Origin of the sequence: Tepidicaulis sp. (genome assembly GCF_965222285.1) — a bacterium.
GTDB lineage: Bacteria > Pseudomonadota > Alphaproteobacteria > Parvibaculales > Parvibaculaceae > Tepidicaulis.
On the sequence record NZ_OZ244942.1, the window covers coordinates 1,796,015 to 1,908,535 of the forward strand.

At 61.2% G+C, this 112,521-nt stretch carries 111 protein-coding genes and 2 tRNA genes (2 of these 113 only partly in view); 53 read left to right on the forward strand and 60 right to left on the reverse strand.

Annotation, left to right across the window (positions count from 1 at the left end):
• The 8 genes from ACOQOT_RS08495 to ACOQOT_RS08530 form a co-directional block, all read left to right on the forward strand.
• A protein-coding gene (locus ACOQOT_RS08495; protein WP_420558877.1) for a flagellar motor protein MotB crosses the window boundary here: on the forward strand, positions 1–52 show its final stretch. It extends 905 nt beyond the left edge of the window; the window shows 52 of its 957 coding nt (coding positions 906–957); its start codon lies beyond the left edge, outside the window; its stop codon occupies positions 50–52.
• A gap of 79 nt (positions 53–131) precedes the next feature.
• Positions 132–647 (forward strand): RDD family protein, encoded by a 516-nt coding sequence (locus ACOQOT_RS08500; RefSeq protein WP_420558878.1) that lies wholly within the window; start codon positions 132–134, stop codon positions 645–647.
• Positions 648–761: 114 nt separating this feature from the next.
• Positions 762–2,633 carry an SLC13 family permease gene (locus ACOQOT_RS08505; RefSeq protein WP_420558879.1) on the forward strand — a complete coding sequence of 624 codons (1,872 nt, stop codon included), beginning with the start codon at positions 762–764 and terminating at the stop codon, positions 2,631–2,633.
• A 46-nt stretch (positions 2,634–2,679) separates the two neighbouring features.
• Positions 2,680–3,411, forward strand: a complete 732-nt coding sequence (locus ACOQOT_RS08510; protein ID WP_420558880.1) for an arginyltransferase — start codon at positions 2,680–2,682, stop codon at positions 3,409–3,411.
• Positions 3,412–3,545: 134 nt separating this feature from the next.
• A complete protein-coding gene (locus ACOQOT_RS08515; RefSeq protein ID WP_420558881.1) occupies positions 3,546–4,634 on the forward strand; it encodes a TRAP transporter substrate-binding protein in 1,089 nt (362 codons plus the stop codon).
• A gap of 11 nt (positions 4,635–4,645) precedes the next feature.
• Positions 4,646–5,176: a TRAP transporter small permease subunit gene (locus ACOQOT_RS08520; RefSeq protein ID WP_420558882.1), complete on the forward strand. Its 531-nt coding sequence runs from the start codon at positions 4,646–4,648 to the stop codon at positions 5,174–5,176.
• A 14-nt stretch (positions 5,177–5,190) separates the two neighbouring features.
• Positions 5,191–6,783 carry a TRAP transporter large permease gene (locus ACOQOT_RS08525; RefSeq protein ID WP_420558883.1) on the forward strand — a complete coding sequence of 531 codons (1,593 nt, stop codon included), beginning with the start codon at positions 5,191–5,193 and terminating at the stop codon, positions 6,781–6,783.
• 10 nt (positions 6,784–6,793) lie between these two features.
• A complete protein-coding gene (locus ACOQOT_RS08530; protein ID WP_420558884.1) occupies positions 6,794–7,279 on the forward strand; it encodes a hypothetical protein in 486 nt (161 codons plus the stop codon).
• 15 nt (positions 7,280–7,294) lie between these two features.
• Here ACOQOT_RS08530 and parC read toward each other — a convergent pair whose 3' ends face one another.
• The 12 genes from parC to folK all read right to left on the reverse strand — a co-directional run bounded on the left by parC (position 7,295) and on the right by folK (position 19,217).
• The gene (gene parC, locus ACOQOT_RS08535; RefSeq protein ID WP_420558885.1) at positions 7,295–9,535 is read right to left on the reverse strand and encodes a DNA topoisomerase IV subunit A; all 2,241 of its coding nucleotides are present in this window, start codon (positions 9,533–9,535) and stop codon (positions 7,295–7,297) included.
• A gap of 97 nt (positions 9,536–9,632) precedes the next feature.
• Positions 9,633–10,397: a DNA repair protein RecO gene (gene recO / locus ACOQOT_RS08540; protein ID WP_420558886.1), complete on the reverse strand. Its 765-nt coding sequence runs from the start codon at positions 10,395–10,397 to the stop codon at positions 9,633–9,635.
• 291 nt (positions 10,398–10,688) lie between these two features.
• Positions 10,689–11,624: a GTPase Era gene (gene era / locus ACOQOT_RS08545; protein WP_420558887.1), complete on the reverse strand. Its 936-nt coding sequence runs from the start codon at positions 11,622–11,624 to the stop codon at positions 10,689–10,691.
• Positions 11,617–12,342: a ribonuclease III gene (gene rnc, locus ACOQOT_RS08550; RefSeq protein ID WP_420558888.1), complete on the reverse strand. Its 726-nt coding sequence runs from the start codon at positions 12,340–12,342 to the stop codon at positions 11,617–11,619. The genes era and rnc overlap by 8 nt, the downstream gene beginning before the upstream one ends.
• 3 nt (positions 12,343–12,345) lie before the next feature.
• A complete protein-coding gene (gene lepB / locus ACOQOT_RS08555; RefSeq protein ID WP_420558889.1) occupies positions 12,346–13,104 on the reverse strand; it encodes a signal peptidase I in 759 nt (252 codons plus the stop codon).
• A 114-nt stretch (positions 13,105–13,218) separates the two neighbouring features.
• A complete protein-coding gene (gene acpS, locus ACOQOT_RS08560) occupies positions 13,219–13,626 on the reverse strand; it encodes a holo-ACP synthase (protein WP_420558890.1) in 408 nt (135 codons plus the stop codon).
• Between the two features lie 23 nt (positions 13,627–13,649).
• Entirely contained in the window at positions 13,650–14,417 is a 768-nt protein-coding gene (locus tag ACOQOT_RS08565; protein ID WP_420558891.1) for a pyridoxine 5'-phosphate synthase, read from the reverse strand.
• A gap of 28 nt (positions 14,418–14,445) precedes the next feature.
• The gene (locus ACOQOT_RS08570) at positions 14,446–15,048 is read right to left on the reverse strand and encodes a DUF2062 domain-containing protein (RefSeq protein WP_420558892.1); all 603 of its coding nucleotides are present in this window, start codon (positions 15,046–15,048) and stop codon (positions 14,446–14,448) included.
• An 80-nt stretch (positions 15,049–15,128) separates the two neighbouring features.
• Positions 15,129–15,710, reverse strand: coding sequence for an orotate phosphoribosyltransferase (pyrE, locus tag ACOQOT_RS08575; RefSeq protein WP_420558893.1), 582 nt, complete (start codon positions 15,708–15,710; stop codon positions 15,129–15,131).
• A gap of 143 nt (positions 15,711–15,853) precedes the next feature.
• Positions 15,854–18,004: a RelA/SpoT family protein gene (locus tag ACOQOT_RS08580; RefSeq protein ID WP_420558894.1), complete on the reverse strand. Its 2,151-nt coding sequence runs from the start codon at positions 18,002–18,004 to the stop codon at positions 15,854–15,856.
• 155 nt (positions 18,005–18,159) lie between these two features.
• Entirely contained in the window at positions 18,160–18,555 is a 396-nt protein-coding gene (gene rpoZ, locus ACOQOT_RS08585) for a DNA-directed RNA polymerase subunit omega (protein ID WP_420558895.1), read from the reverse strand.
• 119 nt (positions 18,556–18,674) lie between these two features.
• Positions 18,675–19,217 (reverse strand): 2-amino-4-hydroxy-6-hydroxymethyldihydropteridine diphosphokinase, encoded by a 543-nt coding sequence (folK, locus tag ACOQOT_RS08590; protein ID WP_420558896.1) that lies wholly within the window; start codon positions 19,215–19,217, stop codon positions 18,675–18,677.
• 94 nt (positions 19,218–19,311) lie between these two features.
• Between folK and ACOQOT_RS08595 the strand changes: the two genes are divergently transcribed.
• Complete coding sequence (locus ACOQOT_RS08595) at positions 19,312–19,971, forward strand: uracil-DNA glycosylase (protein WP_420558897.1); 660 nt, start codon at positions 19,312–19,314, stop codon at positions 19,969–19,971.
• Positions 19,972–20,138: 167 nt separating this feature from the next.
• Here the strand turns inward: ACOQOT_RS08595 and ACOQOT_RS08600 are convergent, their stop codons facing one another.
• The 5 genes from ACOQOT_RS08600 to dapA form a co-directional block, all read right to left on the reverse strand.
• Complete coding sequence (locus ACOQOT_RS08600) at positions 20,139–20,906, reverse strand: SDR family oxidoreductase (protein WP_420558898.1); 768 nt, start codon at positions 20,904–20,906, stop codon at positions 20,139–20,141.
• Positions 20,906–21,574: a sulfite oxidase-like oxidoreductase gene (locus ACOQOT_RS08605; protein WP_420558899.1), complete on the reverse strand. Its 669-nt coding sequence runs from the start codon at positions 21,572–21,574 to the stop codon at positions 20,906–20,908. The genes ACOQOT_RS08600 and ACOQOT_RS08605 overlap by 1 nt, the downstream gene beginning before the upstream one ends.
• A gap of 103 nt (positions 21,575–21,677) precedes the next feature.
• Complete coding sequence (locus tag ACOQOT_RS08610) at positions 21,678–22,094, reverse strand: MAPEG family protein (RefSeq protein WP_420558900.1); 417 nt, start codon at positions 22,092–22,094, stop codon at positions 21,678–21,680.
• Between the two features lie 132 nt (positions 22,095–22,226).
• Positions 22,227–22,721 carry an SsrA-binding protein SmpB gene (gene smpB / locus ACOQOT_RS08615; protein ID WP_420558901.1) on the reverse strand — a complete coding sequence of 165 codons (495 nt, stop codon included), beginning with the start codon at positions 22,719–22,721 and terminating at the stop codon, positions 22,227–22,229.
• Positions 22,722–22,756: 35 nt separating this feature from the next.
• Positions 22,757–23,635 carry a 4-hydroxy-tetrahydrodipicolinate synthase gene (gene dapA, locus ACOQOT_RS08620; RefSeq protein ID WP_420558902.1) on the reverse strand — a complete coding sequence of 293 codons (879 nt, stop codon included), beginning with the start codon at positions 23,633–23,635 and terminating at the stop codon, positions 22,757–22,759.
• 279 nt (positions 23,636–23,914) lie between these two features.
• Here dapA and ACOQOT_RS08625 point away from each other — a divergent pair, with 279 nt between their 5' ends.
• Positions 23,915–26,425, forward strand: coding sequence for a transglycosylase SLT domain-containing protein (locus ACOQOT_RS08625; RefSeq protein WP_420558903.1), 2,511 nt, complete (start codon positions 23,915–23,917; stop codon positions 26,423–26,425).
• Positions 26,426–26,464: 39 nt separating this feature from the next.
• Positions 26,465–27,328: an alpha/beta fold hydrolase gene (locus ACOQOT_RS08630; protein WP_420558904.1), complete on the forward strand. Its 864-nt coding sequence runs from the start codon at positions 26,465–26,467 to the stop codon at positions 27,326–27,328.
• Here the strand turns inward: ACOQOT_RS08630 and ACOQOT_RS08635 are convergent.
• From ACOQOT_RS08635 to ACOQOT_RS08650, 4 genes are all read right to left on the reverse strand, one after another.
• On the reverse strand, positions 27,325–28,569 hold the full coding sequence (locus ACOQOT_RS08635; RefSeq protein ID WP_420558905.1) for an APC family permease: 1,245 nt from the start codon (positions 28,567–28,569) through the stop codon (positions 27,325–27,327). The genes ACOQOT_RS08630 and ACOQOT_RS08635 overlap by 4 nt on opposite strands.
• Positions 28,570–28,584: 15 nt before the next feature.
• Complete coding sequence (locus tag ACOQOT_RS08640) at positions 28,585–29,265, reverse strand: hypothetical protein (protein WP_420558906.1); 681 nt, start codon at positions 29,263–29,265, stop codon at positions 28,585–28,587.
• Positions 29,266–29,724: 459 nt separating this feature from the next.
• Complete coding sequence (locus ACOQOT_RS08645) at positions 29,725–30,873, reverse strand: thiolase family protein (RefSeq protein WP_420558907.1); 1,149 nt, start codon at positions 30,871–30,873, stop codon at positions 29,725–29,727.
• A 13-nt stretch (positions 30,874–30,886) separates the two neighbouring features.
• The gene (locus ACOQOT_RS08650) at positions 30,887–31,309 is read right to left on the reverse strand and encodes a Zn-ribbon domain-containing OB-fold protein (RefSeq protein ID WP_420558908.1); all 423 of its coding nucleotides are present in this window, start codon (positions 31,307–31,309) and stop codon (positions 30,887–30,889) included.
• A gap of 227 nt (positions 31,310–31,536) precedes the next feature.
• On the opposite strand from ACOQOT_RS08650, the gene ACOQOT_RS08655 reads away from it, so the two are divergent.
• Both ACOQOT_RS08655 and ACOQOT_RS08660 read left to right on the forward strand, forming a co-directional pair.
• Positions 31,537–32,040, forward strand: coding sequence for an MgtC/SapB family protein (locus ACOQOT_RS08655; RefSeq protein WP_420558909.1), 504 nt, complete (start codon positions 31,537–31,539; stop codon positions 32,038–32,040).
• A gap of 108 nt (positions 32,041–32,148) precedes the next feature.
• Complete coding sequence (locus tag ACOQOT_RS08660) at positions 32,149–32,544, forward strand: VOC family protein (RefSeq protein WP_420558910.1); 396 nt, start codon at positions 32,149–32,151, stop codon at positions 32,542–32,544.
• Between the two features lie 68 nt (positions 32,545–32,612).
• Here ACOQOT_RS08660 and ACOQOT_RS08665 read toward each other — a convergent pair.
• Both ACOQOT_RS08665 and ACOQOT_RS08670 read right to left on the reverse strand, forming a co-directional pair.
• Positions 32,613–32,703 (reverse strand) — tRNA-Ser (locus tag ACOQOT_RS08665).
• 304 nt (positions 32,704–33,007) lie between these two features.
• A complete protein-coding gene (locus ACOQOT_RS08670; RefSeq protein WP_420558911.1) occupies positions 33,008–33,841 on the reverse strand; it encodes a hypothetical protein in 834 nt (277 codons plus the stop codon).
• Between the two features lie 208 nt (positions 33,842–34,049).
• On the opposite strand from ACOQOT_RS08670, the gene ACOQOT_RS08675 reads away from it, so the two are divergent.
• From ACOQOT_RS08675 to ACOQOT_RS08690, 4 genes are all read left to right on the forward strand, one after another.
• The gene (locus ACOQOT_RS08675; RefSeq protein ID WP_420558912.1) at positions 34,050–34,460 is read left to right on the forward strand and encodes a DUF2946 family protein; all 411 of its coding nucleotides are present in this window, start codon (positions 34,050–34,052) and stop codon (positions 34,458–34,460) included.
• Between the two features lie 54 nt (positions 34,461–34,514).
• Positions 34,515–35,063, forward strand: a complete 549-nt coding sequence (locus ACOQOT_RS08680) for a YcnI family protein (RefSeq protein WP_420558913.1) — start codon at positions 34,515–34,517, stop codon at positions 35,061–35,063.
• A 17-nt stretch (positions 35,064–35,080) separates the two neighbouring features.
• Complete coding sequence (locus ACOQOT_RS08685) at positions 35,081–37,165, forward strand: TonB-dependent receptor family protein (protein ID WP_420558914.1); 2,085 nt, start codon at positions 35,081–35,083, stop codon at positions 37,163–37,165.
• A 194-nt stretch (positions 37,166–37,359) separates the two neighbouring features.
• Positions 37,360–38,541: a multidrug effflux MFS transporter gene (locus ACOQOT_RS08690; protein ID WP_420558915.1), complete on the forward strand. Its 1,182-nt coding sequence runs from the start codon at positions 37,360–37,362 to the stop codon at positions 38,539–38,541.
• 2 nt (positions 38,542–38,543) lie between these two features.
• Here the strand turns inward: ACOQOT_RS08690 and tesB are convergent, their stop codons facing one another.
• The 8 genes from tesB to gatC all read right to left on the reverse strand — a co-directional run bounded on the left by tesB (position 38,544) and on the right by gatC (position 45,522).
• Positions 38,544–39,419 (reverse strand): acyl-CoA thioesterase II, encoded by an 876-nt coding sequence (gene tesB / locus ACOQOT_RS08695; protein ID WP_420558916.1) that lies wholly within the window; start codon positions 39,417–39,419, stop codon positions 38,544–38,546.
• A gap of 231 nt (positions 39,420–39,650) precedes the next feature.
• A complete protein-coding gene (locus ACOQOT_RS08700; protein ID WP_121879367.1) occupies positions 39,651–39,920 on the reverse strand; it encodes an SEL1-like repeat protein in 270 nt (89 codons plus the stop codon).
• A gap of 170 nt (positions 39,921–40,090) precedes the next feature.
• Positions 40,091–40,717: a glutathione S-transferase N-terminal domain-containing protein gene (locus ACOQOT_RS08705; protein ID WP_420558917.1), complete on the reverse strand. Its 627-nt coding sequence runs from the start codon at positions 40,715–40,717 to the stop codon at positions 40,091–40,093.
• A 117-nt stretch (positions 40,718–40,834) separates the two neighbouring features.
• Positions 40,835–41,143 (reverse strand): hypothetical protein, encoded by a 309-nt coding sequence (locus tag ACOQOT_RS08710; protein ID WP_420558918.1) that lies wholly within the window; start codon positions 41,141–41,143, stop codon positions 40,835–40,837.
• Positions 41,144–41,595: 452 nt separating this feature from the next.
• Positions 41,596–42,042, reverse strand: a complete 447-nt coding sequence (locus ACOQOT_RS08715) for a hypothetical protein (RefSeq protein WP_420558919.1) — start codon at positions 42,040–42,042, stop codon at positions 41,596–41,598.
• Between the two features lie 223 nt (positions 42,043–42,265).
• Positions 42,266–43,744 (reverse strand): Asp-tRNA(Asn)/Glu-tRNA(Gln) amidotransferase subunit GatB, encoded by a 1,479-nt coding sequence (gatB, locus tag ACOQOT_RS08720; RefSeq protein ID WP_420558920.1) that lies wholly within the window; start codon positions 43,742–43,744, stop codon positions 42,266–42,268.
• Positions 43,745–43,746: 2 nt separating this feature from the next.
• Complete coding sequence (gene gatA / locus ACOQOT_RS08725; RefSeq protein ID WP_420558921.1) at positions 43,747–45,225, reverse strand: Asp-tRNA(Asn)/Glu-tRNA(Gln) amidotransferase subunit GatA; 1,479 nt, start codon at positions 45,223–45,225, stop codon at positions 43,747–43,749.
• Between the two features lie 9 nt (positions 45,226–45,234).
• Entirely contained in the window at positions 45,235–45,522 is a 288-nt protein-coding gene (gene gatC / locus ACOQOT_RS08730; RefSeq protein ID WP_045442928.1) for an Asp-tRNA(Asn)/Glu-tRNA(Gln) amidotransferase subunit GatC, read from the reverse strand.
• A gap of 208 nt (positions 45,523–45,730) precedes the next feature.
• Here gatC and ruvX point away from each other — a divergent pair, with 208 nt between their 5' ends.
• Positions 45,731–46,201, forward strand: coding sequence for a Holliday junction resolvase RuvX (gene ruvX, locus ACOQOT_RS08735; protein WP_121879371.1), 471 nt, complete (start codon positions 45,731–45,733; stop codon positions 46,199–46,201).
• Positions 46,202–46,285: 84 nt separating this feature from the next.
• The gene (locus tag ACOQOT_RS08740; RefSeq protein WP_420558922.1) at positions 46,286–47,200 is read left to right on the forward strand and encodes an AEC family transporter; all 915 of its coding nucleotides are present in this window, start codon (positions 46,286–46,288) and stop codon (positions 47,198–47,200) included.
• A 194-nt stretch (positions 47,201–47,394) separates the two neighbouring features.
• Here the strand turns inward: ACOQOT_RS08740 and ACOQOT_RS08745 are convergent, their stop codons facing one another.
• Entirely contained in the window at positions 47,395–49,089 is a 1,695-nt protein-coding gene (locus ACOQOT_RS08745; protein WP_420558923.1) for an isovaleryl-CoA dehydrogenase, read from the reverse strand.
• Between the two features lie 71 nt (positions 49,090–49,160).
• Between ACOQOT_RS08745 and ACOQOT_RS08750 the strand changes: the two genes are divergently transcribed.
• Genes ACOQOT_RS08750 through dprA form a run of 4 tightly spaced genes read left to right on the forward strand, consistent with a single transcriptional unit; the run spans position 49,161 to position 53,200 of the window.
• Positions 49,161–50,144, forward strand: coding sequence for an aspartate carbamoyltransferase catalytic subunit (locus ACOQOT_RS08750; RefSeq protein WP_420558924.1), 984 nt, complete (start codon positions 49,161–49,163; stop codon positions 50,142–50,144).
• Complete coding sequence (gene pyrC / locus ACOQOT_RS08755) at positions 50,141–51,439, forward strand: dihydroorotase (RefSeq protein ID WP_420558925.1); 1,299 nt, start codon at positions 50,141–50,143, stop codon at positions 51,437–51,439. Before ACOQOT_RS08750 ends, pyrC begins: the two co-directional genes overlap by 4 nt.
• A gap of 3 nt (positions 51,440–51,442) precedes the next feature.
• Positions 51,443–52,066, forward strand: coding sequence for a glycerol-3-phosphate 1-O-acyltransferase PlsY (gene plsY, locus ACOQOT_RS08760; RefSeq protein ID WP_420558926.1), 624 nt, complete (start codon positions 51,443–51,445; stop codon positions 52,064–52,066).
• A 6-nt stretch (positions 52,067–52,072) separates the two neighbouring features.
• Positions 52,073–53,200 carry a DNA-processing protein DprA gene (gene dprA / locus ACOQOT_RS08765; protein WP_420558927.1) on the forward strand — a complete coding sequence of 376 codons (1,128 nt, stop codon included), beginning with the start codon at positions 52,073–52,075 and terminating at the stop codon, positions 53,198–53,200.
• A 28-nt stretch (positions 53,201–53,228) separates the two neighbouring features.
• Here the strand turns inward: dprA and ACOQOT_RS08770 are convergent, their stop codons facing one another.
• Positions 53,229–53,477, reverse strand: a complete 249-nt coding sequence (locus ACOQOT_RS08770; RefSeq protein ID WP_420558928.1) for a hypothetical protein — start codon at positions 53,475–53,477, stop codon at positions 53,229–53,231.
• 353 nt (positions 53,478–53,830) lie between these two features.
• Between ACOQOT_RS08770 and topA the strand changes: the two genes are divergently transcribed.
• The 6 genes from topA (at position 53,831) to ACOQOT_RS08800 (ending at position 61,610) form a co-directional block, all read left to right on the forward strand.
• Positions 53,831–56,512, forward strand: a complete 2,682-nt coding sequence (gene topA, locus ACOQOT_RS08775) for a type I DNA topoisomerase (protein WP_420558929.1) — start codon at positions 53,831–53,833, stop codon at positions 56,510–56,512.
• A 68-nt stretch (positions 56,513–56,580) separates the two neighbouring features.
• Positions 56,581–58,869 (forward strand): ribonuclease R, encoded by a 2,289-nt coding sequence (gene rnr / locus ACOQOT_RS08780; protein ID WP_420561930.1) that lies wholly within the window; start codon positions 56,581–56,583, stop codon positions 58,867–58,869.
• A gap of 85 nt (positions 58,870–58,954) precedes the next feature.
• Positions 58,955–59,353, forward strand: a complete 399-nt coding sequence (locus ACOQOT_RS08785; protein WP_420558930.1) for a DUF983 domain-containing protein — start codon at positions 58,955–58,957, stop codon at positions 59,351–59,353.
• 122 nt (positions 59,354–59,475) lie between these two features.
• Positions 59,476–60,090 (forward strand): pyridoxamine 5'-phosphate oxidase family protein, encoded by a 615-nt coding sequence (locus ACOQOT_RS08790; protein ID WP_420558931.1) that lies wholly within the window; start codon positions 59,476–59,478, stop codon positions 60,088–60,090.
• A 75-nt stretch (positions 60,091–60,165) separates the two neighbouring features.
• Positions 60,166–60,936, forward strand: a complete 771-nt coding sequence (locus ACOQOT_RS08795) for an NUDIX hydrolase (protein ID WP_420558932.1) — start codon at positions 60,166–60,168, stop codon at positions 60,934–60,936.
• 11 nt (positions 60,937–60,947) lie between these two features.
• Positions 60,948–61,610, forward strand: coding sequence for an NUDIX hydrolase (locus ACOQOT_RS08800; protein ID WP_420558933.1), 663 nt, complete (start codon positions 60,948–60,950; stop codon positions 61,608–61,610).
• Here ACOQOT_RS08800 and ACOQOT_RS08805 read toward each other — a convergent pair whose 3' ends face one another.
• Positions 61,611–63,431 (reverse strand): potassium/proton antiporter, encoded by a 1,821-nt coding sequence (locus tag ACOQOT_RS08805; RefSeq protein WP_420558934.1) that lies wholly within the window; start codon positions 63,429–63,431, stop codon positions 61,611–61,613.
• 152 nt (positions 63,432–63,583) lie between these two features.
• Here ACOQOT_RS08805 and ACOQOT_RS08810 point away from each other — a divergent pair, with 152 nt between their 5' ends.
• From ACOQOT_RS08810 to ACOQOT_RS08820, 3 genes are all read left to right on the forward strand, one after another.
• Complete coding sequence (locus ACOQOT_RS08810) at positions 63,584–64,771, forward strand: MFS transporter (RefSeq protein WP_420558935.1); 1,188 nt, start codon at positions 63,584–63,586, stop codon at positions 64,769–64,771.
• Positions 64,772–64,952: 181 nt separating this feature from the next.
• Positions 64,953–65,120 (forward strand): 50S ribosomal protein L33, encoded by a 168-nt coding sequence (rpmG, locus tag ACOQOT_RS08815; protein WP_045449808.1) that lies wholly within the window; start codon positions 64,953–64,955, stop codon positions 65,118–65,120.
• Between the two features lie 138 nt (positions 65,121–65,258).
• Positions 65,259–66,749 (forward strand): aldehyde dehydrogenase, encoded by a 1,491-nt coding sequence (locus ACOQOT_RS08820; protein ID WP_420558936.1) that lies wholly within the window; start codon positions 65,259–65,261, stop codon positions 66,747–66,749.
• A gap of 518 nt (positions 66,750–67,267) precedes the next feature.
• Here the strand turns inward: ACOQOT_RS08820 and ACOQOT_RS08825 are convergent.
• Both ACOQOT_RS08825 and ACOQOT_RS08830 read right to left on the reverse strand, forming a co-directional pair.
• Complete coding sequence (locus tag ACOQOT_RS08825) at positions 67,268–68,641, reverse strand: PleD family two-component system response regulator (RefSeq protein WP_420558937.1); 1,374 nt, start codon at positions 68,639–68,641, stop codon at positions 67,268–67,270.
• 3 nt (positions 68,642–68,644) lie between these two features.
• Positions 68,645–69,010: a response regulator gene (locus ACOQOT_RS08830; RefSeq protein WP_045448862.1), complete on the reverse strand. Its 366-nt coding sequence runs from the start codon at positions 69,008–69,010 to the stop codon at positions 68,645–68,647.
• 181 nt (positions 69,011–69,191) lie between these two features.
• On the opposite strand from ACOQOT_RS08830, the gene ACOQOT_RS08835 reads away from it, so the two are divergent.
• The 4 genes from ACOQOT_RS08835 to ACOQOT_RS08850 are packed head-to-tail and all read left to right on the forward strand — an operon-like array spanning position 69,192 to position 72,443.
• Positions 69,192–69,470, forward strand: a complete 279-nt coding sequence (locus ACOQOT_RS08835; protein ID WP_420558938.1) for a DUF3572 domain-containing protein — start codon at positions 69,192–69,194, stop codon at positions 69,468–69,470.
• A 26-nt stretch (positions 69,471–69,496) separates the two neighbouring features.
• Positions 69,497–70,189 (forward strand): hypothetical protein, encoded by a 693-nt coding sequence (locus ACOQOT_RS08840; RefSeq protein ID WP_420558939.1) that lies wholly within the window; start codon positions 69,497–69,499, stop codon positions 70,187–70,189.
• 12 nt (positions 70,190–70,201) lie between these two features.
• Positions 70,202–71,116 carry an ROK family protein gene (locus tag ACOQOT_RS08845; protein ID WP_420558940.1) on the forward strand — a complete coding sequence of 305 codons (915 nt, stop codon included), beginning with the start codon at positions 70,202–70,204 and terminating at the stop codon, positions 71,114–71,116.
• A gap of 34 nt (positions 71,117–71,150) precedes the next feature.
• Positions 71,151–72,443, forward strand: a complete 1,293-nt coding sequence (locus tag ACOQOT_RS08850; RefSeq protein WP_420558941.1) for a DNA polymerase IV — start codon at positions 71,151–71,153, stop codon at positions 72,441–72,443.
• Here ACOQOT_RS08850 and ACOQOT_RS08855 read toward each other — a convergent pair.
• Entirely contained in the window at positions 72,413–73,273 is an 861-nt protein-coding gene (locus ACOQOT_RS08855) for an EipB family protein (RefSeq protein ID WP_420558942.1), read from the reverse strand. The two genes, ACOQOT_RS08850 and ACOQOT_RS08855, sit on opposite strands and share 31 nt — an antisense overlap.
• A 106-nt stretch (positions 73,274–73,379) precedes the next feature.
• On the opposite strand from ACOQOT_RS08855, the gene ACOQOT_RS08860 reads away from it, so the two are divergent.
• The gene (locus tag ACOQOT_RS08860) at positions 73,380–74,345 is read left to right on the forward strand and encodes a 2-hydroxyacid dehydrogenase (RefSeq protein ID WP_420558943.1); all 966 of its coding nucleotides are present in this window, start codon (positions 73,380–73,382) and stop codon (positions 74,343–74,345) included.
• Positions 74,346–74,513: 168 nt separating this feature from the next.
• Positions 74,514–75,296, forward strand: a complete 783-nt coding sequence (locus tag ACOQOT_RS08865; protein ID WP_420558944.1) for a GGDEF domain-containing protein — start codon at positions 74,514–74,516, stop codon at positions 75,294–75,296.
• A gap of 23 nt (positions 75,297–75,319) precedes the next feature.
• Here the strand turns inward: ACOQOT_RS08865 and ACOQOT_RS08870 are convergent, their stop codons facing one another.
• Positions 75,320–76,369 carry an agmatine deiminase family protein gene (locus ACOQOT_RS08870; RefSeq protein WP_420558945.1) on the reverse strand — a complete coding sequence of 350 codons (1,050 nt, stop codon included), beginning with the start codon at positions 76,367–76,369 and terminating at the stop codon, positions 75,320–75,322.
• Positions 76,370–76,485: 116 nt separating this feature from the next.
• Between ACOQOT_RS08870 and ACOQOT_RS08875 the strand changes: the two genes are divergently transcribed.
• From ACOQOT_RS08875 to ACOQOT_RS08890, 4 genes are all read left to right on the forward strand, one after another.
• The gene (locus ACOQOT_RS08875) at positions 76,486–76,968 is read left to right on the forward strand and encodes a RidA family protein (protein ID WP_420558946.1); all 483 of its coding nucleotides are present in this window, start codon (positions 76,486–76,488) and stop codon (positions 76,966–76,968) included.
• Positions 76,969–77,031: 63 nt separating this feature from the next.
• Positions 77,032–78,216: a GNAT family N-acetyltransferase gene (locus ACOQOT_RS08880; protein ID WP_420558947.1), complete on the forward strand. Its 1,185-nt coding sequence runs from the start codon at positions 77,032–77,034 to the stop codon at positions 78,214–78,216.
• Positions 78,217–78,244: 28 nt separating this feature from the next.
• Complete coding sequence (locus ACOQOT_RS08885) at positions 78,245–78,664, forward strand: HIT family protein (RefSeq protein WP_420558948.1); 420 nt, start codon at positions 78,245–78,247, stop codon at positions 78,662–78,664.
• 34 nt (positions 78,665–78,698) lie between these two features.
• Positions 78,699–80,405 (forward strand): hypothetical protein, encoded by a 1,707-nt coding sequence (locus tag ACOQOT_RS08890; protein WP_420558949.1) that lies wholly within the window; start codon positions 78,699–78,701, stop codon positions 80,403–80,405.
• Between the two features lie 74 nt (positions 80,406–80,479).
• Here ACOQOT_RS08890 and ACOQOT_RS08895 read toward each other — a convergent pair whose 3' ends face one another.
• The gene (locus ACOQOT_RS08895; protein ID WP_420558950.1) at positions 80,480–80,848 is read right to left on the reverse strand and encodes a VOC family protein; all 369 of its coding nucleotides are present in this window, start codon (positions 80,846–80,848) and stop codon (positions 80,480–80,482) included.
• Between the two features lie 211 nt (positions 80,849–81,059).
• Between ACOQOT_RS08895 and ACOQOT_RS08900 the strand changes: the two genes are divergently transcribed.
• A complete protein-coding gene (locus ACOQOT_RS08900) occupies positions 81,060–81,266 on the forward strand; it encodes a hypothetical protein (protein WP_420558951.1) in 207 nt (68 codons plus the stop codon).
• Positions 81,267–81,315: 49 nt separating this feature from the next.
• On the opposite strand, the gene clpA is transcribed toward ACOQOT_RS08900, so the two are convergent.
• On the reverse strand, positions 81,316–83,712 hold the full coding sequence (gene clpA / locus ACOQOT_RS08905; protein WP_420558952.1) for an ATP-dependent Clp protease ATP-binding subunit ClpA: 2,397 nt from the start codon (positions 83,710–83,712) through the stop codon (positions 81,316–81,318).
• A 76-nt stretch (positions 83,713–83,788) separates the two neighbouring features.
• Positions 83,789–84,166 (reverse strand): ATP-dependent Clp protease adapter ClpS, encoded by a 378-nt coding sequence (gene clpS, locus ACOQOT_RS08910; protein ID WP_420561931.1) that lies wholly within the window; start codon positions 84,164–84,166, stop codon positions 83,789–83,791.
• Between the two features lie 488 nt (positions 84,167–84,654).
• Here clpS and ACOQOT_RS08915 point away from each other — a divergent pair, with 488 nt between their 5' ends.
• A complete protein-coding gene (locus ACOQOT_RS08915; protein WP_420558953.1) occupies positions 84,655–86,229 on the forward strand; it encodes a serine hydrolase in 1,575 nt (524 codons plus the stop codon).
• Positions 86,230–86,231: 2 nt separating this feature from the next.
• Here the strand turns inward: ACOQOT_RS08915 and ACOQOT_RS08920 are convergent, their stop codons facing one another.
• Together ACOQOT_RS08920 and ACOQOT_RS08925 are read right to left on the reverse strand one after the other, a co-directional pair.
• Entirely contained in the window at positions 86,232–86,702 is a 471-nt protein-coding gene (locus tag ACOQOT_RS08920) for a DnaJ domain-containing protein (protein WP_420558954.1), read from the reverse strand.
• Positions 86,703–86,751: 49 nt separating this feature from the next.
• Positions 86,752–87,702, reverse strand: a complete 951-nt coding sequence (locus ACOQOT_RS08925; protein WP_420558955.1) for a division plane positioning ATPase MipZ — start codon at positions 87,700–87,702, stop codon at positions 86,752–86,754.
• Positions 87,703–88,008: 306 nt separating this feature from the next.
• On the opposite strand from ACOQOT_RS08925, the gene ACOQOT_RS08930 reads away from it, so the two are divergent.
• The 3 genes from ACOQOT_RS08930 to ACOQOT_RS08940 are packed head-to-tail and all read left to right on the forward strand — an operon-like array spanning position 88,009 to position 91,530.
• Positions 88,009–88,746: a hypothetical protein gene (locus ACOQOT_RS08930; protein WP_420558956.1), complete on the forward strand. Its 738-nt coding sequence runs from the start codon at positions 88,009–88,011 to the stop codon at positions 88,744–88,746.
• 34 nt (positions 88,747–88,780) lie between these two features.
• Positions 88,781–90,142 carry a glutamine synthetase family protein gene (locus ACOQOT_RS08935; RefSeq protein WP_420558957.1) on the forward strand — a complete coding sequence of 454 codons (1,362 nt, stop codon included), beginning with the start codon at positions 88,781–88,783 and terminating at the stop codon, positions 90,140–90,142.
• Positions 90,139–91,530, forward strand: a complete 1,392-nt coding sequence (locus tag ACOQOT_RS08940; RefSeq protein WP_420558958.1) for an aldehyde dehydrogenase family protein — start codon at positions 90,139–90,141, stop codon at positions 91,528–91,530. Before ACOQOT_RS08935 ends, ACOQOT_RS08940 begins: the two co-directional genes overlap by 4 nt.
• Positions 91,531–91,538: 8 nt before the next feature.
• On the opposite strand, the gene ACOQOT_RS08945 is transcribed toward ACOQOT_RS08940, so the two are convergent.
• Complete coding sequence (locus tag ACOQOT_RS08945; RefSeq protein ID WP_420558959.1) at positions 91,539–91,955, reverse strand: hypothetical protein; 417 nt, start codon at positions 91,953–91,955, stop codon at positions 91,539–91,541.
• Positions 91,956–92,081: 126 nt separating this feature from the next.
• On the opposite strand from ACOQOT_RS08945, the gene ACOQOT_RS08950 reads away from it, so the two are divergent.
• A complete protein-coding gene (locus ACOQOT_RS08950; RefSeq protein ID WP_420561932.1) occupies positions 92,082–93,245 on the forward strand; it encodes an iron-containing alcohol dehydrogenase in 1,164 nt (387 codons plus the stop codon).
• An 85-nt stretch (positions 93,246–93,330) separates the two neighbouring features.
• The gene (gene panC / locus ACOQOT_RS08955) at positions 93,331–94,197 is read left to right on the forward strand and encodes a pantoate--beta-alanine ligase (protein ID WP_420558960.1); all 867 of its coding nucleotides are present in this window, start codon (positions 93,331–93,333) and stop codon (positions 94,195–94,197) included.
• 145 nt (positions 94,198–94,342) lie between these two features.
• Here panC and ACOQOT_RS08960 read toward each other — a convergent pair whose 3' ends face one another.
• From ACOQOT_RS08960 to ACOQOT_RS08970, 3 genes are read right to left on the reverse strand one after another with little or no spacing between them, the layout of a single operon-like run.
• On the reverse strand, positions 94,343–94,777 hold the full coding sequence (locus ACOQOT_RS08960) for a DUF1489 family protein (protein WP_420558961.1): 435 nt from the start codon (positions 94,775–94,777) through the stop codon (positions 94,343–94,345).
• A complete protein-coding gene (locus ACOQOT_RS08965; protein WP_420558962.1) occupies positions 94,774–96,789 on the reverse strand; it encodes an acetyl/propionyl/methylcrotonyl-CoA carboxylase subunit alpha in 2,016 nt (671 codons plus the stop codon). The genes ACOQOT_RS08960 and ACOQOT_RS08965 overlap by 4 nt, the downstream gene beginning before the upstream one ends.
• A gap of 6 nt (positions 96,790–96,795) precedes the next feature.
• Positions 96,796–98,403 (reverse strand): carboxyl transferase domain-containing protein, encoded by a 1,608-nt coding sequence (locus ACOQOT_RS08970; protein ID WP_420558963.1) that lies wholly within the window; start codon positions 98,401–98,403, stop codon positions 96,796–96,798.
• 84 nt (positions 98,404–98,487) lie between these two features.
• Here ACOQOT_RS08970 and ACOQOT_RS08975 point away from each other — a divergent pair, with 84 nt between their 5' ends.
• Together ACOQOT_RS08975 and ACOQOT_RS08980 are read left to right on the forward strand one after the other, a co-directional pair.
• Positions 98,488–98,883, forward strand: coding sequence for a nuclear transport factor 2 family protein (locus tag ACOQOT_RS08975; RefSeq protein ID WP_420558964.1), 396 nt, complete (start codon positions 98,488–98,490; stop codon positions 98,881–98,883).
• Between the two features lie 3 nt (positions 98,884–98,886).
• A complete protein-coding gene (locus ACOQOT_RS08980; protein WP_420558965.1) occupies positions 98,887–99,861 on the forward strand; it encodes an alpha/beta hydrolase family esterase in 975 nt (324 codons plus the stop codon).
• Here ACOQOT_RS08980 and ACOQOT_RS08985 read toward each other — a convergent pair.
• Both ACOQOT_RS08985 and ACOQOT_RS08990 read right to left on the reverse strand, forming a co-directional pair.
• Positions 99,858–100,658, reverse strand: a complete 801-nt coding sequence (locus ACOQOT_RS08985; protein WP_420558966.1) for a class I SAM-dependent methyltransferase — start codon at positions 100,656–100,658, stop codon at positions 99,858–99,860. The genes ACOQOT_RS08980 and ACOQOT_RS08985 overlap by 4 nt on opposite strands.
• 3 nt (positions 100,659–100,661) lie before the next feature.
• A complete protein-coding gene (locus ACOQOT_RS08990) occupies positions 100,662–101,855 on the reverse strand; it encodes an acetyl-CoA C-acyltransferase (protein WP_420558967.1) in 1,194 nt (397 codons plus the stop codon).
• 78 nt (positions 101,856–101,933) lie between these two features.
• Between ACOQOT_RS08990 and ACOQOT_RS08995 the strand changes: the two genes are divergently transcribed.
• Positions 101,934–102,821, forward strand: coding sequence for a phosphatase PAP2 family protein (locus ACOQOT_RS08995; protein ID WP_420558968.1), 888 nt, complete (start codon positions 101,934–101,936; stop codon positions 102,819–102,821).
• Here ACOQOT_RS08995 and ACOQOT_RS09000 read toward each other — a convergent pair.
• The 8 genes from ACOQOT_RS09000 to ACOQOT_RS09035 form a co-directional block, all read right to left on the reverse strand.
• Positions 102,818–103,594: a thioesterase family protein gene (locus ACOQOT_RS09000; RefSeq protein ID WP_420558969.1), complete on the reverse strand. Its 777-nt coding sequence runs from the start codon at positions 103,592–103,594 to the stop codon at positions 102,818–102,820. The two genes, ACOQOT_RS08995 and ACOQOT_RS09000, sit on opposite strands and share 4 nt — an antisense overlap.
• Before the next feature lie 235 nt (positions 103,595–103,829).
• The gene (locus ACOQOT_RS09005; protein ID WP_420558970.1) at positions 103,830–104,999 is read right to left on the reverse strand and encodes an isovaleryl-CoA dehydrogenase; all 1,170 of its coding nucleotides are present in this window, start codon (positions 104,997–104,999) and stop codon (positions 103,830–103,832) included.
• A gap of 57 nt (positions 105,000–105,056) precedes the next feature.
• The gene (locus tag ACOQOT_RS09010; protein WP_420558971.1) at positions 105,057–106,001 is read right to left on the reverse strand and encodes a Kelch repeat-containing protein; all 945 of its coding nucleotides are present in this window, start codon (positions 105,999–106,001) and stop codon (positions 105,057–105,059) included.
• 22 nt (positions 106,002–106,023) lie between these two features.
• Positions 106,024–107,406 (reverse strand): magnesium transporter, encoded by a 1,383-nt coding sequence (gene mgtE, locus ACOQOT_RS09015; protein ID WP_420558972.1) that lies wholly within the window; start codon positions 107,404–107,406, stop codon positions 106,024–106,026.
• A gap of 177 nt (positions 107,407–107,583) precedes the next feature.
• Positions 107,584–107,670, reverse strand: a tRNA-Leu gene (locus ACOQOT_RS09020).
• A gap of 89 nt (positions 107,671–107,759) precedes the next feature.
• Positions 107,760–108,551: a phosphoadenylyl-sulfate reductase gene (locus ACOQOT_RS09025; RefSeq protein ID WP_420558973.1), complete on the reverse strand. Its 792-nt coding sequence runs from the start codon at positions 108,549–108,551 to the stop codon at positions 107,760–107,762.
• A complete protein-coding gene (locus ACOQOT_RS09030) occupies positions 108,548–109,096 on the reverse strand; it encodes a precorrin-2 dehydrogenase/sirohydrochlorin ferrochelatase family protein (protein WP_420558974.1) in 549 nt (182 codons plus the stop codon). The genes ACOQOT_RS09025 and ACOQOT_RS09030 overlap by 4 nt, the downstream gene beginning before the upstream one ends.
• Before the next feature lie 188 nt (positions 109,097–109,284).
• Entirely contained in the window at positions 109,285–109,554 is a 270-nt protein-coding gene (locus ACOQOT_RS09035) for a FliM/FliN family flagellar motor switch protein (RefSeq protein WP_045448916.1), read from the reverse strand.
• Positions 109,555–109,601: 47 nt separating this feature from the next.
• On the opposite strand from ACOQOT_RS09035, the gene lipB reads away from it, so the two are divergent.
• On the forward strand, positions 109,602–110,324 hold the full coding sequence (gene lipB / locus ACOQOT_RS09040; protein ID WP_420558975.1) for a lipoyl(octanoyl) transferase LipB: 723 nt from the start codon (positions 109,602–109,604) through the stop codon (positions 110,322–110,324).
• 4 nt (positions 110,325–110,328) lie between these two features.
• On the opposite strand, the gene ACOQOT_RS09045 is transcribed toward lipB, so the two are convergent.
• The 3 genes in view from ACOQOT_RS09045 to ACOQOT_RS09055 are tightly spaced (at most 57 nt apart) and all read right to left on the reverse strand, a layout consistent with a single transcriptional unit that may run on beyond the window.
• Positions 110,329–111,297, reverse strand: coding sequence for a hypothetical protein (locus tag ACOQOT_RS09045; RefSeq protein ID WP_420558976.1), 969 nt, complete (start codon positions 111,295–111,297; stop codon positions 110,329–110,331).
• A gap of 57 nt (positions 111,298–111,354) precedes the next feature.
• Entirely contained in the window at positions 111,355–112,422 is a 1,068-nt protein-coding gene (locus tag ACOQOT_RS09050) for a beta-N-acetylglucosaminidase domain-containing protein (RefSeq protein WP_420558977.1), read from the reverse strand.
• Positions 112,423–112,444: 22 nt separating this feature from the next.
• Positions 112,445–112,521: the end of an acetyl-CoA carboxylase biotin carboxylase subunit gene (locus ACOQOT_RS09055; protein WP_420558978.1), read on the reverse strand. The gene runs 1,945 nt beyond the window's last position; 77 of the gene's 2,022 nt are visible here — the last part of the coding sequence; the start codon falls outside the window, past its right edge — the gene reads right to left on this strand; it ends in the stop codon at positions 112,445–112,447.

A 112,521-nucleotide genomic window follows, 5' to 3' on the forward strand; every position in this document is an offset into this window, starting at 1 on the left:
GAAACGCGAAGCGCCTGTCGTCCCGCCGAATTTCGGGGACAGCCGCGGATAATCGGCGTCTCTCCCTGCCCTTGCGCTTGCGCCCGCTTCTTCCTACTTATTTTGAGGCGGTAAGAAGCAAGGAGACCTGAATGAGCGCGAGTGGCAACGAAACCTATCCCTCCCCTCATTCCGCCTCCCGCCCCCATGCCGGGGCAGATCAAGCCGCAGACCCGTTCCGGGCCAGCGAATTCAACGGCATTCTCGTTTCACGCTTTCTGGCTGTAATTGCCGACTTTCTGATTCTGTCGGTGCTGATCGTTTCAGCCTGGCTGCTTCTCGGCGTGCTCGGCTTTCTGACCTTCGGCCTTGCCTGGCTGGCGCTGCAACTCGTCACGCCTGTCGTCTTCTTCGGTTATTTCACGCTGACGCTGGGCGGCGAGCATTCGGCAACGCCCGGCATGCGTTTTCAGGGCATTCACGCGGAAACCTGGGACCGGCGCGCGCCCGGCCTCGTGCAGGCCTTTATCCAGACCGTGCTGTTTTATTTGACGGTGAGCATTCTCACGCCGTTCATTCTGCTTGTCGCGCTCTTCAACCGCCGCCGCCGCTGTCTGCATGATTATCTTTCCGGCATGGTTTACGTGCGCGACAGCGACACGCTTTAACCCCTTCCCGCTCCTTTTCTTTCACTTGAACGGGCGCCTCGCACAGACGCCCCATTTCCACTAGACTTGGGTAAGTTCAGCGGGCAAATTGCGCGCCGCTGAAAAAAGAGGCCCATGGAAACAATACTCCCAGATAATTGGCAGATGTGGGTGACGTTCGCTGCCATCGGCACCGCGATCGTCTTCTACTCGATGAGCCGCTTTTCTCTGGAGCTGACGTCGCTTTTCGTCGTCGGCTTTTTGATGATTTTCTTTCATCTGTTTCCGTTCGAAGGTCCGCAGGACACGAACCTTCTGAACAGTTCGGTTCTGCTTTCCGGCTTTGCCGCACCTGCGCTCATTTCCGTGCTTGCCCTGCTGGTGGTCGGACAAGGGCTTTTCCATTCCGGCGCGCTCGACAAACCGACACGCATCATCGCTTCAGCTGCGGGCAGCAGGCCGCAGCTAGTCGTCATCGCCACCTTGCTGCTCATCGCCTTTGTCAGCGCCTTTTTGAACAATACGCCCGTCGCGGTGATGTTCATTCCGGTGCTTGCGACACTGGCCGCAAGACTGCGCCACCGGCCGAGCAAGCTGATGATGCCGCTTTCCTTCGTCTGCATTCTGGGCGGCATGACGACGCTGATCGGCTCCTCCACCAACCTGCTTGCCGCCGGCATTGCCGACAGCACGGGCGCCGGCAAGATCGGGTTCTTCGATTTCACGGTGCTGGGCGTCATGCTGGCCAGCGTCGGCATGGTCTATGTGCTCTTCGTCGTGCCGCGCATTCTGCCCGACCGGGAGGGGCTTGCGGACGAGCTGACGGGCGGCACGGGCAAGCAGTTCATCGCGCAAATCCAGATCACCTACGATCATCCGCTTGTCGGCATGGAATCGGTGGCCGGGCTTTTTCCCCCGCTCAAAGACATGACCGTGCGCATGATCCAGCGGCGCGAACATGCTTTCCTGCCGCCTTTCGAAGATGTGCGCCTGCAGCCGGGCGATACCGTCATCATCGCCGCCACCCGCCAGGCGCTGACGGAAGTGCTGAAATCGCGCAGCGGCATTTTCGAGAACATGCTGGAGGAAAACCACCAGAACCAGAACTGGGACGGCGAGCGCGGCGATGAAACGCCGGAGCGCCCGACCGGCGATCTGACCATGGTGGAAGTGGTCGTCGCGCCCGGCTCGCGCATGATCGGACGCAATATCGAACAGATCGGCTTCCGCTACGAAACCGCCTGCATCGTGCTCGGCATTCAGCGCCGCAGCCGCATGATCCGCGCACGCATGAGCGACATCCGCCTGGAAGACGGCGACGTGCTGCTCGTGCTCGGCAAGCCGCGCGATGTGGAAGGCTTGCGGCTCAACCGCGACGTCATTCCGCTGGAATGGTCGGCGACCGAACTGCCGGACCCGAGCCGCGCGCGCCGCGCCCGCTATATCTTTGCCGGCACCGTGCTTGCCGCCGTTTCCGGCCTCGTGCCCATCGAGGTCGCCGCCGTGCTCGGCGCCGCCGGAATGATCGCCTTCGACGTGCTGAATATCCGCCAGGCAGCACGCGCCATCGACCGGCGTATTTTCCTTCTGGTGGGCGCCGCCCTTGCCATGGGCACGGCGCTCGACGTGACGGGCGGCGCGGCCTTCCTCGCTCAAGGGGTCGTGAACCTTTTTGCAGGAGCCGGGCCCGCCGTCGCGCTTTCCGCGCTCTTTCTCTTCATTGCCATTACGACGAACATTCTGACCAACAATGCGACGGCTGTTCTGTTCGTGCCGATTGCCGCCAATGCGGCCAACCAGTTCGGCGTCGATCCCATGATCTTCATTTATATGGTGATTTTCGCCGCCAACTGCTCCTTCGCCACGCCCATGGGTTATCAGACGAACCTTCTTGTCATGGGGCCCGGCCATTACCAGTTCTCGGACTATGTGCGGGCCGGGGTGCCGCTTATTCTTTTGCTCTGGATAACCTTCTCTTTGCTCGCACCCTGGTATTATGGTCTTTAATAAGGGGGCGTAGCGCCGAGAGGCAGTAAAGCGAGGAAAACAGCGTATGACGCGGCACGACCAGACGCAGTTTCCGCAGTTCTATATCACCGCGCCCTCGCCCTGCCCCTATCTGAAAGGCCGGTACGAGAAAAAGGTCTTTACCCATCTCGTCGGCGAGCGGGCCGTCAGCCTCAACAACATGCTCTCCCAGGCCGGGTTCCGCCGCAGCCAGGGCATTGCCTACCGGCCGGCCTGCGACGGCTGCGATGCTTGCATTTCCGTGCGCATCCGCGTCGATGAATTCACCCCCTCGCGCAACATGCGCCGCACGCTGAACGCCAACCGGGATCTGGTGCGGGTGAAAAAACCGGCGCTGGCGACCGAAGAACAGTTCTCGCTGCTGCGCGCCTATCTCGACACACGCCACCAGCAAGGCGGCATGGCGGACATGACGGCACTCGATTTTGTTTCCATGGTCGAGGATACCGCCGTCGATACCTCGCTCATCGAGTACCGCCCCCGCGCGGCGGACAGCGAAAACCGGCTGATCGCCGCCGCCCTGACCGACCGGCTCGAAGACGGGCTTTCCATGGTCTACAGCTTCTTCGAGCCCGATTTGAACGCCCGGAGCCTCGGCACCTATCTCATTCTCGATCATATCGAGCTCGCCCGGGAGCTCGGCCTGCCTTACGTCTATCTCGGCTACTGGATCGAGGGATCGGCGAAAATGGCCTATAAAGCCCGTTTCAAGCCGCTGGAAGCGCTGACCCGCGAGGGTTGGCAGCTTATGGAATAAACTTTTCCCTCTAGTCTCCCATCCCTTGCAGCGCCATTGCACCTTGCGCCGCCCTGCCTATACTGGCCCGCAAACCGGCCGCGCGGGGGATCATGGCGCGCCGACACATCAAGTCTTCGGGGAGAGCTTGCTCTATGAAACGCCGTACCTTCCTTGCTGGCGCCGGCCTGGCGGCCGCTTCTGCCGCGACACTTTCCGCGCCTGCCATCGCTTCCAATGTGAAACGCCTGAAAATGGTCACGACCTGGCCGAAGAACTTCCCCGGCATGGGCGTCTCCGCCGAGCGCCTGGCGGCCCGCATCAAGGCGATGACGGACGGCGAAATCGACATCAAGGTCTATGCGGCGACCGAACTCGTACCCCCGCTTCAATCTTTCGACACAGTGTCGAGCCGCGGCGCGGAAATCTATCACGGCGCCGAATATTACTGGCAGGGCAAGTCGCCTGCCTTCAACTTCTTCACCACCGTGCCTTTCGGCATGACGGCAAATGAAATCAACGCCTGGATCTATCATGGCGGCGGGCAGGAACTGTGGGACGAACTTTCCGCCCAGTTCAACATCAAGCCCTTCATGGCCTCCAATACGGGCGTGCAGATGGGCGGCTGGTTCCGCAAGGAAATCAAAACGCTGGAAGACTTCAAAGGCCTGCGCATCCGCATGCCGGGCCTGGGCGGGGAAGTAATGCGCCGGCTGGGCGCCGCCGCCGTGACCATGGCTGGCAACGAGATTTATCAGGCCCTTCAGAACGGCACGATCGAGGCAACCGAATGGGTGGGCCCGTGGAACGACATGGCCTTCGGGTTCCATCAGGTGGCCGATTATTATTACTGGCCGGGGTTTCATGAGCCGGGCCCGGTGCTCGCCGTCGGCTTCAATCTCGGCGTCTTCAACGAGTTCACGCCCTCGCAAAAAGCAGCCGTGGAAGCGGCCTGCGCGGCGGAGAACGATTACACACTCGCCGAGTTCAACTATTACAACGCCAAAGCGCTGCAGACCCTCGTCACCGAACACAAGGTCAAACTCAGCCGCTTCTCGCCGGAAATCCTGGCCGAGTTCCGCCGCCTCTCCGCAGAGGTTGTGGAGGAAGCCGGCAACACCGATGCGCTGACCAAGCGCATTTATGAGAGCTACAAGGCCTCGCTCGCTCTCTCGCGCGAATGGACGAAAATCGCCGATCAGGGCTTTGTGGAAGCCCGCCAAGGTGTCGCTCTCGACGGATAGGAAAAACTCGCGTGCTGCGTTTAGCCACTCTCATCGACGGCTTCAACGACCGGCTGGGCCGGTTCGTTTCCTGGGCGGCGCTTGCCATGGTGCTGGTGCAGTTCATCGTCGTCATCATGCGCTATGTCTTCGGCCTCGGCTCGGTGTGGATGCAGGAATCGATTGTCTATCTGCACGGCCTGCTGTTCATGCTGGCCGCCGGCTATACGCTGCTGATGGACGAGCATGTGCGGGTGGATATTTTCTACCGCGAGGCCAGCCCGCGCTATAAGGCGATGGTCAATCTCCTCGGCACGCTCTTTTTCCTCTGGCCGGTCTGCTGGCTGATCTGGGATGCGGCCTGGCCCTATGTGGCGCTTTCCTGGTCCTATCTGGAAGGCTCGCAGGAAACGAGCGGCATTCAGGCCGTCTTCCTGCTGAAATCCGTCATTCTGGCCTTCACGGTGCTCGTGGCGCTGCAAGGCGTTTCCATTCTCGTGCATGCCCTTCGTACCCTGCGCGGTCTTGAAACCCCGCACAGCGAGCCGGCGCCGAAACTATAAGGTCAACCTTCTTCATGAATCTCGCCGACACGCTCGATCTGATTATGTTTGCCGTTGCCTGCGGGGTGCTGCTGACAGGCTATCCCGTCGCCTTCACGCTGGGCGGCGTGGCGCTGGTCTTTGCCGGTATCGGCATCTGGTTCGGGATTTTCGATTCAGGCTATCTGCTTGCCCTGCCCCAGCGCATATTCGGCACGATGACGAATGAGACGCTGATCGCTGTGCCGCTCTTCGTCTTCATGGGCACGATGCTCGAGCGCTCGAAAGTCGCCGAAGAGCTCTTGGAAAACATGGGCCGTCTCTTCGGTTCCTTGCGCGGCGGGCTCGGCATTTCCGTTTCCATTGTGGGGGCGCTGCTCGCCGCTTCCACCGGCATTGTTGGCGCGACGGTCGTCACCATGGGCCTCCTCTCGCTGCCCACCATGCTGCGCCGCGGCTACAACCCTTCGCTTGCCGCGGGCTCCATCGCCGCTGCCGGGACGCTCGGCCAAATCATCCCGCCTTCCATCGTGCTCGTGCTGCTCGGCGATGTGCTTTCCAACGCCTATCAGAAAGCCCAGCTCGAACAGGGCATCTTCACGCCGGAGACCATGTCCGTCGGCGATCTTTTCGCCGGCGCGCTCATTCCGGGCCTCATGCTGGTCGGGCTTTACATCGCCTATCAAGCCTTCCGCGCGCTTGTTGATCCTGCCTCCTCCCCCGCCGTGCCCCATGAAGGCGAGGAAGAAGACACCGCCGCACTGATCTTCAAGACGTTGCGCGCGCTCTTTGCGCCCGTCGCGCTGATCATTGCAGTGCTGGGCTCGATCCTTGCCGGGATCGCAACGCCCACCGAGGCCGCTGCCGTCGGCGCCATCGGCGCGGTGCTGCTTGCGGGCTACCGCCAGCAGGGAGCAACGCGGCCCGTTATCATTGCCGCGTTCTCGCTGATCGGCGTGTTGCTGCTTACCGCCTTTGTCGATCTGCGCGTCGCGCGCAATGAAATCAGTGCCGGGGAATATGCGGCCATCGCCCTCGCCTTTCTTCTCTGCGCGGCCATGGCCTGGGGCATCACCATCAGCCTCATCCGGCTTTACCGCAACAATGTGCTCCCCAGCGTCATGCAATCGACGGCGCGCATCAGCTCCATGGTCTTCGTCATTCTGATCGGCGCGGCGCTCTTCTCGCTTGTCTTCCGGGGACTTGGCGGGGACGAGACGGTGCAGTCCTTCCTCAGCTTCGATGAGGCAAGCCTGATGGGCCGGCTCTTCGGCGACATGGCCCCCATCATCGCCGTCATGGCCGTGATGTTCATTCTCGGTTTCTTTCTCGATTTCATCGAGATCACCTTCGTCGTCGTGCCGATCGTCGCGCCCATTTTGCTTGCCATGGGCTTCGATCCCGTCTGGCTCGGCGTGATGATGGCGATCAATCTGCAGACCTCGTTCCTCACGCCGCCTTTCGGCTTTGCGCTCTTTTACCTGCGCGGGGTGGCGCCGGAGAGCATGCGCACGGCACAAATCTACCGCGGCGTCGTTCCTTTCGTGCTGATACAGATCGGCGCGCTGATCATCATTTCGCTTTACCCGCAGCTGGCAACCTGGCTGCCTGAGATCATTTTCGGTTAGGAGCTCGCTCATGGCATTGCCCGATTGGCTAAAACCGGGGCGCGGCCTGCCCGCTGCCGTGCGCACCTCGCTCATCACCATCGCCGCCGTTCTTGCGCTGGGTTATTTCCTGCAATTTGCCGGACTTTATGAGAGCGGGGAAAAGCTCACCGCGACGGTGGAGGCCGGCAGCCTGAAAGACGGCATCGTGCCGCTGACCGTCACGCTGCGTCTCAACAATCATGATGATGAAGGCGTGCTCTACGAAGCGGAGAACCCGTGCAATGTTTTCCGCTGGATATTGCTCGACCCGGAGCGCGCCTTCGTGCAATCGGAGGCCGAAGAAAACTGCCCGGACGTGCATATGGAGCAGTACATCAAGCCCAAGCACTATCTCGAGCAGAGTTATACGCTGGAGATCGATGCGCGCCGGCTGAAAACCGGCGAAAGCTATGTGCTGCAGATGCGCTTCTGGGGCGAGGAACTGCGCAAGGAAGTGCCGCCGCTGCTCCCCTGATCCCGCGTTGAGACGTTAGATTTTAGGCCCGAACGTTTCCCCATGCGGGAAGCCCTTGGGCGGCAAGCGTCCGGCCTGGGCCCGCGCGCCGAGCCAGTCCTTCAGCCGGTCGAAAAGCCTGTTGCGTCCGCCGCGGTCAACAACGGTGAGCCCTTCTTTCAGCGTAAAGCACTTCACGTCTTTCAGCACCCCGTCGCGGTATTTCTGCAAACGCACGCCTTTGCCGCGCGTCATTTCCGGCACTTCGGAGAGCGGGAAAAGCAGCAGCTTGCGGTTCTCGCCGATCACCGCCACCGTGTCGCCTTCGACAGGCGCAAGGGCGCAGGCTTCGACATCACCCGAGACATTGAGCACCACCTTGCCCGGGCGGCGCAGTGCCACGACCTCGGCCTCCGGCACGATGAAGCCATGGCCGGAGCTGGAAGCAACAAGCAGTTTGCGCTCAGGATCGTGGACGAAGAAGGCCACCACATCGTGTCCGTCATCCAGATCGATGAAGAAGCGGACCGGCTGGCCATTGCCCCGCCCGCCCGGCAGCTTGTCCGCCTGGATCGTATAAAAGCGCCCGTCGGTGGCGAAGAGAATGAGCTTATCCGTCGTTTGCGCATGGAAGACGAAGCGCTCCTTGTCGCCTTCCTTATATTTCAGATCGCTCGTATTTTCCGCATGGCCCTTGAGCGAACGCACCCAGCCCTTGGCCGAACAGATGACGGTGATGGGCTCGCGCTCGACCATGGCCTCAAGCGGCACATCTTCGAGTGCCGGAGCATCGCCGAACGCGGTGCGCCGGCGCCCGAGCGGCGTCTTCGGCCCGAATTCCTTCTTCACCTCGCGCAATTCGCCGTCGATCTGCTTCCACTGCGCCTCGTCGGATTTCAGGAGCGCGCGCAGGCGCTTGGCTTCTGCTTTCAGCGCCTTGTGCTCTTTCTTCAGCTCCATCTCTTCAAGCTTGCGCAAAGAGCGCAAACGCATGTTGAGAATGGCTTCGGCCTGCGTGTCGGTTAGCTCGAAGGCGCGGATCAGTTCCTTCTTCGGCTCGTCTTCCTCGCGAATGATGCGGATCACTTCATCGAGGTTGAGGAAAGCGATGATATAGCCGTCGAGAATTTCGATGCGCCGCTCGATCTTATCGAGCTGGAACCGGCTGCGCCGGACCAGCACTTCCTTGCGGTGCGTAAGCCAGGCAGTCAGCACATCGCGCAGGCTCATGACTTTGGGAACCTGCCCGCCATCGAGCACATTCATGTTGAGCGAGATACGGCTTTCCAGCTCCGTCGTCTTGAAGAGCGATTCCATCAGATGGAGCGGGTCGACATTGCGCGATTTCGGCTCGAGAACGACGCGGATGTCTTCGGCGGATTCGTCGCGCACATCTTCCAGAAGCGGCAGTTTCTTGGCCATCAAGAGCTCGGCAATCCGCTCGATGAGCTTAGCCTTTTGCACCTGATAGGGAATTTCCGTGACGACGATCTGCCAGCCGCCGCGCGGCAGGTCCTCCAGCTCCCAGCGCGCCCGCACCCGGAACCCGCCGCGCCCCGTCGCATAGGCCTCGGCCACGCTTTCCTTGCTCTCGATCATGATGCCGCCGGTCGGAAAATCCGGGCCGGGGACGAGATCGGCGAGCTTGGCCGCCGAGGCATTGGGGAATTTGATCAGATGCAGCGCGGCGTCGCACAGCTCGGCGACGTTATGGGGGGGAATGTTCGTCGCCATGCCCACGGCAATGCCCGAGGAACCGTTTGCCAGCAGGTTCGGGAAATTGGCGGGCAGAACGATGGGCTCTTTTTCTTCCCCGTCATAGGTCGCGCGGAAATCGATCGTGTCTTCGTCGATCCCTTCCAAAAGCAGCTCGGCAACCCGCGTCAGCCGCGCCTCGGTGTAACGCATGGCAGCGGCATTATCACCGTCGATATTGCCGAAATTGCCCTGCCCGTCGACCAGCGGATAGCGCACGGCAAAATCCTGCGCGAGGCGCACCAGTGCGTCATAAACGGCGCTGTCCCCGTGCGGGTGATATTTACCGATGACATCGCCCACCACGCGGGCCGACTTCTTGAAGCCCGAATTGGGATCGAGCTTGAGCTGGCGCATCGCGTAAAGAAGACGCCGGTGCACGGGCTTCAGCCCATCGCGCACATCCGGCAGCGCCCGGTGCATGATGGTGGAGAGCGCATAGGCAAGATAGCGCTCTTCCAGCGCCTCGCGCAGGCGGATCTCTTCGGCGGGCGATTCGGGCGGTACGGTTACTTTCGTCATGGCGCGACTATATCATGAGGAATGGCCGGCGCAGGACGCGCAGGCGCGGCATACTTGATAGACGATTCTCGCCTGAAATACAGGGGGCCGATGTCACTCAGGCAGGCCCGCCCACCCCCAAGGCCGGGCCGTCACCCGCCTGGCGCCGCTCGAAAAGCTCCACCAGCCGCCGGCGCGCATCCGGCAAGGTCCGCTCCTGCGGGGCGAAAAGATAGCGGTCCATAAAATGAGCAGTCAGTTTCAGCCCATCGGCCACATCCTGCGCCGAGGCGCCGCCTGCCTGCGCGCCCATCAGGAAGCCCGGCAGCGCCAGAAGCTTGCCCTTGTAAGGCAGCCCCGCCCCGCGGCTGACCGCCCGCCCGCTTTTGGGGGAGACGAACACCAGATCATCCCGCTCCCCGGTCGCGGCGCAGCGGCTGAGATCGAGACCGTAGCCAAGCTCCTGCAAAAGCCCAAGCTCCCAGCGCACGAGCACGGCGGGCCAGATATCGGCATCCTCCATGCTCTCCAGAAGGATTTCGAGCGCCTCATAAAGGGGGGTGTGGGCCTCGCGTTCGGGCAGCGCGCCTGCCACCGCGCAGACCGACAAAAGCCCGCTCAGCGCCATAGGCTCTTCCATGAGCATACCGGCACGGGATTTGACGAGATCGGCGGTGAAGGTGCCCAGATGCTCCTGCAGCCGGGCCCGCCAGGTCAGGGTGAGCGAATTACCGGGCTGCAGCACCGGCTTCATCCGCCGCGAAGCGCCGCCCCGCACCAGCCCCATATGGCGGCCATGCTCGGCGGTCAGCACCTCCAGAATGGCGGAGGTTTCGCCATGCGGGCGCACGGAAAGGACGATGCCCTGGTCGCGCCACTCCACGCTGCTCACCTCCTGATTTACCTAATTGGCCGCAGGGTCCAGCCTGCCGCCGCTCTGACCTACCAGATAATGTGAAACGGGCTTTCCAGTCAAAAAGCTGCAAAAACACCCTTCAAACCGGCATGGAAGAGGCTCTTGATCTTCAAAACCCGGCTCTGTGCAGATTCATCACAGCAGCCAGCAATTTTGCCACATACTAGATCATGTAGCGCTTTAAGACGCGCCTTTCCAAACCGCAAAAGAGTCAACATATCAATTGGTTAACACGCAAATTGCACAAACAGGAGCAGCTTACTCTTTGGGGAAATCGAGCCCCATCTGCGAATAGCGTTCCGGGTCGTCCCCCCATTTTTCACGCACTTTGACGAAGATGAAAAGATGCACCCGCCGCTCCAGCATCTCTTCAAGTTCCTTGCGCGCCTGAGCGCCGACGGACTTCAGCGTCGCGCCCTGCTTGCCGATCAGGATCTTCTTATGCGCCTCGCGCTGCACATAGATCACCTGCTCGATACGCGCCGAGCCGTCTTTCAGCTCCTTCCAGCTTTCCGTCTCTACCGTGAGCTGATAGGGCAATTCCTGATGGAGCCGCAAAAAGAGCTTCTCGCGCGTCACTTCCGCCGCAAGGTTACGCATCGGCGCATCGGCGATCTGGTCTTCCGGGTAAAGCCAGGGACCAGGCGGCACATGCGCGGCGAGATAAGCGCGCAGATCGGCCACCCCGTCGCCCTTCTCCGCCGAGATCATGAATGTCTCCGCAAAGGGCACCTTGGCGTTGATGTCGGCGGCGAGCGCCAAAAGCTCTTCGCGGCGGATGAGGTCGATCTTGTTCAGCGCCAGCAAAAGCGGGCGGCGCACATCCTGAAGACCCTTTAAAATGGCCTCGACCTCCTCCGTCAGCCCGCGCTGGGCATCGACAAGAAGCACCACAAGATCGGCATCCTCCGCCCCGCCCCAGGCGGCCTGCACCATGGCGCGGTCGAGACGGCGGCGCGGGCGGAAAATACCGGGCGTGTCGACGAAGACAAGCTGGCTCTCCCCCTCGATCGCAATGCCGCGCAGGCGCGAGCGTGTGGTCTGCACCTTATGCGTGACGATGGCGACTTTCGAGCCGACCATCTGATTGAGCAGCGTGGACTTGCCCGCATTGGGCGCGCCGATCAGCGCCACGAAGCCGGCACGCTGACCGTCTGCGCTCTTCAAGAGTCCGCCTGTGGGCGCCTCACTCATATCCTTCAACCTTTTCACGCTTGAGCAGCTTTTCCGCCGCCATCTGTTCCGCCGCCCGTTTGGAGGAGCCGAGCCCCTTGGCAGGCTTGTGCCCCTCGACGCTCACTTCCACCTCGAAGGTGGGCGCATGATCCGGCCCCTTGCGCCCGGCCAGGCTATAGCGCGGCAGACCGAAGCCGCCCGCCTGCGCCCATTCCTGCAGCACGGTTTTGGAATCGCGCGGCGGGCGCAGATCGAGCTGCAGACGCGGGCGCCAATGCCGTTCGATGAAAGCTTCGGCCACCTCAAGCCCGCCATCTAGATAAAGCGCGCCGATCACCGCTTCGCAAACATCGGCCAGGATCGTCGCATGGCGCCGCCCGCCGGCCCGCGCCTCGCCCGCGCTCATGGCAATATATTTGCCGAAACCTGCTTCCTGCGCCACCGCCTCGCAGGTCTCCGCCCGCACCAGCGCATTGAGCCGCACAGCAAGATCGCCTTCCCGCTCGCCCGGAAAAGCCTCGATCAGCATCCGCGCGATCACCAGCCCCAGCACCCGGTCGCCCAGAAACTCCAGGCGCTCATAGCTGCCATGGGGGCCCTCCGGCACGCTGCTCATATGGGTCAGCGCTTCGCTTAGAAGCGACGGGTTCTGAAAGCTGTGGCCCAGAACGGTGCTCAGCGGATGGGGAGAAGACGTATCGCTGGTATCGGCATTGTTGCGCGGCTTGCGCGGCATCGGTCAGTCAACCTCATGGAAAAGGCGGTTCCAGCGCGTGGCCGAAAACCAGTTCCAAATTTCCCAGATACGCGCACTGCCATCGGTGGAAAAGAAGATCACTTCCGCCCGGCCGACGAGATTTTCAAACGGCACATAGCCCACTTCGCTGGGCACGCGGCTGTCGTTCGAATTGTCCCTGTTGTCACCCATCATAAAGTAATGGCCCTCGGGGACCTTATAGACGCCGGTATTGTCGAGATAGCCATTGGCGTCCGTATCAAGCGTCGTATAGCTGACGCCATTGGGCAACGTTTCACGGTATTGCGGATAGCGGCGCAGATCGCCGGAGGGAGATTTCTCGATGAAATCCTCCATCCGCTCCCGTTTCACCGGCTTGCCGTTGATATGCAGGATGCCCCGGCGGACCTGAATTTCATCCCCCGGCAGCCCGACAAGGCGCTTGATGAAATCCGTCTGATTATCGGTCGGCTTTTTGAAGACGATCACATCCCCCCGCTCCGGCTGGCTGGCCAGCACGCGCCCGTCGAAGAGCGGTAGCGAAAACGGGAAAGAATGTTTCGAATAGCCATAAGAGAATTTGGAAACGAAGAGGTAATCCCCGATCAAAAGCGTCGGGATCATCGAGCCGGAAGGAATGTTGAACGGCTGGAAGAGGAAGGCGCGGATGATCAGCGCGATCACCACCGCATAAGTCACCGTGCGCGCGGTATCGACCCACTCGCTCTCCCGGAAATTCTTTACCTTGTCCGTCATCGACATTGCCTACCGGCTCCCCCGCAAATCACAGCTCCGCGCCCGCGCGCCAAAGCGGCGCGACCATAGCATACCAGACCGGTACGCCTAGTCCTTTCCTGAGGCGGATGGACGCAGGGATCAGTCTTTGGGAGCGGGCAAAGCTTCAATGATCACAAAGGCTTGGGCGAGCGGATCGTCATCCGTAATGGTCAGATGGATATGGGCCACCATGCCCGCCGGGGTCATCGCCTCCAGCCTTTTCAGCGCCCCGCCCGTCAGCTTCATGGTGGGCTGGCCGGTGGCAAGGTTCACCACCCCCATATCCTTCCAGAAGACGCTTTGGCGGATGCCGGTGCCGAGCGCCTTGGAACAGGCCTCCTTGGCAGCAAAACGCTTGGCGTAAGAGGCGGCACGGTTGCGGCGGCGGTCGGATTTTTTTTGCTCGATCTCGGTGAAAACACGGGTGGTGAAGCGCTCACCATGGCGCTCCAGCACCTTGGCGACCCGGCGAATGTCGATCAGGTCATTGCCCATACCGATGATCATGAAACCTCCCGGTCTTGCCCTCTTTATTCTTGGCCTGTTTGCCCGCGCGCTGCGTCCATGCGCCGGCGCATTTCGCCGATCGCCGCTTCCAGGCCTATGAAGATCGCCTCACCCACCAGAAAGTGTCCGATATTCAGCTCCCGCACTTCCGCGATTGCGGCAACCGGCGCCACCGTATCAAAGGTGATGCCATGGCCGGCATGAACCTCTAGCCCCATGGAAGCGCCAAGAGCGGCGGCGCGCTGCAGCCGCGTAAGCTCGCGCTCGGCTTCCTCTTTCTTGCCCTCGGCAAAAGCATCGCAATAAGCGCCGGTATGAAGCTCGACGACCGGCGCGCCGAGCCGTACGGCTGCTTCAAGCTGCGCTTCGCTTGCCTCGATGAAAAGGGAAACCCGCGAGCCCGCATCGGAAAGGCGGGCAACGAAAGGTGCGAGATGATTATGCGCGCCCGCCGCATCGAGCCCGCCTTCGGTCGTGCGTTCCTCGCGCTTTTCCGGCACGAGGCAGCAGGCATGGGGCTTATGGCGCAGCGCGATCTCCAGCATTTCCTCGGTCGCCGCCATTTCAAGATTGAGCGGCAGGCCGATTTCAGCCGAAAGGCACTCGATATCCTCATCCGAAATATGCCGCCGGTCCTCGCGCAGATGCGCGGTGATGCCGTCTGCCCCCGCCTTTTGCGCCAGATGCGCGGCACGCAGCGGTTCGGGATGACGCCCGCCCCGCGCGTTCCGGATCGTTGCCACATGGTCGATATTGACGCCAAGGCGCAAATTATTGCGGCTGCCTGTCATCCTGGCTCCTTACCTCTTCAGCACCGGCCTATTCGGTCAGCGCCTGGCCTTGCGGCTCCGTCTGCGCGGGGGCCGCAGCATTCCGTTTCCGGGCCCGCTGAGCCAGGGTTTCGCGGCGCTTCTTCTGATAGGCCTCAACCGCCGGTTTCGAGAGGAGATAGACCGTCACGGCAGCAGGAACACCCAGAAGCACACTGCCCAGCGACATCGGGCCGATGATCGGCAGCACCTTATCGAGGGCCTGATTGAAGAACAGGTCCGATGACAGCGCACTTGGATGCATATTGGCTGGCTCGTCATAGGACAGGAGCCAGCGTCCCAGATCGTAGGTGCCGATCCAGATGAAGGGGAAGGTAATGGGGTTGCCGACAAACGTGCCGAAAGCCGAGGCGATCAGATTGCCCCGGAAGATCCATGCAACCAGAAAGCCGAGCATGAAATGAAAACCGACGAACGGCGTGAAGGAGGCAAAAGCCCCTGCGGCCACGCCGACGGCGATGGCATGCGGAGAGCCGGACAGCCGCCAGACCCGGCGCCAGCCATATTGGAACGCGCGCCGCCAGCCGCTGCGCGGCCAAAACCACTCGCGCAAGCGCTCGATCGGATGCAATTCTTTGCGGCGGCGGAACATCGGTCTGCGGTTCTTCCCATGGCACCGGGCTTGTCGCCCGTTTCTGCCAATATGGCACTCAAATCCTAACGCTCTATGCGCTATTTCTTCCGGCTGCCCGGTTTTACCGCAGGTATCTGCGCTAAATCGGGCGGCAATTTGTCCGCCTCGTAAGCCGGAATTTTCAATTTTGCGAGCGAGACGAGTTTCGTCCCGATCTTGGCTTTGCCGCCGGAACGGTCGATGAGGCAGGCCCCGCCCACGACCCGGCCGCCATTTTCCCGAATGGCGGCAATGGCTTCGCGCGAGGAAAGGCCGGTCGTCACGATATCCTCGACCATCAGGCAGCGCGCGCCTTTGGGGATTTCAAACCCGCGGCGCAGCTCGAACGTGCCGGTCGGGCGCTCCAGAAACATCGAGGGCACGCCGAGCTGGCGGCCCATTTCATAGCCCACAATCACCCCGCCCATGGCAGGGGAAACGACAAAATCGATTTCCTTGTCGATTTCCTCGCGCACCTTGCCCGCCAGCGCCTTACAGAGCTTGGCTGCGCGCTTGGCGTCCATCAGAGCGCGGGCGCATTGCAGATAGCGGGCGCTGTGGAGCCCCGAAGAGAGGATGAAATGGCCGTTCAGGAGCGCGCCTGCTTTTTCGAACTCCTTGAGCACCTGAGCTTCGTTCATGTCCCCTCTCCTGGCATATGTGTTTCCGGCGGGCCGGTTTGCAGACCGATCTACGGACCTGGACCCACAGGCTGTGGCGTGTCTCATACCCCGCCGCCCGAAAGCGACGCAATAGAGTTAAATGCCGCGCCCCGAAGCAGGGCCTAGCCGCGAGTGACTTTATTGACCACCGAGAGGCCGCGCAGCGCGCTCATGATGGAGGTGAGATGCTTGAGATCGCGCACCTCCAGCATGATCTGGAGCGTGTAAAAGTCCCGGTCCCGCTGGGGTGTGGAGAGCGTATCGATATTACCGTCATAATCTGCGATGAGCGTCGCGATGGAGCCGAGCGCGCCGACCTCATTGCGCACCATCAGCGTGATCTTGGCAAGGAACGCGGCTTCTTCCTCGTTCTGCACATCCCAGGTGACATCGATCCAGCGCTCCGGTTCGCTGTCGAAAGCGGCCAGCGCTTCCGAATCAATCGGATAGACCGTCACGCCCTCACCCGGCGTCAGAATGCCGACGATCCGGTCACCGGGCAGCGGATAGGCCCCTTCGGCAAACTGCACCGCGCCGTGGGACATGCGCTTATCGAGTTTGACGAGCGGCTTCACCGCCCGCTCACCCGCAGGCAGGGCCCGCCCGGTGGCACCTTCGCCCACTTTGGGTTTGCGCACCCGCGGATAGACCGCCTTCAAGACGTCATAGGCCTGGATGCGGCCCTCGCCGACATCGGCCAGAAGTTCTTCCAGATCCTTGCGGTCGAAGCGGCCGACAGCCCGCTCCAGCACCCCATCGCTGAATTCCTTGCCCGCGAGCTCAAAGACGCTGGAGACCATCAACCGCCCGAGCCGGGCAAGCTCATGCTGCTGGGACTGGCGGGCGGCGCGGCGGATGGCCGAGCGCGCCTTGCCGGTGGCAACGAACGCTTCCCAGGCCGGTGACGGCGTCTGCGCCTTGGAGCGGATAATTTCCACTTCATCGCCGTTTTTCAGCTCGGTGCGCAGCGGCATGTGGCGGCCATTGATTTTGCAGCCAACACAGGTGTCGCCAATGTCGGTATGGACCGCATAGGCAAAATCCACGGGCGTTGCCCCGCGCGGCAGCGTGATGAGGAGCCCCTTTGGCGTGAAACAGAAAACCTGGTCGACAAAGAGCTGCAGCTTGGAATGTTCAAGCAGTTCTTCAGCCGAGCTGCCGTGCTCCAGCATCTCCACAAGGTGGCGCAACCATTTGAACGTGTTTGCGAACTCTTCCGACGCCTCGGCGTGGTTGCCGCGATCCTTATAGAACCAGTGCGCCGCGATCCCGTATTCGGCCACCTCGTGCAGCTTGCGGGTGCGCACCTGCACTTCCACGCGTTTGCGCTCCGGGCCGATGATCGTCGTGTGGATCGAGCGGTAGCCGTTATTCTTCGGCGTGGAGATGTAATCCTTGAACCGGCCCGGCACCATCGGCCAACTCGTGTGCAGGATACCCACCGCTTTGTAGCAATCGGCCACGTCCTCCACGATGACGCGGAAGCCGTAAATATCGGAGAGCTGCTCAAGCGAGATGGAGCGGCGCTCCATCTTCTTCCAGACCGAGAAGGGCTTCTTCTCCCGCCCATAGACCACAACATCCATCCCATGGGCCTTGAAGGTAGATCGCAGCATCTCGCTGATCCGCTCCACGATGTCGCTGCGCTCTTCGCGGATCTGGTCGAGGCGGTTGATCAGCGTGGCCCGCGCTTCGGGCTGCAGCACCTGAAAGGAGAGGTCTTCCAGCTCCTCACGCACTTCCTGCATACCCATGCGCCCGGCAAGCGGGGCATAGATGTCCATGGTTTCCTGGGCGATGCGCTGGCGTTTTTCAGGCTTGGAGATGAAATGCAGCGTGCGCATGTTGTGCAGCCTGTCGGCCAGCTTGACGAGCAGCACGCGGATATCGCTCGACATGGCGAGCAGGAACTTGCGGAAGTTCTCCGCCTGTTTGGCGTGTTCGGAGTCCCATTCGAGGCGGGAGAGCTTCGTCACCCCGTCCACGAGATTGGCGACTTCCTTGCCGAAGAGTTCCTCGATCTCGGCCACCGTCGTATCGGTATCCTCGATCGTGTCGTGCAAAAGGCCGGTGATGATCGTCGCCGTATCAAGGCGCAGCTCGGTGAGAATGCCCGCCACTTCGATGGGATGGGAGAAGTAAGGGTCGCCGGAGGCACGCTTTTGAGTACCGTGTTTACGCGTGCCGAACACATAGGCGCGGTTTAGCGCTGCCTCATCCGCTTGCGGGTCGTAGGCAACGACACGGTCAACCAATTCGTACTGGCGCAACACCTATTCTTCACCTTTCCTTTCCGGCGCACCAAGCTGCCGGAACAAAATACGCCGCCCAAGCCAGGAGCCGGGGCGGCGCTGTCGGCGGGAGCACCCGCTTAACCGATTGTGCTGCGGGGCCAGTGCCCCTTTTCCCTGACTTGAGGGTGCGGCACTTACTTCTGCGGTGCGTCCATCTGGCTCTGCAGAGCACGCAGCAAGTCTTCTTCGCTCATACGGTCGCCCGCGCCCAGCGCATCTTCGGCGCCGCCTGCAGCCTGTACCGGCTGGGCAGCTTCCTGACCCGGCAGAAGCGCCATCGGCTCCATTTCCGGCTCGTCCGTTTCCACACGCTTTTGCATGCTGGCGATAAAATCTTCGTAGAGCTCAGCCGGCTGGACGGTCTGATCGGCAATTTCGCGCAGGGCAACGACGGGATTTTTGTCGTTGTCGCGGTCGATCGTCAGCTCGGAACCGGCGGAAATGCTGCGGGCCCGGTGAGCGGCCAGAAGCACGAGCTCGAACCGGTTTGTGACTTTATCCACGCAATCTTCAACGGTGACACGCGCCATGCGGGCCTATCTCCTGCAATGTGAGGGATCATGTTTGCAGATTATCTAGGGGTTTGCACGCTCAAACGCAAGGGAAAACAAGCAATTAGGTGAAGAAAGGCCTGAATTACTGCCCTTTTTCACGCTCCCTCCCGTTCCGGCGCAATCCCGGCCAAATCCGCAGGGTCAAGCCGTTCAAGCAGCTCGCGCGCAGTGAGCCCGAGCACCGGATGGCGCCAATCGGGGGCAATATCGGCCAGCGGCACCAGCACGAAGGCCCGCTCGGCAAGGCCGCTATGGGGCAGCTCCAAGGGCCGGGGTTTCCAGGGCTCACCCGGCTTCGGCCCGCCGCCCGCCGGTGCAACGACAAGATCGTCATAGGCCAGAAGGTCAAGATCGATGATCCGCTCTTCCCAGCGCACTGCCCGCTCCCGGCCCAAAGCCTGCTCGATCCGGTGCAATTGTTCCAGCAGCGCCTCGGGCGGCAGCGCCGCCTCCACCTCCGCCACGGCATTGATGAAATCAGGCTGAGCGTGAGGGCCAACCGCCGGGGTGCGGTAAAAGGGGGAGACACGCACCGGCTCCAGCCCATGCATCGGCAATTGGCCGAGCGCAGCGCGCAGCACATGGGCCGGGCTTTCATAAGCCCCTGCCATATTCGATCCGAGCGATATCAGGATCATGCCCATTCTTCCTGCATGCTTTAAACCAGCAGCCATACCTGCGATAAACCCGGGCCTCCCGTTATAGGGCCCCAACCGATCAGAAGACCGACTTATGCCAAAAAAAGCCGCGCCCGCCTATACGCCCGAACCGCCGCTCGACTGCCCGCTTTGCCCGCGCCTTGTCGGCTTTCTGGATGAGCAGCGGGACAAGCACCCGGACTGGTTTAATGCGCCCGTCCCCTCTTTCGGCGATGAAGAGGCGGAGCTTTTGATCGTGGGCCTCGCCCCGGGCCTCCAAGGAGCGAACCGCACGGGCCGGCCTTTTACCGGGGATTATGCGGGCGATCTTCTCTACCCGACGCTGCTGAGCTTCGGCTGGGCGGAAGGCACATTCAAAGCGGATCCCAATGACGGGCTGAAGCTGAAGGGCGCAATGATCACCAATGCGGTGCGCTGTGTGCCGCCGCAAAACAAGCCGACGGGCGCTGAGACCAAAACCTGCCGCGGTTTCCTTGAAGCCCGCCTCGGCGCGCTGCCGAAACTCAAAGCCATTCTGGCGCTCGGGCGCATCGCCCATGACAGCACCCTGCCTGCATTGGGATTGAAACGCACGAGCTTCACCTTCGGCCACAATGCCGCGCACGACCTCGGCAGCGGACTGACGCTTTTCGACAGCTACCACTGCTCCCGCTACAACGTGAACACGCGCCGCCTGACCGAAGAGATGTTCCACGACGTCTTCCGCTCCATCGCCGCGCATTTGGGCCGGTAAGGTTCGGTCTGCCGAACTGCTTCATGGATCCCGGGTCAAAGCCCGGGATGACATTCGGTATTTGCGGATAAGCTACAGACTATCGTCTAGCTCTGTACGTCACCCCGGCCCCCGTGCCGGGGTCCATGCAGCACCAGCCGCAAGCAAAGACGGTGACGTTCAATCACTCAAAAATGCGACAAGTACCCGCCATCGACCGCAAGGGTCTGGCCGGTAATGTATGAGGCGGCAGGCGAGGCAAGAAAGACCGCCGCGCCCGCAATCTCTTCCGGACGCCCCCAGCGGGCAAGCGAGGTGCGCCGGGAAAGCCAGTCGGCGATTTCGGGATTTGCGGTCATGGCTGCATTGGCTTCCGTCGCAAAGAAGCCGGGCGCCACGGCATTGACAGTGATGCCATGCTCACCAAGCTCGGCGGCGAGAGCGCGGGTGAGGGCGCCAAGCCCGCCTTTCGCCGTCGTGTAAACCGCATCGCCATTGTTGGAGATGAGCCCGGCAATGGAAGTAATGTTGATGATGCGCCCGCCCTGCCGAGCCCGCATCAGCTTCGCCGCTTCCCGGCTGAGATGAAACGGCGCGATGAGATCGGCGCCGATGAGCCGCTCCACATCTTCCATGTCGAAATCGAAAAGCCCGCGCCGGTCGCGAATGCCGACATTATTGACGAGAATGTCGAGCCCGCCCTGCTCTTCCCCGATGCCGCGCAAAGCGGTTTCGACAAGCGCGCGGTCCGTCACATCGAAAAGAAGCGGCGCGGCCTTGCCGCCTTCTTTCTCGATTGCCGCAACAGCCTCCTCAAGCGCTTCCCGCCGGCGGCCATTGACGAAGACGAATGCGCCTGCCGCCGCAAGTCCCTTGGCGATCTCAAAACCAAGACCGCGCGCGCTGCCCGTAACGAGCGCGGTGCGCCCTTCCAGTGAAAATCCGGTGAACCCCATTACCCGTACCGCTGCTCCGTCCACGGATCGCCGTCATTGTGATAGCCGCGCTCTTCCCAGAAGCCGGGCTTGTCCACTTCGGAAAATTCGATCCGCTTGATCCATTTTGCGCTTTTCCAGAAATACCAGCTCGGCACGATAGCCCGCGCGGGCGCGCCATGCTCCTGTGTCAGCGGGCGGCCTTCCCAGCTATGGGCGATGAGCACATTCTCATCATCGAACATGGAAAGGCGCAAATTCGTCGTATAACCGTCATAGGCATGAAAAATGACATGGCGCGCTTCTGGCAGCGGTTTTACGACCTCGAGAATATGCCGCGCCGAAACACCCTCCCAGCGATTGTCGTAACGCGACCAGGTTGTGACGCAATGAATATCGCTGAGGAAACTTTGCTGCGGCTGATCGAGGAAAGTCTGCCAGTCCCAGGTCACGGAATTTGCGACCGCCCCGTCTATGGCAAGCGACCAAGAGCCCGTTGAAATTTGCGGCTGAATGCCGAGATCGAGCACCGGCCATTTTTCCACCCGGTGCTGGCCGGGCGGCAAACGGTTTTCGCGCGCCAGGTCTTGGCGGCCCGTCAGGTGCCGCCCTTCGGCTGCCGTCTTTTCCTTGGAGCGTATCAGCTTGTCTTTGATCTGCCCGAAGAACCCGCGCTCATCCGCACTCATATTTTTCTCCTGCGCTCTCGCGGGGCCGATACTAGCCCGGAAACGAAAAAGACGGCCAGTCCCGAAGAACCGGCCGCCTTCTTTAACCGAAAGGACGTACTGCTTAAAGCACGGCCAGAATGTTACGGATCGCGATAACGACGAGCACCAGCGTCGACACGGCGAAGAGCGTAAAGCGCAGCGTCACTTTGTTGATGGTGATCTGCACCAGCGAGTGCAGCACACGCAGACCCACATAGGCCCAGGCAAGTGTCAGGTTCAATTCGTCCGCCACACCCACAAGATGCGAATAGATAATCAGCGCGTAGAAGATCGTCGGCTGTTCATGCAGGTGATTGTAATTATCCGCCGCAAAGCGCGCCTTTTGCGGCAGCACGTTCAGCGAACCGGGATGCTGCGCTTCTTGCGGGTCGAGCCCGGCCGCATTCATCGCCGGAATACGGCGCGCATACATCCAGAACCAGACGATCAGTGTCCAGGAAACCAGTGCGAGCACCGGTGTCAGAAAAGTCATTTCCATGTGTCCCCTCCGCCATTCAGGCTTTGTTTTTCAAGCTTTGTTTTCCCGGGCGAATGGGAAAAGCCGGGGGTCAAAAAGTCAAGGAAACAATGTGTGAGAGCGGGGCGCGGCGCGCATTGACCCCGCGTCCGGTCAGCCTTTTTCGCGCAGCAGACGGGCTTTGTCGCGCTGCCAGCTGCGGTCCTTTTCCGTCTGGCGCTTATCGGCCATCTTCTTACCTTGAGCGACGCCAAGCTCGACCTTGGCGATTCCCCGGTCGTTGAAATAAAGCCGGAGCGGCACGACCGTCATGCCCTGCTTGTTCACCGCATCGGAAAGCTTGGCGATCTCGCGGGCATGGAGCAGCAGTTTGCGCGGGCGGCGCGGCGCATGATTGAAGCGGTTGGCCTGCAAGTATTCGGGAATATGAGCGTTGATCAGATAGACCTCGCCGTTCTTGATCTGCGCATAGGACTCACCAAGGCTCGCCGCACCGGTACGCAAGGATTTGACCTCCGTACCGGTGAGCATGATACCCGCTTCATAGGTATCTTTGATGAAGTAGTTATGGCGCGCCTTGCGGTTGTCGGCGACGATCTTGCCGCTTTCATCCTTCCGCTTCTTGGCACCGCCGGCTTTCGAAGACATATCTTCCCTATGCTGCCTTGTTCCGTGCTTACTGCCTAACCGTTGATCAGGCCGGCATGGATCATGGCTTTACGCACCAGCGTGCGTGTTTCGTCCTTCACCCCAACGAGCGGCAGGCGCAGTTCTTCCTCGCACAGGCCGAGCAGGTTCGCGGCATATTTCACCGGGCCGGGGCTTGCTTCGACAAAGAGCGCCTTGTGCAGCGGCATCAGACGGTCTTGCAGCAACAATGCGTTGGCATAATCACCGGCAAGACAGGCTTCCTGAAACTCGGCGCACAGCGCGGGCGCCACATTGGCGGCAACGGAAATGCACCCCACCCCGCCATGGGCGTTGAAGCCGAGCGCCGTGCCATCTTCCCCCGAAAGCTGAATGAAGTCGGGGCCCATTAGATGGCGCTGCACGCTGACGCGCGAAAGATCCGCCGTTGCATCCTTCACCCCGACGATCCGCTCCAGCTCGGCAAGACGGGCCATCGTCTCCGGCTGCATGTCGATCACACTGCGGCCGGGAATGTTGTAAATGTAGATGGGGATATTGGTCGCGTCATGCACCGCCTTGAAATGAGCATAGAGCCCATCTTGGGTCGGCTTGTTGTAATAAGGCGTGACGACAAGCGCCGCATCCGCGCCCGCCTCCTCGGCATGGCGAGTGAAGTCGATCGCTTCCAGCGTGCTGTTCGAGCCCGTGCCGGCCATGACGGGGATACGCCCCTTCACCGCCTCGATACACAGCTCGATGACCCGTTTGTGCTCGTCAGGGCTCAATGTCGGCGATTCACCCGTTGTGCCCACCGGCACAAGCCCATGTGTCCCCTGTTCCACATGCCAATCGACCAGACGCACGAAAGCTTCTTCGTCGATGGCGCCGTTCTTGAACGGTGTGATAAGGGCAACGATCGATCCCTTAAACATTGCAAAGCTCCTAGAGCACGGGCGGCGCGGGCCGCCATGCGAAAACAAAACCGCGAAGCCCCGCAAAACCGATAGGAAACCGGTGCGAAACAGGGCTCCGCGGCGCGGAACATAGCCGCAAACACTCAGCCGGAGCAAGGAACTAGCACCTGGAGGTGCGTTAATTTGTTCTTCTGCCTCTGGCGGAGCTGAAGCAGGAATTGTAGGCTGAGGCAGGATGAGCCTCCCGGTACATGGTGAGCAAGGTTCTGGGTGAACAGGGTTCTGATGGTGCGAAAATTGTCTGATCGCAATGTTTCAGCCGCGCCGCGGGCATTTTGCGGCATTTTAGCCCTTTTTACCGGTTTAGCCCTTGGCGGCATTGCCCCCGCCAAGGCCGAAGCGCCGCCCGCTGTGCCGGTGAGCCGCCCGGCCCCGCCGCCGCCCGTCAAATATCTGCCCCCGAGCGAAGGCCAGGCTTTCATCACCGCCCTCGATGCCGCCGAAAAGCGCGACTGGGCGGGCATGCTCATCGCTATGCGCGCCATCAAGGACCCGCTGACCCGCGACCTTCTGGACTGGGTGCGCTTCCAGTCTTCCAAAAGCGGGGCGAGTTTTGCCGAGATCATCCAGTTTCAGGCGGACCATCCCGCCTGGCCCCGTCAGGAGCGCCTGACGGAGCGGGCCGAGGAAGCACTGCTCGAATTTCCCGTCGATGACAGCGATGTCATTGCCTGGTTCACCGGGCGTGAGCCTGTGACCGGCGACGGCAAGCTGCGCTATGGCCGCGCGCTGCTCACGCAGGGCAATAATGAGGACGCGGCCTACTGGATCCAGCGGGCCTGGGCCGATCATCAATTCTCCCGTTCCCGGGAAAAAGAGATTTTGGACCGGCATGGGCGCATGCTGAGCCTGCAGGCTCATGAGGACCGGCTGCGCCGCCTCCTCTGGGAGCAGCGCTATGACGATGCCAAGCGCATGCTGCAGCTCGTCAGCGAGAACGCCAAGAAGGTGGCCGAAGCCCGCCTCAGCCTGATGCGCCGCACGCGCGATGCCGACACCGCCTTCTCGCGTGTGCCGCCGCAGCTGCGCGGCGATCTCGGCCTGCTTTACGACGAAGCCCGCTTCCGCCGCCGCCGCGGCGAGAACCACCAGGCCGTGCCGCTCCTACTGACCGCGCCGACGGCGCCCCACCGGCTCGATCAGGCAGGCGATCTTTGGACCGAACGCAAGATCGCCGCCCGCGATGCGCTGGAGCAAGGCAAATACAAAGAAGCCTATGAGCTTGCCAAAGCCCATGGCCACGAGCGCGGCCTGGCCTTTGCCGAGGGCGAGTTCATGGCGGGATGGCTCGCCCTGCAATATCTGAACGAGCCCAAAACCGCCTTCACCCATTTCGAGACGCTCGCCAATGGCGTCTCCACCCCCATTAGCCAGGCGCGCGGCGCCTATTGGATGGGCCGGGCGGCGGATGCGATGGGCGATTCCGCCAAGGCACAGGTGCATTTCAAGGAAGCCGCCCAGCACAGCACCACCTTCTATGGCCAACTGGCCGAAGCCGCGCTCAGCGCCGGAGCAAAGAAACCCGCAAAACTTGTGATCGCCAGCGCCGATGCCGCCCCGCGCAAGGGCGAGGCAAGCCTGATGGCGCGCCCGGTCATGAAGGCGACATTGATGCTCTATGATGCGGACTGGACGCGGATGGGCCGCGTCTTCGCCCTGCATTTGGCCGAAACGCTGGAGCACCCGGCCGAGCTTGCGGCGCTGGCCGAAAAGATCGGCAGCCTCGGATATCCGGAAGTCGCGGTGCGTATCGCCAAGACGGCGGCCACCCGCAACATCGTGCTGCCCGAACAGTCTTACCCGCTCGGCGTCGTGCCGAATTATCCCGCCAAAGGGCGGCCCGTCGAGCCTGCCTTCGTTTACGGCCTCTCGCGCCAGGAAAGCGAGTTCAATCCGCGCGCCGTTTCCCACGCGGGCGCGCGCGGGCTGATGCAGCTCATGCCGGCGACGGCAAAAGGCGTGGCGCGGCGCGTCTCCGTTCCTTATCGCCGGGACCGGCTGCTCGACGATCCGGCCTATAACGCCATGCTGGGTTCGGCGCATCTGGGCGAGCTTTTGGATGAATTCTCCGGCTCCTACATCATGACCATCGCCGCTTATAATGCCGGCGAGCGGCGCGTGGATGAATGGGTCGATACGTTCGGCGATCCGCGCTCCACCGGCGTCGATGCCATCGACTGGATCGAAAGCATTCCTTATTCCGAAACCCGCAACTACGTACAGCGGGTGCTGGAGAACATTCAGGTTTACCGCGCGCGCCTTGCCGGCGGTGTCGCCTCACTCGACATCGAAAAAGACCTGAAGCGTAATCAGGGCACGCCGATCACGGCGCCGCCCCCGCCCCGGCGTGCCGAGCGTACACCGCTTGCCCCGCCTTCCGCCGATGCCGGAAGCACGCCAAGCACACCGGGTGTTGCCGTGCCTGGCAAACCGCTGATGCAGCCGATCCCCGAGCGGCCCCAACCGCAAAGTGTGAAGCCGCAAGCGGCTGCGCCTCAAGCTACAAAGCCTGCCCCCGTGAAACCGCAAAGCCAGCCTTCGCTCCCGCTCCCCTCCCCGGAAGGCGCCGCGCAAATGGCGCCGGTGATCGAACCGTCGGAAAGCATGGTGCCGCAAGCCATATCCATGGAGCCGGAGATTACCGGCAGCACGGGCCCCGCCGAGCCGGAACCGGTGAACAAACCGGCCGGGCGCATCATCCTCAAACCGCCGCCCGGCCTTGAAACGCCGCGCGCACCAGGTCAATAAATCAGGCCAATAACCCGGGCCAATAACAAAGAAAACAAGATGAGCTTCACAGAATTCTTCTATACGAACCAGGAAGGCATGCGCCTTTATGCGCGCGACTATGGCGACGTTCTGGCGCCGGGCATGCCGGTTCTGTGCCTGCCGGGACTTACCCGCAATTCGAAGGATTTCGACAAACTGGCCGAGCACCTAAGCGCAACACACCGCGTGATCTGCCCGGACTTCCGCGGCCGCGGACGCTCCGACTATTGCAAGAGCTGGACGGACTACACGCCCCAGGCCGAGGCGCGCGACACGTTCGACTTGATGGCCGCCGCCGGCGTGCCCCATGCCGTTATCATCGGCACCTCGCGCGGCGGGCTCGTCGCAACGCTCATGGCGGCACAGCGTCCCGGCGCTCTGAAAGGCGTGGTGCTGAACGATGTCGGTCCCGAAGTTTCTCAGGAAGGGATTACCCGCATCATGGGCTATGCCGGCAAGATGCCTGCCCCTGAAAGCTGGGACATTGCCGCGATCACATTGCGGCAGATGAATGAGCGCCACTTCCCCACCATCACCGGGCCCGGCTGGCACGAGTTCGCCCATATGACCTTCCGCGATGAAGACGGCAAACCCGCGCTTGATTATGATTCCAAGATCGGCGATGGCCTGCGCATCGGCATGAAACTCCTGCGCGGCAAGCTGCCTAATATGTGGACCGAGTTCAAAGCGCTTTACACGATCCCGACACTCGTGCTGCGCGGAGAAAACTCGGACCTTCTATCAGCAGAAACCGTCAAACGCATGGAAGAGGTGCACCCGCGCTTGACCGCCGTCACCGTGCCCGACCGGGGTCACGCGCCCTGGCTCGACGAGCCGCAATCTCTCGCCGCCATCGGCGCCTTTCTGGACGAGTTGCACTAAAGCGCCTGCGCGGCATTGATCAGCAAAAGGCCCAAACTGGCGGCCGCGCCCGTCACCGGCACCCAAAGCGGCACGGTGAAACCATCCGGCTTCGCGCTGGCGCTCTGCATCAGTTTCAAATGCACCAGAGCCGCGTTGACGAGCGTGAATACGGCCAAAGTCACATAACTGGTCGAGGCCGCAAGGTTTTCGACGGAAAAAAAGACCGCAAGCAACCACGCCGCGCCGGCCACCGCGGCAATCGCAATCACCGGTGTTTGCGTGCGCGGCCAGATATAGTTGAAAGGCCCAGGCAGCCATTTTTGATCAGCTAGGCCGTAAAGCATCCGCGAGCCCATGATCAACTGAATGAGAACGCCGTTCAATACGGCAAGCACGGCAATTAAACCAAGAAGCCGGGCATCCGATCCGGTAAGCGCCATAAAGACATCCGCAAGCGGCGCTTCCGACTGGCCGAGCGTCTCGGGAGAGAGCGTGCGGATGGCGATAACCACGATGGAGAAATAAAACACGGCCGTGACGAGCAGCGTCAGCGCAATCGCGCGCGGTAGATTGCGCGCTGGATCGCGCACTTCCTCGGCCACATTGGCCAGATCCTCGAACCCGATAAAAGCATAGAAAGCCAGAAGCGCGCCCGCCCAAATGCCCGGCCAAACAAGAGACGAGGCGCCTGCCCCCCACAAAGAAGAGAGCGCGCCCTGGGCGGGCAGCTCGAAAAGGGTGCCGCTGCCTGCCCACACAACCATGAGCAGGCCGGACAGCTCGATCAAGGTGATGAGTGAAGCAACCGCGACGGATTCGCGGATCCCCCAAATGACGATAGCGGCCAATATCAGCGTCAAAGCCGTGACCGCTATAAAATCCGGCAGATCGAATATCAGCCGCAAATAGCCAACATAGCCCGCTATAATGGCCGCCGCGGAAAGCGTGCCCGTGATCAGCACACCAAAACCGACGGCAAGTGAAAGCCAGGCCCGCTTAAACCCTTCGAAAACATAAACTGCCTCACCGGCGCTTTTGGGGAACCGGGCGGAGAGCTCCGCATAAGAACAGGCGGTAAACCCTGCCAGCAGTGCGGCAAGCAAAAAAGCAAGCGGCGCATAGAGCCCGGCGGCCCCCGCCACCTTGCCGACCAGCACATAAATGCCCGCGCCCACCGTTACGCCAACACCATAAAGCACGGTTAAAGGCAGCGAGAGACTGCGCTTGAGCCTATGCCTGTCTTCCGTCCCGTCCGGCATGATCTTGTCCGGCCTTCATCGTTTCACTTTCAGCATCATGCGGGCCCCAAGCTGAAACTCAAAGGGAACTCTAACCGTCTCGCAAACGTAGCCTTCCTGCCTCAGCCGCTTCATCACGCAAGGCAGATGGCTTGATGGGCGCCCATCAAGATTGAACAGCGGAAAGATGCGCACTTCCCCCGCCACGCGCGCAAGCTCCTTGACCGCGCGCAGATGAAAGGCGGCATCGAGATCGTCCCCGTAAAGAAAGAGAAGATGCGAGCAAAGCGCGAGATGGAACGTGCCGTCGGCAAAAGGAAGCGCAGGCAGCGAGGCGGCTATATAACGCTCCGACGCGCGGGCACGGTCCGCCATGAAGGCCTGCAAGGCTTCTTCCCTTAAGGTTTCAAGCGCGCTTTCGCTGCCATAGGTTTTCCAGTTGAAGCGCTCCTTCGCCTCCCGCATCGCCTTGCGCATCGGCGCGCGTGCCGCTTCGAAACGCGCGGCGATATCGGCGCTCGCCTCGGCATAAAGCGGATCGGCGGCAAGCCCCTGCCCGCCGCGCGCGCAAAGCTCGCCCGTAAAGGAGGACGGCCCCGCGCCCACATCGAGCACGGGCCCGGCAAGCGCCGCCGCATCCAGCGCGAAAAACGCTTCATATTCCTTGAACTTGCGCCCCCAGGGCACGATCCCCGGCAGCTCGAACTTGGCATTCATTGCCCTTCCTCCTGCAAAACCGCAAGGCAGAACCGCATGGCAGGGCAGCGCCAACAAAAAAGCCGCCCCGAAAGGCGGCCCGAACTTCAGATATGCGACACGCGCACGCGAAGGAGACCGCCTAAAAGGCGGTCCACCAAAGACCGGCAACGCGGCCGGCCGGAACGATCATGGTGCGTGCGTTTATCATGGGACGGAGAATAGCCGCGGCGGCGCGCTTTGCAAGGACGAATTGCGCCGCCTTTGTGGAGCGGCTTGCCCATGCACTTAGCACTACCTCAGATGGACCCCGGCACGGGGGCCGGGGTGACACGTGAGTGTGGCGCAGGGCCCTGCCTTTTACCAAAGCTGTCACCCCGGGCTTGTCCCGGGGTCCACGCAGCTTCAAGGCATTTCACGAAGCCGAAAAGAAAAAGGCCGCTCCCGGAGGAGCGGCCCCTGCCTTGAGGTTCCAGAACCTTACGGCTTTTCGAGAATATGGATGGCGGCGGCATTGCCCATGCCCACCACATGGGTCATGCCCATGCGTGCGCCTTCCACCTGGCGCTTGCCGGCCTTACCTCTGAGATGCGTGACGATCTCATAGACATTGGCGATGCCCGTCGCGCCCAAAGGATGGCCCTTGGACAGAAGCCCGCCGGAGACATTGACCGGAATCTTGCCGCCCAGTGCGGTTGCACCCGTGTCGATCATCTTGCCTGCTTCCCCGTCCTTGCAGAGGCCGAGATTTTCGTAGTGCAAAATTTCCGCCGTGGCGAAACAGTCATGCAGCTCGACAAGGTTGAGGTCTTCCGGCCCAACGCCCGCCATCTCATAAGCCTGTTGCGCGGCCATGCGCGTGCAGGTCGAAAAGTCCGGCATCACAAGGTCGCGGTCGGTGAAGGGATCGGAGGTAAGCGCAGACGCGCGCACTTTGATCGCCCGGTCCATGAGGCCGAGTTCCTTCACCTTCTTTTCCGAACAGAGCACGGCGGCGGCGGAGCCGTCCACATTCACCGAGCACATCAGCTTGGTGTTGGGATAAGAGATCATCTCCGCACCCATCACTTCTTCAAGCGGCGTTTCCTTCTGATACATCGCCTTGTCGTTCATGGTGGAGTGGTGATGGTTTTTCACCGCCACCTTGGCGAACTGCTCGAAGCTCGTGCCGTGCTTCTTGTGGTGCTCCATGCCAAGCTCGGCAAAGACCGTCGGCATGGTGCCCGAGCCCAGAAGCCCTTCGGTGGGAATGCCCTTATCGCTTCCCCCGCCGCCGAGAAGCCCGCGGCCCATCTGCTCGACGCCGACCGCAAGCACGAGATCGTACAGCCCCGCCTTGATCGCGATCCAACCTTCGCGGAACGCGGTCGCGCCCGTGGCGCAGGCATTTGCCGTATTTACCACCGGAATGCCCGTCTGGCCGATCTGGTGCAGAATGCGCTGGCCCACCATGCCGCTTGCCTGGAAGAGGTTGCCGCAATAAAGCGCCTGCATGTCCTTGATGCCGAGCCCGGCATCATCGAGCGCCGAGAGTGCGGCTTCCGCGCCCAGGTCCGGCACCGTGCGGTCCGGGAAGCGGCCGAATTTGATCATATCCGTGCCAATGACATAAACGTCGTCTTTGCTCATGGGTTAAGCCTCCTCACGCCGCCGGTTGAAAGAAATAGGAAATATAGTGGTTGCCCTGTTTGTCGGTGCGGCCCGCATCTTTGAAGACCACATCGACATCCATCCCCATTTTGATTTTCGCAGGATCGGGCTCGATATTAATGAGATTGCCTTTCACCGTGCCGCCGCCTTCAATGTCCACCACGGCGGAAACGAAAGGCACTTCCACGCCGGGGAAGGAGCGGTAAACGATCGTGTAGGAATAGAGCTTGCCTTTATTCGGCAGCTTCACCGCTTCCATCTTGTTGCGGGCAAAACATTTCGAGCAGACATGGCGCGCGCCGATAAAGACGGTGCCGCAATTGCCGCATTTATGCCCTTCGAGATATGGCTCGCCATTCGCCGGCAGTTTGACGTAGTCCGTCACCGGGCGCAGCTCGCTCGCCGCTTCACTCATCGCTTTCTCCCCTTGTACTTGTTCTTGGCGGTTGTTCTTGTCGCTATTCGTTAGGGCATGGCCCTTGCGCGGCAGACGCCGCTTGTTTCTGGCGGAACTTTACCACCTTCGATAGCGCTGTCATCAAGGCGCGAAAACACGTCGCGGCAGCAAGGGTTTATGTATGTCTGAAGAAAGCCGCCTGCCCGTGAAACGGAACCAAGACGGCAAGGCATCGTTTCTGCGGCATGATGGAAACACTCGCCGGCCAGTTCGAAACCTATCTGCCGCCCGCCGAAATCGCCCTGCGCACGGTCTCGGCATTGGTGCTTGGCACGTTGATCGGGCTCGAACGGGAGCTGCGGCAAAAACCGGCGGGCCTGCGCACCTGCATGCTGGTGGCGCTGACCTCGGCCGCCTTCGTCGTCGGCAGTATCGAACTTTCCATGCGCCTTGCCGATGACGGGCCGGATTTCAATCTCGACCCCTTGCGCGCCATCGAGGCGATCGTGACCGGTATCGCCTTTCTCGGCGCGGGCGCCATCCTGCAATCGGGCGGGCATGTGCGCGGGCTAACCACGGGCGCGAGCATCTGGCTCACCGGCGCCATCGGCCTCATCGCGGGCGCGGGCCAGGTTCTCTTCGCCCTCTTCGTCGCCCTGCTCGGCCTCTTCGTCCTTCATCTCATGGGCCGCATCGAGCACCGCTGGGTGAAAACGAAAGACGGCGAGGAGCAATCCAGCAGCAAATAAAACTCTTTGCGATTGGCGCTTTCCAACGGGCAAGCGGTCGAACCCCACTCCGCCTCCCGCTAAGATGCCGCCCCGAACAACACACTCACCAGCCTCAAGGGGAAGCGCATGTCAAAAGTCAAAACGCATATGATGTTTCAAGGCGAGGCGGAAAACGCCGTCAGACTTTATGCGTCCGTTTTCAGCGATTTTCAGGTGGGCGACATCGAACGCTATGTGGAAGGGGAACCGGGGCCCACCGGCGCCTTCAAAACCGCGCCTGTTTCCTTCGCAGGCCATGAACTGATCATCTTCGACAGCCCGCCCATGCATGACTTCACTTTCACCCCCTCCATCTCGCTCTATGTCGATCTTGAAACGGCGGAAGAAATCGAGGCGGCCTTCGCCAAATTGTCGGAGGGCGGCCAGGTCATGATGCCGCTGGACGATTACGGCTTCAGCCAGCGCTTCGGCTGGCTCGCCGACCGCTACGGCGTTTCCTGGCAGCTCAACTTGCCGGCCTAGCCGCGTGTGATGACAAGAACCGAGTCTCAACCGCAGGCTGGAAACAGAACAGAAAATGTGGGGGAAGATGGCGGAGAGGATGGGATTCGAACCCACGAGACGCTTTTGACGTCTACTCCCTTAGCAGGGGAGCGCCTTCGACCACTCGGCCACCTCTCCGCCGCCGTGTATGCCGCAGAAATCTTGGCCTTTCAAGCCGAAACTGGCCCCTTTCCCGTTTTTCTGACCTTGCAGGATCGTGCAGAACCTTGCAGGAACGTGCAGGATCGCGCTCAAATTTGCTGGGGAATCCGCGGGGATTCTGTTCTCATCCCGTTCCCACAATACGGTCTACTTCATGCCAGAACGCTCGCCTTACGTAAGATCAGCGAGAGCCGCCGCCCGCGCGGGCAATGCCGCGGGACGCCCGGATCACAGCTAACGAAGCAAGTGCCAGTTTGAGTCGTACCGCATGAATCGCCTGTTAGAAATTTCGGCAGGCATCCAAATCGACTTCGATAGGAAATACCTTCTCTCCCGTTCTTAAAGTCATGTGGGCGAGGAGATACTGAATTTCCTCATCGTGACGCACAGCCCGCTTCACTGCTAACGACGGGTAGATGACTAACCCTAAATGATAATCAAGTGGAATGAGGTACTTTAACTTCTCCTGTTCCTGCGCAGTTAGGCTGTTGTAGTACTCTGCAGCAGCAACGCAATCTGCCGCTCTCGGGTCAACTATTTGCGGTTGGTCATTATAAACTATTCGCCATTCAGACTCTGAGTAGAGCTCATAGTGGAACTTATTGTCATTTAGTCGACTATCTATTTCGTGCATCGGCTTGAAGAAATTCAGCAGCACCTTGTTCTTTAAGTCAGATTTACATGCCTCCAAAAGCACATCCTGAACAACAGACGGATCGCCAAAGTAGACCATTGGCCGCCCTCCTCGTTTGAAAAGAAAAAATCTTTTCAGTCCGATGCCCAACCGGCCAAACTTGCGTGCATGTCTACGAGCTAATGAGACTCTAAGTTCGGTAAAACAAGTTTGCGGGGCCTTGGCGGCGCCTAAAGTGGGGTCAAAAAGAGGATCTTCAGTCATCCACAAGCCATGCTTGAGGATATTTCTAAACCGCTCGACATATCGTTCTGTAAATTCACCTTCGGTGCGCGACGAGGCCTTTTCATACCAAGGCTCTTTATCATCCTCGCCAGCTGCTTGGGCAGCGACTGCATTAGCATCTTGGTCGATATCACGCCCGGTCCAGTGAATCAGAAAATCTGAGTGCACTGCATAGTCAAAAGCTCGGTTATCCATTCCCCTCACCCGCTAATTTCCTAATAACCTAAATCATGACACAGCTTCATATTTTAACCTGCACAAGGAAATCTCCAAGAATCCGCGGCATCCGGTTACAGAACAAACCCTTTGCCCACCTTCCCAGCGCTAAACATCAATCACAATCGCATGATCGCCGGGCGATTCCCGCTCGCCCTTGGCGGGAACTGTGGGTAGGTTGGCGGCCATGACGCAAGCTGCCCGCCATATGAAACGGGATGCAAAGCGCACAGTCCTTTGGCTGTCGCTTTTCGTGCTGTTTTTGAATGCGCTGCTGCCCGCCGGTTATATGCCCGGCGCGCGGGCGGAGGATGGCAGCTTCACCATCGTCATCTGTTCGGCCTCGGGGCTGAAAACACTGACGCTGGATGCCGCGGGTAACGCCATCTCGCAGGATGAAGACGGCGGGGCGGAAAGCACCGGCTGTCTTTACTGGACTGCGACGGCCCATTACATCGCCGCACCCGAGATCACGCTGACGGCGATGGCCCTGCCCGCCGCTGCATCCCCGCGTGCCCCGCAAGGGCACGGCGTGGTACTGCCGCCTGCCATCGGCCCGCCGCTCGGCGCGCAGGCCCCGCCCTTTTTCCTCATCTGACTGCCGATCTACCGGGGCGCGTACGCGCGCCCGCACTGTCATTTGAGGGACCCAATGTCTAATTCTTCTTTGAAAGCTGCGCTCGGCGCCGCACTTATCGCCCTACCCGCTTTTCTTACCGCTCCGGCCAAGGCGCATATCGTTCTGGAAACCACGAACGCCCCTGCGGACAGCTATTTCCAGGCCACTTTCCTTGCCCCCCATGGCTGCGAAGGCTCGGCCACGACGGGCCTGAGCATCACGCTGCCCGAGGGCACGCTGGTCGCCAAGCCGCAACCGAAACCCGGCTGGCAGCTTGAAATCGTCAAGAAGCCGCTGCCCGAGCCTGTGGAAGGCCCGCATGGGGCGGTCTTTGAGGAAGCGATCGAGGCGATCACCTGGCGGCACGGCAAGCTGCCCGATGCGCAGTTCGATGCCTTCAAAATCCACATGCGGCTTCCAGCAGTGGACAAAGAAACCACGCTCTATTTCCCGGTGCTCCAGACCTGCGAGCAAGGCACCCGCAACTGGAACGAGATTGCGGAGGAAGGCGGCGCGCATCCTGCCTCGCCCGCCCCTGCGCTCACTCTGATGCCCGCGCAAAACGCGCATCACAACCATTAAGCCGCCGGAGAAGACACATGATCCCGACACCCTTCGGGCTGCGCCTTGCCGGCGCCGCCACCCTCAGCCTGTGCGCCGCCCCGGCACTGGCCGAACACACACCGCTCACCCTACCGGGCATCACCGTCTCGGCAGAGGCCGAGCCCTCTCTCACCGTGCCGAGTTTCGAGGCGGCCGAAGAACAGCTCTCGCGCATACCGGGCGCGGTGAAAGCCGTCCCGGCGGAAGATTACAGGGATGGGCGCGCGGCGAACCTCAAAGACGTTCTGGACTTCGTGCCGGGCGTCTTCGTGCAGCCGAAATACGGCCAGGAGGATTTGCGCCTTTCGATCCGCGGCTCGGGCCTTTCTCGCAACTTCCATCTGCGCGGTATCCGCCTTCTCATTGACGGCATTCCGATCAATGAGGCCGATGGCGGGGGCGACCCGCAGGAAATCGATCCGCTGACCTTCCGCTATACCGAGGTCTACCGGGGCGGTAACGCCCTGCAATATGGCGCCGCCTCGCTGGGCGGGGCGATCAATTTCGTCTCCCCCACCGGCTACAATGCACCCGCTTATCTTTCGCGCGTGGAGATCGGCAGCTTCGGCACGAAGCGTGTGCAGCTTGCTGCAGGCGGCGTTGAAGGCAAGTGGGATTATTATGCCAGCCCCACCTATTCCAGCTCCGACGGCTACCGCGATCACACCGAGCAGGATTATCTGCGCTTCTCCGGTAATCTCGGCTACCGGGTGAGCCCTAAGGTCGAAACCCGCTTCTATCTCAATCTCAACACGATCGATCAGGACATCCCGAGCTCGCTGACGAAAGCGCAGGCACTGACCAGCCCGCAAAGCACGCAGACATCGAGCTTCACGCAGGACACGGCCCGCGACATCGATTCCATTCGCGTTGCCAACCGCACCTCGTTCATCCTGGGCGACTGGGATGTGATGCTCGGCGCCTCTTACACGAACAAGGATCTCTTTCACCCGCTCTCTTTCGGCGTGATCGACAATTCCTATGAGAATGCCGGCCTTTACGCGCGCGGCACACAGGAGGGTGAGCTTTTCGGCAACCGCTCGCGGATCACGCTCGGGGCCAATGTCATTGCCGGGATCAATCGGGCGCGCATCTGGCAGAATATCGGCGGCTCGCGCGGCTCCATTCAGTTCAACGATGTGGATGAGAAATCCTACAATTACGAACTTTATGGCGAGATCGAGCACTATCTCACCACCGGCATCGCGCTGATCGCCGGGGCGCAGCTCAATCATTCCATCCGCGAGCTCGACGACAATCAACTCTCCAATGGCAATGACACGGGCCGCAAAACCTTCACGAGTTTCAACCCGAAACTCGGTGTGCTGTGGGATGTGACGGAAGACGCGCAGCTCTTTGCCAATGTCTCCCGCTCGTCCGAGCCGCCGACCTTTTCCGAGCTCAACCCTTCTTCCGCGCCCGGCTTTGCCGATCTCGATCCGCAGGAAGCCTGGACGGCGGAAATCGGCACGCGGGGCGGTAATGAGTGGATCGGTTGGGATCTTTCGCTTTACCGCGCCTGGATCGAGAACGAACTGCAGCTCTTCGTAACGCCGGGCAGCGGCCAGGGCGGCTTTGCGCTCAATGCCGATGAAACCATCCATCAGGGCATCGAGCTCGGGCTCAATGTCAAATTGCTGGACGGCATTTTCGCCGCGCCGGGCGATGACAAGCTCTTCTGGCGTCAGGCTTACACGCTGAACGATTTCCATTTCGACGGCGACGCGGCCTTCGGCGACAACGAGCTGCCGGGCGCGCCGAAGCATTTCCTGCGCACCGAGCTGCGCTATGAGAACGAGGACGGCTTCTACATCGCCCCCAATGCCGAATGGGTGCCGGAGGGCTATCACGTCGACAACGCCAATACGGACGCCTTCAAGACCGAGGATTACGTCATTTACGGCGTCAAAGCCGGCTATGATTTCGGCAACGGCCTCAGCGTCTATGCCGATGGGCGCAACCTCCTCGACCGGACCTATATCTCCAACACCAATGCCCGGCCTGTGGCAACGGCCGCAGACGCGCTCTACAACCCCGGTGACGGGCGCGCGCTTTATGTGGGCATGGAGATCCGTTTTTAAGCGAAAGGCGCGCTCAGCGCCGTGTGTGAGGCATTTATGGGCGGCTCCGGGGTTTCCCGGAGCCGCCCTTTGCATTTTTGCAGCGGTTTTTGCATTGTAGAGGCCGAAGCGCGCCCTTAAGTAACGCGGGACCGGCGCCGCTTTATCTCCGCCCTCAGCCCCTATCCAATCTCGGACCAAATCCCGGAGACGACATGATCTCGACCGCCCGGCTGACCATTCTGCTGGCGATGACGGTGGCGATGGGGCCTTTCGCCATCGACGCTTATCTGCCCTCCTTCCCCCGCATCGCCGAGACGCTGGGCGTGGAGGTGCATGACGTCTCGCTGACCATCTCCGTCTATATGCTGGCCTTCGCCTTCGGGCAGCTTTTCGGCGGGGCCCTTTCGGACAGTTTCGGGCGGCGCTGGGTGATGCTGTCGGGCGTTGCGGTGTTTTCCCTCTCCAGCGTGCTGATCGCCCTTTCAGGCAGCCTCACCGAGCTTTTGATCTGGCGCGCGGCGCAGGCTTTCGGCGCGGGCTTCACCGCGGTCTCCGTTCCTGCCATCGTGCGCGACCGGGCAACGGGCCGGGAAGCGGCAACGCTCTTCTCCCTGATCGGCCTCATCATGATCATCGCGCCGGCCATCGCGCCCACCGTCGGCAGCGCCATTCTGGCCGTCTCCGATTGGCCGATGATCTTCATCTTTCTCGCCGCTTATTCCGCCATGATGATCGTGCTGCTCTGGTTCGGGCTTTTCGCAAGGCTTGAGACGATCAAGCGGGCGCCGCGCGATTACCGCCTGCTGCCCGCCTATCTGGCGGTGCTGAGCAATCCTTCGGCGCTGCGTTTCATCATGATCATCACGCTCGGCTTTTCCTCCATGCTGATCTTCCTGACGCATGCCTCCTACATCTATCAAAAATGGTTCGGCCTTTCGGAGTTTGGTTTCTCGGCGGTCTTCGCGGCGAATATCGCCACCATGGCGGGCTGCAATTTTCTCAACCGCTTTCTTTTAAAGCGAATGGACCCCGATCATATTCTGAAATTCTCCGTGCCCGTTCAGGCGCTCGCCATCGGCGGGCTCGTTGCGGCCGCCGCCTTCGATATCGGTCTTTGGATGTTCGTGCCCTGCATGATGGTGTCCGTCGGCTCGCTCGGCATGATCGGGCCGAATGCGCAGGCCTGCGCCATGCATCATTTCGAGCATCAGGCCGGCACCGCCGCCTCGATCATGGGCTTTACGCAGTTCATGCTGGCAGGGGCAATCAGCGCCGCGTCCGCGCTGGTGCCGGAATCCCTCATCAACATCACGCTTTTCATGGGCGCCTGCGGGTTCTTATGCGCCGCCCTGGCGCTTGCCCCGGCAAAGCCGCTTCACGCGCACCAGCTCTAGCTTTAAGAGCTCTTGCGCGTGCCGTGATAGCGGATCAGCCCTTCCTGGGCGACGGAGGCGGCAAGCTTGCCGTCCCGCGTGAAAATGCTGCCCCGGTTGAAGCCGCGCGCCCCTTGCGAAGTGGGCGCATCCTGCGAGTACAGCATCCACTCATCGACGCTGAAGGGCCGGTGGAACCACATGGCGTGGTCAAGGCTGGCCGATTGCAGCTTGCCGGAAATCCAGCTCACCCCATGCGGGCGCACGCAGGTGTCGAGCAGCGTCATGTCGGAGGCATAGGCAAGCACGCATTGATGGATGCGCAAATCATCCGGCGTCGGCCGCGTGGTCTTGATCCAAACGTTCTGCAGCGGCTCCATCGGCTCCGGCTTGATATAGGCCTGCGGATCGACGGCGCGCACTTCGATGGGGCGCGGGCGGGCAAAATGCGTGGCGATTTCCGGCGGCAGCCGGTCCATGATTTCCTTGCGCCGCTCCCGCTCCGTCGGCAGGTCTTCGGGCTGCGGCACGTCGGGCATCTCCACCTGATGCTCGAAACCTTCTTCCATCACCTGAAAGGAGCTGGCCAGGTTGAAAATCTGCTTGCCGTGCTGAATGGCGACGACGCGGCGCGTCGTAAAGCTCTTGCCGTCCCGCGCCCGGTCCACCTCGTAAAGGATCGGCACTTTGGGATCGCCGGGGCGGATGAAATAAGCATGGAGCGAATGACAGACCCGGTCTTCGGGCACCGTGCGGTAAGCGGCGGAAAGCGCCTGCGCAATCACCTGCCCGCCGAACACGCGCTGCCAGCTTGCATCGGGGCTGTGGCCGCGGAAAAGGTTCTGCTCGATGGCTTCAAGGTCGAGGAGCTCAATGAGATTTTCTGCTGGCAGGGTCATGACCGGCTCTCTTTCTTCATTGTTAACGCGGCGGAAAACGAATCTGGGCGGAAAATACGCGCTTAAACGGCAAGTGTCACGAAGACGTGAGGCCCGCCCGGCCAGGCAAAGCTCCGGGCAAAATAAAAGGCCCGCACGCCGTAGCGTCCGGACCTGTCAAAGCAAAAACATATACGCTTACTTTCTTACTGCTGGCTGGATAGTGTCCGCCAGTCCTATGGATCCACCCTATCAGTGCTGCGAAAGCCACTCCCGTGCCTGGCGCTGAGCGTCGGCAATTTCGTCCGGCGACATATCGCGGGCAATCTCGGTGCGGCAATCGCGGGCGGCATGATTGCCCCGCATGGCCGCAAGATTGAACCACTTATGTGCCGTCACATAGTCGACATCCACACCTTTACCCGTGGCGTAGATCAGCCCCAAACTGTAAAGGGCTTCGCTCTGCCCGCCTTCGGCGGCCATTTCGCATTTCTGAAGGGCATCGATTTGTACACGAGCCATCGTGCCAGCCTCCTCGATGATGCCTCAGGCTCCCATACTCCCTTACTTGGAGGAGCCCCCCGACAAACAAGCAGGACATCCGCCTGCAACGAGGTTAATGAAAAATCCATCGCTTGAAAATTTGGTTAACAAGGATGGATTCTTCATCAGCAGCCGGATTTTTTTGCAAATCAGCTAACGACTGGGACTTTCATGCCACGCTCCACGGCAGGGCGCGCCGCGTTGGCGGCAAGCCAGCGTGAGACGTTATTCCCATCGCCGACAATGTCGCCTTTCAGCGACTTGATCATCTCGAACCCTACGGAAACCCAGGGATAGGTGGCCATATCGGCGATCGAATAGTCCCCGGCCAGATAGTCCGTACGCCCCAATTGATCGTCCATCACCTTCAGAAGACGCGCGGTTTCACCCATATACCGGTCGATCGCATAAGGAATTTTTTCCGGCGCAACATTGGCGAAGTGATTGGCCTGCCCCATCATCGGGCCGATATTCGCCATCTGCCAGAACAGCCATTCAAGCACCTTGGCGCGGCCCTCACCCTCCTTCGGCAGGAACTTGCCCGTCTTCTCCGCGAGATAGACGAGAATAGCGCCGGACTCGAATAAGGAGACGCCCGTCTCCCGGTCGACAATGGCGGGAATTTTCGAATTCGGCGCGATTTTCACGAAGTCCGGTTCGAACTGCGCGCCTTTGGAAATGTCGATTGCATGTGCCTCATAAGGAAGGCCGCATTCTTCCAGCATGACGGAAACCTTGCGGCCGTTCGGCGTGGTCCAGGTGTAAAGATCGATCATTCGTGCCTCCCTCGCCGGGTCCAAAGCCCGGCCGTTTATCGCATTCAACAACTGCGATGGCATATGGGAGGCGGCACGGCCGAACCCAAGGGCTCAGAAGCGTAAGGCACGGACCACTTAGTATTCCACGGTCACTTCGACGTGATGGTGGCGGTGTATCCGGCAGATCAAGGGACGCAGCGCATAGGAACCTGCCGGCAATTCAAAACCGACCGCATCTTCGGGAAAAAGAAAATCGCCGACGATATCGCCATCCTTGTTTACAAGCTGAAAGCCGTAGGTCCCGCCCATCACGCGCACGATCTTGCCGGCCTCGGGCAGGTCGAGCGAGCGGCCCCAAACATTGGCGGTGCCGAACGTGTCGTTCTCCACCCGCGTGCCCGTTGCCGTAACGCGCTCGGCATGGGCAAGAGGTGCTGCAAACAAAGTTGTAGCCAAAAGGCTCGACGCAAAAACCAGACCCCCGACAACCCGCATGACATCCTCTCTCATAACGCTTTAACCGCCCCCGGTGTTACGGCACCGACCCTAGCACAGCCCAGCCAAAGCGCGAAGGTTCTGCCGCTCCGTTTGGATGCAGGTCCCAGCCGATGAAATGAGAGGGAAAATCAGGAAAGAAAACTGAAAGACCGCACCGGATCCGAATGCCGTAATCGGCTTGCCGCTAGGTCCATCCGGTATGGCGATCACCGGCACCCGGGAATTCGGCGCGATCTTCAGTTTTATGAGGCCGGAGCGCCCGCCCTTTAAAGGCTGAGGTGTTCCGCCTTGCCTGCCTTCCGGAAGTTCCGCCGCATTGGAAGTGCCGGAGGGTCAGACTGTCCTATGCCGCTGCCGCGCCGCGCCCTAAGGCGCGGCGGGACATTGCATGGCGGCTATTACTTCTTCTTGCGCGCAACCTTACGCTTGGCAGCAGCCTTGCGCTTGGGAGCGGCTTTCTTCTTGGCCGCAGCCTTACGCTTGGGAGCTGCCTTCTTCTTGGCAGCGGTCTTGCGCTTCGGAGCTGCCTTTTTCTTAGCAGCGGTTTTCTTCTTGGCAGCCGTTTTCTTTTTAGCGGCTGTCTTGCGCTTCGGAGCGGCTTTCTTCTTAGCAGCCGTTTTCTTCTTGGCTGCAGTCTTCCGCTTCGGAGCTGCTTTCTTCTTCGCGGCGGTTTTCCGCTTAGCCGCCGTTTTCTTGGCAGCGGTCTTCTTCTTGGCCGCTGTCTTGCGCTTAGCAACCGTCTTACGCTTCGGGGCCGTCTTCTTGGCCGTGCGTTTCACTGCTGCTTTTTTCTTGGCCGCCGTTTTCTTTTTGGCGGTGGTCTTCCGTTTAGCTGTAGTAGCCATTGTCCATATCGCTCCTGATGTGCCGTTTCCTGTGACGACGTAAATTTAGGACCTAACGCACATACTTTAGTGAGCGCCCCCAATTAAAGGACGCAGACACCCATACTATGGTTGTCTCCTCTTGACTCGGCAACACTTTGATGCACGCAAGTGTTAGCGAGTCTGCAACACATTCAGAAAAATGTGTTTACAAACGGTTCACTTCAGAAGCGGAAAAACATCTTCAGTTATCGGAAGACACACCCAATTTTTCGGCGAGCAATTCATTCACGGTTTGCGGATTCGCCTTTCCTGACGTGGATTTCATGACTTGTCCGACAAACCAGCCGATCATTTTCGGCTTCTCTTTTACCTGCTCAACTTTATCCGGATTGGCTGCGATAACCTCGTCGACAGCCTTCTCGATGGCGCCTGTATCGGTCACCTGACGAAGGCCTTTTTCTTCGACAATTTTCGCCGGATCGTCGCCGGAATCGAACATTAGCTCGAAAACTTCCTTAGCGATTCGCCCGGAGATGGTTCCATCCTGGATGAGATTAATGAGCTCGGAGAGCTGTTTTGCGCTCACCGGAGAGCTCTCGATCGCAAGTCCGGCCTTGTTGAGCGCACCGAAAAAATCACCCGTCACCCAGTTCGCCGCCGCTTTCGGATCGCTCGTTTCGGCAACTTCTTCATAGAAAGAAGCGATGGCTTTTTCCGAGACGAGCACGCTCGCGTCATAGGGCGAAAGCGCATATTCGCGGATGAAACGCTCACGCTTTTCATCGGGAAGTTCCGGCAGATCTTTGGCAATTTCATCGACCCATTCCTGGCTGAAAACCAGCGGCAGAAGGTCGGGATCGGGGAAATAACGGTAGTCATGCGCTTCTTCTTTCGAGCGCATGGACCGCGTTTTGCCCGTTTTAATGTCGAAGAGACGCGTTTCCTGGTCCACCGTGCCGCCATCTTCGATCAAATCGATCTGCCGGCGCGCTTCATATTCGATGGCAAGGCCGACAAAGCGGATCGAGTTGACGTTCTTGATCTCGCAGCGCGTGCCGAATTCATCTCCCGGCTTGCGTACGGACACATTCACGTCCGCGCGCATCGACCCCTGCTCCATATTGCCGTCGCAGGTACCAAGATACCGCAAAATCGCCCGCAATTTCCGCACGAAGGCCTGCGCTTCTTCCGAAGAACGCATATCCGGCTTCGTCACGATCTCCATCAGCGCCACACCGGAGCGGTTGAGATCGACAAAGCTCATGGAAGGGTGCTGGTCGTGCACGCTTTTGCCCGCGTCCTGCTCCATATGCAGCCGCTCGATGCCGACGGTTTTCATTTCACCGCCCGGCAGATCGATCAGCACCGCCCCTTCCCCGACGATCGGGTGTTTGTACTGGGAAATCTGATAGCCCTGCGGCAGGTCCGGATAGAAATAATTCTTCCGGTCGAAGACGGAGCGCAGATTGATCTGCGCTTTCAGACCGAGGCCCGTGCGCACCGCCTGCTCGACGCATTTCTTGTTGATCACCGGCAACATGCCCGGCATCGCCGCATCAACGAGCGAGACGTTCTGGTTTTGCTCGGCGCCGAATTCCGTCGAAGCGCCGGAGAAGAGTTTGGCGTTGGAGGAAATCTGGGCGTGAACCTCAAGTCCGATCACCACTTCCCAGGCGCCCGTCGCCCCTTCGATCAGTTTGCTTGCAGCTTCTTGCGTCATGATCAGGCCCTCCACCAGGCGTCAGGCTCGGCATTGAAGCCGGCGGCCTCTTCCAGCACACCTGCGGTGCGCAGCAACGTTTCTTCATCAAAGGCGCGGCCGATAAGCTGCAGCCCAAGCGGCAATCCTCTGGCGCTGAGCCCGGCAGGCAGCGAAATGCCCGGCAGGCCGGCAAGGTTCACCGTTACCGTGAAAACATCATTGAGATACATGGACAAGGGATCGTCCGTTTTCTCGCCAATGCCGAATGCGTCCGACGGCGCGGTCGGCGTCAGCAGCACATCCACTTTCTCATAGGCTTGTTTGAAGTCCTGCGCGATGAGCGTGCGGATCTTCTGCGCCTTGATGTAATAGGCATCGTAATAACCTGCGGAGAGAACATAGGTGCCGATCAACACGCGGCGCTTCACTTCCGCGCCGAACCCGGCTGCCCGCGTCTTCTCATACATGTCCGTAATGTCGTTGCCTTCCACGCGCAGCCCGTAGCGCACGCCGTCATAGCGCGCGAGGTTGGACGAGGCTTCGGCAGGCGCCACGATGTAATAAGCAGGCAGCGCATATTTCGTATGCGGCAGCGAGACATCGACAATCTCCGCGCCCGCCGCTTTCAGCCAGTCGATCCCTTGGGTCCAGAGCTTTTCGATTTCCTCGGGCATCCCCTCCACGCGGTATTCGCGCGGAATGCCGACTTTGAGGCCCTTGATGTCCCCGGTCAGTGCCTTTTCGAAATCGGGCACCGGCTGATTAACGCTGGTGGAATCCTTCGGGTCATGGCCCGACATGGATTTCAGCATGATCGCCGCGTCCTTCACCGTGCGGGTGATAGGCCCTGCCTGATCGAGTGAAGACGCGAAGGCGACGATGCCCCAGCGCGAGCAGCGCCCGTAAGTCGGCTTGATGCCCACGGTGCCGGTAAAGGCGGCGGGCTGGCGGATCGAGCCGCCCGTATCCGTCGCCGTTGCCGCAAGCGCCGTGCGCGCGGCCACCGCAGCCGAAGAGCCGCCGGAAGAACCGCCGGGCACAAGCGCTTTATCCTCGCCCTTGCCCTTCCACGGGTTCGTCACCGATCCGTAATAGCTCGTCTCATTGGAGGAGCCCATGGCGAATTCGTCATTATTGAGTTTGCCGAGCATCACCGCCCCGTCGCGCCAAAGCTGGCTCGTCACGGTAGATTCATAAGTCGGCGTGAAGCCGTCCAGAATGTGGCTGCAGGCCGTGGTGCGCACGCCCTCAGTGCAGAACAGGTCCTTGATGCCGAGCGGAATGCCTTCCAGCGGCCCGCCCTCGCCCTTTTGCAGCCGCGCGTCGGACGCCTTGGCCATCTCGGCGGCCTTCTCGGCGGTTTCCAGCACATAAGCATTGAGCGACCGCGCGCCTTCCATCTCTTTGATGTAAGCGCCGGTCAGCTCGCTCGAGGTGATTTCCTTGGCTTTCAGCTTGTCGCGCGCTTCGGCCAGGGTGAGTTTTGTCAGATCCGTCATGCCGCGCTCCTATTCCACAACCTTGGGGACGGCAAAAAAGCCGTCATCGGCGCCTGGCGCGTTCTTCGTCACCTGGTCCTGAATATTGCCATCGGTCACGACATCCTCGCGCATCGGCAAAGCCAGATTCTCGACGCTCGCCATCGGCTCGACATTGTCCGTATTCACTTCGCCAAGCTGCTCCACCCAATCGAGAATGGAGGACAGCTCCTTGGCAAGCGGAGCGACTTCTTCATCCGTAACGGCAATGCGCGCAAGCCGCGCAATGTGCCGGACCGTGTTCTGATCGACCGACATGGGCCTCTCTCTTTCGAAGGTTTAAGGAAACGGGCAAGATCACGCGGGAGGGACCCCGTATCATCTTGATTTGGCGCGGAAAATAACAAAGCGGGCAGGTCCGGGCAACCGGCGCGGCAGCCCGCCCCCGGCAGGCGCTTCAAGGTGTACAGCAAAACCTGCCAAATGGTGATTTACAATTCCTCACCGGAGGGCTACCGATCCTGCCATGACAGCGGAAATATTGAGCATCGAGGAGTTTGCGGCCAAAACGCGGCCCGGAAAGGCGCTTTTGGGCCTCGATCTCGGCACCCGCACCATCGGCGTCGCGCTTTCAAACGGCCTTTGGAACATCGCCAGCCCGCTTGAAACCATCAAACGCACGAAATTCACCGCCGATGCCGCCCGCCTTCTGGAGCTGATTGCGGAGAATAATGTCGGCGCGCTCATTCTGGGCCTGCCCCTCAATATGGATGGCAGCGAGGGCCCGCGCGCCCAGTCCACCCGCGCCTTCGCCCGAAACCTCGCGCAAAAGACCGAGTGCCCCATCGTCTTCTGGGATGAGCGGCTTTCCACCGTCGCCGTCACCCGCACGCTGCTGGATGCCGATGCGAGCCGCAAGAGGCGCGGTGAAGTCGTCGATAAAATGGCCGCCGCCTACATCCTGCAAGGCGCCCTCGACCGCCTCGCCCGGCTTTAAGAGCCCTGGCCACCTCTGGACCCGCAATAAGTGCTCTGCTAGAGCACAGCATTCCCTTGCGGCGCCTGCCTTGAAAGAAGAGCCATGGAAGCGATCCTCAATTCCCTCATTCCCGTCTTTCTGGTGATCGCGCTCGGCGCCGTCATCAAGCGCATCGGCTTTCTGGATGAAGGGCTCTGGGCGCCGCTCGACCGGCTGACCTATTACGTCTTCTTTCCCGCGCTGCTGCTGCACACGCTGGCAACCGCCGACCTTGCCAATTTCGATGTCTGGCCCATGGCCTATGCGCTCTGGGGCGGGCTCTTTTCCATGGTGGCGATCCTCATGGTGCTGCGGGTGACGACAAAGCTCACCGGCCCGCAATTCGCCTCCGTCTTTCAGGGCGCGGCGCGCTGGAACGGTTTCGTCGCTCTTGCCGCCATCGGCCAGCTTTACGGGCCCGAGGGCGTAACCCTTGCCGCCGTCTCCTTCGCCGTGCTGGTGCCGACGGTAAACGTGCTCTCCGTGCTCATTCTCACCCGCTATGCCGGCGACACGCCGGCCGGCATGGGCACGGTGCTGAAACTCCTGTCAAAAAACCCGCTCATTCTTGCCTGCGCGGCAGGCATTGCGCTTAACGCGACGCATATCGGCCTGCCGGGACCACTCGCCACCACCGCCGATATTCTGGGCAAGGCGGCGCTCACCATCGGCCTCATCGCCATTGGGGCGGGGCTTAAATGGCACGAAGCGCTCGCGCATAAATGGATCGTGCTACTGACAAGCGCCTTGAAGCTCGCGGTGATGCCCGCGCTCATGCTTGGCTGGTGCATCTTCTTCGACGTAACGGGCCTGCCGCGCCTCGTCGTTCTTCTGTGCGGCGCGGTGCCGGGGGCTACCTCCTCTTACATCCTCGCCCGCCAGCTTGGCGGCGATGCAAGCCTGATGGCGAGCCTGATTACCGGCGGCACGATCCTGGCGGCGGTTACGATGCCGGTAATTTTGTGGCTGGCGAGTTAACCCATCTCACGTCGTCACCCCGGGCTTGACCTGAGGGTCCGTCCGGCAGCTCAGCTTGTAGCCACCTTCCTGTGGACCCCGGGACAAGCCCGGGGTGACAGGTGTTGGCTATCGCAATGCGGTGCCCTTCACACAGGTTGTCACCCCGGCCGCCGTGCCGGGGTCCAAGCAGCGCCTCCAATCGGCATCCGCACTCAAAGCACCGGCATCGCCCGTTCGACGATCTCGCGCAGCGGCGCGCCGAGCGGCAAGGCGCCGTAAAGATCGCCGCTCTCCCCGCCGAAGCGTGAAGCGCAATAGGTTTCGCTCACCTCGCCCGGCGCGGTTTTAAGCAGAATGGAGGCGGCGGCGATCTTCGCCATTTCTTCCACCACGCGGCGGGCGCGCGGCTCGAGTGTGCCGATATCACTGAAACCATCTTTCAGTTTCGCAAGGGCTGCATCATAATGCCCGTTCATGCCCTTGGCGCTATCGAATTCGCTCAGCACCACCTCGAGCGCTTCGGGTTCGCGCGCCAGCGCACGCAGCACATCGAGACACATGACATTGCCCGAACCTTCCCAGATCGCATTGACCGGCATTTCGCGGTAAAGCCGGCCCGCCACGCCTTCTTCGACATAACCGTTGCCGCCGAGGCATTCCATCGCTTCATAGGCAAAGCCCGGCGCGCGCTTGCAGTTCCAATATTTGGCGACCGGCGTCATGATGCGCCGGTAACGCGCTTCTTCTTCGCTTTCATCAGCCATGTCGAAAGCGCGCGTCACACGGAAGGCAAGCGCGGTATTCGCTTCCACTTCCAGCGCCATGTCGGCAATGACGTTCTGCATCAAAGGCTGATCGATCAGATGTTTTTGAAAGACGCGCCGATGCGCGCAGTGATGCAGCGCCTGCGCGAGCGACTGGCGCATCATCCCCGCCGACGACACCGCGCAGTCGAGACGCGTATAGGTCGCCATCTCGATAATGTTGCGCACACCGCGTCCTTCTTCACCGATGAGCCAGCCATGCGCGCGTTTAAACTCCACTTCGGAAGACGCATTGGAGCGATTGCCGACTTTCTCTTTCAGCCGCTGGATCTGAATGGCATTGAGCGTGCCGTCCGGCAAAAAGCGCGGCATGAGGAAACAGGAAAGCCCGCCCGGTGCCTGCGCCAGAACAAGAAACGCATCGCACATGGGCGCGGAGAAGAACCACTTATGCCCGGTGATGAGATATTCGCTGCCCGGCCCCGCGCTTGCCTTGCTTGCCGGTTGCGCCTGCGTGGTATTGGCGCGCACATCCGTGCCGCCCTGTTTTTCCGTCATGCCCATGCCGAGCGTCAGCCCGGTCTTGGCCTGCATCGGCCCGAAGGCGGGGTCATAAGCGCGGGAGACGATCTTGGGCAGCCATTCTTCCGCAAGGCTCGGCTGGAAGAGCAGCGCGGGGACGCTCGCATTCGTCATGGTGATGGGACAGATATGCCCGGGCTCAACCTGACACATCATGTAAAGCGCGGCCTGGCGGGCAGCGTTGCGCCCGGCCGGCGCCGCCTCGCCGCGCGCCAGATGTTCCCAGGGCGAGGCGTGAATGCCCTGGGCGACGGAAATCTCCATCAGCGCATGATAAGAGGGGTGAAACTCCACCCGGTCCTGCCGATAGCCGAAACGGTCGAAGCCTTTGAGCACCGGCAGATAGGTATTGGCCTGCCGACCGAGGTCGAGCACCTCCGCCTTGCCGATCTTCGCGCCGAAGGCGGTGAGCTGGGCGGCGGCGTCACCCGCCCCTTCCCGCGCCACTGATTCTTGCAGGACCCGGTCGCTGGTGAAGAGATTGTAGTCCTCAAGCGGCGGGGCCTGATTGAAAACTTCATGGGTTTCGAACCCGGTTTCCGCGGCTGCTGGCCTGCTCATCTCTCGCTCCCTTATTTTTCCGGATCGGCACTTGCGCCAAACACGCTTCGAGCCTATAGAATGCCACTTTAATGAGCGCCGCCGAAACAAGTTCCGAACTGATTTTCCCCCACCGCCATTTGCTGGGCATCGAGGGGCTTTTACCTCAGGAAATCGGCTCGCTGCTCGATCTTGCCGACACTTATGTCGACCAGAACCGCCAGACCAATAAAAAGAAATCGGTCTTGAGCGGGCGCACGCAGATCAACCTCTTCTTCGAAAATTCCACCCGTACCCAGTCGAGTTTCGAACTGGCGGGCAAGCGTCTGGGCGCCGATGTCATGAATATGTCGGTCGCAAGCTCTTCCATCAAGAAGGGCGAAACGCTGATCGACACGGCGCAGACGCTGAACGCCATGCATCCTGACCTATTATGCGTGCGCCACGGCGACAGCGGGGCCGTTGCCCTCTTGGCGCGCAAAGTCGGCTGCGCGGTCGTCAATGGCGGCGACGGCTCCCATGAACACCCCACCCAGGCGCTGCTCGACGCGCTGACCATCCGGCGGCGCAAGGGCCGGCTTCAAGGGCTCACCGTGGCAATTTGCGGCGATATCCTGCATTCGCGCGTCGCCCGCTCCAACATTCTGCTGCTCAACACGATGGGCGCGCGCGTGCGCGTCGTCGCCCCGCCCACGCTCCTGCCCGCCGGGATCGACCGGATGGGCGTCGAGGTCTTTCATGATATGCGCAAAGGCCTCAAGGATGTGGACATTGTGATGATGCTGCGCCTGCAACTGGAACGCATGAACGGCTCTTTCGTGCCCTCGGTGCGCGAATATTTTCATCTCTTCGGCCTCGATGAAGCCAAACTCTCCGCCGCCAAGCCCGATGCGCTCATCATGCATCCGGGGCCGATGAACCGGGGCGTTGAAATCGACAGCGCCGTTGCCGACGACATCAACCGCTCGGTGATCCGCGAGCAGGTGGAAATGGGTGTGGCCGTGCGCATGGCCGTGCTCGATGCGCTCTCGCGCAACCTGCCGAACACGCCACTCGTCAATGGAGCGGGGAAATGAGCCGGACCGCGCTGATCAATGCCCGCCTTGTCGATCCGGCAAGCGGCCTTGACGAACAAGGCGCGCTCCTGATCGAGCACGGCAAGATCGCCGATTTCGGTGCCGCGCTCTTTAGAGACGGCGTGCCGGACGGGATTGAGACGGTCGATTGCGGCGGCCATGTGCTGAGCCCCGGCCTGATCGACATGCATGTCTTTACCGGCGAGCCCGGCAATGAGCACCGCGAAACGCTGGGCAGCGCCACGCAGGCCGCCGCCGCAGGCGGTGTGACCACCATCATCGTCATGCCCAATACGCAGCCGGCCATCGACGATGTGGCGCTTGTCGATTTCATCAAGCGCCGCGCCCGCGACACGGGACTTGTCCATGTGCATCCCATGGCCGCGCTCACCAAGGGCCTGAAGGGCGAGCAGATGGCCGAGATGGGCCTTCTGAAAGAAGCCGGCGCCGTCGCCTTTACCGATGCCGACCACACGCTTGAAAACGCGCAGGTCATGCGCCGCGCCATGGCCTATTCGACTTATCTCGATGCGCTCATCGTCAACCATGCCGCCGAGCCCTCGCTGGCGCGCGGCGGCGTGATGAATGAAGGCGAGCTTGCCAGCCGCCTCGGCCTTGCCGGCATTCCGAAAGCCGCCGAAACAATCATCATCGAGCGCGATATCCGCCTCGTGGAAATGACCGGCGCGCGCTATCACGTCTCGCAGGTTTCCACCGCCGACTCCGTCGATGTCATCCGCAGAGCCAAAGCACGCGGGCTGCCCGTTACATGCGGCGCCTCCGCCTGCCACCTGACGTTGAACGAAAACGATGTCGGCAATTATCTGACCTTCTGCAAGCTCGACCCGCCGCTGCGCGCCGAAGACGACCGGCGCGCCGTGCTCGCAGGTGTCGCGGACGGCACGGTGGACGTCATCGTCTCCGCCCACGACCCGCAGGACCCGGAAACGAAGCGCCTGCCTTTCTCCGTCTCCGCTTTTGGCGCAGTGGGTCTTGAAACGCTGCTGCCTGCAACGCTCTCCCTCGTTCACAATGGCGATATCGAGCTTGGCGCAGCATTGCGCGCGCTCACCTGCCGCCCCGCCGATCTTCTGGGGCTTGAAGCGGGCAGGATCGCCAAAGGCCGGCCCGCCGATCTCACCCTCATCGATATGGGGGTGCCATGGGTGCTCGATCGGTATAAGCTCAAATCTAAATCGAAGAATTCGCCATATGACGAACGGCGCCTGCAAGGCCGGGCCATCAGAACAATCGTCAATGGCAAGAGCGTTTATGTCCAGGGAGAGGACGTCTAATCCATGCCGGATCCGATTGACTGGGGACAGGCACTTCCCTATTTCGCCGCCGCTTTATTCGGCGGCTATCTTCTGGGCTCCATTCCCTTCGGCCTGATCTTCACGCGCCTTGCCGGGCTCGGCGATATCCGACAGATCGGCTCGGGCAATATCGGCGCGACCAATGCGCTGCGCACGGGCAACCGCTGGGTCGCCGTCGCAACGCTTATCGGCGATGCCGCCAAGGGCGCGGTTGCCGTGCTTCTTGCCGCCCGCTTCGGCCCGGACACGGCGGTGCTTGCCGCTGTCGGCGCCTTTCTCGGCCATCTCTTTCCCGTCTGGCTGAAATTCAAGGGCGGCAAAGGCATTTCCACCTTTATCGGCCTCCTGCTCGCGCTTTACTGGCCCGTAGGCCTGCTCTTCTGCGCCACCTGGCTCGCCGTTGCCGTGATCTTCCGCTATTCCTCGCTCGCGGCTCTCGTCGCGGCGCTGGCGACACCGGCCTATCTTGCCTGGCTCGACCGCTGGCAGCTTGCCGAGATGAGCCTTCTCCTTGTCGTCCTCATCTTCATTGCCCACCGCGAGAATATCGGACGCCTCCTGCGCGGCGAGGAATCGCGCATCGGCGCCAAGAAGACGGATGGCTAGGCGCGCATGGCAGCGCCTTTAAGCGACAAAGAAAAAAGCGCGCGGCTGCGGCTCGCCCGCAGTGAAAATATCGGCCCTGTCACGTTCCACGACCTTTTGCGCGTTTACGGCAATGCCACCCGCGCGCTGGAAGCGGTGCCGGAGCTTGCAAGGCGCGGCGGGCGCACGCGGCCCATCAAGCTTGCCAGCCCGCGCGAGGCGGAAGGTGAACTGAAAGCCATCGCTAAGAACGGCGCCGAGCTTCTCTTTTTCGATGAAGCCGATTTTCCGCTGCTCCTTGCCGCGACCGATCCCGCCCCGCCGCTCATCATCGTCAAAGGTCATAAGAGCCTTTTCGCCCGCCCCTCCATCGCTATGGTCGGCGCGCGCAACGCCTCTGCCGCCGGGCTGCGCATGGCAGGCGACATTGCGCGCGAACTGGGCGCGGAAGGCTATGCCGTTACCTCCGGCCTTGCTCGCGGCATCGACACTGCAGCCCATAAGGCGGCTCTGGAGACAGGCACCATGGCCGTTATCGCCGGCGGCATCGATGTGGTTTATCCGGAACAGAACCGCGCCCTGCAGGAAGCGATCGGCGAGCGCGGGCTGCTCATCAGCGAAATGCCGCCGGGCACGAAACCGCAAGGCCGGCACTTCCCACGCCGCAACCGTCTCATTTCCGGCCTCTCGCTCGGCGTCATTGTCGTGGAAGCAGCATTGCGCTCGGGCTCACTCATCACCGCGCGCTTTGCGCTGGAACAGGGGCGCGATGTCATGGCCGTGCCTGGCTCCCCGCTCGACCCGCGCGCGGGCGGCACCAATCAGCTCATCAAGGACGGCGCGCCGCTCATCGAAAATGCCGCCGATGCGCTCGCCGCCCTTGCCCGGCAAAGCACCGATGACTGGTTCCGCGAGCCTTCAGGCCGGGACGGGTACGGCGAGCCGCCCGCCGTTCCGCCCGAGATCAGCGATCCGGAAAGAGCCGAGATCCTGTCCCTTCTCGGGCCGACACCGGTGGAAGTCGATTTTCTGATCCGCCAGTCGGGCCTGCCTGCCCGGGCGGTTGCCGCCATTCTGCTTGAGCTCGATTTGAGCGGAAAGCTGCGCCGCGAGCCGGGCCAGAAAGTCGCGCTCATCCCGCCGGAAGAAGCCTAACCCGCGCTGTCACAGACTGGGGAGCCGGCTAAAGAGCCGAGCGGGCAGCTTCTTGCGCCCGGCGCTTTTCTTCCTGGGAAATCTCGAAGGCCACTTCCGCTGCCATGGAGACGAAATGCGCCAGGCGCCGGTAGCGCGGCTCGTCGAGAAGCTTGGCGAGCCCCGCCAGCAGCTCGAAGGAGTACAGCGCCATGTCTTCCTGGGCTGTGCCGCGCGCCTGAACCCCGGCGGGCAATTCCCTGGAAAGCGGAAGTTTGCTTGCTCTGTCAGGTTCCATTTTGGCCTCTTTCAACTACGGGTAAGTGGTAATCCGGCGGCCACCCGCCGAAAGTGAGTCAGGCTCGCTCCCGAAATGTACCCATAGATTGCATATATGTCAAAACACTCGTTTTAGTTGCATATCTTGGTACATTTTCCCCTCAAAATGACTTTTTTCCTGCCCTCTCCGGTCTTTTCACCCTTCCAGCAGGGCCTAATAAGAAGTAGTCCATTTGACAGCCTTCCTGCTTTTGCTCATTTTCTCCCACCGCCTGTTCGCAAAACGGACCGGGCCGCCACGCGGAGAAAAGCAGCGGAAACTGCCGGAATCTCCGGCTAAGTGATTGTTTTCTTTAAGAGAGTCATACCTGCATGGACGTCGTCATTGTCGAATCGCCTGCCAAGGCCAAGACGATCAACAAATATCTCGGCTCGTCCTACAAAGTGTTGGCGTCCTACGGGCATATCCGCGACCTCCCCTCCAAGGACGGATCGGTCAAGCCGGATGAAGACTTCTCCATGGCCTGGGACATGGATGCGAAGTCCCAGAAGCGGGTGAATGAGATCGCCGACGCGCTGAAAGGCGCGAACGGGCTGATCCTCGCCACTGACCCGGACCGCGAAGGCGAAGCCATTTCCTGGCACGTTCTGGAAGTCCTGAAGAAAAAAGGCGTCCTGAAAGACGTCAAAAACATCTCCCGCGTGGTTTTCAACGCCATCACCAAGAAATCCGTGCTGGAGGCGATGGAACATCCGCGCGAGCTCGACAAGGAGCTGGTGGACGCCTATCTCGCCCGCCGCGCGCTTGACTATCTCGTGGGCTTCACGCTCTCGCCGGTGCTTTGGCGCAAATTGCCCGGCTCGCGCTCGGCCGGCCGCGTGCAGTCCGTCGCGCTGCGCCTCATCTGCGACCGCGAGCTCGATATCGAGAAATTCATCCCGGAAGAATATTGGACGCTAGCCGCCGATATGCGCACGGGCTCGGATGAAAATTTCGAGGCAAGGCTCTGGACGCTGGACGGCAAGCGCGTCGAAAAATTCGACATTAACAGCGCCGATGCCGCGAATGCCGCTAAGGCCCGCATCGAAGCCGCGCGCTTCTCCGTACGCTCGGTGGAAAGCAAGCCCGGCCGGCGCAACCCGCAGCCGCCTTTCACCACTTCCACATTGCAGCAGGAAGCGGCGCGTAAACTCGGCTTCTCCGCCTCGCGCACCATGCAGACCGCGCAGCGGCTTTATGAAGGCGTGGATATCGACGGTGAGACGACGGGTCTCATCACCTATATGCGGACGGACGGCGTGCAGATCGAGCCCGAAGCGCTCGCCCAGACGCGCAATGTCATCCAGAACGAATACGGCGAGCCTTATCTGCCCTCGTCCGCGCGCGAATATCAGACCAAAGCGAAAAACGCTCAGGAAGCGCACGAGGCCATCCGCCCGACCGATGTGGCGCGCCTGCCCTCGCAGCTCGAAAAAATTCTCGATGCCGACCAGCACCGCCTTTACGACCTGATCTGGAAGCGCACCGTGGCGAGCCAGATGGAAAGCGTGCGCCTCGACCGCACGACCATCGACATTACCTCCGGCGACAATCAGATCGGCCTGCGCGCCACCGGCTCCGTCATCACCTTCGACGGCTTCCTGAAAATCTATCAGGAAGGGCGCGACGATGAAGCGGACGGCGAGGACGGCAACCGCCTGCCGAAAGTCGCCATGGGCGATGCGCTCGGCCTTGGCGAAGTCAAAGCCGATCAGCACTTCACCGAGCCGCCGCCCCGCTTCACCGAAGCCAGCCTCGTCAAACGGCTGGAAGAACTCGGCATCGGCCGCCCGTCGACTTACGCCTCCACACTTTCCGTGCTGCGCGACCGCGGCTATGTCCATATGGACAAGAACCGTTTCGTGCCCGAAGACAAGGGCAGGCTTGTCACCGCCTTTCTGGAAAACTTCTTCACCCAATATGTGGAATATTCCTTCACGGCGGATCTGGAAGAAAAGCTCGACCAGATTTCGGCGGGTGAGCTCGACTGGAAGGAAGTGCTGCGCGACTTCTGGAAAAACTTCACCGGTGCCGTCGATGAAGCGCTCGAACTGCGCATCACCCATGTGCTCGACCGGCTGAACGAGGTTCTGGGCCCGCACGTCTTCCCGCCCAAGGAAGACGGCTCGGACCCGCGCGCCTGCCCCTCTTGCGAGGCAGGCCAGCTTTCCTTGAAAGTCGGCCGCTTCGGCGCTTTTGTGGGCTGCTCCAATTATCCCGAGTGTAAATTCACCCGCCAGCTCACCAAGTCCAACGAGGAAGCCGTGGCGGGCGACAAGGTACTCGGCCAGGACCCGGAAACGGGCAAGGATGTGATGCTGAAAAGCGGCCGCTTCGGCCCTTACATTCAGCTCGGCGAAGCCGAGGGCGGCGAGAAACCGAAACGCGCCGGCATTCCGAAAGGCTGGAGCGTTGCCGATATCGATTTTGAGCAGGCCTTGCAGCTGCTCTCCCTGCCGCGCGACGTCGGCCCGCATCCCGATGACGGGGAGATGATCACCGCCGGGCTCGGGCGCTACGGCCCCTTCGTTTACCACAACAAGATTTACGCCAATCTGGAAAGCCCGGAAGAAGTCTTCACGGTCGGTCTCAACCGCGCCGTTACGCTTCTGGCCGAAAAGAAAGCCAATCCGGGCCGCCGCCGCACCGCGCAGGCCCTGAAAGAACTTGGCGAGCACCCGGCGGACGGCAAGCCCGTGCAGGTTTTCAACGGGCGCTACGGTCCTTATGTCAAACACGGCAAGATCAACGCGACCCTGCCCAAGGACCAGGACCCCGAATCCGTGACGCTTGAACAGGCGGTCGAACTGATCACCGCCAAAGCCGGCAAGGCGCCTGCGGCCAAGAAGAAGACGGCGGCGAAAAAGAAAACCGCCGCAAAGAAAAAGACGGCTGCCAAGAAAAAGACGTCGGCGAAGAAAGCTTCGACGAAAAAAACCGCGGCCAAAAAGAAAACCGCCGCGAAGAAGAAAACCGCTGCAAAACCCGAAACCGCTGACACAGGTGAAGAGTAGAAGTGGCTGACAAGCGCGCCCCCCGCGCCCGCAACAAAGCTGCCAAGCAAGGCGGCTCGCAGGCAGGCATGCCTTCGCGCGACGAAATCCTCTCTTTCATTACCGACAATGAAGGCAAGGCGGGCAAACGTGAAATCGCCCGCGCCTTCGGGCTTGCGGGCAATCAGCGCATTGCTCTGAAACGCATCCTGAAAGAGCTGACCGATGAAGGGCTGATCAAAAAGGGCAAAGGCAAGCGCCTTGCCCCGCCCGGCACCTTGCCGCCCGTCGGCGTTATCAACATTACGGGCCGGAACGAAGACGGTGAACTTGTCGCCGAGCCCCATCAATGGGACGAGGAAAGCCCGCCCCCCTCCATCATCATCGCCCCGCCCCGCGCCAAGGACCGCCATCAGGGCGCTACCGTCGGTGTCGGCGACCGGGCGGTTGCCCGTCTCTTCCCGCTCGAGGGCGGAGAGGATTTTGCCTATGAAGCGCGTATCGTGCGGCGCATCGGCAAGGCAGCGGAAACATTGCTGGGCGTCATCCGCGAACATACCGAGGGCGCGCGGCTTCTGCCCGTCGACAAACGCCTGCGCATGGAATTCGAGATTTCAGGCCGCGACCTCGGCGATGCGCGAGAAGGCGATCTGGTGCTGGCCGAAACCTTGCCAGGCCCCCGCTTCGGCCTGAAACGCGCCAAAGTGCGCAACGTGCTGGGCAATGCTTCCGATCAAAAATCCATCGGCCTCATCGCCATCCATGCGCATGGCATTCCGGATGTCTTTCCCGAGGCCGTCATAGCCGAAGCGGAAAAGGCAAAACACGCAAACCTCGGCACGCGCACGGATTTGCGCGACGTTCCGCTCATCACCATCGACCCGGCGGATGCGCGCGATCATGACGATGCGGTTTACGCCGCCCCCGATGATGATCCGAAAAACGAAGGCGGCCATATCGTCTATGTCGCCATTGCCGATGTCGCCGCCTATGTCACGCCCCGCTCGCTGCTCGACAAAGAAGCGCGCAAGCGCGGCAACTCCACCTATCTGCCGGACCGCGTGGTGCCGATGCTGCCCGAGCGCATTTCCAACGACCTTTGCTCGCTGGTGGAAGGCAAAGACCGCGCCTGCCTTGCCGTGCGCATGGTCTTCAACAAGGACGGGCGCAAAATCTCGCACCGTTTCATTCGCGGGCTGATGCGCTCTCACGCCAAACTTTCCTATCAGGCCTTCCAGAAAGCCGTGGACGGGCATGCGGATGAAAAAACCGCCCCGCTTCTGGATACCGTCATCATGCCGCTCTGGAACGCGTACCAGACCGCCGCCAAAGCGCGGGACCAGCGCGGCCCGCTGGCACTCGATCTGCCTGAATATAAAGTCGAGCTGACGGAAACCGGCAAAGTGAAAGCCATCCGACAGGCCGAGCGCGTGGAGGCCATGCGTCTCATCGAAGAATTCATGATCCAGGCAAACGTCTCGGCTGCCGAAACGCTGGAAGAGAAAAACTCGCCGCTCATCTACCGCATCCACGATGCGCCCTCGCAGGAAAAGATTTTCGGCCTGTCCGAGTTCCTGAAGAGCATGGATATTTCCCTGCCCAAGGGCCAGCGCATGACGCCGAGCCAGTTCAACAAGATCCTGGCGCAGGCGGAAAAAGGCGACTTCATCCATCTCGTTTCCGACATGGTGCTGCGCTCGCAAAGCCAGGCGGTGTACGACCCGCAAAATCTCGGGCATTTCGGGCTCAACCTGCGCCGTTATGCGCATTTCACCTCGCCCATCCGCCGCTACGCGGACCTCATCGTCCACCGCGCGCTCATCTCCGCGCTCAAATTCGGCAAGGACGGGCTGACGGATGAAGAGATCAAGGATCTGGAAGAGATCGCCGAGCACATCTCCTTCACCGAGCGCCGCTCCATGCTGGCCGAGCGTGAAACGACGGACCGTTATGTCGCCTCTTTCCTGCAATCGAAAGTCGGCGGTGATTTCGAGGGACGGATTTCCGGTGTCTCCCGCTTCGGGCTTTTCGTGAAACTGGCCGATACCGGCGCGGACGGCATCGTGCCCATCTCTCAGCTTGAAGGCGATTACTTCATCTATGATGAAGGCCGCCAGGCGCTGATCGGAGAGCGCACACATAAGGCCTACAGGATCGGCGAGAATGTGCGCGTCAAATTGCTCGATGCCGTGCCGGTGACAGGCGGGCTTTTGTTCGAAATGCTGGAAGGCGGCTCAACGCTTGTCCCGCGCAAAGGCGCGCGCAGTGCGCCCGGCAGAGGCCCGCGCCGCGGCGCCTCCGGTCCCCGCGACAAATCGAAAGCGGGCAAGCACCGGCGCGCTGCCGCAAAGGGTAAGCGTAAGCCCGGCGCACGTTAAGCCCGCCCTTGCCGAGCGCGGCAATCGGACACATTGTTTGGAGACGCGGCGGTCTCTAAATACGGAGCCGATCAAGGAGAAGCGCATGACCGAATCCGGCAACACCCTGACCTACCGCAATGAACGCCGCCTCTGGCCGGCCATGTGGAAGGGTATGCGCTTTACCTGCCCCCATTGCGGGGAAGGCAAGCTCTTCACGAGCTATCTGAAGATCACGCCGCGCTGCGCAAGCTGCGGCGAGGAACTGCATCATCACCGCGCCGATGATGCCCCGCCCTATTTCACGATCCTGATTGTCGGCCATGTCATCGTGCCGATGATGATGGCGCTCGAATTTGCTTATTGGCCTCCGCTCTGGGTCCATGCCGCCATTTGGCTTCCACTCACCGCGATCATGTCGCTGGCGCTGCTGCCCGTCGCCAAGGGCGCGACCGTCGGCCTGCAATGGGCCTTGCGGATGGAAGGCTTCGGCCGCACCGGCTGACGGCACCTCTCTAAAACCATAGGGCCAATCACCCGCCATTAGGCCTCTGATCGGGCTGTGCCGCCGCGCCTGCCCGCCCTATGATCACCGCATCCAAGACACCCCTCTCAAAGGAGCGCGGGATGAGCGAGCGGCAGATCAAAACCGTCGAGGAACTTGAAGCGCTTTACGGCGCGCCGGTTCCCGTTTCGCTGAGCAAGGAGCGCGATCATCTCACCGCGCATTACCGCGCCTTCGTGGAAGCCGCCCCTTTCATGCTGCTTGCAACGGCAGGGCCGGAAGGGCTCGACTGTTCCCCGCGCGGAGACCCGGCGGGCTTTGTTCATGTGGAAGATCCCCGCACGCTGCTCATTCCGGACCGGCGCGGTAATAACCGTCTCGACAGTTTGAAGAACATCGTGCGCGACCCGCGCGTCGCGCTGCTCTTTCTCGTGCCGGGCGTCGGCGAAACCTTGCGCGTCAATGGCCGCGCCTCGATCCTTGCCGATGAAGAGCTCGCCGCCCGTTTCACCATGCAAGGAAAAGCGCCGCGCTCCGTCATCAAGGTGGAAATCGAGACGGTCTATTATCAATGCCAGAAAGCGCTTGCCCGTTCCGGCCTCTGGCAATGGGAAAGCTGGCCCAAAACCCGCCCTGTCCCTACGGCAGGCGAGATCAATCAAGGCTTCGATCCCAAATTCGACGGCGCGGCCTATGACCGCAATTACCCCGAACATCTGAAGAAATCGATTTACTGAGCGCATCTCGCAGACGGGCGCGGCTGGACTTCACATCGCCTTGGAGGCATTGTTTGGCCCACAGGGAGTTAAGCAATGTCCAAAAACGAACAGGCCGCAAAGGCCGTTTTCGATCCGAAGAACAGCCGCAATCAGGAATACCGGGAAGGCAAGGCCCCCGCCGTGCGCCCCAAGGAAGCGGCAACACTCATTCTGGTGCGCCGCGACGGACCGAAGCCGCAAGTGCTGATGGGCAAGCGCCATGCGGGCCATAAATTCATGCCGAACAAATTCGTCTTTCCAGGCGGACGCGTCGACCCGGCGGACAGCCGCATTGCCGTGAGCGATGATTTGCGCAGGCCCGTGAAAGAAAAGCTGCTGAAGAAAATGCGCGGCACGCCGTCCGAGGCCCGCGCACGCGGCATGGCGCTTGCCGCCATCCGCGAGACTTTCGAGGAAACCGGTCTCATCGTCGGCAAGCCCTGCCCTGAAATCCGCCGCACGAAAAACCCGGACTGGCAAAGCTATTTCGACCAGAAGGTTTTGCCCGCCCTCGGCGCCATGGATTTCTTCTTCCGCGCCATCACGCCGCCCTACCGCACGAAGCGTTTCGACACGCGTTTTTTCACGGTAGATGCGGAACACATTCAGGGCGACATGCACGATATTGCCGGCGGCTCGGACGAGCTACTGGAAGTGCACTGGCTGACGCTCGATGATGCCCGCGGTCTCGATTTGCCGAACATCACCCGTGTGGTGCTGGACGAGCTGGATGAGCGCCTGGTGCTCTCCACCCAGGCTGCCGCGAAACGACCCGTGCCTTTCGTTTATTTCCGCCAGGCGGGTCCCATCCGCGAAACGCTCTAGGCCGCGCGCTCATGACCAAAGTAAAGCCGCGCGATGCGGCCTCTCTCATTTTGCTCGATGAAACGGGCGCCGAGCCGCGCGTCCTCATGGGCAAGCGGCACAGCAAGGTATCCTTCGTGCCGGATGCCTATGTCTTTCCGGGCGGCAAGCTCGATGCGAACGACGCGCATATCGAGCCCGGCACCGCCTTCACACCGGAAACGGAAAAGACGCTCGCCCATGCCGGTTGTCCGGGGGTGAAAGCACGCCACCTTGCCCTTGCCGCCATCCGCGAAACACGCGAGGAGACCGGGCTCTATTTGACGCGCCCCGGTACGCTCAAGGGCCGCGTCTCGGGCACCTGGGAAGAGTTCCGCGCCGAGGAACGCCTGCCCGATCTTGAGAAGCTGTCCTTTGTGGGCCGCGCCATCACGCCGCTTTCAAGCCCCATCCGCTTCCATGCCCGCTTCTTCCTTGCCTCGGCGGATCACACGGAAGGCACGGTGCAAGGCTCGGGCGAGCTTTCGGACATCGACTGGTATCCGCTTTCCGAGGCGCTGAAATTGCCGGTGATCGATGTGACCGAATTCATGCTGAAGGAATTGCAGGCACGCGCCAAAGGCATCACCCATCCCGTGCCGCCGCTTTATTGCTACCGCAATGACAAGCCGGTCGTGGTGCGCCGGAAAGCCTGATTATTCCTCGCGCATGCCTGAGCGCATGGAGCCGATAGCTTTCAGCAGAACTTTGCGCACACTCGCAGGCAGCGGCAGCGGCATTGTCTCAAGGCTCGGGCGCATCGGTTGGACGGAAATCCCGACCTCCAGAATGCGCGTGCCCTCTTCATCGAGCGCACGCACGATAAGATCTACCGTGCCGATCGTCGTGCGGTCGCCCATATCGAGCGGCTGCGGCAGGCGGCGCTGCAGAAATTCTTCCGCGCTCAAGTCCGCTTCTTCCTCGCTCACGCTGAAATCGTAAAGCGGGGCGACATCGCCCATCCGCGCATCGGGTTTCAGAATGAAATCGCCGAAGAACGTGCTGGTGAACTCATCCTCCGGCACCGGTCGGGCAAAAAGCTTGTCGAGAAGCTGCACCTGCCGGGGCGTAACGAAGAGATAGATGCTGTCCCCCTCTTTCAGCCGGCCCGCGCGCCGCGCCGACATGGAGGCGCCGTCCCGAATGACAAGCGAAGGCCGGGCCCAGCGCGGCATGCGCGCGCCGAGCGCCACAGGACTGTCCGGCGCGATCTTGTAGGTCACAAGCTCATGGCGTGAGGCGGTCGGCAGCTCGAGCTGAATGCGGTCCACCGGCCCCTTGATGGGCGGCACGAGCAGCCCCAGCCAGCGCGCCACGGGGCCGATGCTCCAGCCCTGAATGGCAAGCGAGAGCAGCACCACGATAAAGGCGATGTTGAAATAGCTTTGCCCGTCCCCGATGCCGCCAACAAGCGGGATAATGCCGAGCAGGATCGACACCGCCCCGCGCAGCCCCACCCAGGAAACGAAAGTCATATCGGCAGGCGAAAACCGGAAAACCGACAGGCACACCCAAACGGCGATGGGCCGGGCAAGGAAAATCAGAAAAGCGGTGATTGCCACCGCACCCACAAAGACGGCGGGAAATTCCGAGGGCGTCGCCAGAAGCCCGAGCGTCAGGAACATGGCGATCTGGCAGAACCAGGTCACCCCGCTTTGAAAATCCTCCAGCGCCTGAGAATAGCGCATGCGCATATTGCCCGCGATGAGCCCGGCAATATAGGTCGCAAGGAAACCGCTCGCCTCGGCGATGGAGGCCATGGCAAAGACCGTGATGGCCAACGACAGCACGATGAGCGGATAAAGCGGCTTGTCGAACTGAATGCGGTTCACCGCCACAAGAATGAGCCAGCCCCCCGCCGCCCCGATCAAGGCCCCGCCTAGCATCGCCCAGGCAAAGCGGCCAAAGAGCCCGGCGCTCAGCGTGTCCACACCCGCGCCTGCCGCGATAAGCTCGACAAGCGTCAGCGTCAGGAAAATCGCCATCGGATCATTCGTGCCGGATTCGATTTCGAGCAGCGAGCGGATGCGCTCACGGATCGTCACCCCGCCGACACGCAGGAGGAAGAACACCGCCGCCGCATCGGTGGAGGCGAGAATGGTGCCGAGCAGCATCCCTTCCAGCCAGCCGACATTGAAAAGAAACTTGGCGGCCGTGCCCGTCAGCCCGGCGGTGAGCAGCACCCCCGCCGTCGCCAGAACCACAGCGGGAACACCTGCCGCCCGGTAGGAGCGGAAGCGCGTCGCGTAGCCGCTGTCGAAAAGAATGACGGAAAGCGCGATGGAGCCGATGAGATAGGCCGTGCCCGCATCGTTGAAGACGACGAGACCGAAACCGTCCTCCCCCGCCGCAAGCCCCACCACGAGGAAGACAAGCAGCAAGGGTGAGCCGATGCGGAAGGAAAGAAGGCTGGAAAGAATGGCGGCGCAGACAAGCCCGGCAACGATAAAAATGGCGACGGTCTGCGCTTCGAGCATTCAGTTCCTGCCTCGTGTTTCACATGTGACGGCAATTTTATCCCGCAATTTTGCCGCTACATTGTAGAAACAGTATTAAAGGCCGGATTGTTCGCGTCCAAACCGAATTCACCGGGCAGCGGTTCCGCAATAACAAGAAAAGCGCTTAAGAAATGGCCGAGATCACCCAAAAAGGCGCCCTGAGCGAAAAGGAACGCCTCAAGAGCCTTGCCGCCGTCATTGCCTGCATCACCGCCGTCGGCATGGGGCTCGGCCTCTCGATCCCCCTGCTCGCCCTGCAGCTTGAGCAGCGCGGCACGGACACCGCGCTGATCGGCCTCAATACCGCCATGCCCGCGCTTGCCACGCTGGTCTTCACGCCCTTCATTCCGGCCCTACTGCGCCGGGTGCAGCCGGACCGGTTTCTCCTGGTCTGCATGGCGCTCTCGGCAGCCTGCATGCCCTGCTATTTCCTTTTCCCGAATATCTGGGCCTGGTTTCCCATCCGCTTCATCAACGGCATCGCGCTGACCGGGCTCTTCGTCGTCTCGGAATTCTGGATCAACCAGCTTGCGGATGAAAAAAGCCGGGGCAAACTGATCGGTCTTTACGGCGCCATTCTTTCCGGCGGCTTTGCCATCGGCCCGCTCATTCTGGCGCTGGTGGGCAGCGAAGGCGCGCTGCCCTTCCTCATCGTCTCTTTTCTGACGGTAAGTGCCAGCATTCCGCTTTTCCTCGCCTGGGGTCTTGCCCCGCGGGTGGAAGAAGCGCCGAGCCGGGGGCTTTTGACCTTTCTCTTCGTCGCCCCCGCCGCCACCCTTGCCGGGCTCATCTATGGGGCAACGGAGACCAATATTTTCAATCTCCTGCCCATCTATGCCCTGCGCACCGGCCAGACGGCGGAAACCGCCGCCCTGGTACTCACGGTCTTCGGGGCGGGCAACATCCTCTTCCAGGTCCCCATCGGGGCGCTGGCGGACCGGATGGACCGCCGCCTGGTTCTTCTCATCTGCGCGGGCTTCGGCTTTGCGGGCACAGCGCTGCTGCCCCTCGTCTCCCAGAGCATCTATCTCTTCATTCCCTCGCTTTTCGTCTTCGGCGGCGTCGTGGTGGGCATGTACACGGTCGGCCTTACTCTCTTGGGGGAGCGCTTCCGGGGAGCGGACCTTGCCTCGGCCAATGCCACTTTCGTCATGCTCTATTCGGTGGGCGCGCTGGCCGGGCCGCCGCTCGCCGGGCTTTCCATGGATGTCTGGGACCCGCACGGCCTTGCCGTCTTCATGGCCGGGCTGATCGGGGTCTATCTCATTCTGGTGGGCTGGCGCTATTCCACCCCGAAGCCGCGCGATCCCATGGCCTGAGCCTCGCTTAAGGTTCAAAGCCCCGGAAAAGGGCCAAAATCTGCGATTCGGAGGCCCCTGCCCCTCAAGCCATGCTTGACATCGCCCGCGCGATGGGTAGTCTGCGGCGCAATTCCGAGGCATCAATTGTGAGACTTCCGTCCGGACTCGGCCGCGGCGGGCAAAGATTGAGGATTTCGCGATGGCGAAGCCGACCACGCTGAAAATCAGGCTCGAAAGCACCGCGGGCACGGGCTACTTCTACGTCACGAAGAAGAACACCCGTACGATGACCGAAAAACTGGTCATCAAGAAATACGACCCCGTCGCGCGCAAGCACGTCGAGTTCAAGGAAAACAAGATCAAGTAATCTTGGATGCAGGAGCCGCGCTCCTGTTCAATATATTTACCCGCAAGGGTGCCGAAGGGCGAGGCTGTCACTCATACAGCCTCGCCCTTTGCTGTATGATGCTCCCAAATCAACGTTTCGTTGCTGAGGGAGGACCCGATGTCCGCAGCAGAAGATTACCGCAAGAAAGCAAGCACGCTCACCTACCGCCATCAGGCCTTCATCAATGGCCGCTTCACCAATGCCGCCTCCGGTGAGACCTTCGACAATTACAGCCCCATCGACGGCCAGGTCCTGACCGCCATCGCCGCATGCGACAAGGAAGATGTGGACCGGGCCGTAAAAGCCGCCCGCACCATCTTCGAAAAAGGCACCTGGTCGGAAATGGCGCCGCGCGAGCGCAAGACCGTGATGCTGAAATTCGCCGCGCTCATCGCCGACAATGCCGATGAGCTGGCGCTGCTCGAAACCCTCGACATGGGCAAGCCCATCACCTTCTCCCGCCAGGGCGACATGGAAGGGGTGGTGCGCACCGTGCAATGGTATGCCGAAGCCATCGACAAGATTTACGACGAGCTTGCCCCCATGGGCACGGGCGCCGTCGGCATGATCACCCGCGAGCCGCTCGGCGTCGTCGGCGCGGTCGTGCCCTGGAACTTCCCGCTCCTCATGGCCGCCTGGAAATTCGCGCCCGCTCTTGCCGCCGGCAACAGCGTCATCATGAAGCCGGCAGAGCAGTCTCCCCTCACCTGCCTGCGCGTCGCCGAACTTGCGAGCGAAGCAGGCATTCCGGACGGCGTCTTCCAGGTGCTGCCCGGTTTCGGGGAAACGGCGGGCCAGGCGCTTGGCCGCCACATGGATGTGGACATGATCGCCTTTACCGGCTCGACGGAGGTCGGCAAGTACTTCCTGAAATATTCCGCCGAAACCAACATGAAGCATGTGAGCCTGGAATGCGGCGGCAAGTCCCCCAACATCGTCTTTGCCGATGCGCCGGACCTCGACGCCGCCGCTCAAGATGCAGGCATGGCGGTCTTCTACAATTCAGGCCAGGTCTGTGTCGCCGCCACCCGCCTTCTGGTGGAAGAAAGCGTCCATGACGAGTTTCTGGAGAAGGTGAAAAAGGTCGGCGAAACCATGCAGCCGGGCGACCCGCTCGACCCCGCCACGATGATGGGCACCATGGTCGACAGCGAACAGACCGAACGCGTGAAATCTTATATCGAGATCGGCGCCAAGGAAGGCGCGACGCTTGCCTATGGCGGCAAGCAGGTGCGCCAGAACACGGGCGGCTATTATCTGGAGCCCACCATCTTCGACGGTGTGAAAAACGACATGCGCATCGCCCGCGAGGAAATTTTCGGCCCCGTTCTTTCCACCCTCACCTTCAAGGATCCGGAAGAGGCGCTCTCCATCGCCAATGATTCGATCTACGGGCTACAGGCCAGCGTTTGGACGCGCGACATCAACAAGGCGCACAAGGTGGCGCGCAAACTGAAAGCAGGCACCGTCAACGTCAACAATACCGATGGCGGCGACATCACCGTGCCTTTCGGCGGCTACAAACAGTCCGGCATCGGCCGCGACAAGTCGCTTCACGCTTACGACAAATACTCGCAGCTGAAGACGACATACATTGAATTGAAGTGAGGGATTGTGCATCTGCACAAGAAACACATCGGCACAAAAGGCAAGGGCCGGCTGCAAGCAGCCGGCCCTTTCGTTTCCTCGTCGTCACAGGAAACGGCGGCCAATCGGAATTCGCGGCGTAACAGAGGAGGCCACTCCTAACCACGTGCCGACCGGCCTTCCTCGCGCGCCCGGGAGATGCGGCGGACCCGGGCATCGCAAGGACCAGATGACAAGAAAGGCTCGATACATATATGGCCGGAACCCGGCCATGGAACCCCCCTTTGCCTTAGGTATAGGGATAGCACGAAGCCTCCGGCGAATGAAGCAGGATAATAGCTAGGCTTAATATGTCATTGTTTTATAATAAAAAATTAAGGTTAACGCAGGACTTTAAACCGCAGAAAACAGCCATTTCTCCCAATCAAAGCCAGCCGGTCCCGCTCCCCGCCCCAAAACGGGACGGCGGCGGGAGTGCTGGACTGTAGGAGAAATTGGGGGAGAGAACAGACGCCCGAAAGGCCCCCTCAAGGAGCACGTTAAGCGGCCTCGGCAACCACCCGGTTGCGGCCTTCGCGCTTGGCGCGGTAAAGCGCCTGGTCTGCCCGCTCGAGAAGCGCGGAAGCATCATCGGCAATGCCGAGCGTTGCCGCCACACCGATGCTGACGGTGATCTTCAGCTCCACCGCACCTTGCGCTGCAGCAAAAGCCCGGTCGGCGATCTGCTGGCGCAGCCTCTCGGCGATCGAATAGGCAAGCGCTACATCCGTGTCGGGCATGACGACGACGAATTCCTCCCCGCCCATCCGGCAGGCAAGATCGACGCCGCGCACATTGGCCTGCATGCGCCGGGCGAATTCTTTCAGCACATCATCGCCCACCGCATGGCCATGCGTGTCGTTGACCGGCTTGAAATAGTCGATGTCGAGCACGAGCAGCGAGACGGGTTTGCCGGTCTCGTTATGCTGCGCCACCAGCGTGCCGAGATGGTGGGTCATGTAGCGGCGATTATAAAGCCCGGTCAGCGGATCCGTGATGGCCGCCTCAAGGCTTTCCTGCACCGTCTGGCGCAGTTGATCCTGATAGCGCTTGTGGCGCAGCTGCGTCTTACAGCGGGCCAGCAGCTCGCTGCGGTCCAGCGGACGCAGCAGATAATCGTTCACGCCAATGTCGAGCGCGCGCACGAGGCGGGGCATGTCGCCCTCTTCCACAAGCGCCAGCACGGGAATATTACGGGTCGCATCGAGCGATTTGAGCTGCGAGCAGAGCCGCAGCCCGTCCACTTCCTGCAGCGACAGGCTGATGACGATGAGATCGTAGCGATTGTCCTGCACGACGGAGAGAAGCCGGTTCGGATCGCCGAGCACGGCCACGTCATGCACTTCCGCCAGCGTTTCGGCGATGCGGCGGCAGGAAATTTCACGGTCGTCGAGCAGCAGCACGCGGCCTTTGATTTCGCAGCTCGGCCCTTCCGGCTCGCCCGGCTCCACAAGGCCGATGCGCTGGCCCGTGCTTTCACGCATGCGCAGCTCATCCATGAGCATTTTCAGGCGCACCAGGCTTTTCACGCGGGCAAAGAGCGCCACGTCGTTCACCGGTTTGGTGAGAAAATCGTCGGCGCCGGCCTCAAGACCTTGCACGCGGTCGCTCTGCTGGTCGAGCGCGGTCACCATGATCACGGGAATATGCTGGGTGCGGGCATCGGCGCGCAAACGGCGGCAGACTTCGAAGCCGTCCATACCGGGCATCATCACGTCGAGAAGAACGATGTCGGGCAGCTCGCGCTGCGCAACTTCGAGTGCTTCGGGTCCGGAAGCCGCCTGCAGCACCTCGAAATACTCAGCCGATAACTTAGCGTCGAGTAGCTTTAGGTTGGCCGGGACATCGTCGACAATGAGAACTCTGGCCGTCACCACTTACCCCAAAAAACGCTGAACGGTTTCCAGAAATTGCGTGACCGAAATCGGCTTGGCGATATAGGCCTCGCACCCCCCCTCGCGGATCTTTTCCTCGTCGCCCTTCATGGCGAATGCCGTCACGGCAACCACCGGGATGGAGCGCAAATTATCGTCTTCCTTCAACCACTTGGTGACTTCCAGCCCGGACACTTCCGGCAGCTGGATATCCATGAGAATGAGGTCGGGATGATTGGCGCGGGCGATTTCCAGAGCTTCGATACCGTCCCGCGTCTGCAAGGTGGTATACCCGTGAGCATCCAGCAGATCGTGGAACAGCTTCATATTGAGCTCGTTGTCTTCCACGATAAGAACCGTTTTCGACATTGCTTTCGAAGCTCCCCTGGGAAAAACATCCGGTTACCAGACAGAGAAGGTTCCGGCTGGCTTGTTACAGTTGAACTCAATATCGTTAACTAAGTCTTTAAAGGCAGACTGGAAGAAGCAGTTCTTTGCTGAAACCCGCCGGATACTTAAAATTGTCTTTCTGAGGAAAAAGGGCCTGTAAATGCAGAAAGATACCGCCGAAACCATCGCCCTTCAGGGCCTTGCCTATATCGCGGAAAACGAAAGCGAGCTTACCGCATTCCTGGAGGCGACCGGCGTCGATATTAAGACTTTGCGGGCCAATGCCTCGAGCCCTCATATTCTGGCCGGCGTGATCGACTTCCTCATGATGGACGACAAGCGCCTCCTTGCATTTTGCGAAGAGGCGGGCCTGCCCCCCGAAACACCGGGCGAGGCCCGCCAGGCCCTGCCCGGCGGCGACCAGCCTCACTGGACTTGAGGCCCCGCCCGGGCGATAAAACTGCCATGAAAGCTCCCGAACCAGATTTCCTTGCCCTGGATGCAGCCGTTCAGGCTCAGATTGATGCGCTGGACCTTGCCCCCGGACGCCCCCTCATCATTTCCGATGCCGATGAAGTGCTGTTGCAATTCGTGCAAGGGCTCGAAATCTATCTGGAGCGCCAGGGCCTCTGGCTCGATCTGCAGAGCTTCGCGCTGACCGGTAATGTGCGTCGCATCGGCACGAATGAGCGCATTCCCGCCGCTGAAATGCCGGATATTCTCGGCGGCTTCTTTGCCTCCGAAACCGCCTCGCTGAAAGCGGTGCCGGATGCCGCCGAAACCCTCGCCGACCTTTCCAAACGCGCGCAGATCGTGGTGCTCACCAATGTGCCCCAGGATCAGCGCGCGGCGCGCGCCGCTTGCCTGGCGGGCCAAGGGCTCGATTATCCCGTCATCGCCAATACGGGCCTGAAAGGCGGCGCGGTGCGCTATCTGGCCGAGGCGGCGGGCCGCGCGCCGGTCTTCTTTCTCGATGACATTCCGCACAACATTTCCGCCGTCGCCAAGGCCCATGAGGAAAGCCAGCGCATTCATTTCATTGCCGATGAGCGCCTCGCCAAATTGCTGCCGCCCTGCGATGACGGCCATTTCCACACGACAAAATGGCAGCTGGCAGGCGATTTCATCCATTCCCGGCTGGACGAAACCGGCTTTTAAGCGGCACGCCCCATGCGCATCGGCATCGACCTTGGCGGCACGAAAATCGAAGGCATTCTGCTTGCCCCGGATGGTCGGGTATTAGCCCGCGAGCGGCGCGAGACACCGCGCGGGAATTATCCCGCCACGCTGGAGGCCGTTGCCGTGCTCTGCGCCGCGCTGAAGAAACAAGCAGGCGGCAAAGCCACGATCGGCCTCGGCATGCCCGGCGCCCCTTCGCCCGCCACCGGCCTCATCAAAAACGCCAACTCCACCTGGCTGATCGGCAAGCCCTTGCAGGCCGATCTCGAAGCCAGCTTCGGCCAGCCCGTGCGCCTTGCCAATGACGCCGACTGCTTTGCCCTGTCGGAAGCCGCCGATGGCGCGGGCGCAGGCGCGCGCTCCCTCTTCGGCGTCATTCTGGGCACCGGTGTGGGCGGCGGCCTCGTCTATGAAGGCCGCCTCATCAATGGCCCCAATGCCATTGCAGGTGAATGGGGCCACAATCCCCTGCCCGCCCCGCAGGAAGGAGAATTGCCGGGCCCCGACTGTTATTGCGGACGGCGCGGCTGCATCGAAACCTGGCTTTCGGGCCCGGGTCTCGCGGAAGACCATTTCCGCATTTCAGGTGAGAAAGCCGAACCCCAAGCGCTTGAGGCCCGCGCCGCCTCAGGCGATGCGGCCGCCGCCGCCACCCTAGCCCGCTATGCGGACAGGCTCGCCCGCGCGCTTGCCGGGGTGATCAATATTTTCGATCCGGAAGTGATCGTGCTCGGCGGCGGGCTTTCCAATCTCACCTTGCTTTATGAGGATGTGCCCGCCCGCTGGGCGCGGTATATTTTCTCCGACCAGGTGGCAACGCGCCTTAAGCCCAATCTGCATGGCGATTCCAGCGGCGTGCGCGGGGCGGCTTGGCTGTGGAGCGAAGCGGAAGCCGCCGCGCTTTAAGCGGCTTGCCGCAAAGAAACACCAAGGGAGCCAGATGGAGACCGGGCTGTGCCGGGACTGTTTCACGGTGCTGCCGGAGGGCGCGAGACGCTGCTCCTCCTGCGGGCGGCCCCGGCTTGTCTTCCACCCGGAAATTTTCTCCCTCTCCATCGCCCATCTCGATTGCGATGCCTTTTATGCGGCCATCGAAAAGCGCGATAATCCGGAGCTGCGCGATAAGCCGTTGATCATCGGCGGCGGCAAGCGCGGCGTCGTCAGCACCGCTTGCTACATCGCCCGCACAAAAGGCGTCGGCTCCGCCATGCCCATGTTCAAGGCCCTGGCCAAATGCCCGGAAGCGGTGGTCCTTTCTCCCAACATGGAAAAATATGCCAAGGCCGGCAAAGAAGTGCGCCAACTCATGCGCGAGCTGACGCCGCTTGTCGAACCGCTTTCCATCGACGAAGCCTTTCTCGACCTCACCGGCACCGAGCGGCTGCACAAAGCCCCGCCCGCCATCTCCATGGCCAAGCTCGCCAAGCGCATCGAGGCGGAAATCGGCATCACCGTCTCAGTCGGTCTCAGCTACAACAAGTTTCTGGCCAAGATTGCTTCCGACCTCGACAAGCCGCGCGGCTTTTCGGTCATCGGTGAGGCGGAGGCACTGGACTTTCTAGCGGAAAAACCCGTCTCCCTCATCTGGGGCGTCGGCAAGGCTTTGCAGGCAAAGCTGGAGCGGGACGGCATTACCCGCATCAAGCAACTACGCACTTACGAAGAAAACGATCTCCTTGCCCGTTACGGCGTGATGGGGCGGCGGCTTTTCCGCCTTGCCCATGGCCAGGACGCGCGCATCGTCAGCGCCGAGCGGGAAGCGAAAAGCATTTCCTCCGAAACGACATTCGCCAACGACATTTCCTCATTTGCCGAGCTCGACAAACGGCTCTGGCCGCTTTGTGAGAAACTATCCGCGCGCATGAAAGCGGCAGGCCTTGCCGGTCAGACCGTGGTGCTGAAACTTAAGACGAAAGACTTTAAAACCCGCACCCGTAATCAGCGCCTGTCCGACCCCAGCCAGCTTGCCGAAGTGCTGTACCGTACCGCTTCACCGCTCTTGAAAAAGGAGTGTGACGGCAAAACCGCCTTCCGCCTGCTGGGCGTCGGCTTTGCAACGCTCACCGATGGCGATCTCGCCGACCCGCCGGACCTGCTCGATCCGACAGCAGCGCGGCGCGCGGCAGCCGAGCGCGCGATGGATGAAATGCGCTCCAAATTCGGCAAAGGCATCATCACGATGGGCCGCGGCTTCAAGGCGCCTCAGCGCTCGCAAGGTTCGGACGGTAAATAGTCGAGGCTGCTCAGCCCCGCATCGACCTTAAAGTCGATGTAATCCATCGTTAGCCCGCTTGAAATCCCGTTTGCATAAAGATGGTAGGCCACCTGATATTCCGGCACGCCGTCCACACGGGAGGGATTGTGATAGGAAAGCTGGACGCGCCACCATTCCTGCGCTGCCATGTCCTTTGCCGCTTCCTCGCCCATTTTCACGCCGTCAAGCGTCGCGTCATCTCCCCGGCTTTTGCCGATAAAGGCCGAGGCGAGAAAAGCCGTATCGACCTCCGCGCCTTCATAAATCGGCCGGCTATAAGTCGTATCGCCCGCCTCCGCCGTTTCCACCAGGACAAGGGAAAAGGCGCTCGGGAAAACGGTTTCCGGCGCAAGCGCCAGATCCGGCGCATTGGGTTCTTCAAAATGCACCGCAGGTGTCCCTTCTTTCGAAGCGCGGCCCTTGATGCGTTCGACTTCCTCACCGTTCATGAAACGCTGAAAGTCGAATTCAAAATTCCGCCCGTCCGCCGCCTCCGAGCTTCTAAAGCGCAGATCGCGCACCACCCGAATATCGTCCATCGTCACGACCTGCATGACGAGACGCTGGGCGAGCTTGTAGCCGGTGCAGGCATTACCCGTCCATTCCAGCACCATGCGCCCGGAAAGATCGGCAATGTCCGCAGACATTTGGGAACTGTCGAGCTTGAGCTCATAAACGGCCCGGTGCGGCTGAAATTTACCGGCGAAAGCCGGCGGCACCAATGCCGCCCCCAGCACTGCCCCCAGCACTGCCGAAGCGGTTACCGAAGCCAGAGCTGCTTGCCGCAAATACCGTCCAAACACTGTCATCCTGCATCCTCTCCCATGCGCGGCCTTGCGAAGCGGCGGGTTTTTGCCGATCTTGTCATTGGCCCGCCCGAGCCGCCGAATTATGCCAGAAAGAAAGCCTGCTTGCATGTCCTTGCCGCGCGTCCTCGTTACCCGCAAATTGCCCGCCGATGTGGAAGCCCGGCTGAAACGGGATTACGCCCCGCTTTTGAATGAGGAAGACCGGCTTTTCAGCGCCGGGGAACTTGCCGCCCGCGCTGAAGGCATGGACGCGGTCCTGGCGACGGTGACGGACAAGCTCGATGCCGCCGCGATAAACGCCCTGCCGGGCAGCGTGCGCATCATCGCCACCTTCTCGGTCGGCTACGACCATATCGATGTCGCTGCGGCGGCAAAGCGCGGCATTACCGTGACGAACACGCCCGGCGTGCTCACCCATGCCACCGCCGATATCACGCTCCTTCTCCTTTTGGGCGCAGCGCGCGGCGCGGGCTGGGGCGAAGCCATGATCCGCCAGAAGACGTGGCAGAACTGGGCGCCGAGCGGCCCGCTCGGCACGGATGTGACGGGCAAGAGGCTCGGCATACTCGGCATGGGCCGCATCGGTCAGGCCGTGGCCCTCCGGGCGCGGGCCGTCGGCATGGAGATCCATTACCACAACCGCAGCCGCCTTTCCGAAGCCGGGGAGCAAGGCGCGCAGTATCATGAAAGCCCGGAGGCGCTGTTCGCCCAATCGGACATTCTTTCCATTAATTGCGCCTCCACCCCGCAGACACGCGGCCTTATCAATGCGCGCACCCTGGCGCTCTTGCCCGAAGGCGCCATTGTCGTGAACAGCGCGCGCGGCGATATTGTCGACGATGAGGCACTGATCGCGGCCCTACAAAGCGGCAAGGTGGCCGCCGCCGGGCTCGATGTTTATGCGGGCGAGCCCGACATTCACCCCGGCTACCGCGGCCTTTCCAACACGTTTTTGCTGCCGCATCTGGGCAGCGCAACGCGCGAGACACGCAATGCCATGGGCTTTTGCGCCCTCGACAATCTCGATGCCTTTTTCGCCGGAAAAGCGCCGCCAAACCCCGTTACCCCCTGAGCCATTTTGCCCTGCCAACCTTGCCCACCGGCAGGAAAAGGGGAATTTTTTGCCTATTTCCACATGAAGAAGCGCCTCTAAACCCTTGGATTTATGGGGATTCGCATTTGGCACATGGCTTGCGCTGGCATTGGCGGGGATGACAAAGGGCAATGCCAGGAGAAAACGATGGGGCTCGCCAAGGCAGATAAGACAACCACGCTCGAGACAAAACGAGCGGCTCCCGCCACCGGGCAAAGCATTCACCCGGTGATCGATACGCTTGAAATGCGCATGCGCTGCGCATTGCTACGCGATGCCGGACGGGCGGACACGCCGGAAGAAGTAATTCGCCGGGCGCTCGATTATGCCTCCGAAGCCGAACAGCGCATCAGCGAGCTCTCAGCCCGTGTCAAACTGCTGGAATCGCTCGCCGTGACGGATGAGCTGACCGGCCTTTTGAACCGGCGCGGCTTCCAGGACATGCTCTACCGCAATCTTGCCAGCGCCACGCGGCACAACGAGACGGGCGTCCTTGCCTTTATCGATCTCGATGAATTCAAACAGATCAACGACACCTATGGCCACGCGGCGGGCGATGCGGTGTTGCGCAAGATCGGCCAGTTCCTGCGCCGGAATATTCGCACCACCGATTATGCAGCGCGGCTTGGCGGCGATGAATTCGCCCTGCTTTACGTGCGCGGTGAACATGCCCGCGCAAGAGAGCGCGCGCGCGAGCTCAATGAAAAGCTCAATGGCCTTATCGTGCCTTGGGAAGGCCACTCGATCGAAGTGCGCGCCAGCATCGGCATGGCAAGTTACGACAAGGATTCCACCGCGATGGAACTGCTCGATCTTGCCGACCGGGCGATGTACCGGGACAAGAGCCGGCCCCGCAAGAAACCGGCTACCCGCCGCAAGAGCGCTGTCACGCGCACCCGCGCCGCACAAAGGAAAAAGGCCAGCGCGTAAGCCTGGCCTTATCCATCGCCCTTTTATCCGTCTGCCAAAGCGGCAGGCTGCGCCAGCACCGCCGCGTGCAAGGAGCGGCCTGCCCAGGCAAGATCTCCTGCCGGCACACTGACGGCTTTCCGGCCCGGAAATAGCTCCGCCAGAATATCTCGCGCCCGCGCGTCATGGGCGTCCCCATAAGCGGGCACCAGCAGCCCGCCATTTACCGGATAGAACCCGACATAGGAAAACTGCGTGCCATGGCCTTCGGTTCCGGCAAAAAGATCGCGGGTGAGCGGCACGTCGACAATCTCCAGCGCCCTGCCCCGTGCATCTTTTGCTTCTGAAAGCTGGGCGCGCGCATCGGCCAGCACTTCGGCTTGAATGGGGTCCGCCTCGCTTCCGCATGCAACGGCAACACGGGCAGGCCCGGTGAAAGCCGCCACCTGATCCACATGACCGCCGGCTTCATCATGTGCCATGCCGCCGCCCAGCCAGATGATGCGCCGGGCGCCGCAGAACATGGCGAGCGCTTCTTCGATTTCGCGGTGCGAATGTTCGCGGTTGCGGTTGCTGTCGAGCAAAACCGCTTCCGTCGCGATCAACGTGCCCGATCCGTCCGCGCAGACCGCACCGCCTTCCAGCACAAGCTCGCCTTCATAGCGTTTCAGACCGATCTCATCGAGCAGCTTTCCCGCCAGGCGCCGGTCATTGTCGATATGGCGGAAATGACCGCCCAGCCCGTCATATTGCCAGTCGATACCCGCAACACCGCCCATCCCGTCGATCACGAACATCGGCCCGTTGTCGCGGATGCGCCCATCGTCCTGCGCCATGACATGCAGTTCGACCGCGCTGTCGCGCCCGCAGGCAAAACGCGCGGTCGCCTCATCTTCCGGCCGCACGATGAGGCTGACCGGCTCGAACTCGGCAATGGCCCGCACGAGCCCTGCATAAGCGGCATGAGCTTGCGGCAGCGCCTCGCCCCAAATATCCGCGCGGGCCGGCCACTCGATCCAGGTGCGTTCATGCGGCTCCCATTCGGCGGGAAGGAAAAATCCGTCGGTGAGCGGGCTTTGATAAATGGACTCCATGATGCTCCGGAACTGTTGCTAATAAGAATTACGGTGTAGGTTGAAGCGAGCACAGAGGCAGCCTTTAACGCAATGAAAAAAGCCCCACATGGGGACAAACACTATCGGGAAAGATCATGGCAGGACCGGCAACGTCAGCAGAAATCGAAAAACGCTTGAGCGATCTCGGCATCACGCTGCCTGCGCCTTCGGGCGCGGCGGGCAATTACGTGCCCTATGTGATCAGCGGCAATCAGCTCTTCATTTCAGGTCAAGTGCCGCTTTCCCCCGAGGGGCTGAAGTTTCAAGGCAAGGTCGGCGACGCCTTCAGCATGGAAGAGGGCCAGGAAGCGGCAAAGCTCTGCGCCATCAATATTCTGGCCCAAGCGAAAGCGGCCTGCGGGGGCGATCTGTCCCGCCTCAACCGCTGCGTCAAGCTCGGCGGTTTCGTCAATTCCACCCCCGATTTCGACCAGCAGCCCGCGGTGATCAACGGCGCCTCAGACCTCATGGTTGCGGTATTGGGTGAAGCAGGCCGCCATGCCCGCACGGCTGTAAGCGCGGCGAACCTGCCCTTCAATGTCGCCGTTGAAATCGACGCCATCTTCGAAATCGCGTGAACACTCCTGCCTGTCATTTGCCTTCCCCCGCAGCGGCGCTAGACTCCTTTGCCGGAGGACCTTATGGGCGATGAAGAACAAGTCATGATCCGCGTCGTGCACGCCATTAGCGAGGTAAAGGCGGAGGAATGGGACGCCTGCGCCAACCCGCCGGGCGAGCCGCGCAATCCTTTTGTCTCTCACGCCTTTCTAAAAGCGCTGGAAGAAAGCGGCTCGGCCACCCGCTCGACCGGCTGGGCGCCCTATCATCTCGTGATCGAAGAGCCGGGCGGCAAGCTGGCCGGCTGCCTGCCCATGTATCTAAAGAACCATAGCCGGGGCGAATATGTCTTCGATTACGGCTGGGCCGATGCTTTTGAGCGCGCAGGCGGGCGCTATTACCCCAAGCTCCAGGTCTCCGTGCCTTTTACGCCCGCCAGCGGCAGACGGCTTCTTGCCCGCCCCGGCCCGGCGCGCGCCCATATCGAAAAACAGCTTCTGGCGGGGGCGATGGAAGTCTGCCGCCAGCTCGAGGCCTCTTCCATCCACTTCACCTTTCTGCCGAAGGAGCAATGGGACGAACTTGGCAAGATCGGTCTTCTGCAGCGCACCGATCAGCAGTTCCACTGGACGAACCGGAATTACGCGGCCTTCGACGATTTCCTCGCCGATCTTGCCTCGCGCAAACGCAAGAACCTGAAAAAGGAACGGGCCCGCGCGCTGGAAAACGGCATCGAGATCGAATGGGTGACGGGCGCGGACCTTACCGAAGATCACTGGGACGCCTTTTTCATGTTCTATATGGACACCGGCGCGCGCAAATGGGGCACGCCCTACCTCACCCGCGAGTTTTTCAGCCTGATCAACGAGACCATGGCCGATGACACGCTGCTCATCATGGCAAAGCGCGAGAGGCGCTATATTGCCGGGGCCTTGAATTTCATCGGCTCGGATACGCTTTTCGGGCGCAATTGGGGCTGCATCGAGGATCACCCCTTCCTGCATTTCGAGTGCTGTTATTATCAGGCCATCGATTTTGCAATCTCGCGGGGCCTCAAAAAGGTCGAAGCCGGGGCGCAAGGGGCACACAAGTTGGCGCGCGGTTATCTGCCCGAACATACCTATTCCGCCCATTACATCGCCAATCCGGGCCTGCGTGAGGCCGTGGGCGATTATCTGGAGCGCGAGCGCGCCTATGTCGATCAGGATATCGAGATGCTTGGCGAGCACTCCCCCTTCAGGCACGATAAGGAAAACGAACCGGACTAGTCTGACGCCAGAACAAGGGAGAAACCCGATGGCCTATGATGACAGCAATGTCTTCGCGAAAATCCTTCGCGGAGAAATGCCCTCCATCGCGCTTTACGATGATGAGATGACCTATGCCTTCATGGATGTCATGCCGCAGGCGCCGGGGCACTGCCTTGTCATTCCGAAATTTCCCGCCGAAAATCTTTTCGACCTCGACGCCGATTATGCCGCCGCCATGGCGCGCACGGTGAAGAAACTGGCGCCCGCCGTGAAAAAAGCCATGGATGCGCCGGGCATCATGATCGCGCAGCTCAACGGCCCGGAAGCCGGACAGACCGTCTTTCACATCCACACCCATATCATCCCGCGCTGGGACGGCATCGACATGAAACTGCATGCGCGCGAGATGGCGGATATGGACGAGCTGAAAGCACAGGCAGAAAAAATCAAAGCCGCGCTGAACTGAGCGCCGCCGGTTTAGACATAAAGGGGGGGAGAGAATGAACAAGAAGAACAATCTGAAGATCGCGGCAGGCCTTGCCGCTGCGCTCGCGCTGGCAGGTTGCGACGATCAAAAAGCGGCGGAAGAAACCGCACCAAAGGAAACGGAGACGCCGGCCACGCAAGAAGAAAGCGTAGCGCCCGCCGCCGCCCCCGCCTCTTACACGCTTGAAACTGTCGTGCCGGGCTCCGCCTTCCACGGCATTCACGGCATCACCGAAACATCCGATGGCAAACTGCTTGCGGGCAGCGTGCTTGGCCGCGCGATCTATGAGATCGATAAAGAGACCGGCACCGTCAGCATTTATGAAGCCCCGCCCACCGGCATGGCCGACGATCTGGAAGAAGGCCCGGACGGCGCGCTCGGCTGGACCGCATTTCTCGACGGCAAATATTATCTGCGTACGAAAGACGGCGAGCTGCGCACCCTTGCCGAAGACCTGCCGGGGCTCAACTCCACCGCCTGGAACATGGAAGGCCGGCTCTTTGCGACGCAAGTCTTCCTCGGTGACGCGCTTTATGAACTCGACCCGCAAGGCATCGCCCCGCCGCGCAAGATCATGGAAGACATGGGGGGCCTCAACGGTTTCGATTTCGGCCCGGACGGCAAACTCTACGGCCCGCTCTGGTTCAAGGGCGAGATCGTCCGCGTCGATGTGGATGAAGCCACGCTGGAAACCGTGGCAACGGGCTTTAAAACACCCGCCGCCGTCAATTTCGATTCCAGAGGTAATCTCTGGGCCGTCGATACGGCGGAAGGCGCGGTCTATAAAGTCGATATCGACGATGGCACCCGCATGAAAGTCGCCGATGTCGATGCCGCCATCGACAATCTGGCGATCACTTCGGACGACCGGCTTTTCATCACCAATATGGCGGATAATGCCATCATCGAAATCGACACTGAGACGGGGGAAAGCACCCCGCTCGTCAAAGGCAAACTTGCGGTCGCCGCCGATCTTGAGCTAGTGGAGGAAGACGGCCGCGAAGCGCTCTACGTTGGCGATGTTTTCGCGCTGCGCAAGGTCGACCTTGCCGATGGCAGCGTCAGCGAAGTGGGCCGCGTTTTCGGCTCCAATGTCGATTATCCGATTTCCGTTGCCGAGGCTCATGGGCGCATCGCGGTTGCCGGCTGGTCGGCCGGCGCCGTGCAGGCATTCGACGTTGGCGCGGCGGAACTGCCGGGTCCCCATCACGGTTTCAATACGCCGACCGATGCCCTGCCCCTGGCAGATGGCGGTCTGCTCGTCGCCGAATATGGCCGCGGCGCGCTGGTGAAAGTCGCGGCGGACGATTGGAAAAACCGCACGGATTTCCTCACCGGCCTCCAAGGCCCCGCCAATCTCATGCAGGCGCCCGACGGACGGGTCTATTTGAGCGAGCAGCTGGCGGGACGCATCTCCGTGCTCGATCTTGAAACCGGTGCGCTGATGCCCGTGGCCGAAGGTCTCGAAGGGCCGGAAGGGTTCGACATCGATGCGGAAGGCAATCTCTATGTGGCCGAAGTCGGCGCGCGCCGGATCAGCCGCATCGATTTGTCGACGTCCGAGAAGATCGTCATCGCCGAAGACCTGCCCATCGGCTTCGGGTTTGAGGGGGACGTGCTGCCGCTCAACGTGCCGACCGGTGTTGCCGTTGCCAAGGACGGCGCGGTTTATTTCACTTCCGACATGGAAGCGGCGCTTTACAAACTCACGCCGCAATAGGCGCGCTTTCAGACAATGAAAAAGGCGAGACCCGGCAAGGGGCCCGCCTTTCTTTTAGCTTATCGCCTCACGGCTTAGCCGAGGTGGAAAACCACCAGCTTGTTGCCGTCGAGATCGCGGAAATAACCGCCGTAGAAATTATCCGTGCGCGGGCCGGGATCGCCTTCATTCGTCGCGCCAAGCTCCAGCGCCTTGGCATGGAACTGGTCCACTACTTCCTTGGACGGTGCGGCGATTGCGGGCATCACACCGTTGCCGACCGTGGCGGGGTTGCCGTCATGGGGTTTCGTCACGGCGAGCATCGCGCCATTGCCATTGCCCCACATCACAAAACGGCCCGGATCGGTCGCGGCCTGCTTGGCGCCCACCAGCGGCACAAGCTGCTCGTAAAAAGCCACCGCTTTGTCCAGGTCGTTCGTCCCAATCATTAAATAACCCAGCATCCCTGTTCTCCTTCATAGTCGCGGCGGTTCTTATGTCCGCCTTCAGGTGGCATCACTTAACAGCATTCACGCTTGCCCCTGCAAGCGTCCCGGACAATTCCCTTGGAGATAAAATGCGAAGACCTTAGAGCCAATTCATCACGTTTCCGTGTTGTCAAATCGGCCCGGCACAGTACCATGCCGCGTCTTTGTGAAATATGGGGGATGAGACATGTGGGCAATCGTTGCCGTTACCTTGCACCTGCTCGCCGGGCCGGATGTATACGTCATAACGGATGCGGGCACGTTTGAAACGAAGGAAGCCTGTGAAGCGGAAATCGCAAAATCCGTTCCGGCAAAACTCGAAGGCGCGGCGCTGGATGAATACAAGGCCGGCAGCCGGGGCTATATGTGCATCAAGGCAATCGAGCCGAAATAAGCAGCCCATCTAGCGAAAAGAAAAGGCCGCCCCATGGGGCGGCCTTTCGTTATTCAACCATCAGCGGCACTTTGGGAACGGACGAGCCGCCGCCCGGCGAATTACCGCTATCGCCGCCATCCCCACCCGGCTTTTTCGGGCCGGAGCCTTTGCCGTTTTTCTGCGAGCGTTTTTTCGGCGGGGGCGCCGCTTCGAATTCAAAGCTGAGCGCATCGTTCTTGACGATGACGCGCACGACGCCGCCATGTTTCAGCTCACCAAACAGCACTTCATCCGCCAGCGGTTTCTTGATGTGCTCCTGAATGACGCGGGACATGGGCCGCGCGCCCATCTGCTGGTCATAGCCATGGCCGACGAGCCAGCGTGTCGCTTCCGGCGTCAGCTCGATGGTGATGTGACGGTCGGCCAGCTGCGCCTCAAGCTGCATGACGAACTTCTCGACCACGCGGGCGATAACCTCTTCGGGCAGATTGCCGAAGGGGATCACCGCATCGAGGCGGTTGCGGAATTCGGGCGTGAAGAGCTTCTTCACCGCTTCCTCGTCTTCGCCTTCCCGCTTGATACGGCCAAAGCCGATCGGCTCTTTCGCCATGTCGCTGGCGCCCGCATTGGTGGTCATGATCAACACCACATTGCGGAAGTCGATCTGCTTGCCGTTATGGTCGGTAAGCTTGCCGTGATCCATCACCTGCAGGAGGATGTTGAAGAGATCCGGATGCGCCTTCTCGATCTCATCGAGCAGGAGCACACAGTGCGGATGCTGATCGACACCGTCGGTCAAAAGCCCGCCCTGATCGAAGCCGACATAGCCGGGCGGCGCACCAATGAGACGCGACACCGTGTGCCGCTCCATATATTCGGACATGTCGAAACGTAAAAGCTCGACGCCCATGATGCTGGCGAGCTGACGGGCAACCTCGGTCTTGCCGACGCCGGTGGGACCGGAGAAGAGATAAGACCCGATCGGCTTTTCCGGCTCGCGCAGGCCCGCCCGCGACAGTTTGATCGCGGAGGCAAGCGCATCGATCGCCTCGTTCTGGCCGAAAACCACACGCTTGAGCTCGTTGCCGAGATCGCGCAGCTTTTCCGTGTCGCTCTTGGAAACGGATTTCGGCGGAATGCGCGCCATCGTGGCGATGACTTCCTCGATCTCCTTCACACCGATGGTCTTCTTGCGCCGCGATTCCGGCAGGATCATCTGCCGAGCGCCGGCCTCGTCGATCACGTCGATGGCTTTGTCCGGCAATTTGCGGTCCGCCATATATTTAGACGACAGTTCCACCGCCGACTTCACCGCTTCATTGGTGTAGCGCAGCCCGTGGAATTCCTCGAAATAAGGCTTGAGCCCTTTCAGAATCTTGATCGTGTCGGGCACCGACGGCTCGGTCACGTCGATCTTCTGGAAACGGCGCACCAGCGCGCGGTCCTTTTCGAAGTGCTGACGGTATTCCTTATAGGTGGTCGAACCGATGCAGCGCAGCGTACCGCTGGCAAGCGCGGGCTTGAGCAGGTTCGAGGCATCCATCGCCCCGCCACTCGTCGCGCCGGCGCCGATGACGGTGTGGATTTCGTCGATGAACATCACCGCGCCCGGATAATCCTCAAGCTCCTTGATGACTGCCTTGATGCGTTCTTCGAAATCGCCGCGGTAGCGCGTACCGGCCAGCAGCGTGCCCATATCGAGCGAAAAGATCGTGGCGTCTTTCAGAACGTCCGGCACCTCGCCATTGACGATCTTGCGGGCAAGACCTTCGGCAATCGCCGTCTTGCCGACGCCCGGATCGCCGACGAACAGCGGATTGTTCTTCTGGCGGCGGCAGAGAATCTGGATCGTGCGCTCGACTTCCTTGTCGCGCCCGATCAAGGGGTCGATCTTGCCCTTCTCCGCCTTCTCGTTGAGATTGACACAATAGGCTTCAAGCGCTTCCGTCGTGCCTTTCGCGCCGCCCTCTTCCGTCACCGCCTCTTCTTCGACGCCGCGCACGGGGCGCGCCTCGTTCATATCGGCGCGCTTGGCGATGCCGTGGCTGATGTAATTCACCGCGTCATAGCGCGTCATATCCTGCTCTTGCAGGAAGTAGGCGGCATGGCTTTCGCGCTCGGCGAACATGGCGACGAGCACATTGGCGCCCGTCACTTCTTCGCGGCCGGAGGATTGAACGTGAATGACGGCGCGCTGGATGACGCGCTGGAACCCTGCCGTCGGCTTGGCTTCTTCACCATCGTCGATGATCAGGCTCTGCAGCTCATTGTCCACATATTGGACAAGCTGCTGGCGCAAATGTTCCAGATCCACATTGCAGGCGCGCATGACCGCTGCCGAGTCCCGATCATCGATCAAGGCCAGCAACAGGTGTTCAAGCGTGGCGTATTCGTGCTTTCGCTCATTAGCCAAAGCCAACGCTCTGTGAAGACCTTCTTCGAGACTACGGGACAATGATGGCACGTGTTTGTTCCTGCTATCTGAATGTTACCGTTTGAAAGCGCGTCCCTCTCTCCTCAACCTTTTTGTCTCGGCAGCGCTAATCCCGTTCCATCGTACACTGCAACGGGTGTTGATGTTGGCGTGAAAAATCGACGACTTGCGTCACTTTGGTCTCGGCGACTTCATACGTATAGACACCGCAGATGCCGACGCCGTGCTGGTGCACATGCAGCATGATCTGCGCGGCCTCTTCCGGGCCCTTGTTGAAAAACCGCTCCAGGATATGAACGACGAATTCCATGGGCGTGTAATCGTCGTTAAGCAGCAGCACCTTGTACATGGAGGGCTTCTGCGTCTTGGGCTTGGTCTTAGTTATGACGCCCGTGCCGGTGCCGCCCTGGCCGCCAATATCCTCGCCGTCGCCATCTTCCGAGAGGCGCCAAGGCGAAAGAGAGGCGTCCAAATGCAGGCCCATACCTGCCGGATGCTCCGTCACTTCCGAAATATCTTTCTTAATCAACATCTTAGCGTGACGTTCCCGTATAACTGACTGTAAAACCACCGGACCGGAATTCCCCTGCCTCTATTACATAGGAAAAATTCAACCTAATGAAAGAGCCGGGATGCGCGCGAAGGGTCCCGGAAAGCCGCGCAAACCTTGCAAATTCACCTTGCAAGCCTGCCATGGACCGGCCCGCCTGGACAAGCGGTCAAGATGAGCACCGGGCAAATGCCCCGCCGGCACCCCGCCGCAAAGCCCCGTTCGGAAAAACCTTCACCAGAATGCGAATAAAGTTTGAGGCAAATTTTTACCTTAACGAAAGGGTAATGACGCCTCCCCTAATGTAGCCGCTGGAAACGGTGCAGAAATTGCAGGATTTTTTCTGCGGCATCTTGGATTTTACACAAACTGACAGTACTGTGATGCAGGGATCAGGGGTTTTTGTAACTGAGCGGGTTTCCATGTGGGGGAAAGCGCGAATCAGTGCGTCCGGGTTGTCTTATTGGGGGATTGTCAGCGCAGCCCTTCTGGCGCTGAGCCTCTTCTTTGCGCCTGCCGCGCACGCCAACAGTAAATATGCGGCCATCGTCATCGACGGCTACACGGGGAAAGTCGTGTTCTCCCGGAACGCGGATAATGCCCGTTACCCTGCCTCGCTCACCAAAATCATGACCCTCTATATGGTTTTCGAAGAGCTGGAAGCCGGCCGGCTCTCGCTCGACACGCGCATGAAAGTCTCACGCCGCGCGCAAGGCCAGGCCCCTTCGAAGCTGGGCCTCAAAGCCGGTCAGTACATCCGCGTCGACGATGCGATCAAGGCGCTGGTCACGAAATCCGCCAATGACGTGGCAACCGTGGTGGCCGAACATATCGGCGGCACCGAAAGCGCCTTTGCCCGCAAGATGACGGCGAAAGCGCGCGAGCTCGGCATGCGCCGCACCCGTTTCATGAATGCCTCGGGCCTGCCCAACACGCGCCAGAAAACCACCGCCCGCGACATGGCAAAGCTCGGCCAGCGGATCCGCGAGGATTTCCCCGAATATTACACCTATTTCTCGACCGAGCGCTTTTCCTGGCACGGGCGGAACTATTCCAACCACAACAATCTGCTGGGTAAATATGGCGGCACGGTCGGCATCAAGACGGGCTATACCCGCGCTTCCGGCTTCAACCTGACCGCCGCCGTCGAGCGGGACGGCAAATACCTCATCGGCGTTGTCATGGGCGGGCGCAAAGCGCGCACCCGCGACAATCACATGGTGGAAATTCTGGACGATGCCTGGGACCGGGTGCGGCCGGGCAATCCGAGCACCTTGATGGTGAAAGCGCCGCTGCCTATCGAAAAGCCACCGGTGACCTTCGCCGCCAATCTGCCCGACACATCGGACCCCGCGCTGATGGCCTCGCTCGATCTGGGCAGCACATCCGGCCGCGGCGCGCAATTTACGAATACCGAATTCCTGCCGCTCGAGCCGCCGGCCGAAGAGGAACTGCCGCTGCGCCGCGCCTCGCTGAGCGAGCCTGCTGTGCCGAGCGCTACGCCCAGCCAAGTCGAAAGCCCGGCCGCGCGCCTTGCCAAGGCCGCTCTGCGCGAAGCCGCCGAGCCGCTTGAGAAAGTCGGCAATCTGATCGCCCCGCCCGCTCACGCCCATGGCGGAAATACCGGCGCAACAGGCAGCACGCGCAATGTCGCCCTGCCGCCGCCGCCCAAGAAACAGCCCTCGCTGGTGGGCTCGCTCTTCCCGCCGGAAAGCTGGGTCATCCAGATCGGCGCCTACCGCGATCCGGCGCAGGCCGTGGACCGCATTCGCGAGGCCATGCAGGCCGCGCCCGGCGAGCTTTCCAATGCCGTGCCGGTAACGGTGCCGGTGATGACGGGCGATACCACGCTTTACCGCTCGCGCTTCGGCGGCTTTGACGAGCTGACCGCGCGCAATGCCTGCGGCCAGCTTGCCCGCGTGAATATCAGCTGCATTGCGCTGCCGCCGTCCGGCTGGTCCGCGGCTTCCGCGCGCCGCGCGCCCAATAACGGTTAAGCCTATTTCTTGAGAAGCACGTCTTTTGCCTCATTGATCTTCGAGGCGAGATAGGTGGTCCCTTCCCTGTCGGGATGGACCTTGCCGAGCAATTTGCGGTGCGCCTGTTTGATCTCATCTGCCGAGGCGCCTTCTCGAAGGCCGAGTACTTCCAGCGCCTCCGCCCGGCTCATCTGACCCGGCTGCGGGGGCCTGCCCCCCATGCCGCCGGCAGCACCGCCGGAAGCATTACCGCCGAGCTGACCAAACGGCCCGAAGCCGCCAAAGCCGAGAAGCCCCGCCGCCGCGCCGAACAGCACGACAGCCAGGCCGATACGGCCGGTCAGCGCAAGGCCGAGCCCGACGATAATGGCCGCCGCCGCGCCAAGGGTGCGCGCCCGGCTGACAACACGCGCACTATCGGCATAGGCAAGTCTGTAGAGAAACCATAAAAGCCCGGCCAGCAGCACCCCGCCCAGAACGAACCAGATCATCCAGTGTCCTTTCGCGTTATGGTGGCCCGGCGCCTCATTCAGAGGCCTGCTAGCCTTCTCCTGCCATTTCGGTCAGAGGCAGGTCCAGCGTCTCGATAAGCTGGCGCACTTCGGCGCGCGCCGCCACATGCGACATGGACCAGGCGCCCCCCTCTTTCAAGTCGAGCAGCGTAAGACCGGAGGGAAACATCTCACGGAAGATCACCCGCTCGCCGAAACCGGGCGCGAGGCGGAAGCCGATCCGGTCCGCCAAAGTTTCGAGTACGCCTTCGAGGCGGCGCTTGTTCTTGGCATCCAGCATGGACAGCCTGTTGCGCATCACCACCCAGTCGATGCTGCCGCCATCGGCCATGGCGCGGCGTTTACGGCTTTCCCAGACCATTTCCGAATAAACGCTGGGGCCCTTTATCTCATAGGTTTGCGGGTCGACACGGGCCAGCAGATCGAAATCGACGAAACTGTCATTCATCGGCGTGATGAGCGTATCGGCCACCGCATGGCCGAGCCGGGAGAGAAAAGAATCCGAGCCCGGACAATCGATCACCACGAAATCATGGGCGGCGGAAGCGCGGGCAAGACCGGCCTGAAAACGCTCCCGCTCATCTTCCTGACGCTCGGCGACGGTTTCTTTCTGGGAAAGCTCGATCACCTGATGATCGGGCATGGCAAGGCGCACGCCGTTAGACTGCGACCAGGCCGCACGGTTTTCCACATAGCGGCTCAAGGAACGCTGGCGGCTGTCGAGATCCATGGAGGCGACGCGGAAGCCTTCCTGCAGCAGAACGGCAATGACATGCATGGCGCTGGTGGTCTTACCCGAGCCGCCTTTTTCGTTGCCGAGCACGATGACATGCGCGCGGCGGCCGCGCCCGCTTCCCGTCTGAGATTCGCCTGGCCCCTGCTCGCCCTGCATGCGGCCTCTCTCCCCCGTTTCGGCGGACCCGCCGTCCCGCGTCTCCTGCGCCGCCATTTCCAGCGTGCCGCTTTGCCCGTCCATCATACCCTTACCCCGACTCATAACCCCGATACTGCCACGGGCGGCGGAGTTTGTTGTGACCCATTTGGCAAGTCAACCGGCATCACGCGCGCGGGACACCGCCGCGCAGGAGGGGCAAGCCGCAGGAAACTCCCATTCCCAGCCGCCGGCCGACATTTGGCCCGGCACTTATCCCCGCTTCTTTAAAAGCGGCGATACTGGGACATCGAAGCGCAAATGCAGGCGCTGCTTGCTGGGGGCCTGCCAGCCGTTAAACTGAAACAGCGCAGGCGATTCACCGCCGCCGAAATGGAACCGGATTTGTTTGTCATGATGATGCGCCGCCAGATTGCGGGTTTTCTTACAGGGTTTCTCTTTGCCCTTTGCGCGGGACTTACCGCCTTTACCGTTCCCGTTGCCCAGGCGGCAGAAGCAGATGAGCAGAAAGCCCATTTCCGCGTGGTGCGGGTGGAAAGCGACGATGTTTTGAACATGCGCATCGTGCCCGATCCTTATGCGGCAAAAGTCGGCGCCATTCCGCCGGATGCGCGGGGCATCGAGGCGACGGGCCGCACCGCCAAGCGCGGCGATTACATCTGGCGGGAAATCATGTACCGCGATGTGACGGGCTGGGTGAACAGTCACTTTCTTGTGCGCGACCGGGCGCAAACAGCGGGCGCGCCGCGCCAGATCACACCGGACCCTGAAATCACCGGCAGCACCTCCGGCACCAGCGTTTTTCTGGAACCCTTGAGCTGCGCAGGCACCGAACCTTTTTGGGGGATGCTTTTGAAAGGCCGGGAGACGGTGCTCGATTCGCTCGCCGACGGGCCCTTGAAGATCGATCTTTCCCCGGCCCGCCAATCACCGCAAATGTCCACCGCCTGGGCGATCGATGCGCGCACGGAAGCCGGGAACAAGCCCGTCTCCATCATCGTGCGGCGTACCAATCAATGTTCGGACGGCATGTCCGACATCATCTTTCCATACGAAACATTCATCACCATCAGCGGCGGGCCGTTCTATGCCGGCTGCTGCAACACCGCATCGGGCAGCGGCAAGAACTAGCGCCGCCTTCCATAGAGGCGGATCAGGAGGGGTCATGCGGGGAATGCTCAGCGTCGATCAATTGTCCGATCTCGTCGCCTCGGGAGAGATCGACACGGTCATTACCTGCATGCCGGATATGCAGGGCCGGCTGGTCGGCAAACGCATGACGGGCAGCTTCTTCCTCGATAGCGCCATCAAGGAATCCCATAGCTGCAATTACCTGCTCACCGTCGACATGGATATGGAGCCGGTGCCCGGCTACCGCTCGGCAAGCTGGGAGAAAGGCTATGGCGACTTTGCGCTGAAGCCGGATCTTTCCACCTTGCGGCGCATTCCCTGGCTGCCCTGCACGGCACTGGTGATCTGCGACACGCTGGATCACAACGGCGAGGATATTCCCACCGCGCCGCGCGCCATCCTCAAGAAGCAGCTGAAGCGTCTGGCCGAAAAAGGCATGACGGCCAAAATGGCCTCGGAGCTTGAGTTCTTTCTCTTCGACGACAGCTACCGCGAGGCGCATGAAAAGCGCTACCACGACCTGCAAACCGCCTCCTGGTATATCGAGGATTATCACGTCTTCCAGACGTCGAAGGAAGAAGGCGTGATGCGCGCCATCCGCAACGGGCTGGAAGGCGCAGGCATTCCCGTCGAAAACTCGAAAGGCGAATGGGGGCCGGGCCAGGAAGAAGTCAATGTGCGCTATGCCGAAGCGCTCGACATGGCGGACCGGCATGTGATCCTAAAAAACGGCATCAAGGAAATCGCCCATCTGCACGGCAAGTCCGTCACCTTCATGGCGAAATGGCATTACGATCTGGCGGGCAATTCCTGCCATATCCATTCCTCGCTCTGGGATGCAAAAAACGACACGCCGCTTTTCAAACCTGAAAAGGACGGCGAGATGACACCGCTCTTCAAACAGTTCATTGCGGGCCAGCTGAGCGCGCTGCAGGAGATCAGCTATTTCCTCGCCCCTTACGTCAATTCCTACAAGCGCTTCGCCAATCTCTCCTTCGCGCCGACCAATGCCGTCTGGAGCCGGGACAATAGAACGGCGGCGCTGCGCGTTTTGGGGCACGGGGCCGGCACGCGGGTGGAAACGCGCGTGGGCGGCGCGGACCTTAATCCCTATCTTGCCTATGCGGCCATTCTTGCCGCCGGGCTCGACGGCATCGAACGAGGGCTGGAGCTAGGTGATGAATTTCAGGGTGATGCATACACGAAGGAAGGTATTCCCTCCCTCCCCCGCAATTTGCGCGATGCGCTGAGCGCGCTGGAGGGCTCAAAAATGCTGCGCGCTGCCTTCGGCGACGAGGTGATCGAGCATTACCTTCATACCGGACGCTGGGAACAATATGAGTATGAGCGCCGTATAACAGACTGGGAGCTGGTGCGAGGGTTCGAACGCGGATGACGAAGAAGCTCGAAGTCATATCCCCTGTCGATGGGTCGCTTTACGCCGAGCGGGAGCTGGCGGATGAGCGCGCCGTCATTGCTCTGCTTCACTCGGCCAAGAAAGCCCAGCAGGCCTGGGCGAAAGTGCCGCTGGAGGAACGCGCGCATCTTTGCACGCGCTTCGTCGATGCCTTTTGCGCGATGAAAGACGAGATCGTGCCCGAACTTGCCTGGCAGATGGGCCGGCCTGTCGCGTTCGGCGCTGGCGAGGTGGCAGGTTTCGAGGAGCGCGCGCGGGCGATGATAGTGCTTGCGAAAGAAGCGCTCTCTCCTTACGTGCCCTCCGCCAAGGAAGGCTTTACACGCTATATCAAACGCGAGCCGCTGGGCGTTGTGCTCACCATTTCTGCCTGGAACTATCCTTATCTCATCGCCGTCAATTCCATTGTCCCTGCGCTCATGGCGGGCAATACAGTGGTGCTGAAAATGTCCCACCAGACACCGCTTTGCGCCGAGCGCCTGGCGCTTGCCATGGAAAAAGCGGGCGCGCCGGACGGCATCTTCCAGATCGTCCATATGGACCATGTGACGGCGGCCAAGGCCGTCGCCCATCCGGATGTGAATTATGTCGCCTTTACCGGCTCGGTGAGCGGGGGCGCGGCCATCGAGCGGGCCGCGACGGGGCGCTTCATCGGTGTGGGGCTCGAGCTTGGCGGCAAGGACCCGGCCTATGTGCGCGCCGATGCAAACCTTATCCATGCGGTGGAAGGGCTGGTGGACGGCGCCTTTTTCAATTCCGGCCAATCCTGCTGCGGCATCGAGCGCATTTATGTGCATGAAAAACTCTATGGCGACTTCATCGACGCCTTCGAAAGCCTGACCCGCCAATATGTGCTGGGCGATCCGCTGGACCCGGAAACGACGCTCGGGCCCATGGTGCGGCCGGGGGCGGCGGAATTCGTGCGCGGGCAGATCACGGACGCGGTCCGTGCCGGTGCGCGCTCGCTGATCGACGAGGCGGAATTTCCCGCTTCCCGCCCCGGCACCGCCTATCTTTCCCCGCATGTGCTGACGGATGTCACGCACAAGATGAGCCTGATGCGGGATGAGACCTTCGGGCCCGCCGTCGGCATCATGAAAGTCGCCTCCGATGAAGACGCGCTGCAGCTGATGAATGACAGCCCTTACGGGCTCACCGCCTCCATCTGGACGGAAGACGAAGAAGCCGCCATCCGGCTCGGCGACGGTATCGAGACCGGCACGGTTTTCATGAACCGGTGCGATTATCTCGATCCTTATCTCGCCTGGACGGGCGTCAGAGACTCAGGCCATGGCTGCACGCTCTCGCCCTTCGGCTATGAAGCGCTGACGCGGCCGAAATCCTATCACCTGCGCACGAAGACCTGAGGCGTATCTCAGGCACTCGCCGTCCGTCCGAAATACTCCCGCATCGTGGCCGAGCCGAAGAGAAAGAGCGTGATCGCGATATAGGCCGCATATTCCAGCGCCATGGCAAGCCAGCGCCCGTCATGAACGAGAAACTGTGTCGTCTCGATCAGGCAGACCAGCGCCATGGCGCCATAGCCTGCGACGGTGGCAGGCGGTGTAAGCGGCCAGCGATAGAAAGTGCCGAGCAGAAAGACGATGGACGTGTACAGCACGGAGAGCCAGTGCCCGATCAGCATGAGCGGCGGGAACAGCGGATTGGTGATGGGGGTCCATGGCACGTCGCCGAGCAGGAGTTCCGCCGTGCCCATCAGTGCCCATATAAGCAGCCCGGCATGCAGGAGGACGAGCCCTGCAAGAACCGCCTTGGCAAGTTTCTGCCCCATATATTCTCCTCCCTTTTCAGTTGCCCCGCCTGCTGCGATACTCCCCATGCAGCCTGCATAAAAGCCTAGCACAGTGCCACGGACGGCACTCAACCTTCCGGACAGCGACAGATGGACGATCCCTATATTTCCCTTCAGGCGGCCTGGTCCTACCCCACGGCCACACGGTTTGGCGCCGGGCGGATCAAGGAGCTCAGCGCCGTTTGCGGTGCGCACGGCGTGCGCCATCCGCTTATCGTCACCGATCCGGGCCTTGCCGGTCATGAGATGATCGCCGCCGCGCTGAACGATCTTGAGGAAGCCGGACTTTCGCCCGCTCTCTTTTCAGCCATTCAAGGCAACCCGGTGGGCGCGAATGTGGAAGCGGGCCTTGCCGCCTACCGCGCAGGCCGCCATGACGGGGTGGTCGCTTTCGGGGGCGGCAGCGCGCTCGATGCGGGCAAGGCCATTGCCTTCATGAGCGGGCAGACGCGCCCGCTTTGGGATTTCGAGGACCGGGAGGACTGGTGGACCCGCGCCGATGCGAGCGGGATCGCGCCCGTCATTGCCGTGCCGACCACCGCGGGCACGGGCTCTGAAATGGGCCGCGCCGCCGTCATCACCGACGAGCGCGACCACACGAAGAAAATCATCTTCCATCCCAAAATGCTGCCCGTGGAAGTCATCTGCGATCCGCAGCTCACCTGCGCCCTTCCCGCCAATATCACAGCGGCAACGGGCATGGACGCGCTCTCCCATTCCCTTGAGGCCTATTCAAGCCGCATCTGGCATCCGATGAGCCAGGGCATTGCGCTCGAAGCCATGCGCCTGGTGCATCGCTGGCTGCCCGAAGCGGTGAAGGACGGGGAAAACGTCGCCGCCCGTGCCCGCATGATGGCCGCCTCCTCCATGGGCGCGGTCGCCTTTCAAAAAGGCCTCGGCGCGATGCATGCAATGAGCCATCCCTGCTCCTCTCTTTGCGGCACCCATCACGGGCTCACCAATGCCGTCGTCATGCCTTATGTACTGCTCCATAACCGTCGCGCCATTGCCTATAAGATCGATGCGCTGGCGCGGTATCTCGATCTGCCGCGCCAGGATTTCGCAGGCTTCCTCGACTGGGTAGTGGAGCTGCGCCAGAAGATCGGCATTCCGGCGACGCTCGCCGAAATCGGCGTGACAAGCGATCTCATTCCCCGCCTTGCCGCCATGGCGCTGGAGGACCCGTCAAACGGGGGCAATCCGGTGGAGATGGATCAGGGCGCTTATGAAACGCTTTTCCAAAAGGCGATCGACGGCGATCTGAGCTGAGCCGCCCGGCCTTCAAGTTCAATTGTCCCGCGCTCGGCGATTATGTATGGTCCGGCCCGGTTGAACGGCCTTTGGGGAGAGAGTGATGGCGCTCGACATGCAATATGGAATTCCGGTCGCCCGCACCATCGCGGAGTTGCGCGAAACAGTGAACGCCTGGCGCAAGGAGGGATTGCGCGTCGGTTTCGTGCCCACCATGGGCGCGCTGCATGAGGGCCATCTCTCGCTGGTCGATCTGGCGGGCGCGGATACGGACCGGGTCGTCGTGTCGATCTTCGTCAATCCGACGCAGTTCGCCCCCGGTGAGGATTTCGAAGCCTACCCGCGCACGGAAGCGGCGGATGCGGAAAAGCTTTCCGCCCGTGCTCATCTCATCTTCGCGCCCAGCGCGGCGGAAATGTATTCACCCGATTTTTCGACGAGCGTCCATGTCATGGGCGTGACGGAAGATCTCGACGGCGCGGCGCGGCCCACCCATTTTGCCGGGGTGGCGACGGTCGTCACGAAACTGCTGCTCGCAGTTCTGCCCGACAAGGCAGTGTTCGGCGAGAAAGACTATCAGCAGCTTCTCACCATCAAACGCATGGTGCGCGATCTCAATATCCCGGTGGAAATCATCGGTGGGCCGACGCACCGCGAGGAAGACGGCCTCGCCCGCTCCTCCCGCAATGCCTATCTGAGCGCCGAGGAACGCCAGTCCGCCGGCAAGCTTAACGTCATCCTGCGCGAAACCGCCCATGCGGTCGCCAAAGGCGCGCCCATTGCCGCGGCAACGCAGGCCGGCATTACCGCGATCAAGGAAGCGGGCTTTCAAAGCGTCGATTACCTGGAAGTGCGCAACGCCGAGACGCTGGAGCCCTTTACCGGCGGCAAGCCCGACGCGCCCGCGCGCATTCTCGTCGCCGCCCGGATCGGCAAGACGCGGCTGATCGACAATATGCCGGTGGAGTGAGAGACCGCCACACCTTCATATGGCGCTGCCTTCCATGGACCCCGGGACAAGCCCGGGGTGACAATCGGTATGTGTTGAAAGGCAAGGCGCATACGTTATCGCACGCGTGTCACCCCGGGCTTGTCCCGGGGTCCACAAAAAACGCCTAAAGCAGCCCGAGCGCGCGTAGTTCGGCGCGCATTTCAGGGGGCATGTCGCCTGCCGCGCCTTCTCCGCTCACATCTTCCGGCGCATCTTCCACCTTTAGATAACGCCAGCCCTGGAAGGGACGCCGGGCGCGCAGTTCCGTTTGCACAACTTCCGGATCGAGCACCAGGCGGCAGCGGCGGATACCTTCTTCATCGGTAAAGGTTTCGATGTCCAAAAGCCGCTGGCGGCAGCGGACGGAGCCCTTCATCACCCAGTAAAGCGAGCCGCCATCCAGAAGCTCGTCGGCGCGCTTCGGCACCATGCGGGTGATATGCGCGATATCATCGGGCAGGCCCGCCTCACGCTTTTGCTGGCGGCGCATGGCCTGCCATTTCACCAGTTCGTCCGGCTCCTCGACGCCAACGCATAATTTGATCAGATGCAGTGTCACGCATTCTCCTCGAAGGTCAGCAAGACGGCGCCCCCTTCGACCTGATCCCCCGCCTCGACATTCACCGCGCCGACCGTGCTTTCGCCCGCCGCCTGCAGCGTCTGCTCCATCTTCATGGCCTCCAGCACAATGAGCGCATCGCCCTTGCGCACCTTCTGGCCGGCTTTGGCAAGCACCTGAATGATCTTGCCCGGCATGGGCGCGGTGAGCGCGCCGCTGCCCGCCTCATCGGCAAGATCGACATCGAGCGGATTGGGCCGCGCGAACTCGAAAGCCGCACCGCGCCACATCAGAGTAAAGCCGTCTTTCAGCTCGATTACACCGGCAGAAAGCCGCTTGCCATCCACAAGCGCGTGAAGCGTGCCGTCGTCATCGAGGCTGCCTTCCACGTAAAGATGCTGGTCTTCCGCCGTCACCTGCCAGCCATGGCGGTGGGCCCGCAGCTCAAGTTCCAGCGCCTCCCCGCCGAAAAGCAGCGTCAAGCGCTCGGTGCGCGGCCCGCCCAGCACCCAGCCGTCTTTGAGCGCCCAGGGGGAATGATAATCCTCCCCGAGAAGGGCAAGTTCTTCCGGCCCTTCCTCACGCGCCAAAACCTCATGCAGCGCGGCAAGCGCCAGGACATCGGCGCCGGGGCGCACGCCCGCAGGCACCAGCGCTTCCAGGTGCCGGTCGATAAAACCCGTGTCGATTTCCCCGTCCCCGAAGGCCTTGTTACCCGCCACGGCGGCAAGAAAGGAGACATTGCTTTTCAGCCCGGCGATCTGGGTTTCCTCAAGCGCGGTTTTAAGGCGGCGCAGCGCCCCTTCGCGCGTTTCATCCCAGACGATAAGCTTGGCGATCATGGGATCGTAGAACATCGAGACCGCATCGCCCTCGCGCACGCCCGTGTCGATGCGCACGAAGTCGGTTTCCTCGGCAAGGCGCAGCCGGTGCAGCGTGCCGGTGGAAGGGAAGAATTTCTTCGCCGGGTCTTCGGCGTAAATCCGCGCCTCAATGGCATGGCCCTGAATTTCAAGATCGCTCTGCATCGCGGGCAAGGGCTCGCCTGCGGCAACGCGCAGCTGCCATTCGACAAGGTCCTCACCGGTGATCATCTCGGTAACGGGATGCTCCACCTGCAGGCGGGTATTCATTTCCATGAAGAAGAATTTATCCGCGCTGAGCCCGCCCGAGGCATCGGCGATGAACTCGATCGTACCCGCCCCTTCATAGCCGATGGCCTTGGCCGCGGCGACCGCCGCCTCGCCCATGGCCCGGCGCATGTCTTCGGGCATGCCGGGCGCCGGTGCCTCTTCCAGCACTTTTTGGTGGCGGCGCTGCAAGGAACAGTCGCGCTCGAAAAGATAAACCGCCTCGCCATGGCTATCCGCGAAGACCTGAATTTCGATATGGCGGGGCTGCGTGACGAATTTTTCGATCAGCACGCGCTCATCGCCGAACGCGGACGCGGCCTCGCGCTGTGCCGATTGCAGCGCTTTGTCGAACTCCGCCGCCGCCTCGACCTTGCGCATGCCCTTGCCGCCGCCGCCCGCCACCGCCTTGATGAGGACGGGATAGTCGATCTTCTCCGCTTCCGCTTTCAGGAAAGCGGGGTCCTGATTTTCGCCGTGATAGCCGGGCACGACGGGCACGCCGGCCTTTTCCATCAGAGCTTTTGCCGCATCTTTCAGCCCCATCGCCTTGATGGCACTGGCGGGCGAGCCGACAAAGACAATGCCCGCCTTGGCGCAGGCTTCCGCAAAGGCGGCGTTTTCGGAGAGAAAACCGTAACCCGGGTGAATAGCCTCCGCGCCCGATTTCCTGGCGACATCCAGAATCTTCTCGGCAACGAGATAGCTTTCATTCGCAGGCGACGGGCCGATGTAATAGGCCTCATCCGCCAGCGCCACATGCAGCGCGTCGCGGTCGGCATCGGAGAAAACGGCGATCGTGCGCAGACCCATGGCTTTCGCGCTGCGCATGACGCGCACGGCAATTTCGCCCCGGTTGGCTATGAGCAGGGAATTGAACATGAAACCTCACATCCTGAAGACGCCGAAGCGGGTTTCGGGAATGGGCGCATTGAGCGAAGCGGAAAGGGAGAGCGCCATGACGCGGCGGGTTTCTTCCGGCGTGATGATGCCGTCATCCCAAAGCCGTGAGGTGGCGAAATATGGATGCCCCTCTTCCTCATATTGCCCGCGAATGGGCGCCTTGAAGGCTTCTTCATCTTCCGCGCTCCAGCTTTCCCCGCGCGCTTCCATGCCGTCCCGCTTGACCGTGGCAAGGACGCTGGCCGCCTGCTCCCCGCCCATGACGGAGATGCGCGAATTCGGCCAGGCGTAAAGGAAGCGCGGCGAGTAAGCCCGCCCGCACATGCCGTAATTGCCCGCGCCGTAGGAGCCGCCGACAAGCACGGTGAATTTCGGCACCTGAGCGGAGGCGACCGCCGTCACCATCTTCGCCCCGTCCTTGGCGATGCCGCCCGTTTCATATTGGCGGCCCACCATGAAGCCGGAAATATTCTGCAGGAAAAGCAGCGGAATGCGCCGCTGGCAGCACAGTTCGATGAAATGCGCCGCTTTCAGCGCGGACTCCGAAAAGAGAATGCCGTTATTGGCGATGATGCCGACGAGATAGCCGTGAATATGAGCAAAGCCCGTCACCAGCGTCGTGCCGTATAGCTTTTTGAATTCGTCGAATTCCGAACCATCCACCAGCCGGGCAATGACTTCGCGGATGTCATATTGGATGGAGAGCGAATAAGGCACGATGCCATTCAGTTCCGCCGGATCGTAAAGCGGATCGCGCGGCGCGCTGAGCGGAATGGCGATGCTCTTCTTCCGGTTCAGCGTCGCAATGATGCGCCGCGTAATGGCAAGCGCATGGGTGTCGTCCTGAGCGTAATGGTCCGTCACGCCGCTTTTGCGCGAATGAACGTCCGCCCCGCCCAGATCCTCGGCGCTGACCACTTCGCCCGTCGCCGCTTTGACGAGCGGCGGGCCGCCCAGAAAGATCGTGCCCTGCTGGCGCACGATCACCGTCTCGTCCGACATGGCCGGCACATAGGCCCCGCCCGCCGTGCACGAGCCCATGACCACCGCGATTTGCGGAATGCCCTTGGCGGACATATTGGCTTGGTTAAAAAAGATCCGCCCGAAATGCTCTTTATCCGGAAAAATCTCGGCTTGGTTCGGCAGGTTCGCCCCGCCCGAATCTACCAGATAGATGCAGGGCAGATGGTTCTGCAGCGCGACTTCCTGCGCGCGCAAATGCTTCTTCACCGTTTCAGGATAATAGGTGCCGCCCTTGATCGTCGCATCGTTGCAGACGATGACGCATTCCTGCCCCGAAACGCGGCCGATCCCTGTGATGATGCCTGCCGCATGAATATCCCCGCCATAAAGCCCGTGGGCGGCCATGGGCGACAGTTCGAGGAAAGGTGTGCCGGGATCGATCAATCCCATCACCCGCTCGCGCGGTAAAAGCTTGCCGCGTGAAACGTGGCGTTCACGCGAGCGCTGATCGCCGCCGCCCGCATGTTTTTCACGCTGGCGGGAAAGGTCTTCAAGAATCCCCTGCATGCTGGCAAGGTTTTCCTGATAACGTTCATCGCGGGTCGAGATGGAGCTTTTAAGAACGGCCATTTGCCGCATGCCTCCGTTTATCGTTCTGGCGGCGCGTGGTAGAATAGTTCGTGACGCTAACTACTTTGGGGGGAGCATAGCCACATGTTAGCTGAAGCCAAGACTTTTCTGGACCGCTGGCACGGGTACATGAAAAAGCCCGATCCGGCCCTTCTGGACGGCTTGCTCGCCGAAAACGCCTCGATTTCCTCCCCCGCTTACTTCAAACCCAAACAGTCTAAAGCCTATGTGGCGGCCATTCTAACGGCGGTGAACGAGGGCTTCGAGGATTTCCGCTACACAAAAGAGTGGGTCGACGGGCGCGAGATGATTCTCGAATTCGAGGCGCGCATCGGCGAAACCCAGCTCAAAGGTATCGACCGGATCACGGTGGATGGCGAAGGCCGCCTTCAGCATATCGAAGTGCTGATCCGCCCGCTCAACGGCCTCATCGCTTTGGCCGAGCACGTCAAAGCCTGTCTTGCAAAGGAAGCTGCCTGACCCATGCGCGCGCTTAAAATCATCGCCGTTACGCTTCTGATCGTCATCATCGCCATTGGGGTGATGTATCAATATTACCTGGGCTCCGACCTTGTGGCCGAGCCGCGCCTTGAAGGCGCGCTCACCGAACACACGCTTTCTCATGGCGGCAAGGAGCGCAGCTACCGGCTCTATACACCGAAGGAAGTTGCCGCTGACCCGCCGGTGGTTTTCGTGCTGCATGGCTCGGACGGGGATGGCAACCGCATCCGTGCGCTCACCGCCTATGAGTTCGACAAGGTCGCCGATACCCATGGCGCGCTCATCGTTTATCCGGACGGCTATGAGCGGCACTGGAACGATTGCCGCGCGGCGGGCCCTTATGCGGCGAATGAGGAAAATATCGACGATGTAGGCTTTCTGCTCGCCATTGCCGAAAAGCACGGGAGCCCGCACGGCACGCCCAAGCTCTTTGCCACCGGCCTTTCCAATGGCGGGCACATGGCCTACCGGCTGGCGCTAGAAGTACCCGAAGCCATGACCGGCATTGCCGCCATTGCCGCGAACCTGCCTGCGGAAAGCAATATGGACTGCACGGAACAGCCCGGCAGCACGGCGGTGCTGGTGATGAACGGCACGGCGGACCCGGTCAATCCTTATGCAGGCGGCACGGTTTCGCTTTTCGGCACGGGCAACCGGGGCATGGTGCTTTCCACCGAAGCCACGACCGAGTTCTGGGCGAAGAAAGCCGGTCAGGACACCACCATCGCCGTTCACTACGACGACACGGTGGAGGATGGCACACGGGCCGCGGAAATCGCCTGGAAAGACCCCGGCAAACCGCCTGTCGCTAATCTGACGCTGATCGGCGGCGGCCACACGATCCCGCATCCCGATCAGCGCATGCCGCGCCTCCTCGGCCCCACCGCCCATGACATTAATGGGCCGGAAGAAATCTGGAAGTTCTTCGAGGAAGCGATGGCCGCACGCGGCAATTAGTCAGCCTTACTTGCAAGCAGCGTATAGGAGAGCGGGAACTGCGCGTCCCGCTCTTCGTATTTGTGCCAGGCAACAGCTATGTCATGGGCATATTCTTCAAAATGCCGGATGACGAAACCCGCCCCGATCACCGCATTGAAAATATCCGACAGCGGATGCGGGAAAGAATAATGCACCGCGCCCTCATAAGCCTGCCCGCTCCAGTAATCGAGCCCGTCCGCCTCGGCAAAAGGCTCCCGGCGGAAATAGGAATGAACGGGCGTGAAGGCTGCCTCCCCCTCAAGCCCCGGCTCGAACATGTCGATGATGGGGTGCTTATCATAAAGGAAAAGTTGGCCGCCCGGCGCGGCAAGGCGGGCCGCCACCGCGAAGAACGCAGCAAGGTCCGGCATCCAGCAGAGCGCGCCGATGGAGATGTAAATGAGATCGAAAGCGCCGTCATGTTCCGGCCCGACCTCGTAAATGTCGCTGGCGATAAATTCCGCCTCGGCGCCCGCCGCTGCCTTCAGCTCGTTCGCCTGGGCAATGAATTCAGCCGAGATGTCGAAACCGGCGCAGCCGCGCGCACCCAGCGCCTCAAGCGATAAAAGCTCGCGGCCATTATTGCAGCAAAGCTGGGCGACACGTTTACCGGCAATGCCGGCGCGGGTCAGAAGAGCGGTTTCGGTGGCATCGAGACACGAAAAACCCGGCGTGCGGAACGAGGCAAGAAGGCGTTCCTGATTATGCCTGGCATGATAAGGCGCCGCCTCGTCCCAGGCCCTGGCGTTAGCCGCCGTGATCTCCGCGCGTTCCATCCATTATTGCAGCCGTTCCACCGCAAGGGCCACGGCTTCGCCGCCGCCAATGCACAAGGAAGCCACACCTTTCTTGGCATCGCGCTTTTCGAGCGCGTTGAGCAGGGTCACGAGAATGCGCGCGCCCGACGCGCCGATGGGATGGCCGAGGGCGCAGGCGCCGCCGAACACATTCACCTTGTCATGAGGCAGATCGAGCTCCTGCATCGCCGCCATGGTGACACAGGCAAAGGCTTCATTGATCTCGTAAAGATCGACGTCGCCCGCGCTCCAGCCCGTGCGCTCCAGAAGCTTTTTCATGGCTCCCACCGGGGCGGTGGTGAACCAGGCCGGTTCCTGCGCATGGCCGGCCTGTCCGCGAATGGCGGCAAGCGGCGTCAGCCCGCGCTTTTCAGCGTCCGACAGGCGCATGAGAACGAGCGCCGCCGCCCCGTCCGAAATGGAGCTGGAATTCGCCGCCGTCACCGTGCCGTCCTTGGCGAAGGCGGGTTTCAGATTCGGGATCTTGGAGGGGTCGGCTTTCAGCGGCTGCTCGTCGTCTTTCACCACGCTTTCGCCTTTGCGGGTCTTCACCGTTACTTGCGCAATCTCCGGCGCGAAGGAACCGTCCTTCGTTGCTTTTTGTGCGCGGGCAAGCGACTCGATCGCATAAGCGTCCTGCGCCTCGCGGGTGAACTGATAATGCTGCGAGGTCGCCTCGGCGAAAACGCCCATGGCCGTGCCTTCATACGCATCTTCCAGCCCGTCGAGGAACATGTGATCCTTCACCTCGCCGTGGCCCATGCGCATGCCCCCACGGGCATTGGGCAACAGGTACGGCGCATTGGTCATGCTTTCCATGCCGCCCGCGATCATCACATCGCCCCGGCCGAGCGCGATGGCGTCATGCGCCAGCATCACGGCTTTGAGGCCCGAGCCGCAGACCTTGTTGATGGTCGAGCAGGCGGTGCCGTCCTCGAGACCGGCATTGCGGATCGCCTGGCGGCCCGGCGCCTGCTTGGCGCCTGCGGGCAGCACACAGCCCATGAACGCTTCATCCACATCGCCAGCGCCCAGCTTTGCCCGCGACACGGCTTCCTTCACCGCGATGGTACCGAGCTCAGGGCCCGAAAGCGGCGCCAGAGCCCCCTGAAACCCGCCCATCGGCGTGCGCGCGGCGGAGACGATGACGATCGGATCGCGTTCGGACTGGGACATATGCAAACCTCACTGATATGGTCGGTACCGTTTGGGGCGAGACCCTACACCAAAAAATAAAAAAGAGGGAGAGCGGGGTTGGAGAGCTTTCTTCACGATTTGAGCTGGGTGCTGCCGCTGCGCAGCGACACGGCGACGCCGGTGTTCCAGGCCTTCACCTGGGCCGGATACACCACGTTTTACATCATTCTTCTGGCGCTCGGGTACTGGATGCTGGGTAAGACAATGTTCGCCCGGCTTGCCGTGCTGGTCGGCATTTCCGCATTGATCAATGCATTTTTGAAGGATTTCTGGCAGGACCCGCGCCCGGCAGATGCCTTCCGCCTCGACCATGCAGTGGGCGAATCCTACGGCATGCCCTCGGGCCATGCGCAGGTATCGCTGACGACCTGGGGCTTTCTGGCGCTGAGTGTCCGCCAGACCTGGGCCTGGATCGGCGCTGGCATCATGATTGCCGGGATCGCGTTTTCCCGGCTCTATCTCGGCGTCCACGATGTGGAGGACATTCTGGCGGGCTGGGCCATCGGGATCGTGGTGCTAGGCGCTTTCGTCTGGTTCCTGCGGGCCCATGATCACCGCTGGCACAATCTGCATTGGAGCTTCCAGCTCGTGCTGCTGGCCATTCTGCATGGGGCGGCCTGGTTCTTCTGGCCGGGCGGGCCGAGCGAGGCTTTTGCCATTTGCGCGCTGCTGGCCGGCTGGTGGCTGGCGATCCTTGCGGACAAGAACTTCATCGCCTTTCAGCCCCGGAGCGAATGGTGGGCACGCGGGCTCACGGGCCTTATCGGCATTGCCGGGCTCTTCGCGCTTTCGGCCGCCTGGGGGAAAGCCGCCGCGGCCATCGGCCTTGGCGACATTGCGGCAGGTTACGCGCGCACGCTCATCATCGCGCTTTATATCGGGGCCATCGCCCCGCCGCTCTTTCAGCTCATGCGCCTTGCCGAAAAGAAACCGGAGGCCGCCTAACGCGGCCTCACCACAAGATGCTGCCTTGCCGTGCCGAAATAGCCGCTCTTATCGGCGAGCTTACCCATGGCAAGGCAGCCCCCTTCCCCATCGAGCCAGCTTTCCGCATCGAGCAATACCCACTCGCCTTGCGGATAGCGGATAAGATCGATGGTGAGGTCCGCATTCACGAAGGTCCATTTCGTGAAATCGAGCGCCGAGGATTGGCCGTTGCAAAAATCCCCGCTCGCCACTGCGCGCATGAGCGGGCTGATCTCCTCTCCCTCCACCATGGGCCGGACAAGCCGGTACCAGACGGCGGCAGGGCCCGGCGTGCGGAAAGAGCCTTTCGCCTGGCGCACCCAAAGCCCCGTCACGAAGGGGCTTGTGCCAGAGAACACGTCTTTCTCTTCGGGAAGATCGTCGGCATAGGGAAGCTCAAGCGCGGGCGGCTGGCTGAGCGCGGGCGTATCGACCTTCTGCTTACGCACGGCAAGCACGCTGGCGCAGACCGTCTCTTTCCCGCCTTGCACGATACGGATATCGAGCACTTTGATCTGCCGTCCTTCACGGACCGGCGTGATGCGCAGGTCCATCGGCGCAATCGGCACCGGGCGCATCAGATCGATGGTCAGCCGCGAGACGAGAAAATCTTCATCATCGATATAGCGCTCCGCCGCCCGCGCGATCAGCGAGGACGGGGCCGAGCCGTGCTGCATGCCCGGGTCCCAGGGCCCCGCCGCGTCAGAGGTGGGAATGATGAGATTATTCTCTTCGGAAAAAATCGCACGCATGAGCACTCCTTGCCGGTTTATGCCGGTCTTATTTGGGCAAGCGGAGAGAAGAAACAACTATTTGCGGGGTAAGCGCAAAGCGCTTTGCGTTTTCCTGCCGTTCCTCGCGCCGCCCATACCCTGACATGTCATACCCCGCTTTATGCGGGGTATCCACGGCGGCACTCGCAAACCTTTCGGCAAGTTTCCGTGGATGGCCCGGATAAACCGGGCCATGACAAGTTAGAAAATGCAGCTACGCCGTTTCGCTGAAAAGCTCCCGGCCGATCAGCATGCGGCGGATTTCGCTCGTGCCCGCGCCAATTTCATAAAGCTTGGCATCGCGCAGGAGGCGCCCCGTCGGGTATTCGTTGATATAACCGTTCCCGCCCAGCGCCTGAATGGCTTCCAGCGCCATCCATGTCGCCTTTTCCGCCGAATAAAGAATGGCAGCCGCCGCATCCTTGCGCGTCGTCTCGCCCCGGTCGCACGCCTTTGCCACTGCGTAGACATAGGCGCGGGCAGCGTTCATGACAGTGTACATATCCGCGACCTTGCCCTGCATGAGTTGAAACTCGCCAATGGCCTGGCCGAACTGTTTGCGCTCATGCAGATAGGGCACCACCGCGTCCATGCAGGCGCGCATGATGCCGAGCGGGCCGCCAGAAAGCACGACGCGCTCATAATCGAGCCCGCTCATCAGCACACGCACGCCTTCATTCAGCTTGCCGAGAACGTTTTCTTCCGGCACTTCGCAATCCTGAAAGACAAGCTCACAAGTGTTGGAGCCGCGCATGCCGAGCTTGTCGAGCTTCTGCGCCGTGGAAAATCCTTTAAAGCCTTTCTCGATGAGAAAGGCCGTAATGCCGCGCGGTCCGGCATCCGGCTCGGTCTTGGCATAAACGACCAGCGTATCCGCGTCCGGGCCGTTGGTGATCCACATCTTGTTGCCGTTCAGCACATAGCGGTCACCCTTTTTGTCGGCGCGCAGCTTCATGGAAACGACATCGGACCCGGCGCCCGGCTCGCTCATGGCAAGCGCGCCGATATGCTCGCCGGAAACGAGCTTCGGCAGATATTTCTGCTTCTGCGCTTCGGTCCCCATGCGGCGGATCTGGTTGACGCAGAGATTGGAATGGGCGCCGTAGGAAAGGCCGACACTCGCCGAGCCACGGCTGATCTCTTCCATCGCCACGACATGCTCGAGATAGCCCATGGCCGAGCCGCCATATTCCTCTTCAACCGTCACGCCGAGAAGGCCGAGCCCGCCCAGTTCACGCCAAAGCTCTTTCGGGAATTCATTCGTGCGGTCGATATCGGCCGCACGAGGGGCGATCTTGTCTTGAGAAAAATTATGTGCCGTCTCGCGCAGCATGTCGGCGGTATCGCCGAGATCGAAATTGAGTGAAGGATAAGCTGCGCTCATCGGAATTTTCTCCCGTTCGTCTGAAATGCGTGAAGCTGTGTACCAGCTTGCTTTTGATTAAGGGCGGTAACGGTTGACGCTATCCGTCTCCGTAAAGACCGTGTAAAAACCCGGGCCCGAGGCGCCGCCGATGGCGACCACCCCGCCCCTTCCCGGCACCAGGAGAAGACCATGGCGCGGTGTCGGCAGCGGTACGTCCTCGCGCCATTTGCGCCCCTCTGGGCCAAGCACATAATGGGTTGCATGGGTTTGCGGAGGTGAGGCCTGCTCGCCGCCCACTACGTGAATATTCTCACCGAAAACGGCAGCCGCGTGTCCCGCCCGCGCCGCCGGAAGCGCCGGGCCTTCGCTCCAGCGTCCCGCTTCCACGTCGTAAATATCGACGCGGCCCGTTATTTCACCATTCGCCAAGCGCCCGCCGATCGCATAAAGCTTGCCCTTATGCGCCACAAGCGCCAGGCCCGAGCGAGGCTGCGGCAGGGGCGCGGAAAGGGCGGACCATTCTTCCGTTCCCGGATCGTAAACCAGAACGCTTGCCGCGCTGCCGCCCTCGCCGCCGACGACATAAAGCTTGCCGCCAAGCGCCGCCATGCCATGCCAGGCGCGGGGCGCGGGCATATCCGGCCCGCTCACCCAGAAGCCGAGCGAGGGATCGAGCACCCAGAGGCGCGCATTATCCGCGCCCTTGCTCTCCTTCAGGTAGCCGCCGGAAAGATAAATCAGCCCGCCGAGGCTCGCCATGGCGCCCTGCTGCACCCCCTCGGGAAGCGCCGGACCCGAGCGCCAGATATCGCCCAGCATGTCGTAAATCTCGACACTGTTCTGCGGCGCGGTAATGCCGGCGCCGCCCGCGACATAAATGTCTTCGCCGCGCACGGCAGCCGACGAGAAAGCGCGGGCATTGTTCATCGGCACGCCGTCCTGCCATGCGCCGGCAAGAGCGGCAGGCGCGCTTGCCAAGCTCACGAGCACGAAAGACGTAATCACACTTGCCAAACGCATCACACTCTCCTTCCGCCCGCGCTCACATGAGCCAGATGGCGGCCAAGCCGAGAAAAGCAAAGAACCCGACAACATCGGTCATCGTCGTCACAAAGACACTGGAGGCGACCGCCGGGTCGATATTCATCCGGTCGAGCGCCATGGGCACGAGGATACCCGAAACCGCGGCCACCACCATGTTCACAATCATGGCAGCCCCGAGCACGATCCCGAGCATCGTATCCTGAAACCAGACGCCGCCGACAACGCCGATAAGCAGCGCAAAAAGAACCCCGTTGACGACGCCCACAAGCAATTCACGGCGCATGAAGCGTAAGGCATTCAAAGGACCGAGCTCGCGCGTTGCCAGACTGCGCACGGCAACGGTCATGGTCTGCGTGCCTGCATTGCCGCCCATGGAAGCAACGATGGGCATGAGAACGGCGAGCGCCACCATCTGCTCGATCGTCGCATCGAAAAGCCCGATGACAACGGAAGCCAGAATGGCGGTGAGTAGATTGACGAAGAGCCAGGAGAAACGGTTGCGCGCGGTCAGCGCCACGCTGTCCCCCACCGCCTCTTCGTTGACGATACCGCCCATCAGCCGGATGTCTTCGGTCGCCTCTTCGGAGATTACCTCGACGATGTCGTCCACCGTCGTCACCCCGACCAGCCGGTCGTTCTCGTCGATCACGGCGGCGGAAATCAGGTCGTATTTTTCAAAGAGCCGGGCAACTTCCTCCCGGTCGGTATCGACGCGGATCAGCGTCTGCTCGGTATTCATGATGTCCGAGATTTTCGTCGGACGTTTAGAGCGCATCACCCGGTAAAGCGGCACGGTGCCGATGGGCCGGTAAGCGGGATCGACGACGAAAATTTCATAAAACTCGTCGGGCAGATCTTCCGCCTCGCGCATATAGTCGATCGTATGGCCCACATCCCAGAAGGGCGGCACCGCCACGAGGTGGCGCTGCATGAGGCGGCCGGCACTATCCTCGGGATATTCAAGCGCCCGCTCGAGCGCCGCGCGCTCATCCGCCGGCATTTGCGAGAGGATTTCCTGCTGGCCTTGCTGGTCAAGGTCTTCGAGCAGATAAACCGCGTCGTCCGAATCCATTTCGGCAAGCGCCTGGGCAATGTCGCCCGGATCGAGCAGCGCGATCACTTCATCGCGCACGCCCTCTTCCAGTTCGGAGAGCACTTCGGGCTTCAGCTCCGAGCCCAGCATCTCCACAAGCGCGCGGCGCTCATCCGTGCGCATGAGATCGAGCAGCTCGGCGATATCCGCCGGGCGCATCGGCGCGATGAGATTGCGGACCTGGTCCCCGTCCCCGCGGTCGAGCGCATCGATCACCTGCCGCACGAATTGCGGGGTCAAGGGATCGTCACGCTCTTCGCTTTGTCTGGCGACGGCTGTTTCGCTCAATTCGTCTCACCTTGCGCAAAGGGTCACTAAAAGGCCGGACCTTGAGAAAGCCCGGCCGCGCTCGAATCGTCCCGCCTAGTTTGCGACAAAGCAGGCGGCGGCGCCAGTTCCAGATGGGAAGGATATAGGTTGAGCCGGGCATGAAAAAAGCCGGGTTTCCCCGGCTTTTTCATCGTTTGGTGCGGACGAGAAGACTCGAACTTCCACGGGTTTTACCCCACAGCGACCTCAACGCTGCGCGTCTACCAATTCCGCCACGTCCGCAGGCCATACGATTGGTGGCGGTGATGTAACAAATAGATTTGCGCTGCACAAGCCTCTTCGCACCGCCCGCCGCTTTAAATCGAAGGGTATCAGATACCGTCGCCATCCGTGTTGCCAGGCAGGTGAATACCGCACTCGTCCTTGTCGAGCCCGGCCCAGCGCCCGTCCCGGTAGCTGCCGCCCTCTTTCACCCGGCTGGTGCAGGGCATGCACCCGATGGAGGGATAGCCGTCCTTCACCAGGGGATGGCGGGGCAGCTTATGCTTGTCGAGATAGGCTTCCAGATCATCCAAGTCCCAAAGAGCCAGCGGGTTGATCTTGAAGCGGGTGCCCTCACCCATCCGCACTTTTTCTTCCTCGATGGCGTGCATGGCAGCCCGCGTCGAGGTCTGGAAGCGCTTGCGCCCGGTGATCGAGGCGCGGAAGGGCTTCAGCCCCCGTTCCAGCGGCAGCACCTTGCGGATGAAGCAGCAATCGTCGGCATCGGTATTCCAAAGCACGCCGTCCGGGTCCTTGGCGTTCAGATCGTCAGGATGAGGCCCGATGGCGCGCAGGTCCGTCAGGCCGAGCTTGTCCTGCAGCCGGTCGCGGTAGCGCAGCGTCTCGCCGAAGAGCTTGCCGGTATTGAGAAAGAGCACCGGCGTTGTCGGGTCAATCTGCGAGATCATGTGAAGCAGCACGGCGGATTCCGCCCCGAAGGAAGAAACCGCAGCGATCTCGCCCGGGAACTCGTCCTTGATGAGCGCCTCCAAAAGCGGCGCGCCGGTCAGGCCTTCATATTTCTCCCGGAGCCGGAGCAATTCGGAAGACGTGACATTTTCGCTATCCATGGCCGCGGCGCGGCGGTCGACGGTCTGCGTCTGCGCTGTTGCTAGCGTCATTTGAGCCATCCTTTATCTTCAATGAAGCGTTCTGTTTTCGCGCTGACCTGGGGGAGCGAGAGTCCTTCGGCGCGCCATTTCAGGCGCTGCGCGGCCACTTCGTCCAACCGGTCCGCCCATTCCGGGCCGAAAATTCTCTCCAAATAGCGCCTGATGAAGCGGGCCATGCCGGGCGCCTTGCCGCCCGTCAGGATCGCCAGGATCAGGTCGCCCCGCCGCACCAGGGCCGGCACATGAAAATCGCAAAGGTCGCGCTCGTCTTCCACATTGACGAGAGCGCCTGCTTTGCGCGCCACTGCGGCGAGACGCTCGCCTTCGGCGCGGGGCAGCCCCGCCACGAACACCACCCGGGCGGCCTTAACGGCTTCCAAGTCCGCTTCAGGGCTCTCAGCAGCCTCTGCCAGCGGGCCTTCCGCCTCGGCGCTGAAGACCCGCAGCTTACCGGCGCCGCCCGCCTTCAAAAGCGCCAGACGCTTTTCCCCCGCCTCACCGGCAGCAACCAGCACGGTCGGGCATAGATCCAAGTCAAGGCTGATGGGCAGCATCGCGGCTATCCTGTGCCATCATGAAAGCCCTGTCGCTTCCATTGCACAATCAGATAAGCTGTTTTCCCGAATAATTCAATATTTGAAAGTAGAATAGAAAATATAACACTTATAATGTGTTATATATGAGGCAGCGAGACCGCCCTCATGCACAACAGGGGCGTTTTCGAAAGAATTATCGGGTAGGTTTAAGCGATGGATTCGAAATTGCGGATTTTGTCGGTAATCGACACGGCAATCTTGTCTCCCTGAACCACAATCTCCCCGCGCGCGATGGGGATATTATTGGCCAGGACCCAGATTTCTTCATCCTGCTGGGCGTCGAGCTCGATAACGGCGCCGCGGCCCATTTTCAAAAGCTGGTGGATAGGCATACGGGAACGGCCAAGGACCACCGAAATCTCGATATGGACCTTGTTAATCGCTGTGACGCTTTCCATAACTTCTAATGCACTCATAAGACAGCTCCTGAACCTGCCCCAGAATTTCATGCCGCGGTTGCCACATGGTTAATCCAGCCTCTCCAAATCCGGATTCTTTTGCCCCCTCACCCCTTCTTGAAGGGCCGGAATGGAAGATTTCCGATGCCCCCGTCCCTTATGAGGAGGCGGTGCGCTTTATGGAGGCGCGCGCGGCGGCCATTGCCGAGGGAGAGGCGGGCGAGCTTGTCTGGCTGCTGGAGCATCCCCCGCTCTATACGGCAGGCACGAGCGCGGACCCGGCGGACCTTCTCACCCCCGAGCGCTTTCCCGTCTATGAGACGGGCCGGGGCGGTCAATACACCTATCACGGGCCCGGCCAGCGGGTTGCCTATGTGCTGCTCGATCTGAAGCGGCGCAAGCCGGATGTGCGGGCCTTCGTCGAGGATCTCGAGCGCTGGCTGATCGCGGCGCTCGCCGAATTCAACGTCAAAGGCGAAGTGCGCGACGGGCGGGTTGGCGTCTGGGTAGCACGCCCGCAGCTCGGAGCGGGTCGGGAGGACAAGATCGCGGCTATCGGCATCCGCCTGCGCAAATGGGTGTCCTTCCACGGCATCAGCCTGAATGTCGATCCCGAACTCGACCATTTCAGCGGCATCGTGCCTTGCGGCATTTCAGAACACGGGGTGACGAGCCTTGTCGATCTCGGCCTGCCCGTTTCCATGCCGGAAGTGGACAGCGTGCTGAAAAAGACCTTTGCCGAAGTGATCGGCCCGCCGCTTCTGGCCAAACGGGAACCAGAGACTTAAAGCCTTAAAGCAGATAGCGCGAGCGCCCGGCCATCAGCACCGCGCCGACACCCACGCTGACCGCCGCGAACCAGAGCACGCCGCCGATCAATGGCAGGCCCGCGACGCCCCACAGAATAAGCGCGCCGAGCACCACCGCCAGAATGCGCCGGTGGCGGCCAAGATCGATGTTGAAAGCGCCAACAACCCCGGCGCCCACCAGATGGATAGACATGACCATGCCGAGCGCCAGGCCCGCCACGTATAGCAGCAGCAGAATGAAGGCGAGCGGAATGCCGACCACGGTAAGCGCGGCGAAAATCGCAAGCAGCGGCAGGCCGAGCAGCCAGCCGACCCCGTAGGCCACGGCTTGTGCCGGGGTGGCCCGGCCGACATCCTGCACCGCGCTCGTCCAGCCTGGGGCGACCAGCGCCAGAATGGCGGCAAGGAAACCGAGAAAGACGGCGGAGGAAAAATTGAGGCGGAAGATGTAATTCACCCCGCTCTCGCCTTCCGGCGCGCGGCGCTCGAAGGAAATGGGGCTATCCAGAATCTGCGCGGAAATATCCCCGCCGATGAAAGCTTCGGGATCGATATCGGGCTCGGAGGTCACGAAGAAGGAAAGATCGCCGGCAATATCCGCATCCGCTGCGATTTCGAGCTTATCCGCCCAGACCGAGACATTGCCCGCAACGGGCCCGTTGATCAGCACCCGCGGCGCCCGCGCCTCCAGATTGCCGCCGATCCGCCCGTCGATCACCGCAACGCGGCCCGCCAGAAACACATCGCCCGTCACCTCGGTGTCGTTGCCGAGCACGATCCGGTCGCCGAGCGCGGTAAGCACGCCGTCCACATCTTCCGATAGCGCGACATCCTTGCCGGTCATGTAAAGCCGCTCGCCCGAGCGCCATTCCATGCCCTCATTCGCCGCGGCAGGCGCAGCTGCTGCGCAGAAGGACAGAAGGAAGAAAAAAGCCGAAACCCAGCGCTGCATATTCCCAGACCTGCAAAGAGAGCCGGTAAGACCGGAAAGAGTGAACCTGCCGCCAGTCTAGTCGGTCAGGCAGGCCGGGTCGAATTCATATCGCCCGGCAAGCCAATCGAGGATTTCCTTGCCAAGCGCCGTGCCCTCGAAAGGCACATAGCGCGCGGACATGGCCGGTGCATCGAGCTTGTCCAAGCCCTGACGCTGAAAAACCTCAAGATCGGCGATGAGAAGCCGCCCAAGGCTCTCCCCGGCTTCGGCAAGGGCCGCCCGCTCGAAAGCGGCGCGCGGATCGTACGCCTCCCCCAGCCGGTAGCTTTCCTCCAGCGTGCGCAAAGGAATGCGCGAGGCAGCGGGCTGGTTCATCGGGTTGACCGCATGGCCGGCAAGTAAGGGGCCGAGCGCGCCGGGCCTGCCGGTAAAGGCATCCAGATGCAAAAAGCGCGACATGCGCGCGCCGTCATTGACCGGATAATTGTCCCAGAGGAAAGGTTTGCGGGAGAAGATCTCCGTCACTTCCTCGATATGGGTATTCGTAAACTCGGGCGCGCAGACCTTCGGCCCCGTCCAGAACACATCGAAAGCCGGATCGAGATCCCGCCCCAGATCCTGCATATAATTTTCCGGCATGGCGCCGAAGACTTTTTCAAGGATCGGATCGAAAGAGTAATAGCTCGGGCACATGATGAAGCGGCTGGCCGTGCTCAGCGCCGCAATCTCATCCGTCAGTTTCGCTTGCAGGCCCGCAAGTCCCGGCACATCGCCCTTCATATCATCGAAGAGAATGCAAAGAATGTCGGGGCCGATAGCATTGATCTCGTCCATCTTGCGCTTCAGCGCCGCGCGCGCTTCCGCCGTATCGTCGAGATAAAATTCGAACGGGCTAAAGCCGATGCCGAAGGAAAGTCCTTCGGCCTTATAGGCCGCGGCAAGGCCGATGAGCGCTTCATGCTGGGCCGCCGGCCAGGGCGACTGCCAGCTTTTACGCAAAAACGTGTCGCCCTTCGGCGCATAGATATAAAAGCAAAAGCCGCGCTCCTTCAGGAACGCGGCATATGCATGGCGGTCTTCCCAGCTCCACTCCCGGCCGTAAAAGCCTTCGATGAGCCCGGCGGGGCAACGATCCTCGTTCATTGCACCCGCGCTCATGAGACCCCTATTCGAATTCGAGAATGATCTCGTCAACCGCGAGACTGTCGCCCGCCGCGCAGTTGATTTCCTTCACCACCCCGT

Coding starts and splice junctions, on each gene's coding strand:
- folK (WP_420558896.1), bottom strand. CDS start 19,217: ATGATCCTGATATCGCTCGGATCGAATATGGCAGGGGCTTATGAAAGC.
- gatA (WP_420558921.1), bottom strand. CDS start 45,225: ATGACGGATCTGACAAAACTCACCCTGGCCGAAGCGCGCGACAAGCTG.
- ACOQOT_RS08675 (WP_420558912.1), top strand. CDS start 34,050: ATGACGCAAGCTGCCCGCCATATGAAACGGGATGCAAAGCGCACAGTC.
- era (WP_420558887.1), bottom strand. CDS start 11,624: ATGAGTGAGGCGCCCACAGGCGGACTCTTGAAGAGCGCAGACGGTCAG.
- ACOQOT_RS08570 (WP_420558892.1), bottom strand. CDS start 15,048: ATGTTCCGCCGCCGCAAAGAATTGCATCCGATCGAGCGCTTGCGCGAG.
- ACOQOT_RS08660 (WP_420558910.1), top strand. CDS start 32,149: ATGTCAAAAGTCAAAACGCATATGATGTTTCAAGGCGAGGCGGAAAAC.
- ACOQOT_RS08715 (WP_420558919.1), bottom strand. CDS start 42,042: ATGGCTACTACAGCTAAACGGAAGACCACCGCCAAAAAGAAAACGGCG.
- lipB (WP_420558975.1), top strand. CDS start 109,602: ATGGTTAATCCAGCCTCTCCAAATCCGGATTCTTTTGCCCCCTCACCC.
- ACOQOT_RS09000 (WP_420558969.1), bottom strand. CDS start 103,594: ATGCGTGCGATTTTTTCCGAAGAGAATAATCTCATCATTCCCACCTCT.
- ACOQOT_RS08565 (WP_420558891.1), bottom strand. CDS start 14,417: ATGACAGGCAGCCGCAATAATTTGCGCCTTGGCGTCAATATCGACCAT.
- ACOQOT_RS09045 (WP_420558976.1), bottom strand. CDS start 111,297: ATGCAGCGCTGGGTTTCGGCTTTTTTCTTCCTTCTGTCCTTCTGCGCA.
- ACOQOT_RS08870 (WP_420558945.1), bottom strand. CDS start 76,369: ATGGAGTCCATTTATCAAAGCCCGCTCACCGACGGATTTTTCCTTCCC.
- ACOQOT_RS08745 (WP_420558923.1), bottom strand. CDS start 49,089: ATGAGCAGGCCAGCAGCCGCGGAAACCGGGTTCGAAACCCATGAAGTT.
- rnr (WP_420561930.1), top strand. CDS start 56,581: ATGCCTTCGCGCGACGAAATCCTCTCTTTCATTACCGACAATGAAGGC.
- ACOQOT_RS08885 (WP_420558948.1), top strand. CDS start 78,245: ATGGCCTATGATGACAGCAATGTCTTCGCGAAAATCCTTCGCGGAGAA.
- ACOQOT_RS08940 (WP_420558958.1), top strand. CDS start 90,139: ATGACGAAGAAGCTCGAAGTCATATCCCCTGTCGATGGGTCGCTTTAC.
- ACOQOT_RS08750 (WP_420558924.1), top strand. CDS start 49,161: ATGAGCGCCGCCGAAACAAGTTCCGAACTGATTTTCCCCCACCGCCAT.
- ACOQOT_RS08935 (WP_420558957.1), top strand. CDS start 88,781: ATGCGGGGAATGCTCAGCGTCGATCAATTGTCCGATCTCGTCGCCTCG.
- ACOQOT_RS08895 (WP_420558950.1), bottom strand. CDS start 80,848: ATGCTGGGTTATTTAATGATTGGGACGAACGACCTGGACAAAGCGGTG.
- ACOQOT_RS08840 (WP_420558939.1), top strand. CDS start 69,497: ATGAAAGCTCCCGAACCAGATTTCCTTGCCCTGGATGCAGCCGTTCAG.
- dapA (WP_420558902.1), bottom strand. CDS start 23,635: ATGTTTAAGGGATCGATCGTTGCCCTTATCACACCGTTCAAGAACGGC.
- ACOQOT_RS08645 (WP_420558907.1), bottom strand. CDS start 30,873: ATGAGCAAAGACGACGTTTATGTCATTGGCACGGATATGATCAAATTC.
- tesB (WP_420558916.1), bottom strand. CDS start 39,419: ATGACCCTGCCAGCAGAAAATCTCATTGAGCTCCTCGACCTTGAAGCC.
- ACOQOT_RS09010 (WP_420558971.1), bottom strand. CDS start 106,001: ATGCGTTTGGCAAGTGTGATTACGTCTTTCGTGCTCGTGAGCTTGGCA.
- ACOQOT_RS08845 (WP_420558940.1), top strand. CDS start 70,202: ATGCGCATCGGCATCGACCTTGGCGGCACGAAAATCGAAGGCATTCTG.
- ACOQOT_RS08685 (WP_420558914.1), top strand. CDS start 35,081: ATGATCCCGACACCCTTCGGGCTGCGCCTTGCCGGCGCCGCCACCCTC.
- clpS (WP_420561931.1), bottom strand. CDS start 84,166: ATGGGCCTGCATTTGGACGCCTCTCTTTCGCCTTGGCGCCTCTCGGAA.
- topA (WP_420558929.1), top strand. CDS start 53,831: ATGGACGTCGTCATTGTCGAATCGCCTGCCAAGGCCAAGACGATCAAC.
- ACOQOT_RS08680 (WP_420558913.1), top strand. CDS start 34,515: ATGTCTAATTCTTCTTTGAAAGCTGCGCTCGGCGCCGCACTTATCGCC.
- ACOQOT_RS08640 (WP_420558906.1), bottom strand. CDS start 29,265: ATGAATGCCAAGTTCGAGCTGCCGGGGATCGTGCCCTGGGGGCGCAAG.
- gatB (WP_420558920.1), bottom strand. CDS start 43,744: ATGACGCAAGAAGCTGCAAGCAAACTGATCGAAGGGGCGACGGGCGCC.
- ACOQOT_RS08860 (WP_420558943.1), top strand. CDS start 73,380: ATGTCCTTGCCGCGCGTCCTCGTTACCCGCAAATTGCCCGCCGATGTG.
- parC (WP_420558885.1), bottom strand. CDS start 9,535: ATGACGAAAGTAACCGTACCGCCCGAATCGCCCGCCGAAGAGATCCGC.
- pyrE (WP_420558893.1), bottom strand. CDS start 15,710: ATGAACGAAGCTCAGGTGCTCAAGGAGTTCGAAAAAGCAGGCGCGCTC.
- ACOQOT_RS08510 (WP_420558880.1), top strand. CDS start 2,680: ATGACGCGGCACGACCAGACGCAGTTTCCGCAGTTCTATATCACCGCG.
- dprA (WP_420558927.1), top strand. CDS start 52,073: ATGGCAGCGCCTTTAAGCGACAAAGAAAAAAGCGCGCGGCTGCGGCTC.
- ACOQOT_RS08875 (WP_420558946.1), top strand. CDS start 76,486: ATGGCAGGACCGGCAACGTCAGCAGAAATCGAAAAACGCTTGAGCGAT.
- ACOQOT_RS08705 (WP_420558917.1), bottom strand. CDS start 40,717: ATGATCGATCTTTACACCTGGACCACGCCGAACGGCCGCAAGGTTTCC.
- ACOQOT_RS08670 (WP_420558911.1), bottom strand. CDS start 33,841: ATGGATAACCGAGCTTTTGACTATGCAGTGCACTCAGATTTTCTGATT.
- ACOQOT_RS08505 (WP_420558879.1), top strand. CDS start 762: ATGGAAACAATACTCCCAGATAATTGGCAGATGTGGGTGACGTTCGCT.
- ACOQOT_RS08655 (WP_420558909.1), top strand. CDS start 31,537: ATGATGGAAACACTCGCCGGCCAGTTCGAAACCTATCTGCCGCCCGCC.
- ACOQOT_RS08980 (WP_420558965.1), top strand. CDS start 98,887: ATGCGCGCGCTTAAAATCATCGCCGTTACGCTTCTGATCGTCATCATC.
- ACOQOT_RS08530 (WP_420558884.1), top strand. CDS start 6,794: ATGGCATTGCCCGATTGGCTAAAACCGGGGCGCGGCCTGCCCGCTGCC.
- ACOQOT_RS08595 (WP_420558897.1), top strand. CDS start 19,312: ATGCCAAAAAAAGCCGCGCCCGCCTATACGCCCGAACCGCCGCTCGAC.
- rpoZ (WP_420558895.1), bottom strand. CDS start 18,555: ATGGCGCGTGTCACCGTTGAAGATTGCGTGGATAAAGTCACAAACCGG.
- ACOQOT_RS08970 (WP_420558963.1), bottom strand. CDS start 98,403: ATGGCCGTTCTTAAAAGCTCCATCTCGACCCGCGATGAACGTTATCAG.
- ACOQOT_RS08790 (WP_420558931.1), top strand. CDS start 59,476: ATGAGCGAGCGGCAGATCAAAACCGTCGAGGAACTTGAAGCGCTTTAC.
- ACOQOT_RS08515 (WP_420558881.1), top strand. CDS start 3,546: ATGAAACGCCGTACCTTCCTTGCTGGCGCCGGCCTGGCGGCCGCTTCT.
- ACOQOT_RS08770 (WP_420558928.1), bottom strand. CDS start 53,477: ATGGAACCTGACAGAGCAAGCAAACTTCCGCTTTCCAGGGAATTGCCC.
- ACOQOT_RS08830 (WP_045448862.1), bottom strand. CDS start 69,010: ATGTCGAAAACGGTTCTTATCGTGGAAGACAACGAGCTCAATATGAAG.
- gatC (WP_045442928.1), bottom strand. CDS start 45,522: ATGTCGGTCGATCAGAACACGGTCCGGCACATTGCGCGGCTTGCGCGC.
- rnc (WP_420558888.1), bottom strand. CDS start 12,342: ATGCCGCGCAAGCCGCGCAACAATGCCGATACCAGCGATACGTCTTCT.
- ACOQOT_RS08610 (WP_420558900.1), bottom strand. CDS start 22,094: ATGGAAATGACTTTTCTGACACCGGTGCTCGCACTGGTTTCCTGGACA.
- ACOQOT_RS08795 (WP_420558932.1), top strand. CDS start 60,166: ATGTCCAAAAACGAACAGGCCGCAAAGGCCGTTTTCGATCCGAAGAAC.
- ACOQOT_RS09050 (WP_420558977.1), bottom strand. CDS start 112,422: ATGAACGAGGATCGTTGCCCCGCCGGGCTCATCGAAGGCTTTTACGGC.
- ACOQOT_RS08500 (WP_420558878.1), top strand. CDS start 132: ATGAGCGCGAGTGGCAACGAAACCTATCCCTCCCCTCATTCCGCCTCC.
- panC (WP_420558960.1), top strand. CDS start 93,331: ATGGCGCTCGACATGCAATATGGAATTCCGGTCGCCCGCACCATCGCG.
- ACOQOT_RS08865 (WP_420558944.1), top strand. CDS start 74,514: ATGGGGCTCGCCAAGGCAGATAAGACAACCACGCTCGAGACAAAACGA.
- ACOQOT_RS08890 (WP_420558949.1), top strand. CDS start 78,699: ATGAACAAGAAGAACAATCTGAAGATCGCGGCAGGCCTTGCCGCTGCG.
- ACOQOT_RS09005 (WP_420558970.1), bottom strand. CDS start 104,999: ATGAGCGCAGCTTATCCTTCACTCAATTTCGATCTCGGCGATACCGCC.
- ACOQOT_RS08785 (WP_420558930.1), top strand. CDS start 58,955: ATGACCGAATCCGGCAACACCCTGACCTACCGCAATGAACGCCGCCTC.
- ACOQOT_RS08605 (WP_420558899.1), bottom strand. CDS start 21,574: ATGAGTGCGGATGAGCGCGGGTTCTTCGGGCAGATCAAAGACAAGCTG.
- ACOQOT_RS08965 (WP_420558962.1), bottom strand. CDS start 96,789: ATGTTCAATTCCCTGCTCATAGCCAACCGGGGCGAAATTGCCGTGCGC.
- ACOQOT_RS08925 (WP_420558955.1), bottom strand. CDS start 87,702: ATGATGGACGGGCAAAGCGGCACGCTGGAAATGGCGGCGCAGGAGACG.
- ACOQOT_RS08700 (WP_121879367.1), bottom strand. CDS start 39,920: ATGGCTCGTGTACAAATCGATGCCCTTCAGAAATGCGAAATGGCCGCC.
- ACOQOT_RS08900 (WP_420558951.1), top strand. CDS start 81,060: ATGTGGGCAATCGTTGCCGTTACCTTGCACCTGCTCGCCGGGCCGGAT.
- ACOQOT_RS09030 (WP_420558974.1), bottom strand. CDS start 109,096: ATGCTGCCCATCAGCCTTGACTTGGATCTATGCCCGACCGTGCTGGTT.
- acpS (WP_420558890.1), bottom strand. CDS start 13,626: ATGATCATCGGTATGGGCAATGACCTGATCGACATTCGCCGGGTCGCC.
- ACOQOT_RS08810 (WP_420558935.1), top strand. CDS start 63,584: ATGGCCGAGATCACCCAAAAAGGCGCCCTGAGCGAAAAGGAACGCCTC.
- rpmG (WP_045449808.1), top strand. CDS start 64,953: ATGGCGAAGCCGACCACGCTGAAAATCAGGCTCGAAAGCACCGCGGGC.
- ACOQOT_RS09035 (WP_045448916.1), bottom strand. CDS start 109,554: ATGAGTGCATTAGAAGTTATGGAAAGCGTCACAGCGATTAACAAGGTC.
- plsY (WP_420558926.1), top strand. CDS start 51,443: ATGCCGGATCCGATTGACTGGGGACAGGCACTTCCCTATTTCGCCGCC.
- ACOQOT_RS08820 (WP_420558936.1), top strand. CDS start 65,259: ATGTCCGCAGCAGAAGATTACCGCAAGAAAGCAAGCACGCTCACCTAC.
- ACOQOT_RS08945 (WP_420558959.1), bottom strand. CDS start 91,955: ATGGGGCAGAAACTTGCCAAGGCGGTTCTTGCAGGGCTCGTCCTCCTG.
- ACOQOT_RS08690 (WP_420558915.1), top strand. CDS start 37,360: ATGATCTCGACCGCCCGGCTGACCATTCTGCTGGCGATGACGGTGGCG.
- ACOQOT_RS08525 (WP_420558883.1), top strand. CDS start 5,191: ATGAATCTCGCCGACACGCTCGATCTGATTATGTTTGCCGTTGCCTGC.
- ACOQOT_RS08850 (WP_420558941.1), top strand. CDS start 71,151: ATGGAGACCGGGCTGTGCCGGGACTGTTTCACGGTGCTGCCGGAGGGC.
- ACOQOT_RS08800 (WP_420558933.1), top strand. CDS start 60,948: ATGACCAAAGTAAAGCCGCGCGATGCGGCCTCTCTCATTTTGCTCGAT.
- ACOQOT_RS08635 (WP_420558905.1), bottom strand. CDS start 28,569: ATGCCGGACGGGACGGAAGACAGGCATAGGCTCAAGCGCAGTCTCTCG.
- ACOQOT_RS08990 (WP_420558967.1), bottom strand. CDS start 101,855: ATGTCCCAGTCCGAACGCGATCCGATCGTCATCGTCTCCGCCGCGCGC.
- ACOQOT_RS08930 (WP_420558956.1), top strand. CDS start 88,009: ATGATGATGCGCCGCCAGATTGCGGGTTTTCTTACAGGGTTTCTCTTT.
- ACOQOT_RS08805 (WP_420558934.1), bottom strand. CDS start 63,431: ATGCTCGAAGCGCAGACCGTCGCCATTTTTATCGTTGCCGGGCTTGTC.
- ACOQOT_RS08740 (WP_420558922.1), top strand. CDS start 46,286: ATGGAAGCGATCCTCAATTCCCTCATTCCCGTCTTTCTGGTGATCGCG.
- smpB (WP_420558901.1), bottom strand. CDS start 22,721: ATGTCTTCGAAAGCCGGCGGTGCCAAGAAGCGGAAGGATGAAAGCGGC.
- ACOQOT_RS08650 (WP_420558908.1), bottom strand. CDS start 31,309: ATGAGTGAAGCGGCGAGCGAGCTGCGCCCGGTGACGGACTACGTCAAA.
- ACOQOT_RS08920 (WP_420558954.1), bottom strand. CDS start 86,702: ATGATCTGGTTCGTTCTGGGCGGGGTGCTGCTGGCCGGGCTTTTATGG.
- ACOQOT_RS08855 (WP_420558942.1), bottom strand. CDS start 73,273: ATGACAGTGTTTGGACGGTATTTGCGGCAAGCAGCTCTGGCTTCGGTA.
- ruvX (WP_121879371.1), top strand. CDS start 45,731: ATGACAGCGGAAATATTGAGCATCGAGGAGTTTGCGGCCAAAACGCGG.
- pyrC (WP_420558925.1), top strand. CDS start 50,141: ATGAGCCGGACCGCGCTGATCAATGCCCGCCTTGTCGATCCGGCAAGC.
- ACOQOT_RS09025 (WP_420558973.1), bottom strand. CDS start 108,551: ATGACGCTAGCAACAGCGCAGACGCAGACCGTCGACCGCCGCGCCGCG.
- ACOQOT_RS08835 (WP_420558938.1), top strand. CDS start 69,192: ATGCAGAAAGATACCGCCGAAACCATCGCCCTTCAGGGCCTTGCCTAT.
- ACOQOT_RS08985 (WP_420558966.1), bottom strand. CDS start 100,658: ATGGAACGCGCGGAGATCACGGCGGCTAACGCCAGGGCCTGGGACGAG.
- lepB (WP_420558889.1), bottom strand. CDS start 13,104: ATGTCGATGACGGACAAGGTAAAGAATTTCCGGGAGAGCGAGTGGGTC.
- ACOQOT_RS08880 (WP_420558947.1), top strand. CDS start 77,032: ATGGGCGATGAAGAACAAGTCATGATCCGCGTCGTGCACGCCATTAGC.
- ACOQOT_RS08915 (WP_420558953.1), top strand. CDS start 84,655: ATGTGGGGGAAAGCGCGAATCAGTGCGTCCGGGTTGTCTTATTGGGGG.
- ACOQOT_RS08975 (WP_420558964.1), top strand. CDS start 98,488: ATGTTAGCTGAAGCCAAGACTTTTCTGGACCGCTGGCACGGGTACATG.
- ACOQOT_RS08600 (WP_420558898.1), bottom strand. CDS start 20,906: ATGGGGTTCACCGGATTTTCACTGGAAGGGCGCACCGCGCTCGTTACG.
- ACOQOT_RS08630 (WP_420558904.1), top strand. CDS start 26,465: ATGAGCTTCACAGAATTCTTCTATACGAACCAGGAAGGCATGCGCCTT.